This is a genomic window from Streptosporangium sp. NPDC006007 (genome assembly GCF_040614315.1).
GTDB lineage: Bacteria > Actinomycetota > Actinomycetes > Streptosporangiales > Streptosporangiaceae > Streptosporangium.
Genome location: NZ_JBEXUG010000003.1, coordinates 56,094 through 171,436 on the forward strand (window position 1 = coordinate 56,094; position 115,343 = coordinate 171,436).

General features: G+C 70.9%; 98 protein-coding genes (2 of these 98 cut by a window edge). 63 read left to right on the plus strand and 35 right to left on the minus strand.

From position 1 onward, the window contains the following. Both ABZ194_RS03235 and ABZ194_RS03240 read left to right on the plus strand, forming a co-directional pair. Positions 1-631 carry the 3' portion of an adenosine deaminase gene (locus tag ABZ194_RS03235; protein WP_355591664.1) on the plus strand. It extends 449 nt beyond the left edge of the window, so only the last 631 of its 1,080 coding nucleotides appear in the window; its start codon lies off the left edge, out of view; its stop codon occupies positions 629-631. Positions 632-667: 36 nt separating this feature from the next. Then, on the plus strand, positions 668-1,297 hold the full coding sequence (locus tag ABZ194_RS03240) for a PH domain-containing protein (protein WP_355592162.1): 630 nt from the start codon (positions 668-670) through the stop codon (positions 1,295-1,297). A 125-nt stretch (positions 1,298-1,422) separates the two neighbouring features. Here the strand turns inward: ABZ194_RS03240 and ABZ194_RS03245 are convergent, their stop codons facing one another. From ABZ194_RS03245 to ABZ194_RS03255, 3 genes are all read right to left on the minus strand, one after another. Continuing rightward, on the minus strand, positions 1,423-3,054 hold the full coding sequence (locus ABZ194_RS03245; protein ID WP_355591665.1) for a phospho-sugar mutase: 1,632 nt from the start codon (positions 3,052-3,054) through the stop codon (positions 1,423-1,425). Positions 3,055-3,281: 227 nt separating this feature from the next. Continuing rightward, positions 3,282-4,085 (minus strand): purine-nucleoside phosphorylase, encoded by an 804-nt coding sequence (locus ABZ194_RS03250; protein ID WP_355591667.1) that lies wholly within the window; start codon positions 4,083-4,085, stop codon positions 3,282-3,284. A 137-nt stretch (positions 4,086-4,222) separates the two neighbouring features. Continuing rightward, positions 4,223-4,672: a gamma-glutamylcyclotransferase gene (locus ABZ194_RS03255; RefSeq protein ID WP_355591670.1), complete on the minus strand. Its 450-nt coding sequence runs from the start codon at positions 4,670-4,672 to the stop codon at positions 4,223-4,225. 140 nt (positions 4,673-4,812) lie between these two features. On the opposite strand from ABZ194_RS03255, the gene ABZ194_RS03260 reads away from it, so the two are divergent. The 5 genes from ABZ194_RS03260 to ABZ194_RS03280 all read left to right on the plus strand — a co-directional run bounded on the left by ABZ194_RS03260 (position 4,813) and on the right by ABZ194_RS03280 (position 11,110). Beyond that, positions 4,813-6,207, plus strand: a complete 1,395-nt coding sequence (locus tag ABZ194_RS03260) for an NAD(P)H-quinone dehydrogenase (protein ID WP_355591673.1) — start codon at positions 4,813-4,815, stop codon at positions 6,205-6,207. A 33-nt stretch (positions 6,208-6,240) separates the two neighbouring features. Next, complete coding sequence (locus ABZ194_RS03265; protein ID WP_355591676.1) at positions 6,241-7,065, plus strand: alpha/beta fold hydrolase; 825 nt, start codon at positions 6,241-6,243, stop codon at positions 7,063-7,065. Positions 7,066-7,228: 163 nt separating this feature from the next. Beyond that, positions 7,229-7,861 carry a hypothetical protein gene (locus ABZ194_RS03270; RefSeq protein WP_355591679.1) on the plus strand — a complete coding sequence of 211 codons (633 nt, stop codon included), beginning with the start codon at positions 7,229-7,231 and terminating at the stop codon, positions 7,859-7,861. Positions 7,862-8,312: 451 nt separating this feature from the next. After that, positions 8,313-9,653: an AAA family ATPase gene (locus ABZ194_RS03275; RefSeq protein ID WP_355591682.1), complete on the plus strand. Its 1,341-nt coding sequence runs from the start codon at positions 8,313-8,315 to the stop codon at positions 9,651-9,653. Next, the gene (locus ABZ194_RS03280) at positions 9,653-11,110 is read left to right on the plus strand and encodes a hypothetical protein (RefSeq protein ID WP_355591684.1); all 1,458 of its coding nucleotides are present in this window, start codon (positions 9,653-9,655) and stop codon (positions 11,108-11,110) included. The genes ABZ194_RS03275 and ABZ194_RS03280 overlap by 1 nt, the downstream gene beginning before the upstream one ends. A gap of 405 nt (positions 11,111-11,515) precedes the next feature. Here the strand turns inward: ABZ194_RS03280 and ABZ194_RS03285 are convergent, their stop codons facing one another. Further along, positions 11,516-11,938, minus strand: coding sequence for an SRPBCC domain-containing protein (locus ABZ194_RS03285; protein WP_355591687.1), 423 nt, complete (start codon positions 11,936-11,938; stop codon positions 11,516-11,518). A gap of 147 nt (positions 11,939-12,085) precedes the next feature. Between ABZ194_RS03285 and ABZ194_RS03290 the strand changes: the two genes are divergently transcribed. Further along, positions 12,086-12,577 carry a VOC family protein gene (locus ABZ194_RS03290; protein WP_355591690.1) on the plus strand — a complete coding sequence of 164 codons (492 nt, stop codon included), beginning with the start codon at positions 12,086-12,088 and terminating at the stop codon, positions 12,575-12,577. Positions 12,578-12,696: 119 nt separating this feature from the next. Here ABZ194_RS03290 and ABZ194_RS03295 read toward each other — a convergent pair whose 3' ends face one another. The 3 genes from ABZ194_RS03295 to ABZ194_RS03305 form a co-directional block, all read right to left on the minus strand. Then, positions 12,697-13,896: a pentapeptide repeat-containing protein gene (locus ABZ194_RS03295; RefSeq protein ID WP_355591693.1), complete on the minus strand. Its 1,200-nt coding sequence runs from the start codon at positions 13,894-13,896 to the stop codon at positions 12,697-12,699. 261 nt (positions 13,897-14,157) lie between these two features. Then, positions 14,158-15,522, minus strand: coding sequence for a hypothetical protein (locus tag ABZ194_RS03300; protein WP_355591696.1), 1,365 nt, complete (start codon positions 15,520-15,522; stop codon positions 14,158-14,160). A 283-nt stretch (positions 15,523-15,805) separates the two neighbouring features. Then, positions 15,806-17,578 (minus strand): biotin carboxylase N-terminal domain-containing protein, encoded by a 1,773-nt coding sequence (locus ABZ194_RS03305; RefSeq protein ID WP_355592164.1) that lies wholly within the window; start codon positions 17,576-17,578, stop codon positions 15,806-15,808. A gap of 288 nt (positions 17,579-17,866) precedes the next feature. On the opposite strand from ABZ194_RS03305, the gene ABZ194_RS03310 reads away from it, so the two are divergent. Further along, entirely contained in the window at positions 17,867-18,139 is a 273-nt protein-coding gene (locus ABZ194_RS03310; protein ID WP_184755698.1) for a WXG100 family type VII secretion target, read from the plus strand. 194 nt (positions 18,140-18,333) lie between these two features. On the opposite strand, the gene ABZ194_RS03315 is transcribed toward ABZ194_RS03310, so the two are convergent. From ABZ194_RS03315 to ABZ194_RS03325, 3 genes are all read right to left on the minus strand, one after another. Beyond that, positions 18,334-23,046, minus strand: coding sequence for an FtsK/SpoIIIE domain-containing protein (locus ABZ194_RS03315; RefSeq protein WP_355591701.1), 4,713 nt, complete (start codon positions 23,044-23,046; stop codon positions 18,334-18,336). A gap of 238 nt (positions 23,047-23,284) precedes the next feature. Further along, on the minus strand, positions 23,285-25,495 hold the full coding sequence (locus ABZ194_RS03320) for a glycosyl hydrolase family 18 protein (protein WP_355591704.1): 2,211 nt from the start codon (positions 25,493-25,495) through the stop codon (positions 23,285-23,287). 391 nt (positions 25,496-25,886) lie between these two features. Then, positions 25,887-26,240, minus strand: coding sequence for a beta/gamma crystallin domain-containing protein (locus tag ABZ194_RS03325; protein WP_355591707.1), 354 nt, complete (start codon positions 26,238-26,240; stop codon positions 25,887-25,889). 305 nt (positions 26,241-26,545) lie between these two features. On the opposite strand from ABZ194_RS03325, the gene ABZ194_RS03330 reads away from it, so the two are divergent. The 13 genes from ABZ194_RS03330 (at position 26,546) to ABZ194_RS03390 (ending at position 40,595) form a co-directional block, all read left to right on the plus strand. Continuing rightward, on the plus strand, positions 26,546-29,266 hold the full coding sequence (locus ABZ194_RS03330) for an AAA family ATPase (RefSeq protein ID WP_355591710.1): 2,721 nt from the start codon (positions 26,546-26,548) through the stop codon (positions 29,264-29,266). 478 nt (positions 29,267-29,744) lie between these two features. Then, positions 29,745-30,443 (plus strand): hypothetical protein, encoded by a 699-nt coding sequence (locus ABZ194_RS03335; RefSeq protein WP_355591713.1) that lies wholly within the window; start codon positions 29,745-29,747, stop codon positions 30,441-30,443. 1 nt (position 30,444) lies between these two features. Next, a complete protein-coding gene (locus tag ABZ194_RS03340) occupies positions 30,445-31,200 on the plus strand; it encodes a hypothetical protein (protein ID WP_355591716.1) in 756 nt (251 codons plus the stop codon). Next, entirely contained in the window at positions 31,197-32,498 is a 1,302-nt protein-coding gene (locus tag ABZ194_RS03345) for an ATPase, T2SS/T4P/T4SS family (protein ID WP_355591719.1), read from the plus strand. The genes ABZ194_RS03340 and ABZ194_RS03345 overlap by 4 nt, the downstream gene beginning before the upstream one ends. Continuing rightward, complete coding sequence (locus tag ABZ194_RS03350) at positions 32,495-33,382, plus strand: type II secretion system F family protein (RefSeq protein ID WP_355591722.1); 888 nt, start codon at positions 32,495-32,497, stop codon at positions 33,380-33,382. Before ABZ194_RS03345 ends, ABZ194_RS03350 begins: the two co-directional genes overlap by 4 nt. Then, positions 33,375-34,319 (plus strand): type II secretion system protein, encoded by a 945-nt coding sequence (locus tag ABZ194_RS03355; RefSeq protein ID WP_355591725.1) that lies wholly within the window; start codon positions 33,375-33,377, stop codon positions 34,317-34,319. The genes ABZ194_RS03350 and ABZ194_RS03355 overlap by 8 nt, the downstream gene beginning before the upstream one ends. 2 nt (positions 34,320-34,321) lie before the next feature. Then, a complete protein-coding gene (locus ABZ194_RS03360) occupies positions 34,322-34,576 on the plus strand; it encodes a hypothetical protein (RefSeq protein WP_355591728.1) in 255 nt (84 codons plus the stop codon). Then, entirely contained in the window at positions 34,557-34,976 is a 420-nt protein-coding gene (locus tag ABZ194_RS03365) for a TadE/TadG family type IV pilus assembly protein (protein ID WP_355591731.1), read from the plus strand. Before ABZ194_RS03360 ends, ABZ194_RS03365 begins: the two co-directional genes overlap by 20 nt. Further along, positions 34,973-35,440, plus strand: a complete 468-nt coding sequence (locus ABZ194_RS03370; RefSeq protein WP_355591734.1) for a TadE/TadG family type IV pilus assembly protein — start codon at positions 34,973-34,975, stop codon at positions 35,438-35,440. The genes ABZ194_RS03365 and ABZ194_RS03370 overlap by 4 nt, the downstream gene beginning before the upstream one ends. Then, entirely contained in the window at positions 35,437-35,877 is a 441-nt protein-coding gene (locus ABZ194_RS03375; protein ID WP_355591737.1) for a pilus assembly protein TadG-related protein, read from the plus strand. Before ABZ194_RS03370 ends, ABZ194_RS03375 begins: the two co-directional genes overlap by 4 nt. A 133-nt stretch (positions 35,878-36,010) precedes the next feature. After that, positions 36,011-38,926 carry a bacterial transcriptional activator domain-containing protein gene (locus ABZ194_RS03380; protein WP_355591739.1) on the plus strand — a complete coding sequence of 972 codons (2,916 nt, stop codon included), beginning with the start codon at positions 36,011-36,013 and terminating at the stop codon, positions 38,924-38,926. Next, positions 38,896-39,672, plus strand: a complete 777-nt coding sequence (locus tag ABZ194_RS03385) for a hypothetical protein (protein WP_355591741.1) — start codon at positions 38,896-38,898, stop codon at positions 39,670-39,672. Before ABZ194_RS03380 ends, ABZ194_RS03385 begins: the two co-directional genes overlap by 31 nt. 2 nt (positions 39,673-39,674) lie before the next feature. Next, entirely contained in the window at positions 39,675-40,595 is a 921-nt protein-coding gene (locus ABZ194_RS03390) for a hypothetical protein (protein WP_355591744.1), read from the plus strand. A 15-nt stretch (positions 40,596-40,610) separates the two neighbouring features. Here the strand turns inward: ABZ194_RS03390 and ABZ194_RS03395 are convergent, their stop codons facing one another. The 3 genes from ABZ194_RS03395 to ABZ194_RS03405 all read right to left on the minus strand — a co-directional run bounded on the left by ABZ194_RS03395 (position 40,611) and on the right by ABZ194_RS03405 (position 43,447). Next, positions 40,611-41,558: an NYN domain-containing protein gene (locus ABZ194_RS03395; RefSeq protein WP_355591747.1), complete on the minus strand. Its 948-nt coding sequence runs from the start codon at positions 41,556-41,558 to the stop codon at positions 40,611-40,613. Positions 41,559-41,660: 102 nt separating this feature from the next. After that, entirely contained in the window at positions 41,661-41,858 is a 198-nt protein-coding gene (locus tag ABZ194_RS03400) for an acyl-CoA carboxylase subunit epsilon (protein ID WP_355591750.1), read from the minus strand. After that, positions 41,855-43,447: an acyl-CoA carboxylase subunit beta gene (locus tag ABZ194_RS03405; RefSeq protein WP_355591753.1), complete on the minus strand. Its 1,593-nt coding sequence runs from the start codon at positions 43,445-43,447 to the stop codon at positions 41,855-41,857. The genes ABZ194_RS03400 and ABZ194_RS03405 overlap by 4 nt, the downstream gene beginning before the upstream one ends. Positions 43,448-43,672: 225 nt before the next feature. On the opposite strand from ABZ194_RS03405, the gene ABZ194_RS03410 reads away from it, so the two are divergent. From ABZ194_RS03410 to ABZ194_RS03420, 3 genes are all read left to right on the plus strand, one after another. Next, positions 43,673-44,452, plus strand: coding sequence for an ABC transporter ATP-binding protein (locus ABZ194_RS03410; protein ID WP_355591756.1), 780 nt, complete (start codon positions 43,673-43,675; stop codon positions 44,450-44,452). Next, the gene (locus ABZ194_RS03415; RefSeq protein ID WP_355591759.1) at positions 44,428-46,143 is read left to right on the plus strand and encodes a hypothetical protein; all 1,716 of its coding nucleotides are present in this window, start codon (positions 44,428-44,430) and stop codon (positions 46,141-46,143) included. Before ABZ194_RS03410 ends, ABZ194_RS03415 begins: the two co-directional genes overlap by 25 nt. A gap of 65 nt (positions 46,144-46,208) precedes the next feature. Beyond that, a complete protein-coding gene (locus tag ABZ194_RS03420) occupies positions 46,209-48,848 on the plus strand; it encodes a phosphoenolpyruvate carboxylase (protein WP_355591762.1) in 2,640 nt (879 codons plus the stop codon). On the opposite strand, the gene fdhD is transcribed toward ABZ194_RS03420, so the two are convergent. After that, the gene (gene fdhD / locus ABZ194_RS03425; protein WP_355591765.1) at positions 48,849-49,790 is read right to left on the minus strand and encodes a formate dehydrogenase accessory sulfurtransferase FdhD; all 942 of its coding nucleotides are present in this window, start codon (positions 49,788-49,790) and stop codon (positions 48,849-48,851) included. A gap of 111 nt (positions 49,791-49,901) precedes the next feature. On the opposite strand from fdhD, the gene ABZ194_RS03430 reads away from it, so the two are divergent. From ABZ194_RS03430 to ABZ194_RS03465, 8 genes are all read left to right on the plus strand, one after another. After that, positions 49,902-50,726 (plus strand): biotin--[acetyl-CoA-carboxylase] ligase, encoded by an 825-nt coding sequence (locus ABZ194_RS03430; RefSeq protein WP_355591768.1) that lies wholly within the window; start codon positions 49,902-49,904, stop codon positions 50,724-50,726. A gap of 33 nt (positions 50,727-50,759) precedes the next feature. After that, on the plus strand, positions 50,760-51,260 hold the full coding sequence (locus ABZ194_RS03435; protein ID WP_355591771.1) for a PH domain-containing protein: 501 nt from the start codon (positions 50,760-50,762) through the stop codon (positions 51,258-51,260). Between the two features lie 133 nt (positions 51,261-51,393). Then, on the plus strand, positions 51,394-52,479 hold the full coding sequence (locus ABZ194_RS03440) for an S-(hydroxymethyl)mycothiol dehydrogenase (protein ID WP_355591774.1): 1,086 nt from the start codon (positions 51,394-51,396) through the stop codon (positions 52,477-52,479). After that, positions 52,476-53,093 carry an MBL fold metallo-hydrolase gene (locus tag ABZ194_RS03445; RefSeq protein WP_355591777.1) on the plus strand — a complete coding sequence of 206 codons (618 nt, stop codon included), beginning with the start codon at positions 52,476-52,478 and terminating at the stop codon, positions 53,091-53,093. The genes ABZ194_RS03440 and ABZ194_RS03445 overlap by 4 nt, the downstream gene beginning before the upstream one ends. 162 nt (positions 53,094-53,255) lie before the next feature. Then, a complete protein-coding gene (locus tag ABZ194_RS03450) occupies positions 53,256-53,435 on the plus strand; it encodes a (2Fe-2S)-binding protein (protein WP_355591780.1) in 180 nt (59 codons plus the stop codon). A gap of 15 nt (positions 53,436-53,450) precedes the next feature. Then, positions 53,451-53,933 carry a bacterioferritin gene (bfr, locus tag ABZ194_RS03455; protein WP_355591783.1) on the plus strand — a complete coding sequence of 161 codons (483 nt, stop codon included), beginning with the start codon at positions 53,451-53,453 and terminating at the stop codon, positions 53,931-53,933. Between the two features lie 259 nt (positions 53,934-54,192). Continuing rightward, positions 54,193-54,861 carry a response regulator transcription factor gene (locus ABZ194_RS03460; RefSeq protein WP_012888073.1) on the plus strand — a complete coding sequence of 223 codons (669 nt, stop codon included), beginning with the start codon at positions 54,193-54,195 and terminating at the stop codon, positions 54,859-54,861. Positions 54,862-54,864: 3 nt separating this feature from the next. After that, entirely contained in the window at positions 54,865-56,142 is a 1,278-nt protein-coding gene (locus ABZ194_RS03465) for an ATP-binding protein (RefSeq protein WP_355591786.1), read from the plus strand. Here ABZ194_RS03465 and ABZ194_RS03470 read toward each other — a convergent pair. After that, the gene (locus tag ABZ194_RS03470; protein WP_355591789.1) at positions 56,126-56,605 is read right to left on the minus strand and encodes a GtrA family protein; all 480 of its coding nucleotides are present in this window, start codon (positions 56,603-56,605) and stop codon (positions 56,126-56,128) included. The genes ABZ194_RS03465 and ABZ194_RS03470 overlap by 17 nt on opposite strands. Positions 56,606-57,124: 519 nt before the next feature. Here ABZ194_RS03470 and ABZ194_RS03475 point away from each other — a divergent pair. From ABZ194_RS03475 to ABZ194_RS03490, 4 genes are all read left to right on the plus strand, one after another. Beyond that, positions 57,125-58,237 carry a 5-(carboxyamino)imidazole ribonucleotide synthase gene (locus ABZ194_RS03475; RefSeq protein WP_355592166.1) on the plus strand — a complete coding sequence of 371 codons (1,113 nt, stop codon included), beginning with the start codon at positions 57,125-57,127 and terminating at the stop codon, positions 58,235-58,237. A 108-nt stretch (positions 58,238-58,345) separates the two neighbouring features. Next, entirely contained in the window at positions 58,346-58,849 is a 504-nt protein-coding gene (gene purE, locus ABZ194_RS03480) for a 5-(carboxyamino)imidazole ribonucleotide mutase (RefSeq protein WP_355591792.1), read from the plus strand. A 224-nt stretch (positions 58,850-59,073) separates the two neighbouring features. After that, entirely contained in the window at positions 59,074-59,319 is a 246-nt protein-coding gene (locus ABZ194_RS03485; RefSeq protein WP_355591795.1) for a DUF397 domain-containing protein, read from the plus strand. Positions 59,320-59,526: 207 nt separating this feature from the next. Then, positions 59,527-60,054, plus strand: coding sequence for a GNAT family N-acetyltransferase (locus ABZ194_RS03490; RefSeq protein ID WP_355591798.1), 528 nt, complete (start codon positions 59,527-59,529; stop codon positions 60,052-60,054). A gap of 44 nt (positions 60,055-60,098) precedes the next feature. Here the strand turns inward: ABZ194_RS03490 and ABZ194_RS03495 are convergent, their stop codons facing one another. Beyond that, positions 60,099-62,018, minus strand: coding sequence for a Xaa-Pro dipeptidyl-peptidase (locus tag ABZ194_RS03495; RefSeq protein WP_355591801.1), 1,920 nt, complete (start codon positions 62,016-62,018; stop codon positions 60,099-60,101). 475 nt (positions 62,019-62,493) lie between these two features. Between ABZ194_RS03495 and ABZ194_RS03500 the strand changes: the two genes are divergently transcribed. Together ABZ194_RS03500 and ABZ194_RS03505 are read left to right on the plus strand one after the other, a co-directional pair. Then, positions 62,494-63,321: a helix-turn-helix transcriptional regulator gene (locus tag ABZ194_RS03500; RefSeq protein WP_355591804.1), complete on the plus strand. Its 828-nt coding sequence runs from the start codon at positions 62,494-62,496 to the stop codon at positions 63,319-63,321. Beyond that, entirely contained in the window at positions 63,306-63,539 is a 234-nt protein-coding gene (locus ABZ194_RS03505; protein WP_355591807.1) for a DUF397 domain-containing protein, read from the plus strand. The genes ABZ194_RS03500 and ABZ194_RS03505 overlap by 16 nt, the downstream gene beginning before the upstream one ends. Before the next feature lie 161 nt (positions 63,540-63,700). On the opposite strand, the gene ABZ194_RS03510 is transcribed toward ABZ194_RS03505, so the two are convergent. After that, positions 63,701-65,002: a UDP-glucose/GDP-mannose dehydrogenase family protein gene (locus ABZ194_RS03510; protein WP_355592168.1), complete on the minus strand. Its 1,302-nt coding sequence runs from the start codon at positions 65,000-65,002 to the stop codon at positions 63,701-63,703. A gap of 168 nt (positions 65,003-65,170) precedes the next feature. Between ABZ194_RS03510 and ABZ194_RS03515 the strand changes: the two genes are divergently transcribed. Then, positions 65,171-66,334, plus strand: coding sequence for an acyl-CoA dehydrogenase family protein (locus ABZ194_RS03515; RefSeq protein ID WP_355591810.1), 1,164 nt, complete (start codon positions 65,171-65,173; stop codon positions 66,332-66,334). 58 nt (positions 66,335-66,392) lie between these two features. On the opposite strand, the gene ABZ194_RS03520 is transcribed toward ABZ194_RS03515, so the two are convergent. Continuing rightward, entirely contained in the window at positions 66,393-66,926 is a 534-nt protein-coding gene (locus ABZ194_RS03520) for an ATP-binding protein (protein WP_355591813.1), read from the minus strand. Between the two features lie 152 nt (positions 66,927-67,078). Further along, positions 67,079-67,381: a hypothetical protein gene (locus ABZ194_RS03525; protein ID WP_355591816.1), complete on the minus strand. Its 303-nt coding sequence runs from the start codon at positions 67,379-67,381 to the stop codon at positions 67,079-67,081. Positions 67,382-67,593: 212 nt separating this feature from the next. On the opposite strand from ABZ194_RS03525, the gene ABZ194_RS03530 reads away from it, so the two are divergent. Both ABZ194_RS03530 and ABZ194_RS03535 read left to right on the plus strand, forming a co-directional pair. Further along, entirely contained in the window at positions 67,594-68,421 is an 828-nt protein-coding gene (locus ABZ194_RS03530) for a helix-turn-helix transcriptional regulator (protein WP_355592170.1), read from the plus strand. Then, positions 68,403-68,624 (plus strand): DUF397 domain-containing protein, encoded by a 222-nt coding sequence (locus ABZ194_RS03535; RefSeq protein ID WP_355591820.1) that lies wholly within the window; start codon positions 68,403-68,405, stop codon positions 68,622-68,624. Before ABZ194_RS03530 ends, ABZ194_RS03535 begins: the two co-directional genes overlap by 19 nt. 599 nt (positions 68,625-69,223) lie before the next feature. Here the strand turns inward: ABZ194_RS03535 and ABZ194_RS03540 are convergent. From ABZ194_RS03540 to ABZ194_RS03555, 4 genes are all read right to left on the minus strand, one after another. Then, complete coding sequence (locus ABZ194_RS03540; protein ID WP_355591823.1) at positions 69,224-69,877, minus strand: hypothetical protein; 654 nt, start codon at positions 69,875-69,877, stop codon at positions 69,224-69,226. Between the two features lie 113 nt (positions 69,878-69,990). Beyond that, positions 69,991-70,833 carry a response regulator gene (locus ABZ194_RS03545; protein WP_355591826.1) on the minus strand — a complete coding sequence of 281 codons (843 nt, stop codon included), beginning with the start codon at positions 70,831-70,833 and terminating at the stop codon, positions 69,991-69,993. 21 nt (positions 70,834-70,854) lie between these two features. After that, entirely contained in the window at positions 70,855-72,015 is a 1,161-nt protein-coding gene (locus ABZ194_RS03550; RefSeq protein ID WP_355591829.1) for an ATP-binding protein, read from the minus strand. A gap of 184 nt (positions 72,016-72,199) precedes the next feature. Beyond that, a complete protein-coding gene (locus ABZ194_RS03555) occupies positions 72,200-73,723 on the minus strand; it encodes an LCP family protein (protein ID WP_355591832.1) in 1,524 nt (507 codons plus the stop codon). 66 nt (positions 73,724-73,789) lie between these two features. On the opposite strand from ABZ194_RS03555, the gene ABZ194_RS03560 reads away from it, so the two are divergent. Beyond that, the gene (locus ABZ194_RS03560) at positions 73,790-74,830 is read left to right on the plus strand and encodes a glycosyltransferase family 2 protein (protein ID WP_355592172.1); all 1,041 of its coding nucleotides are present in this window, start codon (positions 73,790-73,792) and stop codon (positions 74,828-74,830) included. A gap of 9 nt (positions 74,831-74,839) precedes the next feature. On the opposite strand, the gene ABZ194_RS03565 is transcribed toward ABZ194_RS03560, so the two are convergent. Both ABZ194_RS03565 and ABZ194_RS03570 read right to left on the minus strand, forming a co-directional pair. After that, a complete protein-coding gene (locus ABZ194_RS03565) occupies positions 74,840-76,624 on the minus strand; it encodes a CDP-glycerol glycerophosphotransferase family protein (protein WP_355591835.1) in 1,785 nt (594 codons plus the stop codon). Between the two features lie 205 nt (positions 76,625-76,829). Next, positions 76,830-78,242: a bifunctional cytidylyltransferase/SDR family oxidoreductase gene (locus ABZ194_RS03570; RefSeq protein WP_355591838.1), complete on the minus strand. Its 1,413-nt coding sequence runs from the start codon at positions 78,240-78,242 to the stop codon at positions 76,830-76,832. A gap of 203 nt (positions 78,243-78,445) precedes the next feature. Here ABZ194_RS03570 and ABZ194_RS03575 point away from each other — a divergent pair, with 203 nt between their 5' ends. The 7 genes from ABZ194_RS03575 to ABZ194_RS03605 all read left to right on the plus strand — a co-directional run bounded on the left by ABZ194_RS03575 (position 78,446) and on the right by ABZ194_RS03605 (position 85,134). Beyond that, entirely contained in the window at positions 78,446-80,164 is a 1,719-nt protein-coding gene (locus ABZ194_RS03575) for a CDP-alcohol phosphatidyltransferase family protein (protein ID WP_355591841.1), read from the plus strand. A gap of 133 nt (positions 80,165-80,297) precedes the next feature. Continuing rightward, complete coding sequence (locus tag ABZ194_RS03580; RefSeq protein ID WP_355591844.1) at positions 80,298-80,921, plus strand: DUF5941 domain-containing protein; 624 nt, start codon at positions 80,298-80,300, stop codon at positions 80,919-80,921. A 111-nt stretch (positions 80,922-81,032) separates the two neighbouring features. Continuing rightward, positions 81,033-81,767, plus strand: coding sequence for a phosphocholine cytidylyltransferase family protein (locus tag ABZ194_RS03585; RefSeq protein ID WP_355591847.1), 735 nt, complete (start codon positions 81,033-81,035; stop codon positions 81,765-81,767). Between the two features lie 5 nt (positions 81,768-81,772). Next, positions 81,773-82,813, plus strand: coding sequence for an iron-containing alcohol dehydrogenase family protein (locus ABZ194_RS03590; RefSeq protein WP_355592174.1), 1,041 nt, complete (start codon positions 81,773-81,775; stop codon positions 82,811-82,813). Beyond that, positions 82,791-83,558, plus strand: a complete 768-nt coding sequence (locus tag ABZ194_RS03595; protein ID WP_355591850.1) for a CDP-alcohol phosphatidyltransferase family protein — start codon at positions 82,791-82,793, stop codon at positions 83,556-83,558. The genes ABZ194_RS03590 and ABZ194_RS03595 overlap by 23 nt, the downstream gene beginning before the upstream one ends. Before the next feature lie 196 nt (positions 83,559-83,754). Further along, entirely contained in the window at positions 83,755-84,636 is an 882-nt protein-coding gene (locus ABZ194_RS03600; RefSeq protein WP_355592176.1) for a glycosyltransferase, read from the plus strand. A gap of 141 nt (positions 84,637-84,777) precedes the next feature. Next, a complete protein-coding gene (locus ABZ194_RS03605; RefSeq protein ID WP_355591853.1) occupies positions 84,778-85,134 on the plus strand; it encodes a spore germination protein GerW family protein in 357 nt (118 codons plus the stop codon). Between the two features lie 171 nt (positions 85,135-85,305). On the opposite strand, the gene ABZ194_RS03610 is transcribed toward ABZ194_RS03605, so the two are convergent. From ABZ194_RS03610 to ABZ194_RS03620, 3 genes are all read right to left on the minus strand, one after another. Then, positions 85,306-85,503, minus strand: a complete 198-nt coding sequence (locus ABZ194_RS03610; RefSeq protein WP_355591856.1) for a hypothetical protein — start codon at positions 85,501-85,503, stop codon at positions 85,306-85,308. A gap of 214 nt (positions 85,504-85,717) precedes the next feature. Next, entirely contained in the window at positions 85,718-86,452 is a 735-nt protein-coding gene (locus tag ABZ194_RS03615) for an acetoacetate decarboxylase family protein (RefSeq protein WP_355591859.1), read from the minus strand. A 109-nt stretch (positions 86,453-86,561) separates the two neighbouring features. Next, positions 86,562-88,871, minus strand: coding sequence for an acyltransferase family protein (locus ABZ194_RS03620; RefSeq protein ID WP_355591862.1), 2,310 nt, complete (start codon positions 88,869-88,871; stop codon positions 86,562-86,564). A 1,364-nt stretch (positions 88,872-90,235) separates the two neighbouring features. On the opposite strand from ABZ194_RS03620, the gene ABZ194_RS03625 reads away from it, so the two are divergent. Then, positions 90,236-90,667, plus strand: a complete 432-nt coding sequence (locus ABZ194_RS03625; protein WP_355591865.1) for a VOC family protein — start codon at positions 90,236-90,238, stop codon at positions 90,665-90,667. A 147-nt stretch (positions 90,668-90,814) separates the two neighbouring features. Here ABZ194_RS03625 and ABZ194_RS03630 read toward each other — a convergent pair whose 3' ends face one another. From ABZ194_RS03630 to ABZ194_RS03640, 3 genes are all read right to left on the minus strand, one after another. Next, complete coding sequence (locus ABZ194_RS03630) at positions 90,815-91,384, minus strand: hypothetical protein (protein WP_355591868.1); 570 nt, start codon at positions 91,382-91,384, stop codon at positions 90,815-90,817. Between the two features lie 339 nt (positions 91,385-91,723). Continuing rightward, positions 91,724-93,454, minus strand: coding sequence for an LCP family protein (locus ABZ194_RS03635; protein WP_355591871.1), 1,731 nt, complete (start codon positions 93,452-93,454; stop codon positions 91,724-91,726). A 157-nt stretch (positions 93,455-93,611) separates the two neighbouring features. Continuing rightward, positions 93,612-94,997 (minus strand): hypothetical protein, encoded by a 1,386-nt coding sequence (locus ABZ194_RS03640; RefSeq protein ID WP_355591874.1) that lies wholly within the window; start codon positions 94,995-94,997, stop codon positions 93,612-93,614. A 225-nt stretch (positions 94,998-95,222) separates the two neighbouring features. On the opposite strand from ABZ194_RS03640, the gene ABZ194_RS03645 reads away from it, so the two are divergent. From ABZ194_RS03645 to ABZ194_RS03675, 7 genes are all read left to right on the plus strand, one after another. Next, the gene (locus tag ABZ194_RS03645; protein WP_355591877.1) at positions 95,223-97,280 is read left to right on the plus strand and encodes a hypothetical protein; all 2,058 of its coding nucleotides are present in this window, start codon (positions 95,223-95,225) and stop codon (positions 97,278-97,280) included. 172 nt (positions 97,281-97,452) lie between these two features. Continuing rightward, positions 97,453-98,346, plus strand: a complete 894-nt coding sequence (locus ABZ194_RS03650) for a glycosyltransferase family 2 protein (protein WP_355591880.1) — start codon at positions 97,453-97,455, stop codon at positions 98,344-98,346. After that, complete coding sequence (locus tag ABZ194_RS03655; protein WP_355591883.1) at positions 98,347-99,417, plus strand: glycosyltransferase family 4 protein; 1,071 nt, start codon at positions 98,347-98,349, stop codon at positions 99,415-99,417. Between the two features lie 92 nt (positions 99,418-99,509). Beyond that, positions 99,510-100,352 (plus strand): class I SAM-dependent methyltransferase, encoded by an 843-nt coding sequence (locus ABZ194_RS03660; RefSeq protein WP_355591886.1) that lies wholly within the window; start codon positions 99,510-99,512, stop codon positions 100,350-100,352. A 118-nt stretch (positions 100,353-100,470) separates the two neighbouring features. Then, complete coding sequence (locus ABZ194_RS03665) at positions 100,471-101,397, plus strand: lysylphosphatidylglycerol synthase transmembrane domain-containing protein (protein WP_355591889.1); 927 nt, start codon at positions 100,471-100,473, stop codon at positions 101,395-101,397. Positions 101,398-101,486: 89 nt separating this feature from the next. Further along, positions 101,487-102,611 carry a glycosyltransferase family 1 protein gene (locus ABZ194_RS03670; protein WP_355591892.1) on the plus strand — a complete coding sequence of 375 codons (1,125 nt, stop codon included), beginning with the start codon at positions 101,487-101,489 and terminating at the stop codon, positions 102,609-102,611. A gap of 14 nt (positions 102,612-102,625) precedes the next feature. Next, positions 102,626-103,720, plus strand: a complete 1,095-nt coding sequence (locus ABZ194_RS03675; RefSeq protein ID WP_355591895.1) for an NDP-sugar synthase — start codon at positions 102,626-102,628, stop codon at positions 103,718-103,720. 31 nt (positions 103,721-103,751) lie between these two features. Here ABZ194_RS03675 and ABZ194_RS03680 read toward each other — a convergent pair whose 3' ends face one another. After that, positions 103,752-103,886, minus strand: a complete 135-nt coding sequence (locus tag ABZ194_RS03680; protein ID WP_355591898.1) for a hypothetical protein — start codon at positions 103,884-103,886, stop codon at positions 103,752-103,754. Positions 103,887-104,063: 177 nt separating this feature from the next. On the opposite strand from ABZ194_RS03680, the gene ABZ194_RS03685 reads away from it, so the two are divergent. The 3 genes from ABZ194_RS03685 to ABZ194_RS03695 all read left to right on the plus strand — a co-directional run bounded on the left by ABZ194_RS03685 (position 104,064) and on the right by ABZ194_RS03695 (position 108,153). Beyond that, on the plus strand, positions 104,064-106,673 hold the full coding sequence (locus ABZ194_RS03685; protein ID WP_355591901.1) for a bifunctional FO biosynthesis protein CofGH: 2,610 nt from the start codon (positions 104,064-104,066) through the stop codon (positions 106,671-106,673). A gap of 443 nt (positions 106,674-107,116) precedes the next feature. Further along, positions 107,117-107,953, plus strand: a complete 837-nt coding sequence (locus ABZ194_RS03690; RefSeq protein WP_355591904.1) for a helix-turn-helix transcriptional regulator — start codon at positions 107,117-107,119, stop codon at positions 107,951-107,953. Beyond that, on the plus strand, positions 107,941-108,153 hold the full coding sequence (locus ABZ194_RS03695; protein WP_355591907.1) for a DUF397 domain-containing protein: 213 nt from the start codon (positions 107,941-107,943) through the stop codon (positions 108,151-108,153). Before ABZ194_RS03690 ends, ABZ194_RS03695 begins: the two co-directional genes overlap by 13 nt. A gap of 194 nt (positions 108,154-108,347) precedes the next feature. Here ABZ194_RS03695 and ABZ194_RS03700 read toward each other — a convergent pair whose 3' ends face one another. Further along, positions 108,348-109,556 carry an acyltransferase gene (locus ABZ194_RS03700; protein ID WP_355591910.1) on the minus strand — a complete coding sequence of 403 codons (1,209 nt, stop codon included), beginning with the start codon at positions 109,554-109,556 and terminating at the stop codon, positions 108,348-108,350. A gap of 245 nt (positions 109,557-109,801) precedes the next feature. Here ABZ194_RS03700 and ABZ194_RS03705 point away from each other — a divergent pair, with 245 nt between their 5' ends. After that, positions 109,802-110,056 (plus strand): hypothetical protein, encoded by a 255-nt coding sequence (locus ABZ194_RS03705; protein ID WP_355591913.1) that lies wholly within the window; start codon positions 109,802-109,804, stop codon positions 110,054-110,056. Between the two features lie 134 nt (positions 110,057-110,190). On the opposite strand, the gene ABZ194_RS03710 is transcribed toward ABZ194_RS03705, so the two are convergent. Together ABZ194_RS03710 and cofD are read right to left on the minus strand one after the other, a co-directional pair. After that, positions 110,191-111,510 carry a coenzyme F420-0:L-glutamate ligase gene (locus ABZ194_RS03710; protein WP_355591916.1) on the minus strand — a complete coding sequence of 440 codons (1,320 nt, stop codon included), beginning with the start codon at positions 111,508-111,510 and terminating at the stop codon, positions 110,191-110,193. Further along, positions 111,507-112,493, minus strand: a complete 987-nt coding sequence (cofD, locus tag ABZ194_RS03715; protein WP_355592178.1) for a 2-phospho-L-lactate transferase — start codon at positions 112,491-112,493, stop codon at positions 111,507-111,509. The genes ABZ194_RS03710 and cofD overlap by 4 nt, the downstream gene beginning before the upstream one ends. Before the next feature lie 802 nt (positions 112,494-113,295). On the opposite strand from cofD, the gene ABZ194_RS03720 reads away from it, so the two are divergent. Then, positions 113,296-115,343: the 5' portion of a hypothetical protein gene (locus tag ABZ194_RS03720; protein ID WP_355591919.1), read on the plus strand. It continues 307 nt past the right edge of the window; only the first 2,048 of its 2,355 coding nucleotides appear in the window; the start codon lies at positions 113,296-113,298; its stop codon lies off the right edge, out of view.

Below are 115,343 nucleotides of genomic sequence, written 5' to 3' on the forward strand. Positions count from 1 at the left end.
CCAGGCCAGGTCCATGGAGATCGCCGAGTTGGCGGTCCGCTACCGTGACGTCGGTGTGGCGGGCTTCGACATCGCCGGCGCCGAGGCGGGCTACCCGCCCACCCGCCACCTCGACGCCTTCGAGTACCTCCAGCGGGAGAACGCCCACTTCACCATCCACGCCGGGGAGGCCTTCGGCCTGCCGTCGATCTGGCAGGCGATCCAGTGGTGCGGCGCCGACCGGCTCGGCCACGGCGTCCGGATCATCGACGACATCACGGTGCGGGGCGACGGTGAGGCCAAGCTAGGCCGCCTGGCGGCCTATGTCCGTGACAAGCGCATCCCGCTGGAGATGTGCCCGACCTCCAACCTGCAGACGGGGGCCGCCTCCTCCATCGCCGAGCACCCGATCGGCCTGCTGCGCCGTCTCAACTTCCGGGTCACCGTCAACACCGACAACCGGCTGATGAGCGGCACCACCGTCTCCGAGGAGTTCGCCAAACTGTCGGAGGCGTTCGGCTACGGCTGGGAAGACCTGCAGTGGTTCACCATCAACGCCATGAAGTCGGCGTTCCTGCCGTTCGACGAGCGCCTGGCGCTCATCAACGGCGTCATCAAGCCCGGATTCGCGCGGCTCAAGTGGCAGGCGTGAGCGGGTTCACCCGAGTGGAGTAACGAGTTGAAACAGGTGTTCCGGTCGAAGGCCGCGCTGCTCCTCGGCTGGATCTGGATGGTGTTCGCCGCGCTCAACACGGTGGATCTGGTCCTCCGCTACAGGGGGCCGGCCTCGGCGATCGCCGCCGTCGTGCTGGCTGTGCTGACCGTGCTGGTCTTCGTCACCTGCCTGCGCCCGGCGATCATCATCACCGAGGACGGCGTGCTGGTCCGCAACCCGCTCAGGAACACCTTCGTGCCGTGGTCGCAGGTGGAGGAGGTCACGGTCTCCCATTCGATCAAGATCACGGCGGGAGGCCGGAGCGTCCGCTGCTGGACACCGCAGGCCTCGGGCCGGGAGCGGGCGACGGCGGCACGCCGGGCACGTCCGGTGAGCGCCAGGGGCCGCCACCAGCCCGAGCCGGCCCGTTCGAAGGGCGAGCAGGCCGCCGCCGAGGCGCTGGCCGGCAAGACCCACGCCGACTGGGTGGGCGAGCAGATCATCGAGCGCGCGGAGGCCGTCAGACGGACGGCCGCCGCCCACGAGCCCACCGCGCCGGAGACCGGTGAACCCGAGCGGGTGAAGGTCACCTGGGCCCCCACCGCCCTGGCCGCCCTGCTGGCCGCGCTCATCCTGGTGGTGCTCCTCCTCGTCACCGTCTGAGGGGCGCGGGGCCGACGCGGTGGGAGAGGCTCCGCCCGGCGCGCCGGGATGGGTCACAGGCCCAGAGGCGGGATGGGTCACAGGCCCAGGGGTGGGAGGGGTTCGGGCCAGGGGGGCGGGACGGGTCACAGGCCCAGGGCGGCGGAGAGGTCGGCCTTCAGGGCGTCAAGGGCCCTCACGGCCCGCTCCCTGGCCGCCGGCACCTCGCCGGTGACCGGGACGACGACCTCCAGGTAGCACTTGAGCTTGGGCTCGGTCCCCGAGGGGCGGACGACCACGCGGGCACCGTCCGACAGGCGGTAACGCAGCCCGTCGGTGGGGGGAAGGTCCGCCGAGCCCTCACTCAGGTCGTCGGACGACTCGACCTCGCGACCGCCGAGCTCCACCGGCGGGGCGGCGCGGAGGCGGGCCATCGCGCCCGTGATCAGCGACACGTCGTCCACCCTGACCGAGAGCTGGGAGGTGGCGTGCAGGCCGTACCGGCGGGCCTGGTCGTCGAGCAGGTCGAGCAGGGTACGGCCGTCCAGCCTGGCCTGGGCGGCCAGCCCGGCCACGGTCAGCGCGGCGCCGATGCCGTCCTTGTCGTGGACCGGCAGCCCGGCCTCGGACCCGACGCTGTATCCCAGGGCCTCCTCGTACCCGAAGACCAGTCCCTCCCCGGCCTTCATGATCCACTTGAAGCCGGTGAGGGTCTCCGCGTGGCGCACGCCGTACTCGGAGGCGATCGCGCCGAGGAGCGACGAGGAGACGATGGTGGTGGCCACCAGCCGTCCGTCGCCGGAGGTCCGCCGGATCACGTGCTCGCCGAGGAGGGCGCCCACCTCGTCGCCGGTCAGCATCCGGTAGTCCCCGCCGGGTGTCGGCACCCCCACCGCGCAGCGGTCGGCGTCGGGGTCGTTGGCCAGCACGAGGTCCGCGCCGACGCGCCGGGCGAGCTCAAGGGCGAGGTCCATCGCGCCGGGTTCCTCAGGGTTGGGGAAGGCGACGGTGGGAAAGTCGGGGTCCGGGGCCGCCTGGGCCTCGACGGTCGCCGGGGCGTCGAATCCGGCCGCGAGGAAGGCCCGGGTCAACGTGGCTCCGCCCACGCCGTGCAGCGGGGTGTAGGCCACCCGCAGCTCGCGGGCGTCGCCGAGCGGGAGCGCCGTCATCGCCGCCAGGTAGGCGGCCACGAGGTCGTCCCCCAACTCGGTCCAGCCCGAGCCGAGGGGCAGTTCGGAGACCGGGCCGACGGCGTCGATGGCGGCGGATATCTCCGCGTCGATCGGCGGCACGATCTGGGAGCCGTCGTCCCAGTAGACCTTGTAGCCGTTGTCCCGGGGAGGGTTGTGGCTGGCGGTGACGGTCACCCCCGCGTCGGCGCCCAGACGCCGTACGGCGAAGGCCAGCACCGGGGTGGGCAGTGGCGAGGGCAGAACGGACGCGCGCAGACCGGCACCGGTGAGCACGGCCGCGGTGTCGCGGGCGAAGACGTCGGACTTGTGCCGGGCGTCGTAACCGATGACGACATGCCTGCCCGGCCCCAGCACCTCGGCCAGTCCGGCGGCGGCGCGCATGACGGTGACCCGGTTCATCCGGTTGGGACCGGCGCCCAGCTCGCCCCGGAGACCGGCGGTGCCGAACTCAAGCTTGCCGCCGAACCGCTCGCGCAGCGCGTCGTCGTCGCCGTTCTCCAGGAGCGCCACCAGCTCGGCCCGGGTCTCCGGGTCGGGGTCCTGGGCCAGCCAGGACCGTGCGAGCCGTACAAGATCGCTGCTCATCGTCACCCTCCCGCTCCAGGTGGATCTCGCTTCAGGCGGGAGAACCGCCCACTCACTCCCCGGCCGTCTCCTCCACCACCGGGGCAGGATGACCGGTTTCATCTCGGGTGTCCCCGGTGAAGCCCAGGCCGTCCGCTTCCGGATGGAGGGTCGCCTGACGTTCCGCGTTCCGGCGGACGGACCGACGGCCGCCTCCGTGACCTGCCGGTCTACAGTGACCTGCCGGGTTACAGTTTGCCGACGACCTCGGCGAGCAGCCCGCCCATGCGCGAGGCGGTGGCGCCGCCGACCGCCAGCACCTCCTCGTGGTTGAGCGGCTCGCCCACCAGCCCGGCGCCCGGATTGGTGACCAGGGAGAGGCCGAGCACGTCGGCGCCGCCCTCGCGGGCCGCGATGGCCTCCAGCACCGTTGACATGCCGACCATGTCGCCGCCGAGCGCCCGGCACATGCGGACCTCCGCGGGCGTCTCGTAGGTCGGGCCGCGGAAGGCCACGTAGACCCCCTCGGTCATCGACGGTTCCACCTCGCGGACCAGGTCGCGCAGGCGCGGGGTGTAGACGTCGGTGAGGTCGACGAAGGTGGCGCCGGTGATCGGGCAGGCACCGGTCAGGTTGATGTGGTCACTGATCAGCACCGCCTCGCCGACCCGCTGGGTCTCCGGACGCAGCCCACCGGCGGCGTTGGTCAGCACGATCGTGCCCGCCCCCGCTCTGATCGCGGTTCGCACGCCGTGCACGACCGTCTCCGGGCCCCGGCCCTCGTAGAGGTGGGTGCGGCCGAGGAAGATGAGCGCGGTCTTGCCCGACTCGGCGCGCACGGCGCGGATCCTGCCCGCGTGGCCGGCCACGGCGGGGGGTGCGAAACCAGGCAGGTCGGTTACCGTGATCTCGGCGATCGTCTCGCCGATCGCGTCGGCGGCCGGTACCCAGCCCGAACCCATCACCAGCGCGACATCGAAGGAGGCGACCCCGACGGCGTCCTTCAGCGCGGTCGCGGCGTCCGTGGCGAGTGCATACGGGTCGTTGGTCACCTCACCGAGCGTACTCGCCGTTTCCCGCCGGATCCTGCCGGGGAGCTTCCAGACCGATCACGACATTTCCCCACCGTAGGTGGTTTGGAACGGGACGGTGCGGGCCGACAGGTATGGGTGAGCGGACCGTATGCCGGTCAGCCTCCTGACGTGCAGGGACGGCTGCGCAGGTCCTTGACGTAGTCGTCCGGCGCGCCGGCCTTCTCCGCGGCCTCGGCCAGGATGCCCAGGTAGCGCGCGGAGGGCAGACCGCCCTCGTAGCCGTCGAGCACGTAGAACCAGGCCACGACCTCGCCGTCCAGGGTCTGCACCCGGAGTTTGACCTTGTGGTACAGCCCTCGCGTCGCGCCCTCCCACTGGTCGAGAGTGGTCTCGTCCCATTCGGGCACGTCGTAGAGCACGACGAACACCTGCTCGCCGGAGTCTTCGACGATGGAGGCGAGAGCGCCCTCCCAGCCGAGGTCGTTCCCGCCGAACGTCAGGCGCCAGCCCTGAAGCCAGCCCGACCCCCGCATGGGAGAATGAGGGGCCCGCTGGGCCATCTGCTTTGGGTCCATGTTGCTGCCGTAGGCGGCGTAGACAGGCACGGCATCCAACATAATCCAAGATCGGCCGGACGCTCACTCCGCCTCGGTGTCGTGTTGATTTCCGCTGGAAGCATGCGGCTTTCGTGCTTTTCCGGGAGACCCAGAGGCGGTTGGTCCCCAGATGCGGGAGAATGGTGCATGTGACAAGGATCGTGATCATCGGTGGCGGGCCCGGCGGCTATGAAGCGGCCCTGGTGGCCGCGCAGCTCGGGGCAGAGGTGACCGTGGTCGAACAGGACGGCCCCGGAGGGGCCTGCGTCCTCACCGACTGCGTGCCGTCGAAAACTCTGATCGCCACCTCGGTGCGTAAACAGGCGCTTCTCGACGCCACCATGCTCGGCGTGCACTACACCGGCGGCCCCGACGGTGAGGTCGGCGGCGTCATCGCCGACATGCCGCTGGTCAACACGCGCGTCAAGAAGCTGGCCCAGGCGCAGTCCGCCGACATCGCCGCCCGGCTGGCGGCCGAGGGCGTGGAGGTGATCCGGGCCGCCGGAAGGCTGGTCGACCCGCAGGTCGTCAGGGCCGGAAACCGGACCGTCCACGCCGACGTCGTGATCGTGGCGACCGGCGCGACCCCGCGCATCCTGCCCACCGCCGAGCCGGACGGTGAGCGCATCCTCACCTGGCGTCAGATGTACAACCTGGAGGAGCTGCCCGAGCACCTCGTCGTGGTCGGCTCCGGCGTCACCGGTGCCGAGTTCGCCGGCGCCTACCGCTCGCTGGGCTCCGAGGTCACGCTCGTCTCCTCGCGCGCCCTGATGATGCCCAACGAGGACGCCGACGCCGCCGAGGTCCTGGAGGAGGTCTACCGGCGCCGGGGAATGCACGTCATGGGCCGCTCCCGGGCCGAGTCCGTCAAGCGCACCGCCGACGGCGTGGTCGTCACCCTGGAGGACGGCAGAACCGCCGAGGGCACCCACTGCCTGATGACGGTCGGCATGGTCCCCAACACCTCGGGGATCGGCCTGGAGGAGGCCGGGGTCGTCCTCGACCGGGGTGGTTTCATCCAGGTGGACAAGGTCTCCCGCACCGCCGCGCCCGGCGTGTACGCGGCCGGTGACTGCACCGGCGTGCTGATGCTCGCCTCGGTCGCCGCCATGCAGGGCAGGATCGCGGTCTGGCACGCGCTCGGCGAGGCCGTACAGCCGCTCCGCCTGGCGACCGTGGCCTCCAACATCTTCACCGATCCGGAGATCGCCGCCGTGGGCGTCACGCAGAAGGCGATCGAGGCCGGTGAGGTCGAGGCGAACGTCGTCAAGCTGCCGCTGGCCACCAACGCCCGCGCCAAGATGCAGGGCTTCAACGACGGCTTCGTGAAGCTGTTCTGCCGCCCGAACACCGGCATCATCCTCGGCGGCGTGGTGGTCGCACCGAGCTCGTCCGAGCTGATCCTGGCCGTCTCGGTGGCCGTCCAGCAGCGGCTCACCGTGGACCAGCTCGCCCACACCTTCGCCGTCTACCCCTCGATGTCCGGCTCCATCACCGAGGCGGCCCGCCGTCTGATGCAGCCCATGACCCCCAGCGGTATCTGACCCGGAGTCGTTCGATGTGATCGGAGCGGCGCGATGCGTGTCGACGTCAACGGCGTAGGTCTCCACGTGCAGGTCAGCGGGGAGGGGCCCGCCGTGCTGCTCGTGCACGGCTACCCCGACACCCACGCCTGCTGGCGGCACCAGGTGGCCGCGCTGAACGCCGCCGGATACCGTACGATCGCCCCCGACCTGCGCGGGGTCGGCGCCTCGGACAAGCCGGCCGGGCTGGAGAACTACGAGCTGGACCGGTACGTCGGCGACCTCCTCGCCGTTCTCGGCCATCTCGGGATCGACCGGGCGCACCTGGTGGGCCACGACTGGGGGTCGGCGCTCGCGCAGATCCTCGCCATGACGGCACCGGAGCGGGTGGCCGGCCTCACCTGCCTGTCGGTGGGGCACCCCGCCGCACTGGCCGCCGCGGGCCTGCCGCAGCGGGAGAAGTCCTGGTACATGCTGCTGTTCCAGTTCGTCGGCATCGCCGAGCGGTGGCTCAGCCAGAACGACTTCCGCAACCTCCGCGAGATGCTGGCCGAGCACCCCGACCCCGGCGAGGTCGTCGAGCGCATGCGCGACCCCCGGGCGCTCACCGCCGCCCTGGCGATCTACCGTACCGGCGTCAGGCCCGAGACCCTCATCGCCCCACCCCTCGATTTGCCGCCCATCCAGGCCCCCACCCTGGGGGTGTGGAGCACCCGCGACCGCTTCCTCACCGAGGAGGCGATGACCGGTACGGCCGCGCACGTCACCGGGCCCTGGCACTACGAGCGCCTCGAAGACGTCGGCCACTGGATGCAGTTGGAGGCCCCCGACCGGGTCAACGCCCTCCTCCTCGCCCACCTGGCCGACTCCGGCCGCTGAGCCCTCGCCCCCTGGCGGGACCGCCGGGGAAAGGAGGGCGGAGTCCGGAGTCCGGTCCGCCGACTCGGACGCCGGCGCGTAAGTACGGCGTGCGGGCCTCAAAGGGGAGCTCAAGGTCACGCCCGACTGTGTTCGGCCAACGCCGGCATGGCAGGCTGGCGGCGTGGCATCACCCGAAGACCCTGGTCATGACGAGTGGCCGACCCGTAGCCGCGAGTTGTTTCTCACCGATCTGTGGAGTCTGCTGATCGATGAGGACGCCCGCGTCGACGGTCACCCGTCGTGGATCGAGTCCTGGTTCCGCGGCACTCCGTCCGACGGCGTCCCGGACCACCCGACTGCTGCCGCACTGCACCGGCTGCTGGCCTCCGGCGCCGACGTGGACGATCTGACCGACGTGGTGCGGACCATGCAGTACGAGATCGTCTACAACGTCTGCCAGTTGCTCGACGATCCGGCGCTGCTGGGCATTCGGACCGGCCGGGATCCCGAACAGGCGGAGCCCGGCTGGGAGCTGATCGCCGTGCGCACCGCACCGCCGCCGGACCGCCGCCCCCTGAAGGAGTTGCACTCCTCGCTCGCCGAGCACGACCCCAGCGGCCGGGGCGGCGAACCGCGCGGCCGGCCCGTCCCCGCCCTGTTGCCCGGCCGGCCTCCGCACGTCAGGCTCGCGGTCGCCCAGGCCCGCGCCGGTGACCGCCTCGCCGCCATCAGGACATGGCGCGGGGCGACAGGAGCCACCCCCGCCGAGGCGAAGGCGGCCATCGACTCCCTGATGGCCCAGGCCCAGGATTGACCACGGTACGTAGCCCGCACAGCGGAATGATCAAGCGCGCGGGTTCCTCCGGGGACGCGCCGAGCGTGCGAACGCGCCGATCATCACTATGGCTTCTCGGTGGAGTGTGCTCTGAAAAGTCTTCTGCTGCGGTACCTGAATGCGACCATGGCGTCGCAGAGGGCTGGTGGTAGGCCGTCACCTTACCCGTGGACCCTCGACGCGAGTGGCAAGGCCAAGAAGTACGGGCACCTGCCTGACATCTGGTCTGACGTGGCGATTCTGGCCCGTGGCCGGTCCGGTAGCACGCTGGTCGGCGTGTTGACCGCCAGCACCCCCTTCGCCGCCTGGGATGTCGCCGACCGCTACATGGCGGTCCATCGCTTACCGTGACCATGATGAGTCGGCGCAAGGCGGCGGCCGCACAGATCCTCGCTCTGCACCAGCAGGCGCTCATCACCGGAGTCCTCCAATGAGTCCTTCCTCTGCCGTCGTACGTTTCGACGAGGCTCGGCCCATTGCCCTCATCACGGCTCGTGAGGTGGCGGCCGAAGGTGTTGACAGCGTGCTGGTGCGGGATGTTCTTGGGCGTCTCTGCCTGGCTCTCGATGACCGGCGCAGGGAGTTGCCGGCGGACGGCGTTGCCCGATGGCGTGCCGAGTTGACCGAGCGTCTCGGCCGGTACGCCGCTCCGAACACGGTGTTACTGGCCTCCGAGCTCTTTGCGGCGGAAGCCGTCTTTGACTCTCCTCGCATAGTCGATGAACCGGGGCTGGGAAGCGGTTCAGGGCGAGGGTGCGTACGTGCGCTCGACAACACCGTGGTGGGTGAGGACTGGGCCCACGTCACGATGCCCTTGGCCGAGGTGGCCGGCGTCCGGACCGCGCGCATCGCGCTGTACGGATTCAAGGGCGGTGTCGGCCGGTCCACGGCCACGTTCATGCTCGGAAAGCACCTTGCCGACCAGGGACAGTGTGTTCTTGTCATCGACCTCGACCTGGAGTCGCCGGGCTCCGGTCCTCTCCTCCTCGGCGAGGAGGCCATGCCCCAGTACGGTCTGGTTGACCACCTCGTCGAGTTCGCCCTCGGCAATGCCGAAGGGTTGGACCTGGTGGCGCGGGCGTCCGGTGTGGCGGTTGAGGGCAACGGCGAGCTGTGGGTCGCCCCGGCGCGAGGCCGTGGCCAGGAAGGCGGGGCTTACGCGTATGTCGACAAGCTCAACCGTGTCTACGCGGACGTGCCCGGTAGTGCGTTCTTCACCTTCGCCGACCGGCTGGAGCGAGCCGTGGCGGCCTGTGAGTCGGCTGTCGCCGAGCGGAGCCGCCAACCGGACATCATCCTGCTCGACAGTCGAGCAGGCATTCACGACATCGCCGCTATTGCCATCTCCCGGCTGTGTGACCTCGCGCTGCTCTTCGGCTCCGACAGCGGCCAGACGTGGCGGGGTTACCAGGACCTGTTCACTGCCTGGAGAATGTCCGGCCAAGCAGAGGCAATCCGCGAGAAACTGCGGATGGTCGCCTCGATGGTTCCAGACAAGCGACGCGCCGACTACCTGGAAACATTTCGTGATCATGCCTGGACGTGCTTCTCCGTGCTCTACGACGACCTACCGGCCGATGATCCGACCGGGTTCAACCCGAGCCCCGAGGATACTTCCGCCCCTCACTCTCCCATCCCGATCCTGTTCACCCTGGACCTGGTCGGCTTCGACGGAGCGAGCAGTCCGGGATGGAGCGAGCAGACGTTTGTGCAGGCCGCGTATGGTGAATTCCTGAACACCGCCACTCGCCTCATCATCGAAGGGCTGTAATGACCGCCGTTCTCGGAGTCGAGGAACTCCGCGCGCTGCTCAGCGCCTCGCTACCGAGTGCACAGGACGCGGATACCATCGAGCCGACCGTGAACACCCTGTTCACCCCGGATACTCACCGCCTCGCTTTGGATGTGGACGCCACAATCGTCAAGGGCGGGCGTGGCGTTGGTAAGACGTTCTGGTTTCGGTCGCTGCTCGACGAGCGGTTGCGCGCAGTGGCGGCTCATGAGTACCGCATCGACCGGCTCACCCGAATGACGGTCCACGCGGGCTATGGCGCGGACAATGTCCCCGAGCGCTATCCGGGGTCTGCGGAACTTCGGAGCCTTGTGGACGGTGGCGTCGCTCCCTGGGACCTGTGGAACACAGTATTGCTCGTCGCGCTCGGCATGCCGGATCTCGACGACATCTCTTCCTGGAAGGACCGCGTCCAATGGGTGCGGGAACATCCCGCCATGCGAGACCGGGCCATCGCCGAAGCCGACCGCCGGGCCAAGGTGGACGGGGTCCTGCGGCTGATTCTCTTCGACGCCCTGGAGCACCTCCATCGCGACCGTCGTCAGGCGGACCAACTCGTTGCCGGCATTCTTCAGGTCGCCCTGGAACTACGCCTGAGCACCCGCAACATACGGTTTAAAATCTTCATTCGGCCTGACATGTTCGACGGGGCGCTGCTGTTCTTCCCGGATGCGTCGAAGCTCGTTTCGAACGCTGCCGACCTCAAGTGGTCGCCCCCCAACCTGTATGGACTGCTCTTCCACTATCTTGGCAATCATTTCTCCTCTTCGGCGGAGCGATTCCGTGCGGCCACCCCCGGCTGGGGCGAACCCACTCCTGGACGGCACCTTCCGCCGCCGTCCCTTCTCGGTGACGAACAACAACAGTCGGAGTTGTTCACAACGATCGCCGGCCCCTACATGGGGGCGAACTTCCGTAAAGGCCACACCTACACCTGGCTACCCAATCATCTGATGGACGGGGCCGAACAGGTCAGCCCACGCAGCTTTCTCAGCGCGTTGACCAAAGCCGTGGAGGAGACCACCGCCCAGTACGCCGCCCATGAATACGCCATTCATCACGAAGGTATCCGACGAGGTGTGCAGGCAGCGTCCACAACTCGTGTGGGGGAAATCAAGGAGGACCTGCCGTGGGTGCAGACGGCCATCGACCCCTTGGCGGGCCAGCAGGTGCCGATCGATGAGAGCAGCGTGATCGACCTGTGGACTGAACACGGGCTGACAGAGGTGCTTCAAGGACAGGCGACACGTCTCGTCGAGGGTGAGAAGGTGAGAACCGGTCCACGATATCCCGACCGCTATCCAGGACTCATCGAGGAACTCATTCAACTGGGCGTGATGCGACGCCGCAAAGATGGCCGTATCGACCTTCCGGATGTTTATCGCATCGCCTTCTCCATTGGCAGAAAGGGAGGCGTGCCAAGGGTCAAGGCATAACCTTCGGTGTGTGAGGGGTGAGCCCGGCCCCTTCCCCCTCAAGGTCGAAGAGCTGAGTACAGGCGCTCTCCGTGGCCGGCTGCGTGCCGCCCGACCCAGACGGCGCCCTTCATCCCTGAGGGACGCCATGGCGGTCGTACCAACGATCTGCTGTTCGCCGTACCGAGAGGACCTGCCGCCGGTGCTCGGCCGCCTGGACCATGTCGGGACCGACGTGCCCGAAAAACTGGCCCATGTCCTCCAGTCTGGTCCCGGCGGGTGTGGCGGTGCCGAGGATCTCGGCTCCCCGGAGATTAAGCTTCCTCCCGTAGCCCGGACACCAGCGGTGTGGGGCAGGCACGGACCCCTTTTTCCGAGCCGACACAGAGTCGACTCAGGCGAGGTGTCCGTCGCGCAGGGGGAAGCTCACGTCTGGCAGCGGGTTCTCAGGGCCTCGTTGAGGCGGACGACCTGCTTCTCGTATTTGTCGATCATCGGTGCGGCGAGGGGTACCAGCCGTCCCACGAGGGTCTCCCGCTGGACCACGGTGGTGCCCTTCCCGCCGGGGGTGAGGGCGAACTCGTGGATGGCCTCGAAGATCGAGGGGCCGATCAGCCGTCCGCGCCAGCGGAGCAGGCGGCCTCTGTCGGCTGCGAGGACGAGGGTTTTGAAGGTCATCGAGATGCCCCCGAAGGGCATTCGGAGGGCCAGGGGGCTGCCTGCGGTCAGGGTGCCGGAACCGCCGGTGAACATGGGGTTCCATTCGGCGTATCGGGAGAAGTCGGTGAGGGTGTCCCAGACGTGGTCGGGGGAGGCCGCGATGTCGACGGTGGCGGTGATCTCGCGCATCGGTTCCTCATCTCAGGCGGTATGCATGATCACTTTAAGTAGCGATTTCCGGTTTGACCAGAGGTGCCGGGAAACGCCCTGAAAGGTGATGGAAACGAGGGCCGTCCATCTCGGTCTGCCGTGGGCCGCGATGAGGCTGTCCTGGAGATGCGGTGGGCAACGCCCGCCGTGCTGTTCGACGTGCGGGCCATGCCGGCGCCCGCGCCGGTCTCCAAGCCCGTCTCCGCGTGGGCCTCCGACGTCGGTCTCTGCGAGGATCGGGGCATGCTGAGCATCGGAACGGTCGTGCTGGGCGTCGCGGATCTGCGGCGGGCGCTGGACTTCTGGAGCCGAGCGCTGGGATACGTCCCGCGCGCCGGAGAGGTCGAGGACGACTGGGTGGTGCTGGTGCCGCCGGACGGCGGCCCCGGCGCCCGGCTGGCGCTCGGTCTCAGCGAGACACCCGCGCGGGAACACCCCCGTGTCCATCTCGACCTCTACGCCGGGGACGCCGCCGATCAAGCGGCCGAGGTGGAGCGGCTGGTCTCCCTCGGTGCGCAACACGTCGACTGGGACCTCTATCCGGACGACGCCGACTTCGTCGTCCTCGCCGACCCCGAGGGCAACCGCTTCTGCGTCATCGACACCGGCCACCACTGATCTTCCCGCCGGGTACGGCCGCCGGCGAGCGTCGTATCAGGCATCATCCGCCTGACCCGGCGCCGCGTGCCGCCGGGCGTTCCCCGCGGCGGGTGTGAGGTCGCACCGCCGGGGGTGTCTCACCGATGGGATGATCTTGTGCGGAGACGGGCCAGGGCGTTTCTGCCGTCCTGTACGGCGCGCGCCACGAAGTGCAGCTCCTCACCCCGCCTGGCCACGGCCAGGGCGTTCTTGGCCGCCTCGTAGGCGTCGATCGCGCGCCGCCAGTCGCCGTCGGCGGTCATGCCGCCGCGTCCGCTGACCTGGAACTCGTAGTCGAGCTGGTCGATCTCCTCGCCCAGCCGGGTGATGTCCTCCTCGGCTCCGCGCCGCATGAGCGCGAACCGGGTGTTGCGCCTGGTCCGCCGCTGGGCGCTGACTCCCCAGATCACCACGGTGACCGCCAGCCCCACGGCGCTGAGCACGACCATGACGAGCCCGACGGACAGGCCGCCGGGGGAGGTGGTGGACGGCCGTTCGGCGGGGGAGGTGCGGGTGAGGGTGTCGGTGACGAGGGGCGGGGTGGTCGGCAGTCCGGTGACGCCCGTCGGGGTGCCCCTGGCGCCGGTCAGGTCCGCGTCGTCGGCCTGGACGAAGGAGGCGCCCTCGACCAGCGCGCCGGTGAAGTCCGCGCCGTCCAGCTCGGCCTGGGTGAACACGGCCTCTCTCAGGTCGGCGTCCTTGAACGTCGCGTGGCCCAGGTTCGACTGCCCCATCTTGGCCTCGTGGAGCTTGGCCCGGGTGAAGTCGGCCTTGCGCGCCTTGAGCTGGCCGGGGCTGCTCTCGTTGAGGTCGGCGTCGATCAGTTTGGCGTTGGTGAAGTTGACCTGGGTCAGCTCGGCCCGGGTCAGCTTGGCCCCGGTCAGGTCGGCGTGCGGGAACTCGGCCTGCCCGGCCTCGGCGTCGACCAGGATCGCACCGCGCAGATCGGCGTGGTCGGCGTGCATCTGGCCGAGGTCGGCCTCGCTGAGATCGGCGCCGCGCAGGTCGGCGTATTTCAGCGTGGCCTGGGTCAGGTTGGCCTGCCGGAGGTCGGCGCCGCGCAGGATCGCTCCCGTCAGATCCTTCTGGAGAAGCTCCACGCCCCTCAGCCTCGCCTTGGTCAGGTCGGCGCAGCGCAGGCTGTAGGGGAGCTGCGCGCCCCTGGTGAAGTCCTTGCCGCGCAGGTCGGCGCCCTGGCCGGGCCTGCACGGCCCCGCCGCGGCCTGGGCGGGGGAGATCATGGTCCCCGACAGCGCGAAGATCGCTGCGACGAGTGTCAGGGGGATGGAACGACGCACGGAAGCCTCCTTTGGAGCAGTCCCGATGGTGCCGGAGGACCGTTGCATCCCGCTAGACGAACGCTTGCACTTCCGTACGGCCCGGCCGTTCCCCTCGCGCCCCGGACATGACGGGTTCGGGTCCGGCGGGTCCGAGCACCGTGAGGCGGGACGACGAGCCCGGGTATGAGGGGTTCCGGGGTGATGGGGCCGGGCGTGACGACGGGCGCGTCCCCTCAGGGGAGCGCGCCCGTCCCGGCGTTTCAGCCGTGACCGATGTGACTACCAGTCGCCGCCGCCGAAGTCACCACCGCCGCCGAAGTCGCCTCCACCGCCGAAGTCACCCCAGCCGCCGCCGCCGAAATCGCCTCCACCGCCGAAGTCGGCCCCGCCGCCACCGTCGGCCACGCCCTGCTCGTATCCGGCGCCGTAGCCGCCGTGGCCCCAGCCGCCGCTCAGCACGCTGCCCATCATCGTGCCGACCAGCATCGCGCTCATGACGTCGCCGAAACCGCCGTAGTAGCCGTAGGCGTACGGCTGGTAGGCCGGGCCCGCGTCGTAGTAGGGGCGGGAGTGGCCGTCGACCATGACCTGACGGGTCTGCGGCTCGAAGCCGCGTTCAACGGCCTCGGCGTCGGCCGCGCAGGCGGGCACGTCGCGCACCGCGCCCCCGGGCGGAGCCCAGCGGACGTCGCGGACCGAGGGGCCGTGCTGCGGGTTGAAGAAGCACGGCGAGCGCCGCTGGGGAATCGGCTGGTTGTTCACCCGGGCCTTCACGCAGGCCAGGGCGTAACGCCCCTCCTCCAGCGCCGTGGTCACGCCGCGGAGCTCGTCGGGGCGCTTGACCGCCGTCAGCTCCGTCTTGGCCCGCTCGTAGGAGTCGAGGGCGCGCTGCCAGTCCTGCTGGTGGTCGGCGCCGTCGCCCAGCAGCTTGACGTCGGTGTCCAGGTCGGTGATCTCCTCACCGAACTTGGTGACGTCCTCGTCCACGGTCTGCTTGACCGCGGCCAGGTCGGCGGCCTCGCGCGCCTCGCGCTCCTTCTTCTTCTTGCGGGAGTAGAAGAAGATGCCCAGGCCGCCGGCGAGGGCCAGCACCAGGATGCCGATCAGCACACCTCCGCCGCCACCGGAGGAGGAGCCGGAACCGGAGTTGGAGCCGAGGCCGGCGCCGGTGCCCGCGTCATCCGCCAGCTTGACGAAGTTGATCACGTTGTCGGTCGGGCTCTGGCTCGTCTTGGCGCGGCCGAGAAGCTCGTCGACGTCAACGCCCTTGATGTTGGACGTGCCGAGTGGAATCGTGCCGTTCATGACCAGGATGGTGGACTTGCCGCCCACGTCCTTGCGGATCGAGGTGAGCAGGGTCGTCGCCTGGGACTTGCTGGTGACCGAGCCCTTGGGCAGCAGCGCCAGGTAGACCGACGAGGTCTGCTCGACGGCGGTGCGCATGGCGTCGACGGCGTTGCCGGGCAGGTTGGCCGCGGGATCGGCGTAGAAGCGATCCCCGTCCTTCAGCCCGGCGGAGATCGTGCTGGGATCGGGCGCCGCGGCGTTGGCCGCCGGCGCGATCATGAAGATGGCCAGCAGCCCGGCGAGCAACGCGATGAACGCGGCCCCGAACCGACCCGGCACGGATTTTGTGGTGGTCACGGCAGAAAGCCTCCTTCGTCCTGAGAGACGAGTGAGTGGACGTCAGAGTTCCCTCCTTGACCGTATCCGGTCCTGATCCGGGCCCGGTACCGGCTCCGTGGTCCCGGCGCCCCGGTTCCCTCGCAGGTTCCGGTCACACCGTACGACCGGGACATATCGCCCCGATGGCATGCCGGGAGACGGCCGCGACCGGTCGGCGCCGCTTGGGTGGCCCCGGATTTACGGCGTGACCGAAATATCGCCGCCCGGTGACACCTATCGGCGGCCCGGGGCGGACGGTGGGTCAGTCGTCCTTGATGTCGCAGATGGCCTCGCCGGCGGTGACGATCTGCCCGACCGCGGCGGTCAGCCCGGCCACGGTGCCGGCCTTGTGCGCGGTCAGCGGCTGCTCCATCTTCATCGCCTCCAGCACCACGACGGTGTCCCCGGCCGCGACCACGTCCCCGTCGGCGGCCGTCACCTTCACGATGGTGCCCTGCATCGGACTGACCAGGCCGTCGCCACCGGCCACGGCGCGGCCGGCCGAGCCTCGGCGCCCCGGCCGTTCCCTGCGCCCCGCACCGGACGCGCCGGAACCCGCGCCCCCGGCGGCGCCGGTAGGGGCGAAGCCGGACGGCAGCACCACCTCCAGGCGCTTGCCGCCCACCTCCACCGTCACCCGCCGCCGCTCGGCCGCCTCACCCGGCTGGGCGTGCGGCCCCGCGTACGGGGCGATCGCCCCGGTGAACTCGGTCTCGATCCACCGGGTGTGCACCGCGAACGGCTCGGCGGTGAAGGCCGGGTCGTCGACCACCGCGCGGTGGAAGTCCAGCACGGTGGCCATGCCCTCCACGGTGAACTCCGCCAGCGCCCGCCGGGCTCGCTGGAGCGCCTGGGAACGGGTGGCGCCGGTGACGATCAGTTTGGCCACCAGCGAGTCGAAGGCGTCCGGTACGGTCATCCCGGCCGCGTAGCCGGCGTCCACCCGCACGCCGGGGCCGCCCGGCAGGGTCATCGCCGCGATCGTGCCCGGCGCGGGCAGGAACCCCCGGCCGGCGTCCTCGGCGTTGATCCGGAACTCGATGGAGTGCCCGCGCAGCGGCGGGTCGTCGTAGCCCAGGGGTTCGCCGGCGGCGATGCGGAGCATCTCGCGCACCAGGTCCAGGCCGGAGGTCTCCTCGCTGACCGGGTGCTCGACCTGCAGCCGGGTGTTGACCTCCAGGAAGGAGACGGTGCCGTCCTGTCCGACGAGGAACTCACAGGTCCCGGCCCCCACGTAGCCCGCCTGGCGCAGGATGGCCTTGGAGGAGTCGTACAGCAGCCGTTCCTGCTCCGGGGTGAGGAACGGCGCCGGGGCCTCCTCGACGAGTTTCTGGTGGCGGCGCTGCAGGGAGCAGTCGCGGGTGCCGACCACCACCACCTGGCCGTGCGCGTCGGCCAGGCACTGGGTCTCCACGTGGCGGGGCCGGTCGAGGTAGCGTTCGACGAAGCACTCGCCCCGGCCGAAGGCGCCCACCGCCTCGCGCACCGCGCTGTCGTACAGCTCGGGGATCTCCTCCAGGGTGCGGGCGACCTTGAGGCCGCGTCCGCCGCCGCCGTAGGCGGCCTTGATCGCGATCGGCAGGCCGTGCTCACGGGCGAAGTCGACGACCTCCTGGGCCCCGCCGACCGGTTCGGCGGTGCCGGCCACCAGGGGGGCGCCGACCCGCTGGGCGATGTGGCGGGCCTGGACCTTGTCGCCCAGCGCGGTGATCGCCGCGGGCGGCGGCCCGATCCAGGTCAGGCCGGCGTCGATGACCGCCTGGGCGAAGGCGGCGTTCTCGGCGAGGAATCCGTAGCCGGGGTGGACGGCGTCGGCGCCGCTGTCGGCGGCCACCCGCAGCAGTTTGCCGATGGACAGGTAGGTGTCGGCGGGGGTGTGACCGTTCAGCGCGTGGGCCTCGTCGGCGATCTGAACGTGCAGCGCGTCCAGGTCCTGGTCGGAGTAGACCGCGACGCCGGTCAGCCCGGCGTCCTTGCAGGCTCGGGCGATCCGGACGGCGATCTCACCACGGTTGGCGATCAGGACCTTCTGCACCGGCTTCGTTCCCTTCATCACGCGAACTGGGGGCTGGTGGACCTCCAACGGAGTGTAAGCGTCCCCTCATCCCAGGAAAGCGGGGGGTCCGCCTGTCCACCACAGTGGCTTCTCATGCCCCTATAACCCCATGTGTCATGGAAATTCAGCGAAAGAAGAGTGTTAGTGGGTCGGTAGGTGTGGGAAGATCCATAGCCGCTCGGCATAATCCGGGTGTTCCTGTAATGCACTCGCCTATCGTGATTTCGTTTGGTGAGCCCCCCGACACCGATCCCGAAGGAGACTGGCATGAGCCAGAACTTGCTCGGCGGCAATCCCGCGGAAATGCAGCAGATGGCCACCCAGTTCACCCAGCAGGCGGACCAGGTGAGGGCCACCATGGCCGCCTTGGACCGGGAGGCCGCCAAGGTCGGCACCGCCTGGACCGGTCCCGGCGCCCAGCGCTTCACCGAGGCGTGGCAGAACTACCGCGCGGCCTTCCAGCGCATGTCGGAGGAGCTCGCGGAGGCGTCCCGGGTCATCAACACCTACCGGGGCAACATCGAGTCCGCCACGCGCTGACCCCGGCAGACCTCGTTCGCCACGGCGCCGTTCCGGCATTCCGCCCGGAGCGGCGCCGTGGCGTTTCCCCTTTTCATGAAAAGCGGGGAAAAGGCGGTTATCCCCCTTGAAGGGGGCGCTCCGGCGCCGGCTCTCCGCCCGAGGTCGTCCGGTGCCGTGGCCGGGGACGTTCAGGGGCGTCCCGGCTCCCGGGGTCATCCCGGCAGCGCCGTCTGGACGGCCGTCACCGCGCCCAGCGTGACCAGCAGGCCTCGCCCGGGCGGCCCGCCGACCGCGCCGCGGGGGAGCCGGATGGTGAACAGGTCGCCGTCGGCGGGGCTCTGGACCGACAGCAGCAGGCCGGTGCGCGCCTTGCGGGCCTCGGCCACGAAGCCCCGGTAGGCGGTGGTCAGGTCCCCGGTGGTGCCGCCGACGATGAGGCCGTGCTCACTGTCACGGCCGGTGCGCAGCACCTGCTCCAGGGCCATGCCGAGCGGTGAGTCGGCGGAGACCAGCTCGGCGTCGTCGACGATCACCACGTAGCGCTCCTGCCCGGCGACCGCCCCCTCCAGGTCGCCCCCGGCGTCGAGTACGGCCAGCACCCCCGGAGCGTCCACCAGCGTGCTGAGCGGGCTGCGGCGGGGGGTGACCAGGACCACCGGCGTACCGCGCGACAGCAGGGAACGGGCGGCGGTCAGCAGCGCCGATGAGCGGCCGGATCTGGACGGCCCCGCCACGACGGCGCCGGGGCCGTGCGCGAGCAGGTCGACGCCGAGTGGGGCCAGCGAGTCGCCTCCGACGCCGAGCAGCGCCCACAGGGGCGAGGAGGGCTCGGAGAACGGCGCCAGCTCCAGCGCCTGGGAGGCGGTGATCCGCGTCGGCAGGAGGTCCACCCGCAGCGGCGGCTCAGAGGGCCAGACCCACCCGCCGGACTCCGCCCCGGCACCCCCGGCACCCCCGGTGACTCCGGGAGCCCCGGCGCCTCCGGAGGCCCCGGCGGCTCCGAGAGTCCCGGAGGCCCCGGCACCCGGAGGGCCCCCGGTGAACCCGGGAAAGCGGGCCGGCACCGAACGGGCGAACGCCTGGAGCGCGGCGACCTGGGCGGGCCCTGAGGGGTCGTCGCAGAGCAGCGCGAGCTGGCTCTCGGTGACGCCGTGCTCGCCCGGTGAGAGCGCGCGGCCGGGGCCGAGCGAGGCCGGCAGGTCCTTGACGGGCAGCCCGGCCAGGCCGTAGTCGGCGGAGTCGGCCAGCCGGAGGATCAGCCGGTCGTCGAAGACCGTGGAGATCTGCCCGATCAGCGCCGACCGGTCGCCGGTCACCACGGCGTGGAGCCCGACCGCCGGTCCCTCCCGCAGCAGCTGCATCATCGACTCGATCAGCCGCCCGTAGTCGTAGCCCTCGAACGCCGCGACGAACCCCTCCCACCGGTCGAGCATCAGCACCATCCAGGGCAGCCGAGGCTCCCCGCGGGCGGCGCGCAGCTCGGCCAGCGACGCGTATCCGGCCTCGGCGAGAAGCTGCTGGCGCCGCCCGACCTCGGCGCGCAGGCGGGTCAGCAGCCGTTCCACCCGGTCGAGCTGGTCGCGCGTCACCACCGCCCCGCAGTGGGGCAGCGCCACCAGCGGCAGCAGCGCCCCCGAGCCGCAGTCGATCGCGTGCACGTGCACGTCCTCCGGGGACGACCCCGCCGCGATCGCCCCCGCCAGTGTGCGCAGCGCGGTGGACCGGCCGCTCCGGGAGGCACCCGCCAGGAGCAGGTGCCCGCCGTGCGCGAGGTCCAGCGCCAGCGCCCGGCGGTCCTGCGCCCACGGCAGGTCGGTCACCCCGAAGACCAGCGGCGGCACCTCGTCGATCCCCGCCCGGTACGGCGACGCGTCACCGGAGAGCCCGGGAGGCCCGGCGAACCCGGCCAGCTCGGGGGCGACCACGAGGTCGTCGAGCGGTGGGAGCCAGGGGCTGGGCTGCCTTGGGACCGCGGCGACGCGGGCCGCCTCGACCAGGGCGTCGACGAGCGCGGACAGGTCGGTGACCACGGAGCCCTCGGCGACCTGCTCGGTGGCGGACAGCGGCTGCCCCAGGGACCGCCAGTCCACCTCGGTCACCCGTACCCTGACGTCGCTCGAACCGCCCGGGGCGCGCCCGCCGATCCTCGCGGCCTGCACGGCCGTCGCCCCGCCGGCTCCGGACTTCACGTAGCACCGGCCGGGGGCGGACTTGGAGATGTGCGCGGCGTCCGGCCGGTCGATGACGTCGGCGGACTCGGCGGCCTCGGTGACCCGCAGCGCGATCCGCAGCGAGGTGTTGGCCTGGATGTCGGCGGTCACCACGCCGCCGGGCCGCTGGGTGGCCAGGATGAGGTGGATGCCGAGCGAGCGGCCCCGCCTGGCGATGTCCACCAGCCCGGTCATGAAGTCGGGCAGCTCGCTGACCATGGCGGCGAACTCGTCGATGACCAGCACGAGCCGGGGGAGCGCGGCCAGGGGCTCGGCCCGTCCGCGCAGCTGCCTGACCGACGTGCCGCCCCCGGCGACGAGCAGGTCGCGGGAGGCGCGGGCCCGCTGCGCGTCGCGTAGTTCGTGGTAGTCCTCGATGTCCTTGGCCCCGGCGGCCAGCAGCAGGCGCTCCCGCCGGCGGATCTCGGCGGCCAGGGAGGCCAGGGCCCGCTGGGTCAGGTGGCCGTCCAGGTCGCTGACCATGCCGACCGTGTGCGGGAGCCGTACGCACTCCTTGAAGGCGGCCCCGCCCTTGTAGTCGATCAGCACGAACGTCATCTCGTCGGGCCGGTTGGCCACGGCGAGCGAGCAGATCAGGGTCTGCAGGAGCTCCGACTTGCCGGCCCCCGTGGTGCCCGCGATGAGCGCGTGCGGCCCGTCCACCCGCAGGTCGACGGAGAACGGCCCGTCGGGGCCGACGCCGATCACCGCCTTGGTGGTCCGGCCCCAGCGCTCGGCGAGGGCCTGGCCCGACACCGAGGGGAGCCTCAGCTCGTCCAGGAGCCGCGCGGCGCCGGGCAGGGCCGGTCCGGCGTCGTCGCGGCTGACGTCGCGGACCGGGGCCAGGGAGCGGGCGAGCCGGTCGCACCAGGAGGCCGAGACCTGGTCGGCCAGGATCTCGCCGAGACCGTCCAGGCCGCCGCCGCGGAGCCGTACGGTGCCGTCGGCCGCCACGTCGACGACGGTGGCGCACTCCTCGGGCAGCAGCCGCTGGTCGTCGTCGACGGCCAGGGTGTAGACGCCGGCCCGGGGGCCCTGGCGGAGGACCTGCGGCATGCCGGGCAGCGCGCGCAGGACCTGGGCGCCGTCCAGGACGACCAGCACGTCGTAGGGGCGTTCGTCGTAGACCGGGGCGGACTCCGCCTGGCCCGGGGCGCCGCCCGGGTCGCCCCAGCCGGCCGGGACGCGGCTGAGCCTGGCGGCCGGGCCGTCCTCCTCGCCGAGGCGTTCGTCGATCAGCGTGGTCAGCTCGCTCACCCGGCGGGCCGCGGCCTCCGGGTCGGCGCCGACCAGCGCCACGCAGTCCTCGCCGCCGTGCGGGGCGCAGTGCGGCAGCCAGCGGACCCAGTTCCAGCGTTCGTCCCCGTCGCGGTGGACCGACAGCACCACGATCGCCAGGTCGCGGGGGCTGTGCAGGGCGGCGGCCTGGCCGACCAGCCACCGGGCGGGCCCGGCGGTGGCCTGTCTCGGCCCGGTCAGGCCGGCGACGCCCAGGCGGCGCATGGCCAGGGCCACCGGCACCGCGTGACAGCTGGGCGGGTCGGGCAGCGCGGTGTCGGCGGGGGCGGTCCGCTCGGCGGCGAACTCCAGGTCCGCGGGGAGGTCGGCGAGGCCCACCCGGAGCCGGAGGGCGTCCGAGTCGTGGTCGCGGCGCTCCCAGAGCCGCCGCCGGGGGCCGGTCGCGGTGAGCAGCACCTCGGCGGGGTCGGGCGCGGCGGCGCGGCGTTCGGCCTCGTCGGCGGCGCGGGCGCGCTCCACGTCCGTCTCGAAGACCTTCAGCCGCTCCCGGTACTCCTTCATCCGCAGCCGGTACTGCTTGCGGCCGTGCCGCCGGTCGCTCCACCACTGGCCGATCATGATCAGCGGTGTCATCAGCGCCATCAGCAGGAAGTACCAGATGTGGAACGCCCAGGCCATGATCACCCCGAGCGCGGCCGGCAGGAACGCGGTCAGCAGCTGGAGCCGCATGGTCTCGGCGCGTCTGGGCTCGGCGGGGACCTCGAACCGGCGCGGGCTCGCCGGAGGGCGCAGCCGGGGCGGCCGGTTGTAGGCGAGGCCGCCGTCGGGCTGGGCGTCCAGGTGCGCGTCGGGCGGCTCCACGGCCCTGAGGGTCAGCACGGTCGTGCCGCAGGTCAGCACGGCGTGCTCGGGCCACGGCGCCGGGCCGTCCAGCGGCTCGCGGTCCAGCGTGGGCACGGCTCCCGCGGCTCCCGCCACCGGTTCCACGGTGATGACCTCGGGGGTGAGCCGTACCACGGCGGCCTCGCCGGGCAGTCGCGGGTCGGCGACGGCCACCGCGCAGGCCGGGTCGGATCCGACGGTGTGAACGCCCAGGCTGAGGCGGTGCACGGACCCGGCGGCCGGTCCGCCGATCACCCGGATCTCCACGACGCCACCGGGCTCCTCGGTGACCGTGGCCGTGGCCAGGTCGCGGTCGAGGGTGACGAGGTCGCCGTCGCGGAGCAGGCCGAGCGCGGGCGCCGAGGGGTCCAGAGGGCGGCCGTCCAGCCAGAGGGTGGCCGGCTCGGCGTCCGAGGCGTCGTCTCCCAGCCCGTAGGGGGCCTTGCTGCGGGTCAGCCGCACCACGTTGCTCGGCCGCTCACCGGTCTGTCCGGCGAGTGAGTCGGCGAGCCGTGCCACCGTGGTCGTCTCGTCGCCCTCGACCACGACGTCGCGGTCGGCGTGCCGGCTGAGCACGGTGAGCATGAGCCGCATCGTTGTTCTCCTCGGGTCGGAGCTCCGGTCCACCGTACAGAGTGATAACCGGCTCGTAGGAGCGGTTTGCGGCAATGCCGTGGGGCGTGACGTGCTATGTGGAAAACATGACAACCTGGGGACAACTGTCAGTGAACCTTTTTCATCCCCTGAGGCGGTCCACTGGTCACAGCATGATCGTGAGGCTGACGTTCGCCAAAGGGGCCGGCCCCGCATCGCGGGAGCCGGCCCGCCGGGGTCAGCCCAGGCCGTTCTTCACGGCCGTGATGAGCTCACCGTTGGTGGTGTCGCCGCTGAGTTCCCACAGGAACGCGCCGCCGAGGCCCTGGTTCTTCGAGTAGCTCATCTTGCCGCCGATCGTACCGGGCGTGTCATAGCCCCACCATTGGTCGCCGCAGTGGGCGTACGCCGTGCCCGCGACCGTGCCGGTGGCCGGGCATCGGGCCTTGAGCACCTTGTAGTCCTCGACGCCCGCCTCGTACGTCCCCGGCGCGGGCCCCGTGGCCGTGCCGCCCGGCGAGGCCTGCGTGACGCCGGTCCAGCCGCGGCCGTAGAAGGCGATGCCAAGCAGCATCTTGCTCGCCGGCACCCCCTTGCTCTTGAGGTTCTGGATCCCGCTGTCGCCGTGGAAACCGGCGATCGGGATGCCGGAGTAGCTGTTGAGCGGCGAGTTCGGGGCCGTCGGGCCCTGCGCCGCCCAGGCGCCGAAGTAGTCGTAGTTCATGACGTTGTACCAGTCGACGTACTGCGCCGCGCCGGCGTAGTCGGTCGCGTCGATCTTGCCGCCGCTGGTGCCGTCAGCGGTGATCGCGGCGGTGACCAGGTTGCCGGAACCGAAGCGTGAGCGCATGGCCGACATGACGTTCCCGAACGCGGCCGGGCCGCTGGTGTCGCAGGTCACGCCGCAGGCGTTCGGGTACTCCCAGTCGATGTCGATGCCGTCGAACACATCAGCCCAGCGCGGGTCCTCGACCAGCTTGTAGCAGGAGTCGGCGAACGCGGCCGGGCTCTGGGCGGCCTGGCCGAAGCCGCCGGACCAGGTCCAGCCGCCGAAGGACCAGAGCACCTTCAGGCCGGGGTACTTCTTCTTGAGCTTGCGCAGCTGGCTGAAGTTGCCGCGCAGCGCGCCGATGTCCCCGGTGTCGGCCACGCCGTCCACGCTCTCGGCCGCCGTGGAGGCGCGGTCGTAGGCGGCCCAGCTGTCGCCGATCGTGCACTGTCCGTTCGTCACGTTGCCGAAGGCGTAGTTGATGTGCGTCAGCTTGGCCGCCGAGCCGCTGGTGTCGATGTTCTTGACCCGGTAGTTACGGGCGTAGATGCCCCACTCCGCGAAGTAGCCGAGCACCTTGTCGCCGCCGATGTCACCCGTGGTGGCCGTGACGGCGGCGCTGGCGGCGGAGCGGTTACCGGCGGCGTCGCGGGCACGGACGGTGTAGGTGTAGGCGGTGCTCGCGCTCCGGCCGGTGTCGGTGTAGGTGGTGCCGGTGACGGTGGTGACGAGCGTGGTGCCCCGGTAGACCTCGTAGCCGGTGACTCCGGCGTTGTCGGTGGAGGCGCTCCAGGCCAGCGCGACACTGTCGGCGGTGACGCCGGTCGAGCGCAGGTTTCCGGGCACGGTCGGGGCCGAGGTGTCGGGCGGGTCGCCAGGGGAGTTCTCGTCGCGTGTGTAGTCGAACGGGAACTTGGGGGTCAGGATTTCCGAGCATTGCCCCCTGGGGATGCACACGATGCGGCTGTCTTTGGGGATGGCATTTTTGAGGTTACTCGCGAACTCGGAGTCCTTGATCGCGATCGTGGCGCCGCCGAAGTTGTGATTGAACAGCTTGTCGCGAAGTCCATCTGGGAAACCGTTGTAGGAGACCAGGGTCGAGCGGCGCCACTGCTGGTAATGGTTCTCGGGCGGTTCGTCGTTCGCCGTGGCGAAGCGGAAGGCGTGGGTGAAACCGCCGTCCTTGTGATACACGATCTTGGGGTGGTTGCCGTCCCAGCGGACCTTGTCGGCCGGGCTGACCTCATACCTGCCGTGCGCCGACGCGGCCACATACTTCGCCTGGTCGTTTTGGACCCAGACCGCGATGTGCTCCCAGTCGTGGCGATGGCCGCCGCGGTCGTGCACGTGCTCGACGGAGACGTCCTTCTCGAAGTAGTAGTCGTAGAGATAGACGCACCAGCCGGAGTTGCACCGTTGACGGGAGTAGGCGTTGGTGTTGTCCAGGTCTGCTTTGTCGCGGCAGAGATAGGAGCTTGTGGTGTTGTGGTTGTCCAGGCCCTCGGCGATCTGACCGTCCGGTCCGATGGCAGGGACGTTGTAACAGCCGTTGGTGTCGTAGTCGAGGGCTGGCTGCCATTTGAGGTCCGCCTCGGTGGCGTTCTGCGGGAGCGCGCGCGGTGGGGCGGGGTCGGCGGCCATCGCGGGCGAGGCCGGGATGAGGGCGCCGAGCGTCGCCACGACAACGGTGACCGCGGTTGCGATCAGGGCCGTTGGCCGGCGCGGGAGACGCCGGCCCCGGCTTCGGGGGAGGCCGGGAAGGGTGCGCGACCAGACTTTCCTGGCCTTGGCGGAAAGGTTTGGCAAGTCTGTGCTGCCCCTCTCAGAAGATGATCATGGAACCGGTCGAATTTGATCAACGGAGCGCGCTGCAAAACCGCTCTGCGCCCGGCCGTTCCGCCCGCCGGCCACATGCGGAACCGGCGGACGCCTCGCCCCCGTAGGTAGCCCATCCGCATCCCACGGTGCCCGCCGGTCCCACCCCTGGCCGGCCTGTCGCCCTGCCCGCCGCCGGTCACGCCTGCGGGGCGTGACCGGCCGGCGACTCCGGCGGTGGCCGGATGTCGGCGTGTCACACGATCTGGATGGCGATGACCTTCGGAGGCCGGTTCGGGAAGGTGATGTCGTTCCAGCGATTGATCCTCACCGAGTCGCCGTTGGCGTCGTAGTAGATCAGGTCGTTGTTGCCCGTGGAGATCCGGTCGACCCACCATCCGCCGAAGCCGGTCTTTCCGCCGTTGGCGTAGCAGTCGACGCTGTAGCGGCCGCCCAGGTGTGACCAGATCTTCAGGAAGTTCTCACCGCCAACGCATCGGACGTGATTGATGGCGAAGGCGGGGCCGGCCGGGATGGCGATGGTGAAGGCGGCGGTCGCGGCGAGCGCCACGGCCATGGAACGGATGTTCTTCTTGCTCTTCGAGATCACAGACTCTCCTTCTGCGGAGACCGGCGCGCACGGCCCCGGCCCTGTTGGTGACGTCGTGTCCTGACGAAACGGTGTTTCGCGGGCCGGCGGACGGCCGGCTGCGCACCGGAGCGGTCCTTCAGGGCTGCGCCTTTCCATGACGCAATTGGGTAGACCCCGTAATTAGGCGGTTTACCTATCAAGACCGTATGGATATGAGCATGCCGACTTCTTCCGTCAAATTACTGAACCTGGGTATGTTGGGAGTTCAGGTCTGGGCGTAGAAGCGGATTGCCCCGGGAGCCGACTCAATGGATCATGGGCGCATGATCGGCCGAGACGCCGAGCTCCGCCGGATACGCGCCATGCTTGAGGGCGTGCGCACGAGCGGTTCGGCTTTGCTCATTCACGGCGACGCCGGCATTGGCAAGAGCACACTCATCGATGCCGCCGTCGGCACCGCCTCGGAGCAGGGCTTTCACATCCTGCGTTGCAGGGGCACAAGAACGGAGTCATGCTTCGCCTTCGCGGGGATCCACGAGCTCCTCCATCCGGTCAGGGACCGCGTCGACTCTCTGCCCAGCCTCCAGGCGTCGGCGTTGCGTGCCGCGCTCGGCCTCGATGACCATGTCTCCCACGATGCGTTCCTCGTCCGGCTCGGGGCGCTGAGCCTGCTGGAGGACGTGGCACACGAGTGTCCCCTTCTGCTGGTGGTCGAGGATCTTCATTGGCTCGACCGTTCCAGCGCCGACGTCCTGCGCTTCGTCGCGCGTCGCCTCGCCCCGAGCCCGGCCGTGCTGCTCACCGCCTGCCGGTCAAGGGGAGGAGGCCCGATAACCGAGCTGGCCATCCCACGCCTGTATCTGACCGGGCTTGCGCTCGACGAGGCCAACCGGGTGCTCGACCAGGTCGGGGTGCCCTTGGCGGGAGCGCTGCGCGGTCACGTCCTGGCCGAGGCGCAGGGCAACCCGCTCGCGCTGGTCGAGCTCCCGAAAGCGGTGCGGGACCAGGGGTTGCCCGACGTGACGGGCCTGCCGTCTCGGCTGCCGCTGACCGAACGGCTCCGGGAGGTCTTCGCCGCTCGCGTGTCCGCCACACCCGCACGTACCCGGCAGGTACTCTTGCTCGCCGCGACGAACGACAGTCTGTCGCTGACCGAACTCCTCCTGGCCGCCGCCCAGCACGGGCTCGGTGTGGAAGACCTGGCGCCGGCGGAGCACGAAGGACTCGTGTTCTGTGTCGGCGACACCATCTCGTTCCGGCATCCGCTGGTCCAGTCCGCCGTGTACACCACCGCCGCGTTCTCCGAACGGATGAGCGCGCACCGTACCCTCGCCGACGTCCTGTCCGACGATGTCACCCGGTCGGTCTGGCATCGCGCCGCCGCGACGGCCGGACGCGACGAACGGGTCGCCGCCACCCTTCAGTCCGTCGCCGAAAGCGCCAGCTCACGGGGTGGCACCCGTACGGCGGTCCATGCCTTCGAACGAGCCGCTCGGCTGTCGCCGTCGCCCGAGCGCCGGGCACAGCGGCTCACCATGGCGGTGGAGGCGGCACAACGGGCAGGGCTGACCTCGGTGATGCGCCGCTTCATCCACGAGACGCGCGCGCTCACCGACGACCCCGTGCTCACCGCGCGACTGCTGTTCGCGGAGGCAACCGAGGCGATGAGTCGCGGGGGGTCCGTCGTCGACCTGTCCGAACTGGTGGCCGTCGCCCGCCGGGTCGCCACGAGCGATCCCGACCTGGCTTCGTACGTGGTCGGTTGCGCGGCCGCCGAATGTTTCCAGAACGCCGGCTCCCTCGTCTCACGGCGTGAGATCGTCGCCGCGATCGAGGCGCTCGGCCAGCCCTCCGACCATCCGGTGCGGGTGGTCAACCTGAGCATGGTCCTGCCCCGGGAACACCGGTCCCTGGCGCCGACGGTCGTCGCCATGGTCGAGCGGGCCCCGCCGTTCGCACCGCTCCTGATGGGACTCGGCTGTGCCGCCGAGGCGCTTCAGCTGCTTCCGACGGCGACCGCCGCGTGGCGCGCGGTCGTTGAGATGCTCCGGCGCGCCGGAGCGGCCGGCCAGCTCACGGTCACGCTGTATCGGATGGCCAGGCTCCACATCGCCGGCGGGCACCTCCGTTCCGCGAACATGGCCATCGAAGAGGCGTCGCGGCTGGCCTCCGAGTCCGATGAGAAGTACTACAAGGGGATCTGCGCTGTGCTGAACGCGCACGTCTTGACGCTCCGCGGCGACGATGAGCGTGCCCTGACCTCACTCGACCATGCGAAACAGCTGCTGGACAGCACCCCGCCGGCCTTCATCCGCGCCGACATCCGTCGCGCCGAGGGCATCTCCGCGCTCGTCGGCGGCCGTTACCGGGAGGCGTTCGAGGCGTTCAGCGACCTCGCCAAGCCCGGATCACCCTGTGTGGACGGGCTGACCGAGCTGTGGGCCATCTCCGACCTGGCCGAGGCCGCGGTCCACGCGAACCTGGTCGTCGCAGGCAGAAAGCTCGTCACCGCCCTCATATCCGACCTCGGCGCGTACGATTCCTCCTACCTCCGGGTCAGGTTCCATCGGGCGAATGGGCTCCTCGCCTCCGGCAACGACGCGGCGATCGCCTCGTTCGACATGGCCCTCGCCGAGCCCGGCCTGGCCGAATGGCCCCTTGAGGAGGCCAGGACCCGACTGGTCTACGGTGAATGGCTGCGCCGGCACCGCCGTATCAGCGCCGGGCGCGCCGAACTGCGGAAGGCACTGGAGCTGTTCGAAACGCAAGGGGCGCAGCCGTGGGCCAACCGGGCGCGCGCCGAGCTGCGGGGCGCCGGCGTCAATACGCGTCGCAGGCCGGACGATGGACTGGTGCGGCTGACTCCGCAGGAGTACCAGATCGCGCAACTGGCCGCAGCGGGCCTGCCCAACCGAGAGATCGCCGACCAGATGTTCCTGTCACACCGCACTGTCGCATCGCACCTTTACAACGTCTTTCCCAAGCTCGGTGTGACCACCCGCGGCCAGCTACGTGACGCGCTCCGTAAGGCAATCACCGACTGAACTCGCTCTTCGCCTCCGGCCCAGCCCCCAGACTGGGGATCGCTCCACCGTTCCTGGGCGCACACGTCGGATTCCGCATAACGATCCGGTTGACCTGGCCTTCCACGGGACCGGTCCCCGGCAACGTAAACTTTCTCCACGGTTTTCGAGCAGTGAGACTGAAACGGACAATTCGACACGTTTGTCGACTATGTCGGACTTTGAGGGGTGAAGGGGGTGGGGCCTTCCCTGGTAATGGGGCGGGTAAACACTGGGATAGATGGTACGTGAGTTAATTGGAGTCCTTATCATCCCGATAAGTCACTTGTCATCCAGTGAAGCCGGTGGTTTCCGCTGAGGCCACGTTGACAGACCCGTTCCTGTCAAACGAGCATGGGTCCTGGCTTTTGTCCGGAAGTTCGGAGGTGCGGTGCGGATAATGGCGTAAATTCGAGCGGTAGCCTCCGTGTTTGAGATCACTCTGGGAGTCCCCCTGCCCATGAGGACCAGTGAGAAGCCCTCGGGCCGCGCTCCGGCGGGCGCCGAGCGGCCGGGCTCGCCGGCCCCCCTTTCCGGGCCGGCGTCGCGCAAGCTTCCCGTGCCCCCGCGCGAGCGCAAACCCGCGCTCGCGGCCCTCGCCCTGCTGCTCATCCTGGGCGGCGCGCTCGCCACCACCCTCCTGGTCCTGCGGAGCGGGGACCGGATCTCCGCGATCAAGATCGGCCGGCAGATCGGGGCCGGCCAGCCCATGCTTGAGACGGCCATGCAGGAGGTCCAGATCGCCGACACCGGCGTCGCCTACGTGGCCTGGGCCGACCGCGCCCGCGTCGCGGAGAACTTCGCCAGGGTCACCCTCCTGCCCGGCACCCTGCTCACCAGGGAGATGGTCGTCTCCTCCAGCCGGGAGCTGGGCCCCGGCAAGGCCGTCGTCGGCCTCTCCCTCAAGCCCGGCCAGATGCCCCTGACCCTCGCCGAGGGCGACCGCGTCCAGGTCATCTACGTGCCGGGCCGGGGCGGCGGCACCCCGCAGAGCCGTACGCTCGCGGCGAGCGCGCTCGTCCACCGGATCGGCGCGCCCGGCAGGAACGGCTCGACCGGCCAGGTCGCGATCATCGTGGACGCCACCCTGTCGCCCGTGATCGCCGCCTACTCCTCCACCGGTGAGATCGCGCTGGCCGTGCTGCCGGGGGCGCGCTGACGTGGCGCTCATCGTGCTGGCCGCGGACAAGGGCGCTCCCGGCGTGACCACGGCCGCCACCGCGCTCGGCGCGATCTGGCCGCGCCCGGTGCTGCTGGCCGAGTGCGACCCCGCGGGCGGGGACCTCGCCTACCGCCTGCCCGCCGCCGACGGCGGCGTGCTCAACCCGGGGAGGGGGCTGCTCACCCTGGGGGCGACGGCCCGCCGCGGCCTGCGACCCGAGCAGATCCACGAACACACCCAGAGGATCGTCGGCGGCCTGGACGTGCTGGCCGGGCTGACCCACGGCGAGCAGGCCGCCGGGCTGACCTGGCTCTGGGGGCCGCTCGGCCGCGCGCTGGCCGCGCTGCCCCACGCCGACGTGCTGGCCGACCGCGGCCGTCTCGGCGGCCACCCGGAGACCGCCGAGCTGCTGACGGAGGCCGCGCTGGTGGTGCTGTTCACCAGGGCGAGCCTGGACCACGTCGCCCACCTGCGGGAGCGCCTGCAGGTGCTGCCCCCGTCGGTGCGGGCCGGGGTGGTGGTGATCGCCGACCCCCGTCAGTACCGCACCACGATCGACGAGGTCCGCCGGATCGTCCTCTCCACCGGCAGGCAGGTCGCCTTCGTCAGCGGGCTCGCGCACGACCCCAAGGGCGCCGAGCTGCTGCGCGGCCAGTGGGGAGGCCGCCTGGACCGCTCCCTGCTGATCCGCACCGCCCGGGAGCTGGCCGGTCGCCTCGCCGCCCACGTCCGTGCCCCGGAGCCCGCCGCATGACCATCGACCACACCCTGGTGAAGCGCTTCCGGCAGGAGGTGGGAGACCGCCTGGCCCACCAGCGCCGGCTGGACCAGGCCGGCGGCCTGACACCGATGACCGGCGAGGACGAGCGCCAGTTCGCCCGCGCGCTGATCGCGCAGGTGCTTGAGGAGTTCGCCAGGGGAGAGATCGGCGTCGGCCGGACCCCGCCCACCGCCGAGGAGGAGGAGGCGCTCGCCGCCGGGATCCACGCGGCGCTGTTCGGCGTCGGCCGCCTGCAGCCGCTGCTGGACGACCCCGACGTCGAGAACATCGACATCAACGGCTGCGACCGGGTCTTCGTCGGCTACGCCGACGGCCAGGAGATCATGCGCGAGCCGGTGGCCGAGTCCGACGAGGAGCTGATCGAGCTGATCCAGATCCTCGCCGCCTACAGCGGCCTGTCCAGCCGGCCGTTCGACACCGCCAACCCGCAGCTGGACCTGCGCCTGCCGGACGGCTCCCGGCTCTCGGCGGTCATGGACGTGACGGTCCGCCCGAGCGTGTCCATCCGCCGTTCCCGGCTGGGCAAGGTCTTCCTCAGCGACCTGGTGGGAAACGGCACCCTCACCCCGGAGCTGGGCCGGTTCCTCTCGGCGGCCGTGCTGGCGCGGAAGAACATCATGATCTCCGGCTCCACCAACGCGGGAAAGACGACCCTGCTCCGCGCGCTGGCCAACGAGATCCCGCCGTCCGAGCGGCTGATCACCGTGGAGCGCGCCCTCGAACTCGGCCTGGACCAGTTCGCCGAGCTCCACCCCAACGTGGTGGCCTTCGAGCAGCGGCTGCCCAACTCCGAGGGCCAGGGCGAGATCTCCATGGCCGAGCTGGTGCGCCGCTCGCTGCGGATGAACCCGTCCCGGGTGATCGTCGGCGAGGTCCTCGGCGACGAGATCGTCACCATGCTCAACGCGATGACCCAGGGCAACGACGGCTCGCTCTCCACCATCCACGCCAACTCCTCGATGGAGGTCTTCAACCGCATCGCCACCTACGCGCTCCAGGCCACCGAGCGCCTGCCCATCGAGGCCACCCACATGCTCATCGCCGGCGCGATCGACTTCGTGGTCTTCGTCGAGAAGCGCAACGACTACGCGGCGGGCGGGAGACTGCGCCGCTACGTGTCGAGCGTGCGCGAGGTGGCCGGCGTCGACGGCAGGGTGCTCTCCTCGGAGGTGTTCGCCCTCTCGCCCGACGGCCGGGTCCTGCCGCACGCCCCGCTCTCCTGCCTGGAGGAGCTCGCCCACCACGGCTACGACCCCGGAGGCTGGACGTGATCCCCCTCCCCCCGGGGCTGCTCGACCCGCTCGTCATGCTCGCCGGAGCCGCGATCGGCGCCGGACTGTTCCTCCTCGGCCTCTCCCTGTACGGCGTGCGCGCCCGCCCCGCCCTCCCCGGCAGGAGGGCCGGAAGGCGCGAGCTGATCCGGGCCCTGTCCACCCGGTCGGCGGTCGGCGCGATCGCCGGGGTGGCGGTGCTCGTGGTGACCGGGTGGCCGGTCATGGCGGCGGGGGCCGTACTGCTCGCCCTGGGCTGGCGGGGCCTGTCCGGCGGCGCGGCCGAGGAGCGCACGGCGATGCACCGTCTGGAGGGGCTGGCGGCCTGGACCGAGTCGCTCCGCGACACCATCGCCGGGGCCGCCGGTCTGGAGCAGGCGATCCCCTCCTCGATCCGGGCCGCGGCCCCGACGCTCCGCCCGCACCTGCGCGACCTGGTGGACCGCCTGCACACCCGGATGGCGCTGCCCGACGCGCTCCGGATGTTCGCCGACGAGCTCGACGACCCCTCGGCCGACCTGGTCGTGGCCGCGCTCATCCTCAACTCCAAGCTCCGCGGCCCCGGCCTGCGCGACGTGCTCGGCGCGCTCGCGGTCTCGGCCCGCGAGGAGCTCGACATGCGCCGCCGGGTCGAGGCCGAGCGCCGCTCCACCCGGCGCAGCGTGCAGATCGTGGTCGGCACGGCCGTCGCCTTCGCCGTCGTGCTGGTCGTGTTCAACCCCTCCTACGTCGCCGAGTACGACAACGCCCTCGGCCAGGCCGTGCTCGTGGTGGTCGCCGCGTTCTTCGGCGCCGGGTTCGCCTGGATGCGCCGCCTGGCCCGCTTCGACAAACCCGCCCGGCTGCTGGGCCTGTCCACCGGAGGCGAGGCGCGCGGTGAGTGAGACCACCAGGGCGGTGCTCGCCGGAGGAGTGCTCGGGCTGGGCCTGTTCCTGCTGACGCGGGCGCTGTTCCCGCCCCGCCCCGGGCTGGTGACCCGGCTGCTGGCGCTGGACGCGGCCAGGGACGGCATTGAGGTCCCGCGCGCCCGGCTCGTCCTGCCCGACGAGGAGGTCAGCGCGCTCCGCCGGGGCCTGGGCGTACGGCTGGCCCGCCTGTACGCGGCCAGGGGCTGGGAGGTCCGCTCGGCCAAGGCCGACCTGGCGCTGCTCGGCAGGTCGTTCGAGGGGTTCCTGGCCACCAAGGTGCTGCTGGCGGTCTCCGGGCTGCTGGCGTTCCCGCTGCTGCTCGGCTGGCTGGCGCTGATGGGGTGGGGCGTCTCGCTCACCATGCCGCTCTGGGCCGCCCTCGCCGTGGCCGGGGTCTTCTTCGTCCTGCCCGACCTGCAGACCAGGCGGGACGCCGCGCGGATGCGCCGTGACTTCCGGCACGTCGTCGGGGCCTTCCTGGACCTGGTCGCGATGAACCTGGCCGGTGGGCGCGGCGTGCCCGAGGCGTTGATGATGGCGGTCTCGGTGGGCGCCCCGGGCGCCGACGACGAGGGGGCCAACTGGGCGATGGCCCGCATCCGTGAGGCGCTGGGCAACGCCAGGATCGTCGGCATCACCCCCTGGCAGGCTCTCGGGCAGCTCGGCGACGAGATCAACGTGGATGAGCTGCGGGACCTGTCCGCCGCGCTCGGACTGGTCGCCGACGACGGCGCGAAGGTCCGCGCCTCCCTGGCCGCCCGCGCCGCGACCCTGCGGCGGCGCGAGCTCGCCGAGGTGGAGGGACAGGCGGGCGAACGGTCCCAGTCGATGCTCGTCGCTCAGCTTCTGCTCTGCGCCGGCTTTGTGATCTTCTTGAGTTTTCCGGCAGCTATGAAAATGTTGGGGTCCTGACCATGCTGAGCCATCCGTGGATCGTCTACGCGACCGCCTTCCTGAGCGTGCGGATCGAGAAGGCCCGCACCGCCCCCAGCCGAGGCGCCTCGGCGGTGGAGTGGGTCATCATCACGGCCATCATCGCCGGGGTCGCGCTCGGCCTGGCCACGCTCATCAAGAGCCTGGTCGAGGGCCGGCAGGCGGAGATCTCCGACCAGTTCGGCAACGGCGGCACGGACGGCGGAGGTGTCCCTGATGGCGGTCCGAAATCGTGATCGCGAGCGGGGCGCCGCCGTCGTCGAGCTAGCGATGATCATGCCGGTGGTGCTGGCGGCCGTCCTGCTCATCGTGCAGTTCGCCCTCTGGTTCCACGGCCGTCAGGTGGCCGACGCCGCCGCCAGGGAGGGGGCCAGGCTCGCCCGGATCGACACCGAGTCCTGGCAGGGGGACGCCACGGACCGCGCCGAGCGGGTGCTCAAGGCCATCGGCCCGAAGCTCCTCGACGGCGCCACCGTGACCACCTGGGAGGAGGGCGACCGGAGGGGCGTCGAGATCACGGCCACGGCGGTCCAGGTCGTCCCGCTGCTGCCGTCCACCACCTTCACCGTTACCTCGCGGTTCGGCGGTCCCGTGGAGTGCTTCCGCCCCGACGACGGGAGCGAGGGGTGCCGGTGACCTCGCGGCCCCCCGCCCGGCGGGGACGGCACGGACACGGCTCCGAGGCCGTCTCCTCGCGGGGGGCCGGGCAGGGGCATCCCGGTGACCGCGGGTCGCTGTCGGCCGAGACGGTGCTGCTGGCACCGGTCTTCCTGCTGTTCCTGCTGTTCGTGGTCGGCGCCGGACGGGTGGTCGAGGCCCAGGGCGAGGTCAACGGCGCGGCCAGGGACGCCGCCAGGGCGGCCTCCGTCGAGCGCACCCGGGCCGCCGCCGAGGCGGCCGCCGCCGAGGCGGCCAGGACCGCGCTGTCGGGGGAGTGCGAGCCCGCCGTCAGCCTGGAGGGCACGCGCTGGGAGGCGGGCGGCCAGGTCCGGGCGGTGGTGAGCTGCCCGCTCGACCTGGACTTCCTCGGCTTCGGCGCGGCCAAGGACATGAAGGGCGACTCGGTCGTCCCGCTGGAGCGGTTCCGGAGGGTCGAATGAACCGCCCTCGCGGGGCCGCCGGTGACCGGGGGTCGATGTCGGTCTTCACGGTGATCTTCTCGGTGGTGGTCTTCCTGCTGGCCGGGCTCCTGGTGGACGGCGGGGCCGCGATCAACGCCCGGCTGCGGGCCGCCGACATCGCCGAGCAGGCGGCCAGGTCGGCCGCCGACCAGATCGACGTCGAACACCTCCGCGCCACCGGTCAGGCCCGGCTGCTGGGGCAGGACACGGTCTGCGCCAAGGCGGGGGAGGTCATCGCCGCCCACGCCACCTCGGACGTCCGGCTCGGCGAGTGCGCGGTCGGCGCCGGTCAGGGCGAGGTCACCGTACGGATCTCCGTCGGATGGACGGCGTTCTTCCTCGCCGCCCTGGGTTTTCCCGGGTCCGAGATGGAGGCCACGGCCACCGCCGGTCCGGACATCGGACAGGGCGCCTGATGGCCGGCCCCTCCGTGACCCGGCGCCGCCGGAGCGCGTCCGGGTGGGAGCGCCGAGGACGTTCCAGACCGATTGCCGTGAATCACTGGTCGAGCGGACGACGGATGACGAATCTGGATGAGGAGGGAGGCACATGTCCACGCGACAGCCCACGCGCATAGAGCCGAGGCGCACGGTGGGCGATCTGTTCGCCGGACTCGGCGCGCTGGTCGTGCTCGTCGCGCTCGTCGGCGGGGTTCCCTACGCGCTGCTCCGGCTGGCCGGGCCGCCGCTCCCGGCCGAACTGCTCAAGCTCGACCTGCTGACCAGCCAGGTCGGCACCAGCACGGTCGTGGCGATCCTCGTGCTGCTGGTCTGGCTCGCCTGGCTCCAGCTGACCGTCTGCGTGATCGTCGAGATCTACGCCGGGCTGCGCAGGGTGGGGATGCCCGCCAGGGTCCCGCTCTCCGGCGGCACCCAGATGCTGGCCAACCGGCTGGTCTCGGCCGTGCTGGTGCTGTTCACCGTCTCGGCGGTGGTCGTGCCGATCATACGGCCGAGCGGTCCGCCGGCCACCACTCCCGTCGCCGCCTCGACCGCGCTGTCCGCCCCGGTCGACCAGGAGCGGCCGCCCCTGGCGCCGGTGCGGAAGGCCAAGAAGGTCTACGTGGTGCAGCCGCCACACGGACGGCACCACGAGAGCCTGTGGGAGATCGCGGAGAAGTGCCTCGGCGAGGGACGGCGCTATCCGGAGATCTACCGGCTCAACCAGCACAAGGAGCAGCCGGACGGCAGCCGCCTGCACATGGCCGACCTGATCAGGCCCGGCTGGGTCCTCGACATGCCGGACGACGCGAGGAACGTCCACCTCGTCCCGGCCGCCCAGGGGCGCGACGAGACCCTCAAGGACCACCCGGGCAGGCCCGCCGAGCTCGACGGCCGCACCCAGACCTTCGCCCCCGGCCGGACGGACCTGCCGGTGGAGTCCAGCCCCGAGGCCACCCGGTCCCCGGACACCTCCGTCCTGCCCGGCTCCGGCCGTGACGGGGCGGCCCGTTCCGCCGAGACACCCGACAGGCCCGCCCACCCCTCGCAGAGGTCACCCGGAGAGTCCGGCCGGCCCTCTCAGAGCCCGTCCGGTGAGACGGCCCCCTCCTCCCGGAACTCGTCCGGGGACACGGCCTCCGGCGCCGAGCGCGGGCCGCACGTCGCGGCCGGCCAGGGGGAGTCCGGGCAGGACTCCGGGCTCGGCGTGCTCGACTACCTGGCGGGTGCCTCGCTGGCGGCGGCGGGCCTGCTGGCCGCCCTCGGGCGCAGGCGCAGGCAGCAGCTGTGGCACCGGGCCTTCGGACGGCGGATCACCCGGCCGAGAAAGGACGCGGCCCAGGCCGAGCTCGCGCTCCGGCTCGGCGCCGACGCCCCGGGCAGCCGCATGCTGGACATCGGGCTCCGGCTCCTCGGCAGGTCGCTCGCGGCCCACGACCGCGTCCCGCCCACGATCTACGCCGCGCACCTGTCCCCGCAGAGCCTCGACCTGTGGATCCACCCGCCCGACTCCGAGGCCCCCGCGCCCTGGGGCGCCCACGACGGCGGCCAGGTCTGGCGGCTCCCCGCCCACGAGGGCCGGATGCTCGACGAGCGGTCGCTCTCCGAGGCGCCGGCGCCGTACCCGGGCCTGGTCTCGCTGGGCTCCAACGGCGAGGGCCGGGTGCTGGTGGACCTTGAGGCGGCCCACGGGCTGATCGGTCTCAGGGGTTTCCGGACCACCGAGGCCCTCGCCGCGCTCGCGGTGGAGCTGGCCACCAACCGCTGGTCGGACCGGATGAGCATCACGCTCGTCGGCTTCGGGGAGGAGCTGGCCGTGATCGCCCCCGACCGGATCCGGTACGTGGACGGCCTGGCCGAGATCCTGCCCGAGCTGGAGGCCAGGGCCGACGAGCGCGGGCAGGGCGGCGAGGTGCTCACCGGCCGGATCCACGGGCGGGCCGCCGACCCGATCTGGCCGCCGCACTACGTGCTGTCGGCGGTCGCCCCGACCGCCGAGGAGGGGCACCGGCTGGCGGTTCTCGCCAGGAAGGGCACCCGTACCGCCGCCGGATACGTGGTGGCCGGTGACGTTCCGCACGCCACCTGGAACTGGGAGATCACCGAGGACGGCCGGGCCACGGTCGACGCGCTCGGCTTCGAGGTGGCGGCACAGCTTCTGCCCCGCCGCCACTACAGCGCCCTGATCGACCTCTTCCGCACCGCCGACCGGTTCGAGGGGGAGCCCCTGGCCGACGAGCCGGAACCGGAACCGGTGCCGCAGACGGTCTCGGTCGAGGTGGGGCTCCTGGGCCCCGTCGAGATCACCGGTCCGTCGCCGATGGAGGAGGGCCGGGGTGTGCTCGCCGCCGAGCTCCTCGTCTATCTGGCGACCCACCCCGGCGGTGTCCACCCGGTCGTGCTGGGCGGCATCCTGTGGCCGCGCGGCGTGCAGCCGACGGTCAGGGACGCGACCATCGCCAGGGTCGTGGCGTGGCTCGGCACCGACAGCGCCGGACGGCCCAACCTCTACGCCGACGACTCGGGGCGGATCCGCCTCGGTCCCGAGGTGTGCACGGACTGGATGATCTTCCGTGACCTCGTCCGCCGCTCCCACACGGACGCCGCCGTGCGCGCCGTGCTCCTGGAGCGGGCGCTGAGCCTGGTGCGCGGCCCGCTGCTGAACGGCCGGCCGCGCGGTAGATACGCCTGGCTGGCCGACGACGACCTGGAGTACGACGTGACCGCCGCCGTCGCGGACGCCGCCCACCGGCTCTGCGAGATCCGGATGGCCGAGGGCTCGGCCGAGCAGGCCGTCGCCGCGGTGCGGGCCGGGCTGCTGCTGGCCGCCGACGACGAGGGGCTCTGGCGGGACCTGCTGCGGGCCACCCATCTGGCCGGCGACCCGGCCCGGCTGCGTACCGTGGTGGAGGCGCTCCACCGGCGGGCCACCGCCCAGCCGGGTGGTGGGATGGCCCCGGAGACCGAGGCCCTGATCGACGAGCTGCTGCCCTCGTGGCGGATCCGTTCGGCGCCGTCGGCATGAGCGCCCGCGACGGCCGAGGGGCGGTGACGGCCGCGGTGACCGCGGTGGCGCTGGTGTCGGCCGGGCTGGCGGGCTGCTCCTCGCGGCCCGCCCGCCCGTTCACCCCGGTGGACCTTCCGGCCGACGGGCGGAGCTCCTCGCCGGAAGCCGGGGCCGCCGCCGAGACCGACCCGACGGCCGACCCGACGGCCGGGTCCACGGCCGGACCCGCGACCGGGGCCACCACCGAGCCGATGACCGGGCCCGCGGCCAGGGTGGAGACGGTCCGGGTCGAGCCCGGCGTCCGGGTTGTGATCGAATGGCCCGCCACGGCCGACCCGGACACCACCGGCATGATCAACGCGTTCCGCGGCTACTTCACCGGCTCGTTCAGGGCGGTCGTGACCGGTGGCCGGGACACCGCCTACCTGGAGACGGTCCAGGACACCGCGAGCCGGGACGCCTACTCGTGGGTTCAGGAGTTCCTGGACCAGCGCCGGACCGTGCGCGGCACGGCCCGCCTGTACGCCCTGAACGTCGCCTCGGTCACCGGCCCCGGGGCGCAGCTCGACGTCTGCGTGGACGAGTCCGGAATGCGGCTGGTGGACTCCGGCACCGGTAAGGCGGTCGGCGACCAGCCCGACTGGACCAGGAAGCCGTTCCTCCAGGTGGCCGGGGTACGGCGGGGCGACGACGGAGTGTGGCGGATCAAGCTGCTCCGGCACGCCGAACTTCCCAGTGAAGCCGCGAAGGGATGTCTTCGATGATCATGAATGTGGTCGTTGCGGGGCTGCTGCTGCTCTCTTCCGGAGGGGACGACCCCGGCGGGGGCGGCGGCAAGGTCGTCCAGCGAGGCTCCACGGTCGGGCTCCGCCTGGAGAACTCCCAGATCGTCATCACCGGGACCGGGGTCAGCGGCAAGAGCGACGGCTACCGGATCAAGCGGCCGTGCTGGTACGAACCCGGTAAGACCGCCGCCGACATGCTGCGGAACCAGGAGACGGCGCGGGACTGGTGGTTCCGCTACACGCCGGGGGCCACGGAGGAGAGGTACCAGGAGTTCCTCAAGCAGTTCAAGGAGAAGGTCGGCAGACAGGGGCGCTGGTGGGCGCCCGCCTACAACGGCGCCGACCCCGACGGCCTGTCCTGCTGGAACGGCCTGAACCCCTTCGTGTGGGTGCCGCCCGGCACGACCCCGCCCGCCGGGATCACCGTCGAGGAGCTCATCGAGATCGCCAGGGCCGCGCTGACCGTGCCCGAGCCGAAGATTCGCCTCAACCCGGACGCCAGGAGCTACGTCAATCTCCCGACCTGGGTCTGGCTGGGCGACGTGGGCGCGACCACCCGGTCGGTGACGGCCACGATCCCGGGGTTCATGAGCGCCACCGTGACCGCGACCCTCGGCGACGTGCGGATCGACCCGGGCACGACCTCCGACCGCGCCGAGAAGGAGGAGCGGTGCGGGCCGGGCGGCAGGCCGTACGCCAAGGGGCAGAGTTTCACCTGCGGTGTCCGGTATCTGCGCGCCTCGGCCGACCGGCCGCGTGGTGTCTACGAACTGACGGTCACCTCGGTCTGGACCGTCGCGGTGCAGGGCGACGTGGCCGGCGCCTACCAGCCGATCCAGGCGAGCGCCACCCGTGACGTTCCGGTGGGAGAGGTGCAGAGCACGGTCAGGGGAGGCCGATGAGCCTTGGGCCGGCCCTCACTTGGAGGAGACGCCGACCCCGATCTCGAACTCCCGGTAGACCCGGGCCCAGAAGCCGTCCCGGAGCCAGACGCGGGCCTCGGGGTAGGGGCGCAGGGAGTGACCCAGCTCCTTCTCGGCCTCGATCAGCAGCTCGGTGTCGATGACCGTGGGAAGGATCGGGCCGGGCAGCAGGTCGCGGATGTTGTCGCGGCCCCGGGTGAGGATCCACTTCTGGGCCACGTGCTCGCCGACCTCCTCGACCCGTGGGCGGCTGGGGCCGAGCTTGGTGACCTGGCCCGCGGGGGCCTTGGGCTTGACCGCGGCGGGCGGACGGCCGGCGAAGACCTGCGCGGGGGAGGGGGTGGCCGGAGGGATCGGGACGGGCACGGAGGCCGGGGCGCGGCTGAAGAAGGAGCGGAGGAAGTCGGCGCTGATGATCTCGACGGTGTCGGACTCCCAGACGAGGCGTTCGGCCTGGTTGGTGCCGTACGGCGGCTCGACGCCCCACAGGTGGATGCGCACGCCGTACGCCTGGGCGGCCTCGACGGCGGGGACCATGTCCTCGTCACCGGCGAGCAGGATCGTGTCGCTCACCGCGTGGTGCCTGGCCAGCGCCTCCAGGTCGCTCCTGATCTGCGCGTCCACCCCCTTCTGCTGACCTCGCGCGTTCAGGTTGCCCAGGCGCACCTTGACCCAGGGGAGCTGGGCGATGACGCGCTGGTCCACGGTGGGCACCCGGTCGCGGGCGGCGTCGTACCAGTAGATTCTCAGCAGTTCACCGTGAATACGGCTCTCCGCGTGCTTCTGCAGGGCCTGGATGAGCTCGTCGGCCGCGACCCGGTACTCCTTGCGCTCCTTGGCGCCCAGCAGCACCTCTCCCGCCGCGGCGTAGAGATACCCCACGTCCACCAGGACGGCGTACTTGGCGGCGACGGGGTGGGACGTGAGGTCCAGGATGGTCATGTCGTCCTCCAGGCCTCGGAACCAGCTGATCGGGCTGACTATATGCGCCCATTTCTTAGATAGTCCCAAGTCTCATGTAACTTGACACCCGGTTCCGCGGATCTATCCGGGTAGCCCGCTTGATCTCCATGCGCCTTGTCCGACAGGAAGGGGCTTTCGCATGGCGTGTAGGGGGTTACGCCAATTCTCCTGCTTTGGTGGTGCTTCTGGGGTGGGAGCGGTCTGTGTGGCGAGTGCGATCACCAGTGCGGCGACCTCCTCCGGGGTGGCGTCCCCGCGGACGATTCTCAGATGTGTCATAGCGGGATGTTCCCATGTTTCCTCGGGGGCAGGGTCGTGCGCTTGTTGCGGAGCGCGCGCAGGGCCTTGACGATCTGGACCCGGGTGTCGGAGGGGCGGATCACGGCGTCCACATACCCCCGTTCGGCCGCGAGATACGGGTTGGCTAGCGTGTCCTCGTACTCGGCGACGAACCGGGCCCGCGCGGTGTCGGGGTCCTCGGCCGAGGCGAGTTCGCGCCGGTAGAGGATGTTGACCGCGCCCTGCGCGCCCATCACCGCGATCTGCGCCGTCGGCCAGGCCAGGTTGACGTCCGCGCCCAGGTGCTTGGAGCCCATCACGTCGTAGGCGCCGCCGTACGCCTTGCGGGTGATCACCGTGACCAGCGGCACGGTCGCCTCGGCGTAGGCGTACAGCAGTTTGGCGCCGCGGCGAATGATCCCGTTCCATTCCTGGTCGGTTCCTGGCAAAAATCCCGGCACATCTACAAATGTCAGAACAGGAATGTTAAAGGCATCGCATGTACGGACAAACCTGGCGGCTTTCTCCGAGGCCGCGATGTCCAGTGTCCCGGCGAAACTCATCGGCTGGTTGGCGACGACCCCCACCGAACGTCCCTCGACCCGGCCGAAGCCCACCAGGAGGTTGGGCGCGAACTGCGCGTGCAACTCCAGGAACTCGCCGTCGTCCACCACGTGCTCGATCACCGTGTGCATGTCGTACGGCTGGTTCGCCGAGTCCGGGATCAGCGTGTCCAGCTCCAGGTCCTCGGCGGTGGTCTCCGGCGCGACGTCGGCGTCGAGGACCGGCGCCCCGTCCATGTTGTTGGACGGCAGGTAGGACAGCAGCGCCCTGGCGAACTCCAGGCAGTCGGCCTCGTCGGCGGCCTCGTAGTGGGCCACGCCCGACCTGGAGTTGTGGGTGCGCGCGCCGCCGAGCTCCTCGAACGTCACCTCCTCGCCGGTGACCGTCTTGATCACGTCGGGGCCGGTGATGAACATGTGCGACTTCTCCGCCACCATCAGCACGAAGTCGGTGAGCGCCGGGGAGTAGACCGCGCCGCCCGCGCACGGCCCCATGATCAGTGAGATCTGCGGGATCACCCCGGAGGCGTGCACGTTCCGCTTGAAGATCTCCGCGTACAGGCCCAGCGAGACGACGCCCTCCTGGATGCGCGCCCCGCCGGAGTCGTTGATGCCCACCACCGGGCAGCCGGTCTTCAGCGCGTGGTCCATCACCTTGACGATCTTCTCACCGAAGACCTCGCCCAGCGACCCGCCGAACACGGTGAAGTCCTGGGAGAACACCGCCACCGGGCGGCCGTCCACCGTGCCGTGACCGGTCACCACGCCGTCGCCGTACGGACGCTCGCGCTCCAGGCCGAAACTCGTCGACCGGTGTCTGGCCAGCTCGTCGAACTCCATGAAGCTGCCGTGGTCCAGGAAGGCCAGCACCCGCTCCCTGGCGGTCATCTTGCCCTTGGCGTGCTGCTTGCCCACCGCGCGCGCGGAGCCGGCGTGCGCGGCCTCGTCCAGGCGGCGCTCCAGGTCGGCGAGTTTGCCCGCGGTGGTGCGGATGTCAACCCCGGGGGCTATCGGTTCAGCGCTCATCGGGCCGCTCAGCACTCCTCGCTCGGTCACACTGCGTTCGCAGGCGCGCCCGGGTGGGGCACGCCCTCTTTCGCGCGACCCGCCCCGCCCGTGGCGCAGGGGCCGCCTCCCGCTCGTTCTCAGCAGATTAACCCTCCGCCAACCCGGATATTCACCGGGGGCGACCGTTCGGCCGGTGAGCGGAGCCATGTTCGTTAAACAGGTAATTCTGGCAAAGTAGGCGTCATGACGGACATCGCCGAGGCGGTACGCACAGAGCGGCTGTTGAAGAGTTTCGGGCACCAGGTGGCTGTGGGTGGTGTCGATCTCGTCGTCCCCCGGGGGAGCTTCGCCGGGCTGGTCGGCCCCAACGGCGCGGGAAAGACCACCACGCTCAGCATGGTCACCGGTCTGCTCCGGCCGGACGGCGGTGTCGTCCACATCGACGGCCTCGACGTCTGGCGCGACCCGGCCCAGGTCAAGGCCCGCATCGGCGTGCTCCCCGAGGGACTGCGCCTGTTCGAGCGCCTCTCCGGCCGCGAGCTGCTCTCCTACAACGGCCAGCTCCGGGGCATCCCCAGGGCGGAGGTGCAGCAGCGGGCCGAGGGGCTGCTGCGGGTCATGGACCTGACGGAGTCGGCGGACAAGCTCGTCGTCGACTACTCCACCGGCATGCGCAAGAAGATCGGCCTGGCCGCCGCGCTGCTGCACAACCCCAGGGTGCTCTTCCTGGACGAACCCTTCGAGGGGGTGGACCCGGTCAGCGCCAACACGCTGGTCGAGGTGCTGCGGCGCTACACCGCCTCCGGCTCGACCGTCGTCTTCTCCAGCCACGTCATGGAACTCGTCGAGCGCCTGTGCGACTGGGTCTCGGTGATGAACAGGGGACAGATCGTCGCGCAGGGCCCGCTGGACGGGGTCCGCGCCGGGCGGAGCCTCAACGAGGCGTTCCTCGCCCTGGTCGGCGCCCGGGACGGCGGCGAGGGGAAGGAGGGCCTGTCATGGCTGGGAGCGACCTCGGCATGAGCGCCACGGGAACGGGCCACGGCGCCGGAAACCCCGTCGCCGGAGGGGCCGGAGGGGCCGCAGCCCTCGGTGAGGGTACGGGGGGTCAGGGGGGACACGGCGCCTCGGAGGGCTCCGCCGCCGTCCGGGTGGGGCCCTGGCTCTTCGTACGGCTCAAGCTCCGGCTGATCGCCGGGAACCTGCGGGGCAACGGCATGCGCCTGGCCGGTTTCATCTTCACCGTGATCGCCGCCGTCGCCGTCGCGTTCTTCGGGTTCCTCGTCCTGGCCATGCTGCGGCTGGCCCCGCAGGACGTCGCGACCGACGTCGCGACCGTGCTGCTCACCGCCTTCCTGGTGGGCTGGGCGGTCGTGCCGCTGCTGGCCTTCGGCCTGGACGACACGCTCGACCCGTCGAGGCTCTCGCTGTTCCCGCTGCGGGCCGGGCAGCTGGCGGCCGGCATGTTCGCCGCCTCGGTCACCGGTGTCTGGCCGATCGCCACGCTGATCATCATGTTCGGCGCGCTGGCGGGCCTGACCTCCGGCGTCGGCGGAGCGATCCTGGGCGTCGTCGCGGTGCTGCTGTTCTTCGCGCTCTGCATCGTCACCTCACGGCTGGTCACCACGGCCCTGTCCGGCGTGCTGCGCACCCGCAGGGGCCGCGACGTGCTCGCCATCTCGGTGCTCTTCTTCGTCGTGGTCGCGCAGCTTCCCAACCTGCTGCTCAACGGCGGCCTGGCGAACCACCCGGAGGCGCTGCTGCACGAGGTCGCCTCGGTGCTGCGCTGGACCCCGTCGGGCATGGTCGCGCACGCCATCACCGGCGGCGGGCCGACGGCCCTCGCCGAGCTGGCCCTCGTCGCGGTCCTGGTCGGCGTGGTGGGGTGGCTCTGGATCGTCGCGCTCCGCCGGGCGCTGGTCACCCCGGACGCCTCCACCGAGGCCGCCTCGGTCCGCAACTCCAGGGGCCTGCTGGCCCGTGTCCTGCCGGACGGCCCGCTCGCCGCGGTCGCCGGCAAGGAGCTCAAGTACGCCCGCCGCGACCCCAGGGGCCGGGTCGGCTGGTTCGCCTCCATCGCGGTCACCGGCCTCATGGCCTTCTCGCTGAGCAGGGGCGACGGCGCGGCGGGTCTCGCCCTGGCGGTCGGCCCGGCCTGCCTGGGCGCGATGATGATCGGCCTGCAGTCGGCCAACTCCTTCGGCATCGACGGCCGCTCGCTCTGGATGAACTCCATGGTCTACGGCACCGGCCGCGCCTGGCGGATCGACCTGGCCGGGCGGCACCTGGCCGTCGCGACGATCGCGACACCGCTGCTGGCCCTGCTCGCGGTGGTCGCCGCGTTCCTGGCCGGTGACCTGCTCTGGGCCGTCCCCGCCGCGCTCAGCGCCTGGGGAGTCCTCGGCGTCGGCCTCGGCGTGGGCGCCCTGACGAGCGTGCTCGTGCCGTACACGGTGCCCGAGCGGCTCAACGCCTTCACCGGGGCCGCCCCCGGGCAGGGCGGCGTCGCCTTCGCGGCCTCGATGGGCGCGATGATCGGCGGCGGCCTGCTGTCGCTGCCGATCGCGCTGCCGGTGCTTCTCGGCGTCACCTGGGTCAGCGTGCTGGCCGTGCCGTACGGGCTGCTGGTCTCCTGGGGAGGCCGCCGCCTCGCCGGTGATCGTGGTTTCCGCCGGTATCCCGAGATCCTGGCGGCGATCTCCCAGGGGAGCTGACCGGCCTGGCCCAGCGGATGAGACCGGTCGCCGTCCGGAAAAGCGGACTGGTTACGCTGACGAATATGTCTGCCATCGCGAACAACCAGGCAGAGCGTTCATCCGCTGTCACCGAGATGCCCGACGAGCTCCGCGCGGACGTGCGGCTGCTCGGCGGGCTTCTGGGACAGGTGGTCGCCGAGCACGGCGGTGACGACCTGCTCGCCGATGTCGAACGCCTCCGCAAAGCCGTCATCGCGGCCCGTCGCGGGGAGGTCTCGGGCGACGAGATCACCGCGATGGTCGCCGGGTGGCCCATCGACCGCGCGGTGCAGATCGCCCGCGCGTTCACCTGCTACTTCCACCTGGCCAACCTCGCCGAGGAGCACTTCAGGATCCGCACGCTCCAGGTCCGCGACACCGGCGAGGAGCCGCTGCCGGACTCGCTGGCGCAGGTCGTGCAGGAGCTGGGCGGCGAGCGCGTCGCCGAGCTGGTGGACGGGCTCAGGCTGCACCCCGTGCTGACCGCGCACCCGACCGAGGCCCGCAGACGCGCCGTGGTCACCGCGATCCAGCGGATCAGCGGCCGGCTCGCCGCCTACAACAGCCCCGAGCGGGGCGCCGCGGAGCGGGCCGAGACGCGGCGGCGGCTGCTGGAGGAGATCGACCTGCTCTGGCGCACCTCCCAGCTCAGATCCACCAAGCTCAACCCGCTGGACGAGGTCCGCACCGCCATGGCCGCGTTCGACGAGACGCTCTTTCGCGTGGTGCCGCTGATCTACCGCTCGCTGGACGCCTCGCTCGGCGAGGGCACCGGCACCCGTGAGCCGCTGGCCCGCGCCTTCATCCGCTACGGCAGCTGGATCGGCGGCGACCGCGACGGCAACCCCAACGTCACCGCCAAGGTGACCAGGGACGCCGTGCTCATCCAGTCGGAGCACGTGCTGACCGCGCTGGAGAACGCCACACTCGGGGTCGGCAGGACACTCACCCTGACGTCCACCTACACCCCGGCCTCCACGGGGCTCCGGGCCGCGCTCGCCGCGGCGGAGAACGACCACCCCGAGCTGGTCGCGGAGCTGGCCACCCGCTCCCCCCAGGAGCCGCACCGGCAGTGGCTGCTCTTCGTCGCCGCCCGGATCGGCGCCACCCGGCAGCGCGGACTCGACCTGGCCTACCGCTCGCCCGGCGAGCTCCTGGCCGACCTGCGGATCGCCCAGGCGTCACTGGTCGCGGGCAAGGCGCCCCGGCAGGCCTACGGCGAACTGCAGCACCTCATCTGGCAGGTGGAGACGTTCGGCTTCCACCTGGCCGAGCTGGAGGTGCGTCAGCACTCGCAGGTGCACGCCGAGGCGCTGGCCGAGCTCACCGCCGGGCGGTCCTCCGAGCGCACCGACGAGGTCCTGGCCACCATCCGGACGATCGCCTGGATCCAGGAGCGGTTCGGTGTGGACGCCTGCTCCCGCTACGTCGTCTCCTTCACCCGTTCCGCCGACGACGTCGCCGCGGTCTACTCGCTGGCCGAGCACGCGCTCGGCGACCGGGCCCCCCTGCTCGACGTGGTCCCGCTGTTTGAGTCGGGGGCCGACCTGGCCAACGCGCCCGCCGTGCTGACCGGGATGCTGGAGATCCCCGGAGTCCAGCGCCGGCTGGCCACGGGAGGCCGCCGCCTGGAGGTCATGCTCGGCTACTCCGACTCCGCGAAGGAGCTCGGGCCGGCCGCCGCGACCCTGAAGCTGTACGAGGCGCAGGAGGCGCTGACCGCCTGGGCCGCCGAGCACGACGTACGGCTGACCCTGTTCCACGGCCGGGGCGGCGCCCTGGGCCGGGGCGGCGGCCCGGCGAACCGGGCCGTGCTCGCCCAGGCGCCGGGCTCGGTGGGCGGCAGGTTCAAGGTCACCGAGCAGGGCGAGGTCATCTTCGCCCGCTACGGCCACGCCGCCATCGCCCGCCGCCACATGGAGCAGATCACCTCGGCGGTGCTGCTGGCCTCCACCCCGACCGTCGAGGCCCGGACGGCCGAGGCCGCGGGACGCTTCCGCGCCATGGCCCGGCAGGTCGCCTCCGCCTCGGAGAGGTCCTACAGGTCGCTGACCGAGGCGCCGGGCTTCCCCGAGTGGTTCTCCCTGGTCAGCCCGCTGGAGGAGATCGGCTCACTCCGCCTGGGTTCCCGGCCGGCCAGGCGCGGCCTCGGCGCGCCCCGCTCCCTGGACGACCTGCGGGCCATCCCGTGGGTGTTCGCCTGGGCCCAGACCCGGGTCAACCTGCCCGGCTGGTACGGCCTGGGCAGCGGCCTGGAGGCGGTCGCCTCGGAGTCCGGCCTGGACGAGCTGCGCGCCGCCTACCGCGAGTGGCCGCTCTTCGCCTCGCTGCTGGACAACGTGGAGATGTCGCTGGCCAAGACCGACAGGGACATCGCCGCCCGCTACCTCGCGCTGGGCGGCCGGGACGACTTCGCCGGGCGGCTCCTGCGGGAGTACGACCTCACCCGCCGCCTGGTCCTGGAGGTCACCGGCCACACCCGGCTGCTGGAGAGCCGCAGGGTGCTCTCCCGCGCGGTCCAGCTCCGCGACCCCTACGTGGACGCGCTCTCCCACCTTCAGCTCCGCGCCCTGTCCACCCTGCGCTCGGAGGAGGAGCTGCCGGAGCGCGAGCGCGAGCGCCTGTCCACCCTGCTGCTGCTCTCGGTCAACGGCGTCGCCGCCGGACTGCAGAACACCGGCTGATCAGGTGGTGACCCGCTCCGCGCCTGAGTAGAGGTTGAAGCGCTCCTCGCGGAGGAAGCCGACCAGCGTCATCCCGAACTCCCTGGCCAGCTGGACGGCCAGGGAGGAGGGCGCGGAGACCGCGCAGACGATCGGCAGGCCCGCGGCGAGGGCCTTCTGCATGATCTCGTAGCTGGTCCTGCCACTGACCATCAGCAGGTGCGCCTCCAGGGGCAGCCGGCCGTTCAGCGAGGCCCAGCCGACGAGTTTGTCCACCGCGTTGTGCCGCCCCACGTCCTCGCGGAGCACTATCAGATCGCCGTCCGGGGTGAACAGCCCGGCCGCGTGCAGGCCCCCGGTCCTGCCGAAGACGCCCTGGGCCTCCCGCAGCCGGTGCGGCAGGCCGTACAGGGTCCCGGGGGAGACCCGCAGGTCCTCCGGCAGGGGGGAGAGCGGGGCGCAGCGGTCGCGCAGCGCGTCGAGGCCGGCGGTGCCGCAGACGCCGCAGGCGCTCGACGTCACGAAGTGCCGCTCCAGGGACGGCAGGTCGGGCAGGGGGCCGCGCAGCCGTACCGTCACCGTGTTGTAGCGGGCCTCGGGGGCCACGTCGTCGTCGGTGCAGTAGGCGATGGACGTGATCTCGCCGGGGGAGGCCACCCCCTCGCCGTGCAGGAACCCGGCTGCGAGCTCGAAGTCCGCGCCGGGGGTCCGCATGGTGATCGCGAGCGTACGGCGGGTCTCACCGGAGACGATCCGGATCTCCATCGGCTCCTCGGTGGCCAGGTCGTCACGGCGGTCCCGCGCGATCCCGCCCCGCACCTCCCGGATCCGGGTCATGGTGCTCGGGCCGGGACGCTCCACCGTCCGCTCCGCCGTACGCCCCACCGGCCCGGCGGGCCGCCCTCCGGCCGGGTCACGCGGGTCGAGGCCCCTGACCACGTCTCCGTCCCCCTTCTCCGGCATATCGGGCCTATAGCCCGATTTTGCCCCTTGTGTCACTTACCCTTAACAGTATTCCCTGCTCAATGCCGTAATTCGGTAACAGGGGGTCGCCGGGGGCGGGAAGATGGCCAGATGCTCGACTCGCCCTTCACCGATCTCGACCGCCCACCGCTCTCCGAGGCGGCCCTCACCCGTGCCCTGGTCCGCCCCGGCGGCCTGTGGTCGGGCATCACCGTCGTCGGCAGAACAGGCTCGACCAACGCCGACCTCGCGCAGGCCGCGCGCGACGGCGCCCGGCAGGGAGCCGTGGTCGTCGCCGAGGCGCAGTCCGCCGGCCGCGGCAGGCTCGGCCGCACCTGGAGCGCCCCGCCCCGCTCCGGCCTGATGTTCTCGGTGCTCCTGCGGCCGGAGCCGCCGCCGGGCAGGCAGGGCTGGCTGCCGCTGCTCGTCGGTCTGGCCGCGGTCTCGGCCGTGCGCGAGGTCGCCGAGGTGGACGCCCGGCTAAAATGGCCCAACGACCTGCTGGCCGGGGAGCGCAAGCTCGCCGGGGTGCTCGCCGAGCGGATCGACAGCGCGGTCATCGTGGGCGTCGGGCTCAACGTGAGCGTCCGCGCCGACGAGCTGCCGGTGGGGACGGCCACCTCGCTGGCCGTGGAGAACGCCTCCTGCGTCGACCGCGACCCGCTGCTGCGGGCGGTGCTGCGGGAGATCGAGACCCACTACCGCGAGTGGTCCCAGGCGGACGGCGACGCCGACGCGTGCGGGCTCAGGGCCGCCTACCTGGGGGTCAGCGCGACGATCGGCCGCGAGGTCCGGGTGGAGCTGCCGGGCGAGCGGGTGCTCACCGGGCGGGCCACCGGCATCGACGACTCCGGCCACCTGCTGGTGGAGTCCAAGGGGCGGTCGCACACGCTGAGCGCGGGCGACGTCGTGCACGTTCGCCCGCACGCCTCATGACGTAGAGCGTCTGGGCATGCCACGATTTGCCCCATGGGTCTCCCCGATCACCACCTGACAGAGGGGGAACAGCGCATTCGCGCGTTCCACCCCCACTGGAAGCGCCTCGTCGTCCCGTCCCTCGCCCTGGTCGTCATCATCGCCGGGTCGAGTGCCGCGATCCTCTTCATGCCCGCCTTCGCCTACGACTCCTACGCCCGGATCGCGGTCGCGGTCATCGCCGTCGGACTGCTGACCGTGTGGTCGTTCGTGCCGTACCTGCGGTGGAGGAACACCTCCTACGTGCTCACCTCGCACCGGCTCACGATCAGCACGGGCGTGCTGAACAAGTCCAACGACGACATCCCGATGAGCAAGGTCAACACGGTCAGCGCGGACCAGACCCTGCTGGAGCGGATGTTCGGCAGCGGCACGCTCAACGTCGAGTCGGCGGGGGAGCAGGGCCACATCACGCTGCGCGACATCCCCCGCATCCAGGACGTGCGGGCCGAGCTGTTCCGAGCCCTCGACGACGCGACCGACGGGGAGCCGTAGGAGCCCCCGGGAGGGGTTCGGGTGGTCCGGGCCACGGGGCGCCACACCGGGCCTGACAGGATTGGCGCGGGGGCGCGTCGGACGAGCAGCCGTCCAACCCGGTAACCAAGTTCGAAGATGAGGTGCAGGAAATATGCCGTACACCGTGCAAGGCGTGGTCGCGCGTGGCAAGGGAGGCCCCGTCTCCCTGGAGACGATCCACGTTCCGGACCCGGGACCCGGGGAGGCGGTGGTGAACATCCAGGCGTGTGGCGTCTGCCACACCGATCTGCACTACCTGGAGGGCGGGATCAACGACGACTTCCCGTTCCTGCTCGGTCACGAGGCCGCAGGGGTGGTCGAGGCCGTCGGCGAGGGCGTCACCGAGGTGGCCCCCGGCGACTACGTGATCCTGAACTGGCGGGCGGTCTGCGGCGAGTGCCGCGCCTGCCGCCGGGGCCGTCCGTGGTACTGCTTCAACACCCACAACGCCACCCAGCGGATGACGCTGGAGGACGGCACCCCGCTCAGCCCGGCGCTGGGCATCGGCGCCTTCGTGGAGAAGACCCTGGTCGCGGCGGGCCAGTGCACCAAGGTGGACCCGGCGGCCCCGGCGACCGTGGCCGGCCTGCTGGGCTGCGGGGTGATGGCCGGGGTCGGCGCGGCCATCAACACCGGCGGTGTGACCCGGGGCGACAGCGTGGCGGTCATCGGCTGCGGCGGTGTGGGCGGCGCGGCCGTCCACGGCGCCTGGCTGGCCGGCGCCACGAAGGTCATCGCGGTGGACGTGGACGACCGCAAGCTCGCCTGGGCCAAGGAGTTCGGCGCCACCCACACGGTCAACTCCCGCGACACCGACCCGGTGGAGGCGATCCGGGAGATCACCGACGGCAACGGCGCGGACGTGGTGATCGAGGCCGTCGGCCGCCCGGAGACCTACAAGCAGGCGTTCTACGCCCGCGACCTGGCCGGAACCGTGGTCCTGGTGGGCGTGCCCACCCCGGAGATGACGCTGGAGCTGCCGCTGCTGGACGTCTTCGGCCGGGGCGGGGCGCTGAAGTCCTCCTGGTACGGCGACTGCCTGCCCAGCCGCGACTTCCCCATGCTCATCGACCTCTACCTCCAGGGGCGGCTGAACCTGGACGGCTTCGTCTCCGAGACGATCGGCCTCGGCGACGTCGAGGAGGCGTTCGCCAAGATGAAGCGCGGCGAGGTCCTCCGTTCGGTGGTGGTCCTGTGATCGACCGCGTCGTCACCTCGGGAACGTTCTCGCTGGACGGCGGGACGTGGGACGTCGACAACAACGTCTGGCTGGTCGGCTCCGGCAGTGAGGTCGTCGTCGTCGACGCGGCGCACGACGCCGAGGCCATCGCCGCGCGGGTCGGCGACCGGGAGGTCAAGGCGATCGTCTGCACCCACGCGCACAACGACCACATCAACGCGGCGGCCGACCTGGCCGCCCTGGTGGGCGCGCCGATCCTGCTCCACCCGGCCGACCAGGTCCTGTGGGAGATGGTCTACCCCGACCTGCCGTACACCCCGTTGCGGGACGGTGAGGTGCTCTCGGCCGGCGGGGTGGAGCTGACCGTGCTGCACACGCCGGGCCACGCGCCCGGCGCCGTCTGCCTGCACGCCCCCGGCCTCGGCGCGGTCTTCACCGGGGACACCCTGTTCAAGGGCGGTCCGGGCGCCACCGGCAGGTCCTTCTCCTCCTTCGACACCATCGTCGAGTCGATCCGGACGCGGCTGCTGACCCTGCCGGAGCAGACGGTGGCGCACACCGGGCACGGCGACTCGACCACCATCGGCGCCGAGGCCCCGCACCTTCAGGAGTGGCTGGCCAGAGGGCACTGATCGCGGTCCCGCCACGGCGGGACGGCAGGTGAGACGGTGGGCGGGATGGCGGGGGAGCGGACGCTCGTGTGACTCATGTCACATAGGCAGACCTTACTCCATGGGTTACGTTAGGTGTGCCTTACCTATGCGTGCTCTGTTGAGAAAGGTGCCTCCCCCGCCATGTACGTATGCGTCTGCCGTGCGGTCACCGAGAACGAGGTGCACGACTGCATCACGGCGGGGGCGAGAAGTGCCCGGCAGGTCCGCGACGCCACCGGCGCCGGCGGCGACTGCGCATCTTGCGTGCGTAAGATCTGTGCGATCCTGAAGCGGTCTGAGGAATTGATGCCGACCGCATAGCACAGGGAGCCGGCCATGCAGGGTGACAAAAAGATCATCGAGCTGCTCAACGAGCAGCTCACGGCCGAGCTGACCGCGATCAACCAGTACTTCCTGCACGCGAAGATGCAGGAGAACTGGGGATACACCAGGCTCGCGAAGTACACCCGCGAAGAGTCCATGGACGAGATGCGCCACGCGGAGAAGCTGACCGACCGGATTCTTTTCCTTGAGGGCCTGCCCAACTATCAGAAACTCGGCACGCTGCACATCGGCCAGACCGTCCAGGAGCAGCTCCGCGCCGACCTGGACATCGAGCTGGAGGTCGTCACCCGGCTCAGGCCCGCCATCATCCTGATGCGTGAGAAGGGCGATGCCACCTCGGCGCGTCTCTTCGAGGAGATCCTTGAGGACGAGGAGCACCACATCGACTATCTGGAGACGGAGCTGGGGCTCATCACCAGCCTCGGTGAGCAGCTCTACCTGGCCCGCTACGCTGAGCCGCCGTCGGCCTCTTGAGCTGATTTGTCCGAACACGCCCGCCGGGTCCCTTACGGCGGGCGTGTTTGGTTTTGTGATGGAGCGGCGCGGGGCTCCTTGGCGCGCCTGTCGTTTCCATGGACTTCCGAGGCGGGAGCCGTACCGCGTACGCCTCAGCCGTTGCGGGACGACTATCCGGGATTTATCAGTGTTTGCCCAGGTCAATGGATAGGTCAATGACGAGTCAAACCGCGCGCTGTACCCGGGAAACGATCCCTTAAGGTCCTACGATCGCAACATGACCTGTGTACTTCTCGCCGAGGATGACACCTCGATCTCCGAACCACTGGCGCGTGCGCTGCGCCGCGAGGGTTATCAAGTTGAGGTGAGCCCCGACGGCCCGCAGGCCCTGGAACGGGCGCTGTCGGGTGGCATCGACTTGATCGTTCTTGACCTGGGCCTGCCAGAGATGGATGGCCTGGAGGTTGCCAGGCGCATACGTGCCGAAGGGCACGGCACGCCTGTGCTCATACTCACCGCCCGCGTCGACGAGGTGGACACCGTCGTCGGCCTCGACGCCGGGGCCGACGACTACGTCACCAAGCCGTTCAGGCTGGCCGAGCTTCTGGCCCGGGTGCGCGCGCTGCTACGGCGCGGCACGTCCGAGACGCCCGTGGTGCAGGGCGTGCGCATCGACGCCGACTCCCGTCGCGCCTGGATGGGCGACAAGGAACTGCACCTGACGACCAAGGAGTTCGACCTGCTGCGGGTCCTGGTCCGTGACGCCGGAAAGGTGGTCACCCGAGAGCAGATCATGCGCGAGGTGTGGGACACCAACTGGTGGGGCTCCACCAAGACGCTGGACATGCACATCTCCTGGCTCCGCCGCAAACTGGGCGACGACGCCGCCAAGCCGCGATACATCACCACGGTACGAGGGGTCGGCTTCCGGTTCGAACGAGAGTAGGGGATGCGCCGCCGCCTGCTCTCCTCGACCCTGCTCGTCGCGGTCATCGGGGTGCTGCTGCTGGGCATCCCCCTGGGCGTGGCGGTCAACCGGCTGATCGAGGAAGAGGCGACCCAGGAGCTCTCCTCCCAGGCCAAGGGCCTGCTGGGGGAGGTGGAGTATGCCCGGATTCAGGATCAGCCCGTTGATCCGGAGCAGCTGAAACGTAAGTACCCCGACCGATACATCCAGATCTATGCGAAGGGAACTCCTCCCCAGGTGACGATGGTGGGCACCGAGCCCCCCGAGAGTCGCAAGATGACCGAGGACGCCCAGTCGGAGAACGGCGTGTACGTCGCGGTCAGCCGGGACAAGACCCAGGTGGAGCGGGAGGTCAGGGCGTGGCTCCTGCTCATCCTGGCGCTCGCCGCGGCGGCGCTCGCGGTGGCGGTGGGGCTCGCCATCGTGCAGTCACGCCGCCTGACGCTCCCGCTCAGCGACCTGGCGATGATCGCTGAGCGGCTCGGCTCCGGTGACGCCAGACCGAGCAAGCACCGCTACGGCATCCAGGAGCTCGACCGGGTGGCCGAGGTGCTGGACCGCAGCGCGACCCGCATCTCCGACCTGCTGGCCAGGGAGCGGGAGTTCGCCACCGACGCCTCGCACCAGCTGCGGACCCCGCTCACCGGCCTGACCATGCGTCTTGAGGAGATCGTGGCGGCCGCGCACGAGCCCGGGATCGTCAAGGAGGAGGGCGAGGCCGCCATCGTGCAGGCCGAGCGGCTCACCGCGGTGATCGACGAGCTGCTGGCCGCGGCCAGGCGCCAGCGGCACTCCCAGACCGACGTGGTCGACCTCGACGACCTGCTGGACCAGCAGTTCATCGAGTGGGGGCCGGCGTTCCGCCGGGTGGGACGGCGGCTGCAGCTCTCCGGCACGCGCGGGCTTCAGGCGCTGGGCACCAGCGGCGGGGTCAGCCAGGTGATCTCCACCCTGCTGGAGAACTCGCTGGAGCACGGCGGCGGCGCCGTCACGGTGACCACCAGCGACAAGGACAGATCCATTGTGATCGAGGTCACGGACGAGGGCCAGGGCGTCTCCGACGAGCTGGCCAACCGGATCTTCGAGCGGAATGTGAGCGGGGCGGGCGGCACCGGCCTGGGGCTGACCCTGGCGCGGGCCCTGGCCGCCGCCGACGGCGGCCGGCTGGAGCTGGTACGGCCCCGCCCGGCGGCCTTCGCGTTCTTCCTGCGGCAGGTCGGCGACACCGGCAGGAACCGGGTGGTCAGCGGGCCCGCGTGACCTCGCCGGAAAGCTCCCTCGGCACGTCCTCGGTGGCCGCCAGGAAGACCCACTTCTTGTAGGACCAGAAGCGGAAGAGCGTGCCAAGGCCGATGCCGACCAGGTTGGCGATGTTGGTGCTCAGCGGGTCGGTCAGCCCCAGGGTGTAGCTGGTGAAGCCGATGCAGAGCAGCCCGAACAGCAGGGCGATCCCGTTGAGCAGGAAGAACAGGAAGTACTCCCGGGCGAACCCGCTCTGCTCGCGGTGCCCGAAGGTCCAGTAGCGGTTGCCCAGGTAGGAGAACGTGGCCGCGACCACCGTGGCGACGACCTTGGAGATCAGCGGGCCCCAGTGCAGGCCGTAGTGGAGGAGGTTGAAGCCGCCGGTGTCGATGACGAAGGCGATTCCCCCGACGACCCCGAACTTCGACAGCTCGTGGATCAGGTCGGCGAGCTGCTGGTAGGCGCGTCGCAGAAACTGCACGTCTCCTGCACGGTCCTTTCCGGGGGCGGCTGTCGGCGTCGGCCGTCGACGCCGGTTGTCGATGTCGGTTGTCGATCCGCCACTCGGGGGACCTCGGGCACTGTTCTGCCAGGCTACCGGTCCACCGGCCCGTTCCGGGCGGGGGTTGACCAGATGTTGTGCATACCCGTCAGCTGGTGATATTTACGGAAATGTCTGATGCTGACGGTGTATCCGGGTGGTTGAGGCTACTCCTCTCCAGGGGATTTTCGGGAGCCCCCCGGCACACCGGATTCCCAGGAATCTCACCTTCCGGTCCCCTGTCTCCCAGGAATCTCGCATTCCAGCGTCTCCACCCCGTTCCCCGCCTCCCAGGAATCTCACCTTCCACCCCGCCGCCGGCTTCACCCGCCTTCCAGCCCTCTCACCCCCCAGACCTCCTCCGGCTTCGCCCGCCGGTCGGCGTCGTACGGGAGGCCGGTAAACTCAACCGTCGTGAACAGCACCTCCTCCTCCAGCCCCGTCGGACCCGTCGTCGGCATGATCGGAGCCGGTCAGCTGGCCCGGATGACCCAGCAGGCGGCGATCGCCCTCGGGGTGGAGCTGCGGGTGCTGGCCAACTCCCCGGATGAGAGCGCGGCCCGGGTGGTCGCCGACGTCCGGCTGGGCGACTACCGGGACCTGTCGGACCTGCGTGACTTCGCCAAGGGGTGCCACGCGCTCACCTTCGACCACGAACACGTGCTCACCGAGCACATCCACGCGCTGGCCGGGGACGGCTACGCCGTACACCCCGGGGCCGACGCGCTGGTGCACGCCCAGGACAAGGCCGTGATGCGCGAGCGGCTGACCGCGATCGGGGCCCCCTGCCCGCCGTGGCGGCGGATCGCCGAGGTCGCCGACGTCGAGGAGTTCGCCGGGGAGAACGGCTGGCCGGTCGTGCTCAAGGCCGTGCGCGGCGGCTACGACGGGCGTGGCGTCTGGGTCTGCCGGTCCGCCGGGGAGGCCGCCGAGGTGCTGGCCACCGGGGTGCCGCTGATGGCCGAGGCGTTCGTGCCGTTCGAGCGTGAGCTGGCCGTCCTGGTCGCCAGGTCGCCCCACGGGCAGGGCGTCAGCTATCCGGTCGTGGAGACCGTCCAGCGCGACGGGATCTGCGTCGAGGTGCTCGCCCCCGCGCCCGGCCTCGACCCCGAGCGGGCCGCGGTGGCGCAGCGGATCGCCCTGCGGATCGCCCACGAGCTGGGCGTCACCGGGCTGCTGGCCGTGGAGATGTTCGCCACCGCCTCCGGGCTCATGGTGAACGAGCTGGCCATGCGCCCGCACAACAGCGGCCACTGGACCATCGACGGCGCCCGCACCTCCCAGTTCGAGCAGCATCTGCGCGCCGTGCTCGACCTCCCCCTCGGCTCGCCCGCCCCGTCGGCCCCCGTCGTGGTGATGGCCAACCTCCTGGGCGGCGACGAGGAGGACATCTTCTCCCGTTACGAGCACGTGATGGCCCACGACCCCGGGATCAAGGTCCACTTCTACGGCAAGGAGGTGCGGCCCGGCCGTAAGATCGGCCACGTCACCGCCCTCGGCACCGACCTGGACGAGGTCCGGGCCCGGGCCAGGCACGCCGCCGCCTACCTCTCCGACGGCGTCTACACGTGAGCGTCCCCGAGGGCGGCTCCGGGGGCGTCCACCCGTGAGAGCCCGGCGGCCGAGAGCCCGGCAGCACTGTGAACGCGGCTCGTGGGCCGCAGACCGCGAGGAGAGCGAATGACCACCGTCGGCATCGTCATGGGCAGCGACTCCGACTGGCCGGTGATGCGGCTCGCGGCCGAGGCGCTGGCCGAGTTCGGGGTGGCCTTCGAGGCCGATGTGGTCTCCGCGCACCGCATGCCCGAGGAGATGATCGCCTACGGCGCGCAGGCGGCCGGGCGCGGGCTGAAAGTGATCATCGCGGGGGCCGGGGGAGCCGCCCACCTGCCCGGCATGCTCGCCTCGGTGACCCCCCTGCCGGTGATCGGCGTCCCGGTGCCGCTGAAGTATCTCGACGGCATGGACTCCCTGCTCTCGATCGTCCAGATGCCCGCGGGTGTCCCGGTCGCGACCGTCGCGGTCGGCGGCGCCCGCAACGCCGGTCTGCTGGCCGTCCGGATCCTCGCCGCGTCCGACGAGGACCTGAGGGCCAAGATGGAACGTTTCCAGGTGTCGCTGAAGGAGCAGGCCCACGCCAAGGGGGCCAAGCTCCGCGCGGAGGCCGCCGGCCTCACCGGCTGAACCCGTCACTTCCCGGGAGACGCCGGCCGCCTCGCACGGTGCCCCCGTCGTTGCGGCCGCCGTAGGTGGTCCCGATACTGTGTTCCTGGAGTCCGTCATCGGGGAGGGCGCGCCACGGACCGTCCCTGTGGCGTGACGGCGGCGTGCAAGCGTTACGGAGCGATCCGCCCGGAGGTCCTGTCGGTGCGGACGACCGTCGATCTCATGGCGAAGGTGATGACGACGTGGAAGCAGATCTGAGCAAGGCCGTCTGGCGCAAGGCGTCCCTGGGCGACGACAGCGGCGGCAACTGTGTCGAGGTGGCCGTGGTGGAGGCCCCGGACGCTCCGGGCGCGGGGCACAAGGCCGGGCTCGGCTCCCTCTATGTGCTGCGCGACTCCAGAAACCCCGAGGGGCCGAAGCTGTTCTTCACCCGCTCGGAGTGGGACGCCTTCGTCGGCGGGGTGAAACTCGGCGAGTTCGACAACTGACCGGGACGGCCCTGCCCGGGACGCCGACCGCCCCGGCCGGGCCTCTCCCTCCTCCCTCACGTCCCTCCTCCCTCACGCCGGGCGAAGTCCGCGTTCGCCGGCCGCTCGATGGGCCCGCCCTCGATCGGGGGAAGCCGATTGTCGGTGGCGCGTGGCAGACTCGGCGCGTTCCCGAAGGTGATTGGCCAAGGGCGGGGAGTGAGACGGATGACAGAGCGCGCGAACACCCCTGGGGTGCGGCTTGAGCCCTGGGGGGACTCCCACTTCGACCTGCTGCGCCGCCTGAACGTCCCGGAGATGATGACGCATCTCGGAGGGCCGGAGGGCGAGGAGCGGCTCCTCGCCCGGCACCGGAGATATGTCGAGAGCGGCGAGGGGAAGGCGGCCCGGATGTTCGCCGTCCTCCTGCTTCCCGGGCTTGAAACGGTCGGCAGCATTGGATATTGGGAACGCGTCTGGCACGACGAGACCGTGTATGAGACGGGCTGGGGCATCCTGCCGGGGTTTCAGGGCAGGGGCATAGCGACGGCGGCCGGTGAGGTCGCCGTCGCGAATGCCGCGGCGGAGCGGAGACACCGATACGTTCACGCGTTTCCCTCCGTCGGAAACCCCGCCTCGAACGCCATCTGCCGGAGGCTCGGCTTCGTTCTCGTCGCCGAATGCGACTTCGAATATCCGCCGGGCACCACGATGCGGTGCAACGACTGGCGTCTTGATCTCACCGGGGCGACGTAGGACGGCTCACCCGCCGCCCCGGAAGAGGAGGTGGGGCGGAAAGGTCAGAAGAACCGGTTCTCCGGGACCGGCAGGTTCAGCCGCCGCGGGCCGTGCCATCCGCTCTTGTCCCTCGGCAGGTCACCGCTGCCGAGGGCGCCGCCCGCCAGCGGGAGCAGTACCGTGCTTCCGGCCAGGTCGAGGGTGACGTTCGCGCCGGTGGCGGCCTCGTCGCTGTAGGTCGAGTCGGTGCCGGCGATCACCAGGGCCAGCCGGTGCCCCTTCTTGAAGACGTAGTCCTGCGGCAGGGTCTCCCACCTGACCCTGTCGTACGTTCCCGGAGGCAGCGGCGCGGGCTCGCTGAGCGACTCGCGGTTCCGCACGTCGATCCAGCCGCGGGAGACGATCTCCAGCGGGCGGGTGGCCAGGTTGGTGACGACTTTGCGGTAGCAGGCGTCGTCGGAGGCCGTACTCTCGCCGTGGCAGCTCTCCTCGGCGGTCGTGCTGATGCCCTGGCCTCGCCGCCAGTCGACCCGGGTGTCGGCGCCGAAGTCGACGAGGAGCGCGGTCAGGTTCGAGGTGGGCCGGTCGAGCGCCACGCGCAGGTCCACCACGGGCGTGCCGGACAGGCGCAGGTCCAGCGGCAGGGCGCCGGTGGTGAAGGCCACCCTTCCCGGCCCGGCCGTACCGACGTCGGCCACCATCGCCTCCTCGGACTGGCGGACGTCGGTGAAGGCGGCCGTCCCCCCTCTCCCGGCCGGGGCGAGGCCGAGTGAGCCGTCGGCCGAGGGGTGCAGGGGGATCTTCGGGGTGAACGGCGCCGGCCAGTCGCGCTGGGTGATCCAGTGATCGGGGGCGGTCTGCACGTCGGCGCGGGGCTCCCGCATGACGTCGTTCTCCACGCCGAGCAGCCAGCGGTCGAACCAGCGGTGCAGCGTGTCGACCCAGAGATCGCGGCGCCCCTCGAAGTCGAAGGGGTCCACGTGCTGGTACTGCCCGACCCAGATCTTGCGGGGCACGTTCCCGTCGGCCAGAGCCCGCCACCAGGTGGAGAAGTTGTCCGGCTTGACGTTGAGGTCGTTGACCGTGTGCACGGCGAAGACGGCGGCACGCACCCTGGAGGCGTTGGCCAGGGGGCCGGTGAGATAGTCGCGACCGGCCCAGAAGGCGTTGTAGTCGCCGGTGTCGTCACCGTCCTCGGCGTCCATACCCGCCCGTACGGCGGCGCACTTGGCCGCCGGGTCGGTGTCCACGTACTTCGCCAGCCACGACATGTAGTCGTAGTTGTAGATCACGCCGTTGGAGCGCTGGTACCTGTACCAGGAGCTGATCGCCGAGATGGGGACGATCGTCTCCAGCCCCTCGACGCCGGTGGCCGCGACGGCGTTGGCCAGCGTGCCGTCGTAGGACTTGCCGATCATCGCGGTCTTGCCGGTGGTCCAGTCGGCCACCGCCGGGGTGCCGTCGGCGCGGTAGGCGGCGGCGCGGCCGTTCAGCCAGTCGACGACGGCCTTGCCGCCCAGCACGTCGGCCCGCCCGCCGCCGTCGGGGCAGCCGTCGGACTTGGTGGTGCCGATCATGTCGACGTTGAGGACGGCGTAACCGCGCGGCACGAAGTAGTTGTCGTAGAACAGCGGGAACTTCACCGCGTTTCCGGCGGAGTCGTAGACCTTGCGTTCGGCCTCGTTGCCTCGGCCGGAGTTGTCATAGTACGGGCTCTCGTCGACGATCACCGGGACTCTGAGCCCGGGGCCCGACTCCCTGGGCCGGATGATGTCGACGCGGACCCGGTCGGGTCTCCCGTCGGAGTCGCTGTCGACGCCCGACTCGACGTAGACGTGCTCGCGGACGGCGTCGGTGTAGGAGAAGACCGGTTGGGTCCGTCCCCGCTCGACGGTGATGGAGGGGGCGGCGGTCGCGTGGGCAGGGGTGGTGCCCAGCGCGACGACGGCCATGGTGATGAGGACTGCTCGGAGCGGTGGCACGCGAAGCCTCCAGACAGAGGGAAACATCCGCAATCTCCGTTGATGTCCGTATGTCGACAAGATCCCGTTATGGGTTCGACATCACCCTGGTTCTGCTACGTGACATGACGGGAACAAGGGGCGGATCCGGAAGGAAGGGGTGGGAATCGCCTGAAGGGGTGGTGTCGAGCCGGTATCGCCCAGACGAGATGTCACGCTCCGTGATAGGTGAAAAACATGTCGTTTTCCTCGCCGGCCTGTTCTCTGGCGCGGTGTCGTCGTCCCGCTGAGGGCAAAGTCGGCGGTGACGTGGGCTGATTCGTGGTCGAGCGGTGGGGATAGTCGGATTTAGCGGGGCCGATCTTGACGTCTTTTGGAGGATGCGCTTCCCAAGGGCGTGGCGTGACATTACCGTGCGTGATTAAGTCGTTGCGAAAACCGCGGCTGTGATCGTGAACGGCCACGGCGTGATTCCGACGTGAGACAGGAGTTCGTGATGCCCCCCTCGCGTGAGCTCGACAGCAGGTCAAGTCCCCTCGCGTTCTTCGCCGCGGAGCTGCGCCGCCTGCGCGACCAGGCAGGCTGGACGCAGGAGCAGCTCGCCGAGGCGGTCTCCTACTCCACGGCCCTGGTCGGCATGGTGGAGACCGCCAGACGCAACCCGTCACGTGACTTCACCGAACGGTGCGACCGGATGCTGAACACCGGCGGGACGCTCATGCGGGTCTGGCCGCTGCTCAGCCACGCGGCCTACCCTCCGTGGTTCCGGCCGTGGGTGGAGGTCGAGCGCGAGGCGCACACCCTCAGGAACTGGGAGCCCCTGGTCTTCCCCGGCCTGCTGCAGACCCCCGACTACGCCCGCGCACTCCTGAGGGGACGGCGAGCCGCGGCCGAGGAACGGGTCGAGGAGCTGGTGACCGGGCGGATCGAGCGGCAGAGCCTGCTGCACGGCGCTCACCCGCCCCTGCTCTGGGTGGTGATCGACGAGAGCGTGCTCTACCGGCGGATCGGCGGTCCGGAGATCATGCGCGGCCAGATCGCGGCCGTGGTGGCGGCGATGGAGAACCGCTACGTCTCGGTCCAGATCGTGCCCGGGGACGTCACCGTCACGGCCGGTCTGAGTGGGGCGTTCGTCATAGCGAGTGTCGATGGCAGCGCGGATACTGTTTATGCGGACTGTGCCGCCGAAGGGCATGTCACGGACCATCCACGTGACGTGGCGGAGGTCTGCATGCGCTACGAAGAGCTCCGCACGGAGGCCCTCCCCCCGAGGGCGAGCATCGACCTCATGACGAAGGTGATGGAGACATGGACACAGACCTGAGCGGGGCCGTCTGGCGCAAGGCCGCCCTGAGCAGCGACAACGGCGGCAACTGTGTCGAGGTGGCCGTGGTGGAGGCCATCGGCGCCGGGCACAAGGCCGGACTCGGCTCCCTGTACGTGCTGCGCGACTCCAAGAACCCCGAGGGGCCGAAGCTGTTCTTCACCCGCTCGGAGTGGGACGCCTTCGTCGGCGGCGTGAAGCTCGGCGAGTTCGACTGACATCTTCTCCGGCACGCCGCCGGAGCCCGCCACCACGCCGGAACACCTCCCCCGTGACCGTCGGGGGGCTTGTCACACGGCGGCGTGCCGGAGGCTCCGTCGGTCGTCAAACTCCGTCAGTTGTCAGGGGAGGCTCCGCGGATCTGGGGAGATTTCGCCGGTCAGGGGCGGCCGAGGGCACGGTAGTGCCAGCCGGCGGCACGCCATATCTCGGCGTCGAGAGCGTTACGGCCGTCAACGATCTTGCGGGTGGTGACGACGGCGCCGAGCGTTTCGGGGTCGAGGTCGATGAACTCCTGCCACTCGGTCAGCAGCAGCACAACGTGGGCGTCGCGGGCGGCGTCCAGGGCGGAGTCGCCGTAGGAGAGCTCGGGATGGGCGCGGCGGGCGTTCTCCTGGGCGATGGGATCGTAGACGGTGACCCGGCCCCCCTGCTCGCCGATCTTGACGGCGACGTCGAGGGCGGGGGAGTCGCGGATGTCGTCGGAGTTGGGCTTGAAGGCGGCGCCGAGGACGGCGACCGTACACCCGTGGAAGGAGCCGCCGGCCAGCTCGCGGGCCAGGTCCACCATGCGGGCCCGGCGGCGCATGTTGATCGCGTCCACCTCGCGCAGGAACGTCAGCGCCTGGTCGGCGCCCAGCTCACCGGCCCGGGCCATGAACGCCCGGATGTCCTTGGGCAGGCAGCCGCCGCCGAAGCCCAGGCCGGGGTTGAGGAACTTCCCGCCGATCCGGTCGTCGAAGGAGAGCGCCAGCGACAGCTGTCTGACATCGGCGTGGGAGGCCTCGCAGACCTCGGCCATCGCGTTGATGAAGGAGATCTTGGTGGCCAGGAAGGCGTTGGCGGCGACCTTGACCAGCTCGGCCGTCGGATAGTCGGTGACCACCAGCGGGGTGCCCCGCTCCAGCATGGAGGCGTACACCTCGCGCATCACCTTCTCGGCCCGGTCGGAGGCCACCCCCAGCACGATCCGGTCGGGATGCAGGGTGTCCTTCACGGCGAAGCCCTCGCGCAGGAACTCGGGGTTCCAGGCCAGCTCCGCCCCGGCGCCGATGGGTGCCAGCCGTACCAGCTTGTCGGCCAGCCGCCGCGCGGTGCCCACCGGCACCGTGGACTTGCCGAGGATCAGGCACTCCCGTTTCAGATGGGGGGCCAGTGATTCGATCGCGCTGTCCAGATAGGAGATGTCGGCCCCGTACTCGCCGGGTTTCTGCGGGGTGCCCAGGCACAGGAAGTGCACGTCGCCGAATGCGGCCGCCTCCTCGTAGGAGGTGGTGAAGCGCAGTCGCCCGTTGGCGAGGTTGCGCTGGAGGATCTCCTCCAGGCCCGGCTCGTAGATGGGCAGGTCCCCGGCTTGTAGGCGGGCGACCTTCTCCGTGTCCACATCGACGCCAAGGACCTCGAAGCCCAACTCCGCCATGCATGCCGACGTTGTCGCACCCAGGTATCCGGTTCCCACCATTGTCAGGCGGTAGGCCACTGGTGTTCCTTTCGGTTCTGCCCGATTGTGTGTCGTCAGGGTATCGGCATCCCCGACTGCGTACTCTGTCGCCACCTGCACAAACAGGTAGCGTTGGAGATCACAGCGGTGGAGCGATCCATATTTGGTTGGACGTCCTACTATTTTCCTATGAGCTTTCCTCTCTACGCGCTGCCCGAGGAGCACCAGATGCTCCGGGAGACCGTCCGCGCCCTTGCCGACGAGAAGATCGCCCCTCGTGCCGCCGAGGCCGACGAGACGGGTGAGTTTCCCTGGGACGTCTACAAGGCGCTCGTCGCGGCCGACCTGCACGCCGTACACGTCCCCGAGGAGTATGGCGGGGCCGGAGCCGACGCGCTCGCGGCCGCCATCGTCATCGAGGAGGTGGCGCGGGCCTGCGCGTCGTCCTCGCTGATCCCGGCGGTCAACAAGCTCGGCACCGTCCCTTTGCTGCTGGCGGGCTCCTCAGAGCTCAAGCAGCGCTATCTCCCGCCGGTCGCGCGGGGCGAGGGGATGTTCTCCTACGCCCTGTCCGAGGCGGAGGCGGGCAGCGACGCCGCCGCGATGAAGACCCGCGCCGTGGCAGACGGCGACCACTACGTGCTCAACGGCGCCAAGATGTGGATCACCAACGCCGGGGTCTCGGAGTACTACACGGTGATGGCCGTGACCGAGCCCGGCGTGGGGGCCAAGGGCATCTCCGCGTTCGTCGTCGAGAAGGGCGACGAGGGCGTCAGCTTCGGGGCCAAGGAGCGCAAGCTCGGCATCAAGGGCTCGCCGACCCGCCAGGTCATCTTCGAGAACGTGCGCGTCCCGGCCTGGAGGATGATCGGCGAGCCGGGCACCGGCTTCAAGATCGCCCTGGCCACCCTGGACCACACCCGCGTCACCATCGCCGCCCAGGCGCTCGGCATCGCCCAGGGCGCGCTCGACTACGCGGTGGGCTACGTCAAGGAGCGCAAGCAGTTCGGCAAGGCCGTCGCCGAGTTCCAGGGCGTCCAGTTCATGATCGCCGACATGGCGATGAAACTGGAGGCCGCCCGCCAGCTCACCTACGCCGCCGCGGCCAAGTCGGAGCTGGCGATGCACGGCCGGCCGCAGAAGGACCTCACGTTCTTCTCCAGCGCCGCCAAGTGCGCCGCCTCCGACGCCGCCATGGAGATCACCACCGACGCCGTCCAACTCCTCGGCGGCTACGGCTACACCCGCGACTACCCGGTCGAACGCATGATGCGCGACGCCAAGATCACCCAGATCTACGAGGGCACCAACCAGATCCAGCGCCTGGTCATGGCCCGCCAGCTCCTGAAGTAGGTCCCTAAGATTGCCGTCCAGGGAGACGATCTCCACCAGGTCACCGGGCGGAGCATCCTCACTCCACCCGGTCGCGCCGGCCCGCGTCCGTCACGGCCGTCATGGGCGTCCGCCTGGCCGACGAATCCTGCTTGGCCGGGGTGTCCCGTCCGGCGGAGGTGATCTGGAACCAGACGGCGTTGCCGGCCTCGTCGTCCCGATCGGTGCCCCAGACGTCGGCCAGGAGGTCCACCCAGCTCAGGCCCCGGCCGCCGTCGCTGTCGTCGTCGGTGGTGCGCATGGTGGGCACGCTGGTCGCCGAGCCGTCGTCAATGACCTCCACGTGCAGGACGCCGTCTCCGATGCCCAGGCAGACGGTCAGCGTGCCGCCCGGCAGGGAGGAGTCACTGTGGACGACGGCGTTGGCGACCAGTTCGCTCACCAGCAGTGTGACCGTCTCCAGCGTCTCGGCCGCCACCTGGCCGGCCAGTAGTTCCGCCGTCCAGCCCCGCACCGTCCCGGCCGACCGCGGGAGGCCGGGGAAGTCTCGCTGGTGGAGGGTGTGCAGCCGAATCCGTCGTTCGCCCCCTTGGGCCGGTCGCCCGCTCCTCACCCGGTATGAGCCTGGACACAGGGCCGCCCTCGGTTCCCGTATCGCCACATGGTCGCCTCGCTCCTGTGCTGCCACATGGTCATCCCGCTTCTGTATCGCCACATGGACACCTCGTTCCTGTGTCGCCACGCGCTCACCTCGCTCCCGGGTCGTCATGCGGTCACCGCCGCCATGATCATGTCTGCGGCGTGCTCGTCGAACGCCCATACCCATTTGTCCCGTCTCCACAGCCGGGACCACCACGGCCGCCAGGTGAAGACCCAGCCCCACGCCCGCCGGACGACCTGAACGCGGACCCGTACCCCGGAGGCGGACATGATCTCCATGACCGGCGGCCCGACGGCGGGAACGATCAGCGAGGTGGCCACCCCGAGGGAACGCAGATCCCAGCCCAGCCGCACCAGATGAATGAGCTGTTCCTCGTGCGGCGTGTGCATTCGCATTTTGCCTGTCATGCTGACCCCACCATCTCGGGCAAATTATCGCTTTTTTGTCATAAGTCGCCCGAAGAAAACTTTTAGGCCTACAGGGTGCCCAGGTCGATGGGGAGATTGCAGGAGGAATCTGCGGACATTCCGCTGACAGAAACCTCCGCATGATGTATCTGTTAGTCGCCGATTCGTCGACAGAAACCGTCGCGCCCTATGCGCACACTTAAGGGGTGGATATGGCCAACGATCTAGATCCGCGTTTGACGCCGATTCAGCGCTTCGGTCGCGAGCTGGGGCGGGCCCGCAGGGAGGTGGGCCTTTCACAGGCGCGGCTCGGCGCGCACCTGGGTGTCTCGTCGTCGCTCGTGGGACACATCGAGATAGGCAACCGGACACCCAGGCCCGAGCTGGCCGCGCGGTGCGACGAGATCTTCAAGACGGACGACCTCTTCGCCCGTCTCTGCCGGAACATCACCTCCCCCTGCGGACCACGCTGGTTCCTCAGGTGGTCGGACGAGATCGAGCCCCGGGCGCGCATACTGCGCAGCTGGGATCCACTGCTGGTCCCCGGCCTGCTGCAGACCACGAGCTATGCGCGGTTCGTCTTCCGGGGTGGCCTGGCAGCCTCGGAGCAGCAGGTCGAGGAGCAGATCAGCGCTCGCATGCGGCGCCAGCTGATTTTCAAGAGGGACAGCCCGCCGGTCCTGTGGGCGCTGCTGGACGAGTGGGTGATCCGCCGTCTCATCGGGGACCGGGAGGTCATGGTCGAGCAGCTCGACCACCTCGTGGCCGTCGCCGAGCGCCAGAACGTGACGATTCAGCTCGTTCCCCACGACTCGCCGTGTACGGCGGGCCTGATGTCCGGCTTCGTTCTCGCGGAACTGCCGGACGCGCCGACCACCGTCTCCGTAGAGTCGGCGGGGGCGGGCGAGGTGTCGGCGGAGCATGAACTGGTGACTGTCATTTGGGGTAGATATGACAAAATCCGAACGGAAGCGTACCGTCCCGGGCAGTCGCTAGAGATGATTAAGGAAGCGAGAGACCAGTGGCAGAGAAAGAGCTGATCGGAGTGGACCTCTCCCAGGCCGTGTGGAGGAAGAGCTCCCGCAGCGGCGACAGCGGCGGAAACTGCGTCGAGGTCGCCGGCAACCTCCCCGGAGTCGTCGCCGTCCGTGACAGCAAAAACCCCACCGGCCCCGCTCTCCTCCTCTCTCCGGACGCGTGGGAGTCTTTCATCAGCAGCCTGAAGTCCGGAAAGTTAGACTAACCCAAAACTCCAGACCCGAAATTATGGCCCTCCCAAGGTCCAGTCCGGGAAACACCCCCATCACCTCTTTTCGCCGTTCGTTATGGGCCTGAAGGGCGAGGATCGTCTTAACAAGGCGACTTCCGTGAAGAGGACAACGGCGTAGCCTCCGTAAGATGCGTCAGATCTTCGGTCGCGCACTGGCCCGTTCACCGAGGCCGAGAAGATTTGGGCGAGCGGAATAGGCGCTCTTCTACGCGTTACCTGAGGATTTCGCCTGGACGTAGTTGGTTGACCTCTGCTGCGGAATCTGGAGTGCTCACGCGACACGCGGGTCCTTTCCGGGAAGATATCGTGACGTGTGTCCCCTGAAAAAGTAGATTGGGATGTCTCGATAGTCGGTGTCGTGAAGGCGTAATGCCTGCTCAAACGCCGTGGCGGTCGCCCTCCTGGGCGACCGAGGATCGCAACGACGTGCGCGACGGTAACCTCAACGGCGACCCAGAGTGGCGGTCACCCTCCGGGGCGGCCGAGGATCACAACGATTCGACCGATTACACAGCGGGCACTCCCTGCAAGTGGCGGTCAACCTCCAACAGGGGCGGCCGTCATGGGATGCCTCAGCCTCGGCGGCCGGAGAGGGTGGCGGTGTAGGTGGAGTTGCCGCACGGGTAGCCGCCGAACCCGCGCATCGAGATCCGTCCCGAGACGGTGCCGTTGTCGCGGAAGGTGTAGGTGGCGCCGCCCTCGGTGGGATGGTAGATACAGCTGGTGATGCTGCCGGTGGCGGTGAAGTTGTTGGCGAAGGTGGCGGCGATCCGCCTGTCGGGCACGACCGACACGGTGTTGCCGTTGACCGTGACGTAGGCCATGTCCAGGGAGGCGGCGCTCCTGACGCAGGCCGAGTTGCTGCCGTACCAGATGGCGCCGACGTCCGGTGTGCCGGCGGGGAAACCCGACTTCAGGCAGACCTCCACCGGGTTGACCCCGTTGTTGGTGACCCGCGTGACGGTGTCGCGCAGGACGACGGTGCCCGAGCGCTGGAAGTTCCTGCCGCTGACGGTGCCTGAGAGGGTGACGCTGTAGGTGATGGCGCCGCGGGCCGTGCTCGCCTGACCCGTCCGGGCCTGAACCGTACTCGCCTGAGTCTGAGCCTGAGCCGTACCCGCCTGAGCCGTACCCGCCTGGGCGGGCGCCGGAAGAGCCGTGACGGCCAGCGTCGCGGCGGCGAGGCTGGACAAGGCGAGGGTGGACAACACGATGCGTGCGCGCATGCTTCTGCTCCTGACGGGAAAGACCGGGCCCCGCGCCGAGTGTGCGCCGGCCCGCCGGTCGCCCGCCATCCCCAATCATGGGGATGGCGGGTGGGCCGGCCGGCACGGCAGGATCAGCAGAGGCGCAGCTCTATCACCCAGCGCAGCGCCGCGGCGCGGGGGGAGAGATTCTTCTCCCCGGGGTGGGAGGCCAGGTACTTTCGTTTGCTCGCCTCAAGGTGGTCGGCGACGGTACCTGGCCTGATCCCCAGCTCCCTGGCGGTCTCCTTCAACCCCAGGCCGCGGCAGCCGACCGCGGCGACCACGTCGAGTTCGCGCGGCGACAGGCGGTTCACCCTGCGGCGACGGCCGGCCAGGATGAACGCGCCGGCCAGCGCGCTCTCCAGCCGGACCGGATCCATCCGCAGGCCGGCGAGGATCTCCTCCTCGCTGTCGCCCTCGGCCAGCGCCCGCAGCACCGTGCGCTGGCCGACCGACAGATCGGCACGTTCCAGCGGCCGGGCCTCGGCGTCGTCGAGCAGGAAGGCGGCCAGCAGCGCGGAGACGTAGTGGCGGCCCGAGCTCACCACGCCGACCGCGTGGACGTACTCGCGGTGGGTGGTGAAGCGTTTCTCCACATACCCCCAGGCCCCGGCGGCGACCACATCGAGCACCTGTTCGCGGCCCGCGACCCCCGAGGTGGACAGCACCCGCCAGCCCTCGGCGGTGAGGTGGGCCACCGCCTCGGCGCCCATGCGGCCCTCGGGCAGTGAGTGGTCGCAGACCGCCACGTCTCCGGGGTGCCCGGCGGCGAGCGCCTCGACGGCGGTCACCGGCTCCAGCACCCGGTACCCGGCCTGGCGCAGCGCGTCGGCCAGTGGGTAGGAGACGATGAGGTGGTCGTCGACGATCCCGACCAGCCCGCTCCCCGTCTCGTTTCCCACCCTGTTCCCCGCTCCGCCTCCGGTCTCGTTCACGGTCCCTCTCCCCGATCCGGCTCACAGTTCTTCTCCCCGCGTGGGCCGCCGCCAGCGGATGGTGACCTTGGTGCCGCCGCCCGGCGGCGAGTCGATCTCGTAGCCGCCGCCGTGCCGTTCGACGGCGGCGAAGCTCCGCGACATCCCGCCGCCGTGATGTGCCGGCCCCGGGGAGAAGCCGCGGCCCCGGTCCCGTACGACGATGACCACCCCGTCGTCGTCCGCCACCGCGTAGAGGTGCACGCCCCGCGGGTTGCCGGCGTGCCGGGCGACGTTGTTCAGCGCCTCGCGGGCCGCCGAGGCGAGCACCCGGCCGACCTCCGGCGGCGGGTCGGCGCGCATCCGCAGGACGTGGGTGAGCTCAAGGTCCAGGTCGGCGGCGCTCTCCACGACCTCCGCCATCAGGTCGGCGAACGCGGTGGTCTGCTCGTCTGTGATGAACCGCCTGGCCCGCTGGGCGGCGCGGCGGGCGGCGCGCGCGGTGGACGGGTCCAGCAGCGGGCTGCCCGCGACCCGTTCCACGATCGGCAGCAGATCGTCGTGGATCGCCCGGTGAGCCGATTCGCGCTGGCGTAGCGACTCCTGGCGGCGTTCGTACTCGGCCAGCAGCCGCTGCCCCTCCTCGGCCAGCCGCTGCGCCCGCACCGTCTGCGCGGCCAGGCCGCGCAGCTCCCGGCCGATCAGCACCGCGATCAGGAACCAGAGCGCGAAGCCCAGCAGGTCCGAGAGCAGCTTCTGGGTGATGTTCGGATGGATGGCGGCGGTCCAGACGGCGGCGAGCACCGTCACCGCCGCCGCGGCGTGGCGGCTCCAGCCCAGCCCCAGGCCGAGAACCGCCGAGGTGGCCAGCGAGAACGGCAGCAGGGCCGTCATGACCACGTTGCGTTCGTACGGCAGGGCGGCACGTGAGCCGACCGCCATCACGACGAGGCTCACCAGCACGTCGGCCCAGACCAGGAGGGGGTCGTGCAGCGTGCCGGTACGCCAGGCCCGGTGGGCGAACCATCCGGCCTCCGCGACGGCCGCGGCCGTCGCGGTGAGAGCCGCGGCCGGTGTCACCAGCCGGTGCCAGGAGGTCAGCGGGACCAGGAGAAAGGCCGTGGTCCCCACCCGGGCATAGATGATCATTCTGGCCATGCGCCGTTCGGTGGCGGCCTCGACGTCGTGTCCCGCGAATTTCACACGTAGCGGACGTGTCCGACCCCGGCCCCGGGTTACCGCGTGCCCCGATCGTTACCGCGCCGCCTCCGGAGGGCGGAGGCCGGCGTCGCGATCGGGGCTTACCCGCCCCGGCGGGCGGTCGCCGGATGCCCGGCTCGTCCAGACCCCCTGAATGAGACCTTCGCCCTCAGGCGTGGGGAGGAGGTCATTTCTTGCAGATGTTCTGGGTCGCGGTCCTGGCCGCGGGGTCGGCGGCCGGGGTGGTGGCCGTGGCGCTCGGCGTCGCGGTGGGGGTCGCCTTGACGGTGACCTTCCTGGCCCCCGAGTACTTCCGGCCGACGACCACCTCGATCCGGTCGCCCAGGTTGTCGACCAGCCGCGTCTCGGCCCCCGGCAGCGCGGAGGCCAGGGTCCGCGCGGAGTCCTCGCGGGCCGGGCCGTACCGGATGAGGGTCTTGTCGTGATCTCTCTCCCTGGTGTCGCCGGCGCCCTCGGGGACCAGGAAGCCGGCCTTCCGCAGATCGGCTCTCGTCCGCGCCCCGAGGCCGGTGATCAGGGTGCCGTTGAGCACCTTGACGGAGATGCGCGCGGGCGGCACGGTCAGCGGGGTGGTCGTGGGGGAGGGGGTGGCCTTCGGCGTCGCCGACGGTGTGGCGGCCGGGCTCGTCGTGGGCTTGGCGGGTTTGATGAGCGGCTCGTCGGCGCCGATCCGGCGGAACAGGTCGGCGGCGGCCTTCTTGTCCCACAGTACGGCGGACTCGCCGGTCGGCGTCTTGTAGTCGACGTCGGCGAGCGGGACCGTCGCGAAGGTCACGTCGTCGGTGGAGACGTCCTTGAGCTGGTCGGCCAGGCCGAGCAGGTCCTTGCGGAGCGCGTCGTCCACCCGGAGCGTGCCGAGGGTGCTGTTGACGAACGCGGCGAGCTTGACGGGGTTGGCCAGTGTGCCGCCGCTCAGGGCCTGGTGCAGCAGGGCCGAGATGACCTGCTGCTGGCGGTCGATGCGGTCCAGGTCGGAGCGGGCGGTGGCCCGGGTGCGGGCGTAGGCGAGGGCCCTGGTGCCGTCGAGGGAGTAGGTGCCCGGCTGGAGTTTGAGCGCGGTCTTCGGGTCGTCGATGGCGACGGGGGTGCAGACCGAGACGCCGCCCAGTGAGTCGACCACCTGGATGAAGCCGAGGACGTTGACCTCGATGTAGTGGTTGACGGTCAGCCCGGTGGCGTTCCGGACGGTCTGTACGGCGAGTTTCGGGCCGCCGAACTGATAGGCGGCGTTGATCTTGTGCATGCCCTGGCCGGGGATGGTCGTCCAGGTGTCGCGGGGGAGGCTGACCACGGTGACCCTGGTGTGGTCCTCCGACAGGTGGAGCAGCATCATGGTGTCGGTGCGCTCGCCGCTCTCGCGGCCCAGCTTGAGCTGGTTCTGCTGGCGGCGGGAGAGGTTGTCGCGCCGGTCCACGCCGACGAGCAGGATGTTCATGGCGCCCTTGGCGTCGGACCCCGCCACGTCCGCGTCGACCGACTCGATGTTGGTGCCCACGTAGCTGGTCAGCGCCCACGTCGTCCCCGAGCCGCCCAGCACCAGGCAGGAGAGGGCGCCGGCGGCGATCAGGCCGCGCCGCCGGGAACGGGCGCCCCGGGCGGACCTGCGCTCTCGCCGGGGATTCACCCGGACGTTCCCGTAGGCGTCGCCGCCCACGCGCACACCCAAGTCGTCCTCTTGCGGGTCGCGCATGCGTGGCCCCCTAGGCTCCAGCTGGGTCGATCAGGTACCCGTCCGTACAGTAGCGTGAGCGACGCCATGAAGCAGTTCCCCGACTCGCCCGCGCCGGCGTCGTCTCCCGAGACACGTGTCTGGCCGCCCATCTCCATCGTCATCCCGGTGCTGAACGAGGAGCGCCATCTTCGGGAGGCGGTGCGCCAGGTCCTGTCGCAGCACTACGCGGGACCGATCGAGGTCGTGCTCGCGATCGGCCCCTCGCGCGACCGCACCCAGGAGGTCGCCGACGCGATAGCGGCCGAGGACCCACGGGTGACCGTGGTCCCGAATCCGACGGGGCGCACTCCTCACGCGCTCAACGCGGCCATCGCCGCGTCCCGCAACGGGATCATCGCCCGGGTGGACGGCCACGCCATGCTCCCCGAGGACTACCTCCGGGTCGCGGTGGAGACGCTGGAGGAGACCGGGGCCGACAACGTCGGCGGCGTCATGGCGGCCGAGGGCGTCACGACGTTCGAGCAGGCCGTGGCCCGCGCGATGACCTCCAGGATCGGTGTCGGCGGGGCCAGGTTCCACACCGGCGGCACCGCGGGGCCGGCCGACACGGTCTATCTCGGAGTGTTCCGCCGTGAGGCGCTGGAGCGCGTCGGCGGCTACGACGAGCATTTCCAGCGGGCGCAGGACTGGGAGATGAACCACCGCATCCGCGAGACGGGCGGCCTGGTCTGGTTCCAGCCCCGCATGCGCGTCTCCTACCGGCCCAGGCCCACCATCAAGGCCCTGGCCAAGCAGTACTTCCACTACGGCCGCTGGCGGCGGGTGGTCGCCCGCACCCACGAGGGCACGATCAACCTGCGCTACCTGGCCCCTCCGGCGGCCGTGCTGGCCATCGTCGCCGGTCTGCTCGTCTCGCCGTTCTGCTGGCCCGGCCTGCTGATCCCGGGCGGATACGCGGCGGCGATCCTGGCCGGGGCCGTGGTCACCGGCAGTGGTCTGCCCGCCGGGGCGCTCGTCCGGCTGCCGCTGGTCTACGCCACCATGCACATGTCGTGGGGGTGGGGCTTTCTGACCAGCCCGAGGAGTCTCGGCAAGCCGGAGCGGCCGGAGCGGGAGCCCGGCTGATCCGGGACCTCAGCCGTCCGAGGGGGCGGCGCGCTCCCAGGCGCCGTTCACCGCGTCGTTGAAACGGGTCATGGCGTCCGGGTGGTCGGGGCCCAGCAGATAGCTCTTGAGTTTGCGGCGGGTGGCCGCCAGCGGGTCCTCCCCGCCCTGCTCCAGTGCCAGGAGTACGGCGCGCAGCTCGCTCAGCCCCTTGGTGAGCGGGTAACCGGCCTCCGTGCTCGGATAGCGCTCGCGGAACGACTCCTCGGACATCCCCGCCACGTTGGTCACCATGTACGGCTTGCCGCTGGCGATGAAGTCCGCCACCACGCTGGAGATGTCGGTGATCAGAAGGTCGGCCTGGTTGAAGCAGTCGTAGAGGGCCGGTTCCGCGTCGATGACGGTCAGGTGCCGCAGGAGTCCGGTGCTGCTGGACCCGGCCGGGTGGCGGGCGATCGACCGGGACAGTTCCGCGGCCCTCAGCAGCGCCTGGATCCGCTGGTGCGCGCGGCGCGCGGCGACGTTGCGGTAGCCGGTCAGCGGGTGTGGCTTGTAGATGACCCGCACCGGGGGTGAGTGGGCGAGCAGGGCGCGGACGATCGCCGGGCCCATGGTGATGATCGAGGTGTGGAACAGGTCGTCGGTCCACCCCTCCCAGGTGGGCGCGTAGAGCACCGTGCGGTACGGCAAGCCGGGCCCGGCGGTGTGGATCCCGGTGAGCTGGGGACGGCCCACCTCGTGGATGTCCTCGTCGCGGACGCCCACCCGGGCGCGGAGATAGCGGTCGCGGCCCGCCTGCCCGGCCACCCAGACCTCGTCGTAGACCTTGGTGAACGGGTTGAACGACGCCTCCTTGTCGCTGTCCCCGTGGCCCAGGAAGACGCTGCGCATCCCCTGGATGCGGAGCATGTGGATGTTCTTCCCGACGTTGGACGGGTACAGGCACAGCCGCGCCGCGTCGAGCGCCCCGAAGCTCATCAGGTCGGCCGCGGCCGGGATGCAGACCACCGGCAGCGAGGTGTCGGTCAGCAGGTGGAGCATGTCCCGTTCCCGCAGCACCACCACGGTCCGCCGGTCGATCCGCTCCAGCGGACGGAGCCACATGGCGGCCTGGTAGGCCGAGTCGTTCGGCCCCGAGAAGTACAGGATCACCTCGGGTGAGTACTCCGTGAGGCGTTCGTTCACCGCCTTCAGCACGGCGGCGCTGTCGTGAAGCGGCCGGATCCGGCGCAGGTGGGGCAGGAGTCCGGTCACGGCCGCCAGGCCCAGGAGCAGCCCGAGCGCCGCCCCCGCCGCGCCCAGGTGGTCGGCGCCGAGCGCCGCGCCCAGGGCCGCGCCGCCGACCGGCAGTACGTCGAGGTAGAGGAGGCGCATCCCCTGGTAGTTGACCAGGACGTTCCACGGCGGCGCGGGGAGCCGCACGGCGTCGAGGTTGCGGGTCAGCACCGGCAGCTGGGTGAGGGTGCGGTTGTAGTGGAACGCCATCCCGGTCTGCGCCGCCCGCAGGCCGTGCAAGGCCAGCAGTCCCAGGACCAGGGCCGCGAACCAGGGCGAGTCGGTGCCCGCCGTACGGGCGGCCAGGAGGATCGCGGCCGTCTCGCGGATCGCGAACCGCAACGTGACACCCAGGTGCACCCTGTTCAGCAGATCGACCGGCGAGCGGGCGTATCGCCTGGCGGCGATCTCCGCCGCGTAGGAGAGGGCGCAGAACACCGTGAACGGCCACGGCCGGGGCCCCAGGGCGGTGACGATCAGTAGCGGATACCAGCCAAGCACAGCAGCGCACACCATAAGTGGACGAAGGTCATGCTTCATCCTCTGACGCTAACCTGTGTACCGGTGTTTACCCTGGTAGGCGCGCTGTGTCACATGTCCGTTGAAGTGATGGATGGGTGATAGATGGGTGTCTCCGGCGTGGTCTGGGGGGCGACGTGCGGTGACAGAGGGTTATGCACCTTTTTTCGCCCGCCCCGTCACCCCCGCCCCGCCACCCGTCGTGCCGCCGCGCCCCGCCGAACGGTCACGGGCCGCCGAGCCGGACGTCGATCACCTGTCCGGTGAGGTCGGAGATGAGCACGTCCAGCGAGGTCTGGGCGACGGCGCGCGGGGACAGCAGGGTGTGCGCGGGCTCCTCCCCGAAGGCGCGGATCCGCATCGGCGTGCTGGTCCGCTCCGGGTTGACGCAGTTGACCCGGACGCCGTACTCGGCCCACTCGTCGCCGAGCGCCTGGGTCAGGTTGACCACGGCGGCCTTCGACGAGGAGTAGAGGCTGTAGTCGGCCCGGCCCCGCGTGTAGGAGGAGGAGGTGTACAGCAGCAGGTGGCCCCGGGTCTCGCGGAGGTGGGGGATGGCGGCCCTGGCGATGTTGATCGGGCCGAGGTAGTTCACGCCGACGGTCTCGGCGATCGTGCCGTCGTTCACCTCGCCCAGCTTGCCCATGTGCAGCACTCCGGCCGTGTTGACCACGTAGTCCACCCGGCCGGTCTCCTTGGCCGCGTGCGCGAGGGCGTCGCTCACCGCCTGGGGGTCCTCGACCCGTACCCCGTTCAGCGACCGGGAGAAGGAGAACACCTCGGCGCCGTGCCGTTCGGTCAGGCTCACCACGTCGGCGCCGATGCCGTAGCTGCCGCCGAAGACGACCACGGTCCTGCCCTCCATCGCCTCCCGGTAGGCGAGGGAGGAGTGCGAGGGGGCGTCGCCCGCGGCGAGCTGGAAGAGCTTGTCGGCGATGAACACGTCCACCGGGTGGGTGACCTTCATGTTGTGCTCGCTGCCCGGCACGATGTAGATCGGCACGTCGGGCAGGTAGCGCAGCACCACGCCGCAGTCGTCGGTGGGCGGCTGCCGGTCGAAGCCGGGGTCGGCGAACGCCCGCTCGTAGGCCTCGCGGATCACCGAGAGCCGGAAGCACTGCGGGGTCTGGCCGCGCCGCAGCCTGGACCTCTCCGGGATGTCGCGGATGATCTCCCCGCGCGGTCCGGGGGCGGCCACCACGATCGTGTCCGAGCTCGGGATCGCCACGTCCACGGCCGAGTAGACCTTCAGGGCCTCCACGCACTCGGTGATGATCCGGGGTTCCAGCAGCGGCCGTACGGCGTCGTGCAGAAGCACGTCGCACTCCTGGGTTCCCAGTGCCTTCAGCGCCCGCCAGGTCGTGTCGGTACGGCTCGCGCCCCCCTCCAGGATCTTGCCGACCTTTCTGAAGCCGTTGCGGGCGACGAGCCGCTCGACGTCCTCGGTGAAACCCGGGGTCATCAGCACGATGATCTCGTCGATCTCCGGGGCGGCGTTGAACACGGCGAGGGTGTGCTCCAGAATCGTCTTTCCGGCGATCTTGAGGAGCTGTTTGGGAGTGTTGAGGCCGACCCGCTGGCCGACTCCGCCGGCCAGAACGACCCCGACGGTGCGTAGACGTGGTTCAACAGCGGCCAAGGTCAGCTTCCTTCAACGGTCCGGATACGGCGAGCGTAACGGTTGACTACCCGATCGCAGGTCGCGGTCCCGTGCTATGCAGTCAAGATCTCGCTACGCTAAGTGCGCACTCCCCGATTCGTACGGTTACCCCGTCGGATACGAAGGAGCCCGATTTGCAGGAATCTGATGCTTTCGCGCAGTCTGAACCTTCCATGCCCTCTATGTCTTCCACGCCCTCCATGCCACCCGTCCCCTCCCAGACCGCCGCCGTCGTGCTCGCCACCACCGCGGCGGCCGGGCTGCGCCGTGCCGACGGCACGCTGCTCGATCGGCTGACCGACCAGCTCGTCACGCTCTCCACCGGGGACGTGCACGTGATCGCCCGATCCAGCGACGTCATCCACGCCCCCGGCGGCACCTACATGATCGGGTCGGAGGGCTCGCACGGCCTCGCCGACGATCTGCGCAGGGTCGCGCGGGTCGCCCGTACGGCCACGGGGCCGGTGGCCGTGGTCGCCGGAGACCTGGTGGCCCACACCGAGGCGCTGGCCCTGCTCTTTGAGCATCCCGACCGGGGCACCGGCGCCCTCGTGGCCAAGGGGGGCGGGGAGTCCGGGCCGCTGTGCCCGCCGGTCCGCGTCGAGAGGGGCCTGGTGGCCGCTGCCGGCACCCCCTTCCAGGACGTCACCGGGGTCAACGGCACCTTCAGGGGCGTGCTCCAGGTGGGCGTGCCCGACCTGCTGACCCTGGCCGCGACCGCGGAGACGCTCGCTGACCTGGCCGAGGTCGGCAGGTTCGACGCCGCCGCAGCCGACGCCGCCGCAGCCGACGGCGCCCACGCCACCCACGGGGCTGACGGCGCCGACGGCGCGCACGCGGTCGAGGCCACCGAGCTGATCCTGGCCGGCCTGATCCGTTCCGGGGTCACGGTGCGCGCGGCCCGGCTCGGCCGGCTGCGCTGCGACCGGGTGACCGGGCAGGCGGAGGCGGACGCCGCCGCGCTGCGGCTGGGCGAGGTGGACGAGGGCCGCGCCCGGCTGCACGCCACGGTCAAGAGCGACGACGGCTTCTTCACCACCCACTTCGTGAGCCCCTGGTCCACGCACCTGGTCAGGGCCGCGGCCTGGCTGGGCCTGACGCCGAACGCGGTCACCGGCATCTCCGTCGGCCTGGCCCTGCTCGCCGCGATCTGGTTCTCGGCCGGCACCCGCCCGGCGCAGATCGCCGGGGCGGTCCTGCTGTACCTGTCGTTCGTGCTCGACTGCGTGGACGGCCAGCTCGCCCGCTACACCCGGGCGTTCTCCCCGCTCGGCGCCTGGCTGGACGCCACCTTCGACCGGGTCAAGGAGTACGTCGTCTACGTGGGCCTGGCCTTCGGCTACGCGGCCGGGCTGGACGACTCGGGCGGCGGGCCGGACGGCATCTGGGCGCTGGCGGTGGCGGCGATGATCCTCCAGGTGCTCCGCCACATGATCGACTTCTCCTATGCCGGGGCCCGCGCCGACACCGACCGGGCGGGCCGGGGCCCGGCCGGTACGGCGGGCCCGCCGACCGCCTGGGGCGACGTCACGGTGCCCCAGGCCTCCGCGACCTCCTCCGCGCGACCGGCCTCCCCGGCGTCCCCGGCGTCCCCCGGACACCCGGCGTCTCCCGCGCCCTCGGCCTCTCCGGCCCGGCCCGCGCCGGACCCGGCGGTCTCCAGCGGCGGGGCCGATCCGGGCAACTGGGTCGTGCGGCTGTCGCGGCGCATGGAGCAGGACTCGGCCACCCGCTGGTTCAAGAAGATCATCGTGCTCCCCATCGGGGAGCGGATGGCCCTGATCGCGGTGACCGCGGCGGTGTTCAACGCGCGGGTGACCTTCATCGCGCTGCTGACCTGGGGCACGGTCGCCGCCCTCTACACCCTCGCCGGGCGGGTCGGCAGGTCGATCGGCCGATGAGCGTGGCGGGCGGGTTCGGTGACGGCCGGGTCCGGGGTGAGGATCGGGTCCGGGTCCGGGGCGGGGCCCGGGGCCGGTGGACGGCGAGGCACGGCGGGCGGTCCGCGAGACGAGCGAGGAGAGGGGGCCGAGCATGGCTTCCGTGCACATGACACCGGTGCCGCGCGGCAACGTCGTGGCCTACCGGGACGACGGGGTGCTGTCTCGGGCGATGGGCGCGCTGGTGGCAGGGCAGCTGCCGCCGCTGCCGCCCGCGGTGGTCGGGATGTTCGTGACCGGGGTGCTGCTGATGGTCGGCGTGGCGGGGTCGGACGGCCTGGCGGTGTTCGCGCCGGCGGTGGCGCTGCTGCTGGCCGGGCCGGGCAGCTCCCATCCGCACGACGGCCGGGTCGACTGGCTCGTCCCGCCGATCCTGCGGCTGACCGAGTACGGGTTCGTGGCCTCGGTGGGGTTCGCCCACGACGTGCCCCCCTGGTTGATCTTCGTACTGCTCGGCGCGATGGCCTTCCACCACTACGACCTCGTCTACCGGCTGCGTCAGCGCGTCTACCCGCCGCCGTGGCTGTCCACTTTCGGACTCGGCTGGGACGGGCGGATGCTGCTGATCGCGCTGGGCGCCCTCGCCGGGCAGGTGACGTTCCTCTTCGTGCTGCTCTCGCTGTATCTGTGGGGCCTGTTCGGGTGGGAGAGTGTCACCTGCTGGCTGGCCGCGCCGAGGACGGGGGTGGAGGCCGTGGATCTGGGAGCACACGATTGAGGACACCCGGCAGACCTCTGATTACACGATCAGGGTCCGAAGGCAACTAACCTTTGGGGCCTAGGAGTGCCCGTCGAGGGGCTCACTTGAATTTTGAATGAGGAGTGCACGTTGCTGGGAATGGTGCTGGCCGCCGGGGCCGGACGACGCCTGCGGCCGTACACCGACACGCTGCCCAAAGCGCTCGTGCCGGTCGACGGAGACATCACGATCATGGACATCTCGCTGCGGAACCTCGCGGCGGCGGACCTGCGTGACGTCGTGATCGTCGTCGGCTACCAGGCGCGGGCCGTACACGAGCGCAGGGCCGAGCTGGAGCGGCGGCACGGTGTGAAGCTCACCCTCGTGCACAACGACAAGGCCGAGGAGTGGAACAACGCCTACTCCCTGTGGTGCGCGCGCGACTACTTCGACCAGGGGGTTCTGCTGGTCAACGGTGACACCGTGCACCCGGTCTCGGTCGAGGAGACGCTGCTCGCCGCGCCGGCGACCGGCGACATCCTGCTCGCGGTGGACGATGTGAAGAAACTCGCCGACGAGGAGATGAAGGTCACGCTCGACGCGGACGGCCACCTCAAGCTGATCACCAAGCTGATGGACCCCGCCGAGGCCGCCGGCGAGTACATCGGCGCCACCCTGATCCGCCCCGGCATCGGGGACCGCCTCGCCGACGCCCTCCAGGCCACCTTCGAGCGCGACCCGCAGCTCTACTACGAGGACGGCTACCAGGAACTGGTCGCCCGCGGCGAGAAGATCTCGGTCGCCCCGATCGGTGAGGTCTCGTGGGTCGAGGTCGACAACCACGACGACCTGGCGAAGGCGCGGGAGATCGCGTGCCGATACTAGCCAGGATGCTGCCCGCCCCGCTGACCATGGAGGTGCGGCGGGGCGCGATCGCCCAGCTCGGCACGTTGCTCGCCGACAGCCGGGTGGCGACCTCCGGGCGGGTGGCGGTGGCTGTGGGCGCGAGCCAGGGGGACAGGATCGCCTCGGTGATCGCCCCCTCGCTCGGCGAGGCACAGGTCTTCCGGGTGGCCGACGGGTCGGTGGACGCGGCGGTCTCGCTCGGCGCCGACCTGCGCAAGGGCGCCTACGAGGCGGTCGTCGGCATCGGCGGCGGCAAGACCATCGACGCGACCAAGTACGCCGCGTCGCTCGCCGGGATCCCCATGGTGGCGGTGGCCACCAACCTGTCGCACGACGGGATCTGCTCGCCGGTGGCGTCGCTGACGCACGACGGCGGCAAGGGCTCCTTCGGAGTGCCCATGCCGCTGGCCATCGTGGTGGACCTGGACTTCGTCCACGACGCGCCCCCGTCGCTGGTCCGCTCCGGGGTCGGCGACGTGGTGAGCAACCTGTCGGCGATCGAGGACTGGCAGCTGGGCAACTCCGAGCGGGGCGAGCCGATCGACGGCCTGGCCTGCGCGATGGCCCGCACCGCGGCGGAGGCGGTCGTCGGCAGGGCCGACTCGATCGAGTCCGACGCCTTCCTGACCGTGCTGGCCGAGGCGCTCATCCTTTCCGGCATGGCGATGGTGGTCGCCGGATCCTCCCGTCCGTCCAGCGGCGGAGACCATGAGATCCTGCATGCCGTGGATCAGCTTTTTCCCGGCACCTCCAATCACGGCGAGCTCGCCGGGATCGGTGCCGCCTTCTGTTTCTTCCTCCGCGAGGACTCGCGGAGGCTGACCCAGGTCGTCGGCTGCCTGCGCGGGCACGAACTGCCGGTCACCCCCGCCGACGCGGGGCTGACCGAGGGGCAGTTCACCGAGGCGGTCATGCTGGCCCCCTCCACCCGCCCAGGGCGTTACACGATCCTGGAGCACCTGCGCCTGTCGGAGCCGGAGATTCGCGATCGGGTGGGGGATTATGTCCAGGCCGTCGGTCGCTGAGTTCCGTGCGGTCGCCCAGCCGCACTCGACAATGGGCCGCAACAGCGGCGAGCACTGGGCCGGCTCGCTCTACATGCGGAAGCTGTCGATCTACGTCACCTGGTTCCTCGCCAAGACGCCGATCACCCCCAACCAGACCACCTGGCTGATGATCCTGTCCGGGGTGCTGGCGGGCGTGGTCCTCGCGCTTCCCGGCCTCGGGGCCGCCGTCGGCGCGGCCCTGCTGATCCAGCTCTACCTGCTGCTGGACTGCTCCGACGGCGAGCTGGCGCGGTGGACCGGCAGGACCTCCATCACCGGCGTCTACCTCGACCGGGTCGGCCACTACTTCGCCGAGGCCGCGCTGCTCATCGGGCTGGGCTTCCGGGCGTCGGAGATCCTGCCCGACTGGTACACCGTGATGGGCTTCGCCGCCGCGCTCGGCGCCATCCTGATCAAGGCGGAGACCGACCTGGTCGACGTGGCCCGCGCCCGCTCCGGCCTGGTCGCGGCGACCGAGAGCTCCGCCGAGCAGTTCCGGTCACGCGGCCTGGGGCTGGCCCGCAGGGCCGCGGCGGCGCTGCGGTTTCACCGGGTCGTCCAGGCGGTCGAGCTCTCCATCCTCGTGGTGATCGCCGCGCTCTGGGATCTGCTCAACGGCGGACTGGCCGCGACCAGGGTGCTCACGGTCGCCTGTGTCGTGGTCGCCGTGGTGCAGATGGCCCTGCACCTGGTGAGCATTCTGGCCTCCCGGCGGCTTTCATGAGGAACCGAATGGCGTGCCGGCGCGTCGTAGGTGCGAACACCTTGCCATTTGGTGGGTGTTCGCCTGCGGTTCCGATACGCTTATTTCTCGGTAAAACAGAAAGAGTTACCAAAGCCAGCATTGCCCCGCCCAGCAGACTCGGTGATCATGAAAGTATGCTCCGTACGTGCTCTCGACGCGTCAAGGCGATGACCCGTTGAAGATCTCGTGCGTCATCCTCACCATGGGCAACCGCGTCCCCGAGCTGGACCGGGCTGTCGAGTCCGCGCTGCACCAGACGGACGGCGACGTGGAGGTCGTCATCGTCGGCAACGGCGCGGACGTCCCCGAGCTGTCAGCCGGCGTGTCCGCGGGCTCCTCGGCCTCGATCAAGACGGTGCGGCTGAGCCACAACACCGGCATCCCGGCGGGCCGCAACCGCGGCGTCGAGGAGTGCTCGGGCGACGTGGTCCTCTTCCTGGACGACGACGGCTGGTACGCCTCGCCCGATGTCGTCTCCCACCTGCGCGAGCGCTTCTCCACCGAGCACGACCTCGCGGTCATCTCCTTCCGCGTCATGGACCCCGAGGGCGGCGTCGGCCAGCGCCGCCACGTCCCCCGCCTGCGCGCGGGCGACCCGGAGAGGTCCTCCCCGGTCACCACCTTCCTGGGGGGTGCCTGCGCCATCCGCCGCTCGGCCTTCCTCCAGGTCGGCGGCCTCCCCGAGCGTTTCTTCTACGCGCACGAGGAGACCGACCTGGCCTGGCGGCTGCTCGGCGAGGGCTACCGCATCGAGTACGACGCCCAGACCGTCATGTATCACCCGCAGGTCCCGCCGACCCGGCACGCGGACTTCTACCGTCTCAACGCCCGCAACCGCGTCTGGCTGGCCCGCCGCAACCTCCCCTGGCCGCTGGCCGCGCTCTACCTCCTCAACTGGATGGTGCTCACCCTGATCCGCGAGCGCTCCCGCACCGCGCTGCGCGCCTGGTTCACCGGCTTCGCCGAGGGGCTCCGCGAACCCGCCGGAGAACGTCGTCCGATGGGCTGGAAGACCGCCTGGCGCATGCTCCGCCTGGGCCGTCCCCCGATTGTCTGACCCCCGTACGCCCCGTCCGGCCGCGAGGCTCGGGGACCACAGGGCCTTCGGCCGGAGAAACCGGACCTTCGTCCCTTTGCTCCTTCCCCGCTCCGCGTGATCCTGGAGGAGGTGGCAACGGTCGGAAGGGAAACAGACACGGTGGACGTCATAGACATGATCGACCAGGTGCAGGACACCGCATCGGTCAAGCGGGTCTTCGGTGAACCCGTCACCCAGGACGGTGTGACGGTCATCCCCGTGGCCCGGGTCGCCGGAGGGGGCGGCGGCGGGGGCGGAAAGCAGGAGGGCGAGCACCCCTCGGAGGGGACCGGAGGCGGGTTCGGCCTCGGCGTCACACCCGCCGGTGTGTTCGTCATCAAGGACTCCCACGTCCGCTGGCAGCCCGTGATCGATGTCAACCGCATCATCCTCGGCGGCCAGCTCGTCGCCGTCGTCGCCCTGCTGACGGTCCGCGCCATCGTGCGAATGCGCGCCAAGACGACGAAGAGCCGATAGCGCTCCGGGGTCGCCCTTCAGGACCCGCTCGCCGGCCGGGCCGTACCGCTCACTCCCGGCGAGGGGTGCTCCGCGCCCGCGCCACTCCCCGCGCGCCCCGGACCGGCGTGTTCTCGACGTGGAGGCGGGGACTCGGCGGTGGGGCCGCCGAGCCGCACCGGCCTCCCGCTGTTACCACTCGCCCGGGTCGGACCCGAAGCAGTCGGGAGAGTCGGCCACTCTGAGGACCGTCAGGGCGGTGGTGGTGCCGCAGGTGGCGACGGGCGCCAGGGGCGGAGCCGGGTCGGCGGAGGCGGGGGCGGCCAGCGCCACAGACGAGGTGCAGACGACGGTCAGGGCCAGGACGGTCAGGCGCACGATGCCGCGCATGCGGGGTCCTTTCTGAGGGGGAGGCGGGTCTCCAGGCCGGTGCGGCGAGTAAACCCATGGTGACGGAAGGTAATGTAGCAACCGCGGAACGTTTCCGTAGCCCTTTGGGCGGACGGGATCGCGCTGGAGGCGTCGTCCGTACGATGTGCGGGAAACGCCCCGGCGGTGGCGGGACTCCCGGTGACGGGAGCGCCGGTTTCCCCGCCCGGCGGGCCTAGAGATCCTTGGCCTCGCCGAAGGACATGGTGAGCTGGGAGGTCGTGGCGGTCATCACCGCGTGTTTGGGCAGGCCGAGCTCGCTCAGCTCCTTGGCGACCGGGTGGTTGCCCAGGCGGATCAGGGCGCCCCCGGGGCGGGTGCGGACCCTTCGTGGGGACATCGACCAGGAGGTGCGGCGGGTGACGCCGTCCAGATGGGTGTAGGCGTCGACGGGGGCCAGCGCGCCGCCGGCGGGCACCGGGAGGCCGGGCTTGACGAGCAGGTCCAGCACCAGGCGGCCGTCCTTGCGGACGATGCACCGCTTGTAGGGGGAGGACAGGCGCAGGTCGATGTCGGCCAGTTCCGTGGGGAGGCCCCAGATCGCGCGGCCCGCCTCCAGGGCGAAACGCCGGTCGACGGGGAGCCAGTGGACGAACGCCCCGGCTCCGGTCCTGCGCAGCTCCGACAGGCCACCGCCCAGACCCCGGCGGGGTGGCGGCCCCGTGTCGGGCCGGATGAGAAAGGCGACGCCGAACTCCCGGTAGGCGTCCAGGTCGCCGTCGACGTAGTCGGCGAACCCCAGCACGCACAGGGCCTTGCCGGGCAGCACCTCGGCCACGTCCAGCCCCGAGTAGGCGATCACCGCCCGGGCGGCGTCCGCCCTGACCAGGTAGGAGGCGCTGCACGCCGTGGCATTCCGGATGCGCACCGGTGTGGAGATCTCACGTCCCTGGATCAGATGGCGTGCCATGCCTCCAGTAGATCAATCTCCACGCCGGACGTCACCGGTTTCCCCGCTCGTTTCTGCATCCGCCCGACGAACTCGCCCGTGTGGCCGGGCCGGTAGACGCGTTGGTCGGCTACCGGGGAACCTGGGCTGAACGCTTCCTGTGGGCGGGGGAGTCGGACGGCCGGCGGTAGAGCCAGACCAGGCGGGGCTCCAGCAGCCATCGGAACAGTGTGCGCGCCTGCGGCAGGCACAGGACGAAGGCCAGCAGGAGCGCGTTCGACGCGAGCGCCAGCACGCCCAGCGGGCCGTGCAGCCAGGAAACGCTCAGCCAGCCCTGGTCCTTGGCGATGAGCACCAGGACGCCGTGGAGCAGGTAGGCGTAGAGCGTGCGGGTGCCCAGCTCGGAGAACCACGTCTCGCGCCGGGGTACCAGCGCGAGCACCGCGACGGTCAGGACCAGCGCCGCGACCAGTACGGCCCCGCGCACGGTGAGCCCCATCCACCAGTTCAGGTGCATGTGCTTGAAGCTGTAGCGGAAGTAGACCGGGTCGAGACCGACGCGGGGGGCGATGAGGACGGCGATCCCCATGCCGGCGACGACCGTGACCCCGGCCGCGATCCGTACCCAGAGCGGTTTGAGCAGGTCGAAGTGTTCCGGTTTGAGCAGCAGTCCGAGCACGTAGAACGGGAGCAGGCCGAAGAATCGGTCGAGGCTGAAGTCACCGGAGATCTCCGAGAAGCCCGCCACCATGTAGATGGTCACCGCGACCAGCAGCGGTTGCCGCATCCGCGTCCAGATGGGCGTGGAGATCCGCCAGAGCACCAGGGCGACCAGATACCAGTTCAGCCAGGCCGGGTCGATGATGGTCAGGGTCCACTTCTGGCCCAGCGAGTAGCGGAGCAGCGCGTAGCCGATCTCCACGAACGCGTAGGGGACCAGCAGCGTGTCGACCAGCTTGTTGATCTTGGCGTTGGAATTCCAGAAGTTGCGCCCGAGATAACCGCTGATCAGCACGAACGCGGGCATGTGGAACGTGTAGATGAACAGGTACGCCGACTTGGCCGAGTGCGCGGCCAGGGTGGGCACCAGCGAGTGCCCGGTGACGACCAGGGCGATCAGGACAAACTTCACGTTGTCCAGGTACGGCTCGCGCTTCTTCCTGGCAGGGGGAGCGGAGGGCTTCTCCGGCGAGTCCCTCTGCGGCTCGGGGAACGGCTGCTGCTCCAGGAGCGCCCGCCGTTCCGCCTCCGGCTCCGGCAACCGGCTGGAGTTCTCCCAGTAGGAGAAGGGCCGTTCGGGGGCGGGCGGGGCCTCCTGCGGCTGGACCTGGGGCACCCCGGCCACCCACGCCGGGGTGTGGGGCGCGGGATGGGCCGCGCTCTGGCCGGGGGTCTGGGACGGGGGCTGTCCAGGAGCCTGAGGAACACCGTGCTCCGGCGACCACCCCTGCTCCGGAGGCCGGGGGATGCCCTGCTCCGGTGACCACCCCTGCTCCAGGGGCCGGCCGGTGCCGTGCTCCGGCAACCGCTGAGGGAAGCCGGGCTCCGCCGCCCAGTCCCGCTCCGGCATCTGGGCCGGCGGGGCCGGGGAAACCTGTGACCAGTCCTGCCCCGGCCCCTGGGCCGGGGGAATCTGTGACCAGTCCTGCCCTGGCCCCTGAACCGGTGGGGCCGGGGGAACCGGGGGAATCTGTGACCAATCCCGCTCCGGCCTCTGGACGGGTGGGGTGGGTGACCAGGCGGGGTCCAGCGGGTCCAAGGGGCGGTTGGCGGGGGTGGTGCGGGGCGCCGTGTCAGGCCGCCTGGCGGAGGTGGCCTCCTGCGTGTCCTGATAACGCGTTCGCGCGTCCGGGTGGGGGGGCCGCGTGTCCGGGGGGGAAGTGCCGGGGTAGGCCGTTTGCGTGTCTGGGTAGGGCGCTCGCGGGTCCGGATGGGGCGTGCCCGGGTGGGGCGCTCGCTCGTAGGGATGGGACGCCTGGGTGTCCGGGTAGGGCGTTCGTGTCTCCCGTGCGGCCGACGACGGGGGGGCCGGATAGGGGGCGCTCGTGCCGAACGCCGGAGACGTCCCGTAGGCGGTGGGGGGATAAGGCCCATGTGCCCCGGGGGTGGGATAGGGCGCCTGCGCTCCGGGGGCGGCGGGCGGGGGGAGCGGCTGCGGGTCGCGGTAGGCCGGGAAACCCCACGCGGTGACCTCACCCGCCTCGTCGTCGGTGTCCCGGTCGTCCTGACGGTCCTCCCAGGCGGGGGCGGGAGCGGGGACGCCGTGGCCGGACTGCTCCGGCCACGGCGTCCGGGGCGCCGGAGACGGCTGCGCGTGCTCGGGCATCGGCCACGGGGCGGGTGTCCGGCCCTGTCCGCCGGCGGACCCGCCGGTGTCGGCGCCGGAGGCGTCGTCATCCCCGGGGGGCGGTACCTGGAAGGGGGGGCGGGTGTCGCTCACGGGGAAGACGCTCAGCTATCTGTCGGAGACTGGGAAAAGTCGGACATGCCAGCGAAGTCGCCCAGGAGCACCGGGGGGCGCGGCCACGTGGCGGGGGTTACCTCGCCGACCCGACCACCTTAAGTGTTCATGGGGTCGGTGTCGCACGCGTGTCACGTGTTTCCCGTGGTTCCCGGCGAATCGTGATCTTCACCGGACGACGGGTCCCCACCGCCCCCGCCTCTGCTCCCCAGGCCAGGGGCGGGACTCTTGTCGGCCCCGCACACGCGGGGATGGCCCACTCCGGCAGTACATCGAGGGGATCCGCGACTGCCCCCCCGATCGCCTGGAGGGAGGCCGCCCCGGACTCCCCCAGACCCGTCCGGTGACCGCTCCCCGAGATGACCGAGGGCGTCCCCTGGTGGTGGCGAACTCGGGGCCGTACCGGATGTGATCATGTCCGCTGACGGCGGGTAACCTGTCGTCAGATCTTGCGGTTGTGCTGGATGGCGGCCTGTAGCTGGATATGAGCTGACATTTGGACCACGACGGCCGGACGCAGCCTGAGTATCGTCCAGGCATCACTGTGTGCCCCGGGGTTATCGAAGAGGGGCTTGTGGGGACGCCCCCTCTTTGATGACCGTGAATTTAGATGCACCAGTAGTGGCTGTTGCCACTCACGGCGTCATTGGACACCGTCTGCCCTCTGATCACCACCGTCAATGTGGTAATGGTGAAGTAGGAAAACTCACGTGACGGATGATACGTGCATCGGTAGGAAGCCTCCGACCGCGACGCTCGCCCAGGGGTGCAGGAATGCCTCGTCGGCCCTGAGCCAACCCGGGTTTCGGAAGCGTCGGCGTTGATCCGGTACAGCCAGCTCGTGGTGGCGCAGGCCGACGGCTTCTCGCTGGTACAGCGCGTGATCTCCCCGGATCCGATGATGTCTCTGCTGTTGGGGGTCAACGTCACCGGATGCTCCGCGACGATCCAGCACCCGATGACGGGTCCGGCAGAGACTGTGCCGTTCTCCGCGTCCGCTGAGCCAATCCCGGCGAACGCGGTGCTTGCCGGTCCAGGCGGTGTTGTCGACTGGATCGACTGTGGGGAAGGCTCCGGGGCAGACGGGTCGGTTGCGGCCATAGCCGGGCCACTCAGGGAGATGGTTGCCGTAAGCGTGATGATGGCAACCACGAGCCGCCGTAAGATCGTCATGTATCACCGTCCTCTTTGTGGACTGTCTCCAAACCCACGCGATCATCGCAATCCACGACAAAATCGGTCAATAATTCTTGACTCATCTTTATGTAATCTCTACGGCGTAGCCCTCCTAGCCACCCTTCCCGCTCTCGACTCTGAGAGGTTGGCTTGAAACGATCGGGCATATGGCACTCCGAATCCACCACCTCATGCTGCGATGCATAAACCCTTTGTCGGTCGCCTGTTTCTGGAGCAAGGCCCTGGAGCGCCCCATCGACTCTGGCCCGAACGGTTGCTGGATCAGTCTCGGCCCCGAGAACAGTCCGGCAACGATGCTGTTCGTGCGTCATGAACTCGATGACGCCAAAGGGGGGGCCCGGCTATCCGTGCGTCTCAACGCCGTCGACGGGACCCTGACCGAGGAGATCGCCAGGTTGGAGCGCCTGGGGGCCACACTCATGAGTTCGCATGACCGAGGTAGAGGCCTCGGATGGGCCGTCCTGACCGATCCAGAAGGCAACGAGTTCATCGTCGACTCCAGCGATGCGGAGGTTGCCGCAGTACGAGCTGATCTGACCATCCCCGTTGACGGACCAGACCCCGGCCAAGGGACATGACAGAGAATGGGCTTTTCCTGGCGGTCGGGCGGAGCCTTTGCGACCGATGCGGAGTGCTGGTGCCCGCGGAGGGGTACCGGCCCCGTATACGCCGGGACGGTTCGTGCGGGTCGGAACCTTTGTGACCAGCGCTCGATGGATCAGTGCTCACGACCATGTCGTGGCGGTGTAGGCGTCGCTCTTGGCGGGATCGTATCGGTAGTGATGTTCGGCCCGGTCGGGCGTTGGCAGTGGCCCGACCAAGTGCGCGACTCGGTCGAGCGCGTCGCGCGTCTCCCGGCCGGCGCCGAGCCGTGCCCACGCACGGCCCTCCTGGGCGGTCGCTTGGATGTAGGCCGAACTTCCCTTCGGCGCGACCCGTTGCGCTCCCTGGGACAGGCTCAGCGCGCGCCGGTAGTCCCCGGTCGTGAGAACCTGCCACGCCTCCGTTTCCAGGGACCACGCCATGATCTCGGGGTGTCCGGCGTGCTTCGCCAGTTGAGCGGCCGTCCGGAGCCGTGCGGCGCCCGCCGGGAACTGGCGAAGGTCGATATGACAGGTGGCGGCGAGCAGGGACAGCCAACCCCCGACCACGAGCAGGCGCCGATACTCGGTGAGCGTCTTCCTCGCGTCGATCAGCTGAGAGACGTAGGCGAGGTGACGGCGCACCCGGCCGAGCAGCTCCGCCGGTGGCGTTCCGGGGTAGGCCACCGCTAAACCGTCAACGACCGTCTCCAACCGTTCGAGTGTCTCGGCACCAACGTCGCTGATGGCTACACGGCGGGCCAACTCCAAGGCGTCGAGCTCGTCATCGAGGACTGCACCACTTCGGATGTCAGCCTCGGTGCTCTCGCCGAACAGCTCCGCTTCGCCGGTGCCGAAGGCTCGTGCGTACAGGACGCGGTACGGGTCTTTGGGCCGGCACTTCCCCGCCTCCCAATTTCTGATGTTGCGGACGATGCTTTCCCGCGAGGGGGGGTGTATTCCAGGGGCCTTCTCCGTGCTCCGAGGGCAGATCGGAGAGAAGAGCCGGCGACCACTGCCCCGGGCGCCTGACGATCTTTGGTGGGACGCGCTTCAGAGGCAGGGGTTGGTGTTGGCGTCGACGACGTTCTCCTTGATGCTGTCCGGGATCTTGATGGGGGAGGCGACGCCCTTCCAGTCGGCGCCGATGACGAGCTGGATCACCGGTCCGCCGGTGGCGGTGCCCGCCGTACCGGTGGCGGGGGGAGTGGCGCCCGTGCCCGGGGTGGATGTGGCGGCGGGCTTGTAGGGCTCCACGGTGTTGGGCTTGATCTTGCCCGCGGCGGGGACGATCTTCTCCTGGTGCAGCAGCTTGGCGGCCACGGGCTGGGCGTAGTCCGCCCCGTCCTCGGCGTTCTTGGCGTACAGCACCTTCGTCTTCGGCTGGTCGGCGCCGGTGGGCAGCTGGGCGTTGCCCACCTCGACCACCGTGAAGCCCTGCGCCGTCAGCGCCTCGGCGACCTCCACGGCCCTGCCCGAGGTGTTCGTGCCGTTGAGCACCTGGACCCTGACCTGGGCGGGTTTGATCGCGGGTTTGGCCGGGGCCTCGGTCTCCTTGCCGGTATCGGTATCGGTACCGGAGGGCTTGGGCGTCGCGGTCGGCTGCACCTCGATGTCGCTGCGGATCGCGGCGAACAGCTGGTCGGCCTGCGGCTGGGCCCACTCGACCCGGCCGGGGTCGGGCGCGTAGGGCCTCCACGGCACGGTGACCGACTTCAGCCCCCTGGCGGTCAGAGACTTCGCGCTCTGCGCGATCTCCAGGAGTCGCGCGGTGGTGAGGTTGCGGTCCATCGTCACGGAGGAGGTGGCGGCCTCAAGGAAGGCGGTCAGTTTGCTGAGGTCGGTGAGGAGGTCGGAGCTGGTCGCCTTCTTCATCACCTGGGTGAGGAAGACCTGCTGGCGTTTGATCCGGCTGATGTCGCTGCCGTCGCCGAGCTGGTAGCGGGCGCGGACGTAGGCCAGGGCGGTCTCGCCCTGCACCGTGTGCTTGCCCTTGGTCAGGTCGAGCTTGGCCTTCTTGTCCACCACGTCCTTGGGCAGGCAGATCTCGATGCCGCCGAGGGCGTCGACGATGCCCTTGAACCCGGAGAAGTCGACCTTGACGAAATGGTTGATGTGGATCTGGGTCAGCGCCTCGATCGTGTCCCACGTGCAGACGATGCCGCCGTCGTTGAAGGTCGCGTTGATCTGCCGGAGACCGGGGGGAATGACCGCCTTGGTCCTGGGGTTCTGGCACTGGGGCGCCTGGACCATCGAGTCGCGCGGGAAGCTGACCAGGGTCGCCTTGTCGCGGTTCGGGGAGATGTGCAGGAGGATGATCGTGTCGGTCCGCTCGCCCTGCCCCTGCAGGTGCTGGCCGTACTTCTTGTTGCCCGCGCCGTCGCGGCTGTCGGAGCCGACGACGAGCACGTTGAGCGCGCCGGTCTCCGGCGGGCGGTTCGCGCTGAGCCTGCCCTCGACGTCCTCGCGCTTGATGTTGCCCTCGATGTCCCGGTAGAACTTGTAGCCGGTGAGGGTGCCGACGACCATGACGCCGGTCAGCGCGATGCTGACCCAGGCCCCCGCGCTCAGCCGCCTGGCCTTGCCACCGGCGCCGCCCGGCCTGCCGTGACCCCCGGAGCCGCCCGGCCCACCGGAACCGCCGTGCCGGGGGGGAGCGCCCTGCGGGGTGGGGTTCTCGGGTGGTGATCCACCGTCGTGGCCCGCGCGCCTGGAGCCCCGGCGGCCGGGGATGGCCGGTGCGGTGTTCCGAGCGCTTACGGCGACATGCCGGTGGTCGCTCATGCGATCTCCTCGCTCGGCCGCGGCATCCGGGGCTGTTTCAGCTCGCTCATCGCGCCCAAAGAGTAGGTCACGGGGCGAGTGCCGGGAGTCGTGATGGTGCGAATTTGGTCATGACCGCCCCCCGCAGCCTCCGTGATGATCAGGCCGCCCAGCATACTCAAATACGGACATTTATTGGTATGTTAGTGAAGGAGGGTTTACTCAACGCAAGCGCCGCCGCGAGGCACGCGACCGGTACGGCGGGCAGCACGTACCGGTAGTCGAACTCCGCCACCGCCGCCGGCATGACGAGCAGCACCGTCGCCGTCGTCCAGGGAAGCAGCCACGCCGTCGAGGCCGGGCGGAACCGCCGGACACCGGCCGCCACCGGGGGAAGAAGCAGGATCACCAGCACCGCCGCGCCGGGCAGGTGGGCCACCCGCTGGTAGGCCCGCATCCAGCCCGCGTAGGGCTCGACGATCCGGGTGTCGATCGGGCCCCGCTGGTAGCGCTGGGCGAACCCGGCGCCCACCATGGCGGGATAGCGGCCGGGTGGTGCCGGCGGCTCCGCGGGGAACTCGTAGTAGTCGTAGATCTCCTGATCCGGGTAGACCGGACGGCCCAGGGTGAACGAGCGGGCCAGCTCCGAGGTCACCGAGCCCAGGTAGTCGAGGGGCTGACTGCGGATGGCCAGCGACGCGAACCGCCCGGCCAGCGTGTCGTTCTCCCGGGTGAACGTGATGCCGGGCAGCCTGACCAGCGGCGAGTCCTGGCTCCAGACGTACTCCTGGGCGGGGGGCCGCTCCCCGGGCGGGCGGGGATCGCAGAGCACGGCCAGGTCCGCGGGCGGCCTCATCGCCGCGCAGTCGGCGAAGGTCATCGTCTTGGCGTAGAGGAAGACGCCGTTCGCACCCACGAGGCCGATCCGGTGGTAGGTCGCGTGGAACCAGGCCCCGTACCCCAGGATCGGCAGCGCCGCCGCGGCCAGCATGACGGCGGCCGTGGCCACCCGCCCCCGCGCCCGGTAGACCAGCCAGCCCGCGAAGACCACGACCAGCGGCAGCCCGACGGTCCTGGTCAGCGTCGCCGCCGCGAGCAGCAGGCCGATCCCGGCCGCCTCCCGTCTCCCCGAGGCCGGTGAGACGGCGAGGCAGGCCGCGGCCGTCACCAGCGCGGCGAACAGGGTGTCGGAGACCAGCAGGTGCTCCAGCTCGACCTGGTAGGCGTCCAGCAGCGCGGGGACGGAGGCGAGGACCGCGGCCCAGCCGGGGGCGCGCAGCCGCCGGGCGGTGACATAGACCAGCACGCCGACCCCGAGCCCCAGCAGGTGCTGGACCGCCGCGACGAGCGCGAAGCTGTGAAACGGTTCGAGCAGGCGCAGGAACATCGAGTATCCGGCCGGGCGGACCAGGTCGGGCCGGGGTCTCAGCGCGGTGACCACGTAGGTGTAGGAGTCGGGGAACCAGAGCGCCGGCCGGTAGCCGAGCATGGTGATCGTCCTCAGGACGGCCCCGGCGCCCAGCACGCCCAGGAACCACCGGTGCCGCCGCGCCCACCCGATCACTCTTCGCCCCCTCCGTGTGCCGCGCGTACGCGACCGGGTCCGACGCCCCGGCCGTTCCGCCGAGGCCGATCCCCCGTGTGCCGCGCGTACGCGACCGGGTCGCGCCAGATCGGCGCACGCCCCTGCCGTCCCTCCGCATGCTGCGCGTACGCTACCGGGTCGCGCCGGGCCGACGCGCGCCCTCGTCGCCTCCACCGGGTGCTGCCACTACGCTCGGGGCCAGCTATGAGGATCGGCCGGTGGGATCGGAGGCGCGGGCCCTCGGCGGGCAGGGTGCTCGCCGTGCTGTCGACCGTGCCCGCGCTCGCGCTGGCCGGTTGGCTGCTCGTCGCGCTACCGCTGCTGCTGCTCGGCTGGTTCCGTCCCGCCGTCGCCCTGCCGCTCGGCCTGACGGCCGCCGTGCTCCTGTGCCGGTACGGCTCGCGCCGCCTGCCGGCGACGGCCGGGGCGTCCGCCCGGCAGACGGGCGGGGTGGTCGCCGTGGCCCTGGCCTCGGGGATCTTCAACGGCCTGCTCGGCAGCGAGCAGCTGATCGTCCGCCGTGATCCCGCGACCTACGCGCAGTACGCCGTCTGGCTGGCCCGCCACGGCTCGCTGCCGATCCCGTACCAGGAGGCGGCCTTCGGCGGCGCGGATCCGGCGCTGCGTTTCGGCAGCATGGGCTTCTACGACTTCGGCGGCGCCGTCGTGCCGCAGTTCATGCCGGGGCCGCCGATGATCCAGGCGGTGGGTTACTGGCTGGGCGGTGTTCCCGGGCTGCTGCTGGTCCCGGCGCTGCTGGGGGCCGCGGCGGTGCTGGTCCTGGCGGGGCTCGTCGCCCGGCTGGTCGGCGCACGCTGGGCTCCGCTCGCCGCCCTGGCGTTCGCGGTCAGTCTCCCGATCCTCTACACCTCGCGTGCCACCTTCAGCGAGATCCCGTCCCTGATCCTGCTCTTCGGCGGTCTCGCCCTGCTGCACGACGCCCGGTTCGGGCCTCGCTCCGACGGCGCCGTGGCGGCCCTGGCAGGCCTGGTCTTCGGACTGGCCGTCCTGGTCAGGATCGACGGCCTGCGGGACGTGCTTCCGATCCTCGCCTACGCCGGGCTGCTGATCGCCCTGCGCCGGATCGGTGACCGCACAAAGGGCGGGCTGGGCGTTCCGCTGCTCTGCGGCCTGGCCGTGGGCGCCGGGCTGGGGCTGGTGGCCGCCTATCTCCTGGCCAGGCCGTACCTGAACTATCTGTCGGGCTCGCTCAGGCCGCTGCTGGCCGTCTGCGGCGCGGTTCTGCTCCTCACCCTGGCCGCCGCGGCCCTCGCCCCGAGGCTGGCGTCCCCGCTGCGGCGTCTCGCCGGGATCCGGCGGCTGCCCGATCTCGCCGCGGGCCTGGTGGTGGTGGTCATGGCGGCCTTCGCGGTCCGGCCGTGGCTGCAGACCGTGATCCGGTGGCCGCTCACCCCGGACGACCGGCTGACCTACGGATTCATCGAGCGGACCCAGCGGGCGAACGGGCTGCCGATGGACGGCTCCCGGCTCTACTACGAGGAGTCGCTCCACTGGGTGATCTGGTACGTCGGGGCCCCCGCGGTGGTGCTGGCCACGCTGGCCGCGGCCCTGCTCACCCGCGGGCTGGTCAGGGGGCGGGAGCCCGGCTGGCTGCCGCCGCTGGCCGTCGTCGGCTGGACCACGGTCGCCACGCTCTATCTTCCCTCCATCACCCCCGACCAGCCGTGGGCCTCCCGGCGGCTGGTCCCCGTCGTCATCCCCGGCCTGATCCTGCTCGCGGTCTGGGGGGTGCGATGGCTGCGCGACCGGGCCCGCGGCATGGGGTACGGCCGGTCCGTCCAGAACGGCGTCGCCGTCGCCGGCGCGCTGCTGCTCCTCGTCCCACCGGTGGTCACCTCGGGCGGGACGGCCTTCACCCCGGTTGAGCGCGGTGAGCGCGCCGCGGTCGAGGCGATGTGCGCGGCCCTCCCGGCCCGCGCCTCGGTGCTGATCGTGGAGCGGGTCACCGGTGACCGGCTCACCCCGGTCGTCCGGAACACCTGCGACGTGCCCACCGCCCGGGTCGTCCTCCGGCAGGGCACCGACATCCCGGGTTCGGCCGACGTCACCCGGCTGATCCGCCGCGTCCGCGCCGCCGGCCGCGTCCCGGTCCTGCTCGCCGTCAGGGCGGACCAGCTGGCCCTGTACGGCGAGCCGGTCCAGGTGATGAGACTCCGCACCCGCCAGGACGAGCGCTCCCTGGTCGACGCGCCCAACGGCACCTGGTCGATGGCCGTCGACACCTGGATGGCCGTTCCCTGACGTTCCGTTCCCCGGAGGAGAACGCCCTCCTGGAGGGGAAAAGCAGGGAAAGATCCATGGGAAACCGGGCGAGAAGCGCTTTTCGGCGCCTGAATGTGGGTCCGGCCCCCATCCGGGCAGAGTATCCTCGCCCGACGTGAGCACGCCCGAGACTTCCGAGAGTGAATCAGCTGTGGACGCAACGCCGTACGTCACCATCGTCCTGCCCTGTTACAACGAACAGGACCATGTGATCGACGAGGTCGAGCGCATCTGCGAGGCCATGGACCGCAGCGGCTACACCTACGAGCTCGTGGCCGTGGACGACTTCTCCACCGACCAGACCCTGGCCAGGCTCACCGAGGCCGCGCCGCGCTTTCCGAACATGCGGATCCGGGCGTTCCACCGCAACGGCGGCTCCGGCACGGTGCGCAGGATCGGCACCCAGGAGGCGCGCGGCGAGATCGTCGTGTGGACCGACGCGGACATGACGTACCCCAACGAGCGCATCCCCGAGCTGGTCGCGATCCTGGAGAAGGATCAGACGATCGACCAGGTGGTGGGCGCGCGGACCACCGAGGAGGGCTCCCACAAGTTTCTGCGGGTGCCGGCCAAGTGGTTCATCCGGAAGGTGGCCGAGCGGCTGGCCGGTCAGCGCATCCCCGACCTCAACAGCGGGCTGCGGGCCTTCCGCAAGTCGGTCGCGCGGCCGTACCTGCGGCTGCTGCCCCCGGGGTTCTCCTGCGTGACCACGATCACGCTGTCGTTCCTGTCCAACCAGCACGACGTCTTCTACCTGCCGATCGAGTACAGCAAGCGGGCCGGAAAGTCCAAGTTCAGCTTCATCTCCGACGCCTACCGCTACATCCTGCAGGTGCTGCGGATGGTCATGTACTTCAACCCGCTCAAGGTGCTCATGCCGCCCGCGCTCTGGCTGGTCGGCATCGGCCTGGTCAAGGGCGTCGTGGACATGGTCCGCTACGGGTTCTACCTCACCAGCAACACCATCGTGATCTTCCTGTCCGGCCTGCTCATCGGCTCGCTGGCCCTGCTGGCCGACCTCATCGTGCGCTCCAGGAGCGAGTAGATGCGGATCGCGATCGTCGGACCGGCCCACCCCTACAAGGGCGGCGGGGTCGCGCACACCACCGAGCTGGCCCACCGCCTGCTGGGCGCCGGGCACGACGTGGTGATCGAGTCGTGGCGGGCGCAGTACCCCTCCTTCCTCTATCCCGGCACGCAGACCGTGGACACCCCGGACGGGGCGCCGTTTCCGAACGTCCGCCGCGACCTCGACTGGCGCCGCCCGGACGGCTGGGTCCGCTGCGGCCGGCGGCTGGCCGCCGCCGACCTGGTGATCCTCGTGCTGCTCAGCCCGGTGCAGGTGCCGCCCTACCTGGGCCTGCTGTACGGCCTGCGCCGCCGGACCCGGGTGGTCGCGCTCTGCCACAACGTGCTACCCCACGAGCGCAAGCCGTACGACACGCCGCTGATGAGGGCGCTGCTGCGCAGGGTGGACGGGGTGCTCGTCCACTCGGAGCGGCAGGCCGCGCTCGCCCGTGGGCTGGGACCCGCCCTGGTGACGGTGGCCGAGATGGCGCCGCACCTGCCGGCCGGGCTCAGGCCGGCGGACGGGGGCGCCCGGCCGGTGGCCGACCGGCTGCTCTTCTTCGGCCTGGTCCGGCCGTACAAGGGGCTGGACCTGCTGATCCGCGCGCTGCCCGAGGGGGTCTCGCTCCGGGTGGCGGGGGAGTTCTGGGGCGGTCTTGAGGAGACGGAGGCGCTGGTCGCCGAGCTCGGCCTGACCGGCAGGGTGGAGCTGCGGCCCGGCTACGTGGCCGACGAGGACGTGCCGGGGCTGTTCGCGGATGTGGACGCGCTGGTCCTGCCGTACCGGAGCGGGACGGCCAGCCAGCAGGTGTGGCTCGGCCACGAGCACGGGGTGCCGGTGATCGCCAGCCGGGTGGGGACGCTCGGCGACCACGTCACCGACGGGGTGGACGGGCTGCTGGTCGAGCCCGGTTCGGTGGAGGGGCTGCGCGCGGCGCTGACCGCGTTCTACCGGCCGGGTGAGCCCGGCCGGCTCCGCGCCGGGGTCAAGGCCGTGGACCCCGAGCCCTACTGGGCCTCCTACCTCGCGGCTCTGATCCCGGACTGAGGTCCGGGCGCCGGGGACGGGCTCGCCGGTACTCTTGGGCGTCGCGGAGTCAACGAGGAGTCGCGAAGTCAGCGAGGAGTGGTGGGCGGGCGATGGGCGACGGCAGACGGGTGGCGCAGCTGGAGTACTCCGAGTTCCAGGCGGCCATGCTGGACGAGGAGAAGCGCCGCCGTAAGGCCGCCAAGATCGTGGCGGTGCTCGGTCACTTCCTCGGGCGGGACGAGAACGTCCTGGAGGGCCTGACGGTCGCCGACATCGGCTGCTCGGCCGGGTTCATCGCCGACGAGCTGGCCGCCGCCGGCGCCCGCCGGACGTTCGGCGTGGACATCGACGTGCCCGGCCTGCGCAAGGCGGCCGGACGGTTCGGCGGCCGGGTCGAGTTCGTCTGCGCCGACGGCACCGCGCTGCCCTTCCCCGACCGCTCCATCGACGTGCTGGTCTTCAACCACATCTACGAGCACGTGGTGGACCCCGACGCGATCATGGCCGAGATGCGCCGGGTGCTCACCGACGACGGCGTGCTCTACCTGGGGCTCGGCAACCGGCTCGGGGTGATGGAGCCGCACTACGGGCTCCCGTTCCTGTCCTACCTGCCGCCGGCTCTGGCCGACCGCTACGTCCGGCTCTCCGGCCGGGCCGACAGCTACTACGAGCGCTACCGGACCCGGCGCGGCCTGCGCAGGATGGCGCGTGGCCTGCGGGTGTGGGACTACACCTTCCCGGTGCTCGCCACCCCGGCCGCCTTCGCCGGGTCCGAGCTGTTCCCCGGCGCGGTCGGACGGGCCGCCGAGAGCGTGCTCTCCCGGCTGCCCCGCGCCGTCCTGCGCGGGCTGCTGCCGGTGGTGCCGACCTACCTGTGGGTGGCCACCAAGAGCACCCGCCGCCCGGCGGGGGCGGCCCTGCCGCAGCCCCCCGACCCGGTCCCTCCGCTGTGAGACGGCCGGTGGTGAAACGCGCGGCTGTGAGACGGCCGACGGCGGAGCGGCCGACGGCGGAGCGGCCGACGGCGGAGCGGTCAGTGGTGAAACGGTCAGTGGTGAAACGGCAGGTCCGGTGAAGCGGCTGATCCGCATCGGCTTCCTGCTCGTCGCGCTCGGGTTCGGCGCGTGGGCCGTGGTGAGCAAGTGGGACGGGATCCGCGCCGGGTTCGCCCAGCTGTCCTGGCAGGCGCTCGCGCTGTCGCTGGTCGCCGTGGTCGCGGCGCTGTGCGGCGGGATGATGACGTGGCGGTCGCTCCTGGCCGACCTCGGCTCGCCGCTGCCGTTCCGCCCGGCGGCGAAGGTCTTCTTCGTCGGCCAGCTCGGCAAGTACATCCCCGGCTCGCTCTGGCCGGTGCTCGCCCAGATGGAGATGGGCCGGGAGCTGGGGGTGCCCAGGTCGCGGAGCGCGGCGGCGTTCTTCCTGACCCTGCCGGTGCAGCTCGGCAGCGGGCTGGTGATCTCCGGGGTGACGCTGCTGGCCTCCCTGCCGTCCTCCGCCGCGCCGTACGCCTGGGTGTTCCTGCTGATCCCGGTGCTCGCGGTGGTGTTCGAGCCGCGTGTGATCAACGCGCTTCTCACGTTCGGGCTGCGGAGGCTGGGGCGGGAGCCGCTGGAGCGGCCCCTCACCCGCGCGGGCATGCTCACCGCGCTGGGCTGGGCGCTGCTCGGCTGGACCGCGTACGGCCTGCACCTGGCGGCGATCGTCCACGACTTCGGCCTCTCCGGCGCGTCCCTGATCCCGTTCTCGGTCGGGGCGTTCGCGCTGTCGTGGTGCCTGGGCATCATGACGTTCGTGGTCCCGGCCGGGGCGGGGGTCCGGGAGGTCGCCATGGTGGTCGTGCTGGCACCCGTGCTGGGGGAGGGACCGGCGATCACCGTGGCGCTCTGCTCCAGGATCGTGATCATCCTCGGTGATCTCGTCTGCGCGGGCGCGGCCGGGATCGCCGCCCGCCGCGACGTCGGTCCCACGCACGATCAAACAACCGGAAAACCCGTGTGATTTACCCCACCCCGGCGCACGCTCGCCCAATAGAGTGAGGAGGAGATAAGACAACCGTCCCGCGTGGACTTTGAGGGGAGTGATCGTTCTTGACGCCCCGAGTGCTCGTCGACGCGGCCGCGGTTCCGGCTGATCGCGGTGCCCTGATCAGGTATGTCGACGGACTCGTCGCCGCACTGGACCGGGCGGGCGCCGATGTGGTGGTCGTCTGTCAGCGCGCCGACGTCGAGCGGTACGGGGCGCTGGCCCCCTCGGCCCGGATTCTGCCGGGGCCGACCGGCATCGTCAACCGGGCCGCCAGGCTCGTCTGGGAGCAGACCGGGGTCCCGCTCCTCGCCCGGCAGGTCGGCGCCCAGGTCATCCACGCCCCCTACTACTCGATGCCACTCCGCTCCGGCCTGCCGACCGTGGTGACCGTGCACGACGTCACCTGGTTCACCGAGTCGTCGCAGAACAGCACGGTCAAGGCGTCGTTCTTCCGCTCGGCGACCCGTACGGCCGCCCGGCACGCCTCCAGGGTGATCGTGCCCTCCAAGGCGACCAGGGACGAGCTGATCCGGGTGCTGGCGGCCGACCCGGCCCGGATCGACGTCGCCTACCACGGCGTGGACCCGCAGCTGTTCCACCGGCCGTCGCCGCGGGAGGTCAAGCACGCGGCCGACCGGCTCGGCCTGCACGGCACCCCGTACGTGGCCTTCCTCGGCCCGATGGAGCCCCGTAAGAACCTGCCGAGTCTGATCCGGGGCTTCACCCGCGCCGTCAGGGACCTTCCGTCCCCTCCGGCCCTGGTGCTGGCCGGAGGCGTCCCCGACGCCGGGGTGGAGGCCGCGGTGGCCGAGGCGCCCTCGGCCGTCCGGGTGATCTGCCCGGGTTACCTCGCCTTCTCGGACCTGTCCGGCTTCCTCGGCGGCGCCCTCGTGGCGGCCTTCCCCTCACGGGGCGAGGGCTTCGGGCTGCCGGTGCTGGAGGCCATGGCCTGCGGCGCGCCGGTGCTCACCACGCACCGCACCTCGCTGCCCGAGGTGGGCGGCGACGCGGTCGCCTACACCGAGCCCGACGACGCCGACATCGCCGAGGCGCTGCTCGCACTGCTGTCGTCGCCCGAGCGCCGGGAGGTCCTGTCGGAGGCCGGTCTCGTCCGTGCCAAGGAGTTCACCTGGGAGGCCTCGGCCGAGGCGCATCTGGTGTCCTATCAGCGCGCCCTCGAACAGTGAGTTAACCTCTCGGGATGACGGAGACACCTTTACCGCAGCTTGAGGCGATTCTCCTGGTCGGGGGGCGGGGGACGCGGCTGCGTCCGCTGACCCTCGGCACGCCGAAGCCGCTGCTGCCCACGGCCGGGGTTCCCTTCCTGGCCCACCAGCTCGCCAGGGCCCGCTCGTTCGGGGTGCGGCGCGTCGTGTTCGCCACGTCCTACCGGGCGGAGATGTTCTCCGAGGCGTTCGGGGACGGCTCGGCGTTCGGGCTCCGTCTCGAATACATGACCGAGGAGACCCCGCTCGGCACCGGCGGCGCCATCAGGAACGCCGCCGAGGCGCTGACCTGCGGTCCTGACGCGCCGGTGCTGGTGCTCAACGGCGACATCCTGTCCGGCCACGACATCGGCGACCAGGTCGCCAGGCACGTCGCCAGGCGAGCCTCGGTCACGCTGCACCTGACCGAGGTCGAGGACCCGTCGCGGTTCGGCTGCGTGCCGACCGACGCCGACGGCAGGGTGACCGCGTTCCTGGAGAAGACCCCCAACCCGGTCACCAACCGGATCAACGCCGGCTGCTACGTCTTCACCCGTTCGGTGATCGACGCGATTCCGGCCGGCGAGGTCGTCTCGGTCGAGCGTGAGACCTTTCCCGGCCTGATCGAGGACGGCGCCCTGGTGCTGGGATACGCCGACGCCTCGTACTGGCTCGACGTGGGCACGCCCGCCGCCTTCGTGCGGGGCTCCCGCGACCTGGTGCTGGGCCGTCTCGCCTCGCCCGCCCTGCCCGGTCCCCCCGGCGACCTCCTGGTGCTGCCGGGCGCGACGGTCTCGGCCGAGGCCAAGGTCGACGGCGGCTCGGTGGTCGGAGCCAGGGCGGTCGTGGAGTCCGGCGCCCAGGTCTCCGGCAGCGTGCTCGGGGACGACTGCGTGATCCGCGCGGGGGCCTCGGTGGCGGACTCGGTGGTCGGCCCCGGCGCCGAGATCGCCTCCGGCGCGGTCCTGCGCGACGTGGTGATCGGTGATCACGCGGTGATCGGCCCCGGCAACGAGCTCCTGGGGGGCGGCCGGGTGTGGCCCGGCGTGGTGCTTCCCGAGTGCGCCGTCCGCTTCTCCAGCGACATCTGATCTCCGCCGCGTGCCCGGCGCGGGCACGCGGCTATCGCGCGTTCTGAACCGGAGGCCCGGCGGGGAGGGGGTCTTCGGATCTCCAGTCGCGGCCGTCGCGGGTGTCCGCCCCGATCAGCGGCGCCAGGGCGGAGACGGCGGCGAGGGCGAGAAGAAACCAGATCATTTTCGGCTCCTGGGGATGTCCGGGGGTTTCCCGGAGGCACCTCCAGTGTATGCAGGCACAAGCATTTACGTCTATTGAAACTTACTTGACGATGTGATTAAGCATCGCTGAATCATTGATGTTCCCGATACGGTACCCAGCGCCGCATCAGTGACAGACGGGTCGTAATGTGCCGTCATGAGCGTCAACCCCACCGATACCGCGCTGCGCCGGTCTCTGGCCCGAGCTCGCGACGGCAAAGCTCTTGATCTGACCGAGGCCACCGTCCTGCTGCACGCGAGAGACGAGCATCTCGCCACCCTGCTCGAACACGCCGGACGGGTCCGTGACGCGGGCCTGGAGGCCGTGGGGCGGCAGGGGATCGTCACCTACAGCCGCAAGGTCTTCATCCCGCTGACCCGGCTCTGTCGCGACCGATGTGGGTACTGCACGTTCGCCACCGCCCCGCACAAACTGGAGAGCATGTTCCTGAGCCCCGACGAGGTGCTGGAGATCGCCGGGCGGGGGGCGGCGCTGGGATGCAAGGAGGCGCTGTTCACCCTGGGCGACCGGCCGGAGGACCGCTGGCCCCAGGCCCGCGAGTGGCTGGACGCGCACGGCTACGACGACACGCTCTCCTACGTCCGCGCGATGGCGGTCAGGGTGCTGGAGGAGACCGGGCTGCTGCCCCACCTCAACCCGGGGGTCATGACCTGGCGCGACCTCCAGCGGCTCAAACCGGTCGCGCCGTCGATGGGCATGATGCTGGAGACGACCTCGCGGCGGCTCTTCGAGATCAAGGGCATGCCGCACTACGGCTCACCGGACAAGGACCCCGCGGTACGGCTGCGCGTGCTGGAGGACGCGGGGCGGACGAACGTCCCCTTCACCAGCGGAATCCTCATCGGCATCGGGGAGACGGCCCAGGAGCGGGCCGAGTCGCTGTTCGCGCTGCGCAGGGTGGCGCGCGAGTACGGCGGGCTCCAGGAGGTCATCGTCCAGAACTTCCGCGCCAAGCCGGACACCGCGATGCGCGGCATGCCCGACGCCGACCTGCAGGAGCTGGCCGCCATGATCGCGGTGACCCGGCTGGTCATGGGGCCCCGCATGCGGGTGCAGGCTCCGCCGAACCTGGTCGACTCCGAGTACGAGCTGATGATCAGGGCGGGCATCGACGACTGGGGCGGCGTGTCCCCGCTGACGCCCGACCACGTCAACCCCGAGCGTCCCTGGCCGCAGATCGAGGACCTCGCCGCCCGCACGGCCGCCGCCGGGTTCACCCTGCGCGAGAGGCTGACCATCTACCCCGAGTTCGTGCTGGCCGGTGAGCCCTGGCTCGACCCCCGCCTCCGTGCCCACGTGGCCGCCCTCGCCGACCCCCGGACCGGTCTCGCCCGCGAGGACGCCGTCCTCGCCGGCCGTCCCTGGCAGGAGCCGGACGGCGGCTTCGCCGCCTCGGGCCGCACCGACCTGCACACGGCCGTGGACACCGAGGGCCGCGCCGCCGACCGGCGTGACGACTTCGACAACGTCTACGGCGACTGGGACGCCCTCAGGGAGCGGCTGCCGGCCCCGGCTCCGCCCGGCGCCGCCGCGCCCGCCGCGCTCCTGGGCGAGGTCCGGCGAGCGCTGCGGCAGGCCGCCGACGACCCGGCGGCGCTGACCGACGCCCAGGCGCTCGCCCTCCTCGACACGGCCGGCGACCAGCACGGCGCGGGGGCCGACGACGCGGCGCTGGAGGAGCTCTGCCGGATCGCCGACGACCTCCGCGCCGAGGCGGCCGGTGACGAGGTGACCTACGTGGTGAACCGGAACATCAACTTCACCAACGTCTGCTACACCGGCTGCCGCTTCTGCGCCTTCGCGCAGCGCCGTACCGACGCCGACGCCTACACGCTGAGCCTGGAGCAGGTCGCCGACCGGGCCTGGGAGGGCTGGCAGGCGGGGGCGACCGAGGTGTGCATGCAGGGCGGCATCCACCCGGACCTGCCGGGCGACGCCTACTTCGACATCGCCAGGGCGGTCAAGGCCAGAGTGCCTCGGATGCACGTCCACGCCTTCTCCCCGATGGAGGTGATCAACGGCGCCAGCCGTACCAACCTGTCCATTGAGGATTGGCTGGTCGCGGCCAGGGAGGCGGGCGTCGACTCGCTGCCCGGCACCGCGGCCGAGATCCTCGACGACGACGTGCGCTGGGTGCTGACCAAGGGCAAGCTGCCCACCAGGGAGTGGGTCGAGGTGATCTCCACCGCCCACCGGGCCGGCATCCCGACGACCTCCACGATGATGTACGGCCACGTGGACACCCACGCCCACTGGGTCCAGCACCTCCGGCTGATCCGCCGCATCCAGGAGGACACCGGCGGGTTCTCCGAGTTCGTGCTGCTGCCGTTCGTCCACCACAGCGCGCCCATCTACCTGGCCGGGATCGCCAGGCCAGGCCCGACGGCCCGGGAGAACCGGGCCGTGCACGCGCTGGCCCGCGTCCTCCTGCACGGCGCGATCGCGAACATCCAGTGCTCCTGGGTCAAGCTTCAGGACGATCTGTGCCGGCAGGTGCTCCAGGGCGGGGTCAACGACCTCGGCGGCACGCTGATGGAGGAGACGATCAGCCGGATGGCCGGGTCGGAGAACGGCTCGTTCAAGACGATCACCGACATGGCGGCCATGGTCGCCCCGACCGGTCGGCGGATCCGGCAGCGGACCACCTCCTACGGCGTGCCGGACGCCGAGCGGCTGACCGCGTCGGCGGCCAGCGACGGCGTCTGCGGCAGTGTGCGGGGCCTGCTGCCGCTCGAACAGGTTTGACGGGCTCCGGCGTCACCGGACGTTGAACGCGGCCCGTGTGCGGACCGCGCCGAGTCTCCGCACTCCGCGCGATCCGCACACGGGCCGCGTTCGATGTGGAAAGGCGTCTCGGACCGCTTTTCGCGAGACGTTTCCCTCCCATGTTCCGGACATTTTTCGGCCCCTTAAGGATGAATATTGAATTTCCTGATGTATTTGGAGGAATTTACCTCTCCCGCATAATATGTTATGTCGGATGAGTTCGGACTTGGCCGCCGACGGTCCGGGGTGAACGGGTGGCTGAAGTTCGGATAGGGCGGCTTTCAGATCCGGAGGGGGACTCTCCGTTGAATGGTGCCGGCCGGGTTCTCAATGTGTTCACAGTGTGTGAACCCTCTCCATTTCCAACGCGCCCGGAGGTAATGTCCAGGAAAACGGCCCCAAACGGCGAGAGGAGCCCGGAGATGAGCGTTTTCCCGGAGCCGGACCCATCCGCGTCCCCGCGCATTCGATTCGGTGCGGAACTGCGTAAGGTGCGGCTTCTGTCGGGGCTGAGCCGGCGCAGGCTGGGCGATCTCATCCACACGTCGGTCAGCCACCTCAACATGATCGAGAACGGCCGCCGGGCCCCCACCCTGGATCTGGCCCGCAGGGTGGACGTGGTCCTCGGCCGGGACAGGGAGCTGACCGACCTGCTCGACCGGCTGAACCGCGCGGCGGACCAGCTGCCCCGCTGGTTCCGCCCCTGGCTGGACTTCGAGCGCGAGGCGGAGTCGCTGCACGTCTGGCAGCTGTCGATGGTCCCCGGCCTGTTCCAGACCGAGGACTACGCGCGGGCGTTGATCGGCAACGAGCCCGGGGTCACCGAGGAGCAGGCGGAGGAGCGCCTGACGGCTCGGCTGGAACGGCAGAACATTCTCAACCGGACCAAGCCGCCGATGATGTGGGTGGTGCTGGACGAGAGCATCCTGCACAGGCCCGTGGGCGGTCCGGAGGTGATGAAAAACCAGTTTCAGCATCTCCTGAGGCTGGGGGAAAGGCCCCACATCCTGCTTCAGATGCTTCCCTATGGGGCTTACAGCACGGTGGGGCTGCTCGGCAGCTTCGTCATCGCGGAGATGCCGCGAGGGGGCCCGCCCGTGGCCTACATCGACTCCCAGAGCACGGAGGACCGAGTAAGCGATCGGTCAGAGGAGGCGAAAGCCTTAGTATGCAGGCACGGCGTGATCAGGGCCGACGCCCTGTCCCGGCGCGAGTCACTCGGCCTGATTAAGGAGACGATGCGCAAATGGACGACCTGAACAGGGAACTCCCCGCCGCTCAGTGGCGCAAGTCCAGCCTGTCCGGCGGCGATGGAAGCGACTGCGTCGAAGTCGCCGCCCTTTCCGACGGTCGTCGTGCTGTCCGTGACACCAAGGACCGCACCGGCCCGGCGCTTGTTCTCACCGCCGACGCCTGGTCGGCTCTCACCGCCGCCATCAAGGCCGGTCACCTTAACTGACGGCGACGCCATAGGTGGGCACGCCCTCTAACCGCCCGTTCCTCCCCGACCGGCCATAGGCCGCGCTCGCGCCGCCCGAAGGCACGCGAGCGCGGTCGTGGCGTGTCCTTACCAGGAGGCGTCGGGCCCGCAGGGCGCGTAGGCCGAACTCGCCAGGCTCGACGGCGGCGGGCGGCCCCCGCGCCCCACCCCGGTCAACGAGTCCGGCGTCCCCCTTGTGAGATGAGGCGCCTGCCCAGCCGTTGTGCCGGAGCCTCCACGAGACGCCATGTCAGCGCGCTGAGCCCGAACAGCGTCCCCATCACGCCCGCCAGAGCCACCAGTCGCAGATTCAGCGGCACGGCCAGCGGTACGGGCCAGAACCACTCGACGCTTTCCAGCAGCAGCGGGTGAAGCAAGTAGACCGAGTAGCTGGTCAGCCCCAGCCAGGCCAGAGCCCGCGGCACTTCGCGGTGCCGCAGTGCCATCCCGGCGGCGAAGGTGATCCAGGCGGCGGCCATCGCCGTCTGGAGGCCGAACTCGTCGCGCGCCAGCCAGATCCCGGCCAGTGGCACCAGCGTCACCCATCCGGCTTCTCTCCAGGAGATCTCGCCCTGCTCGGCCCGGTACAGCACGGTGCCGGCGAACATGGTGGCCAGGATCAGCAGCCCCTGCCCGGGGCCGGGATAACTCTGGTTGACCGCCAGCAGTCCCAGCACGGTGACCCCGATGACGATCGCGCCCGCCTGCCGTACCACACCTGAGCCCGCGAGCGCCGAGGCCAGACCCGCCGCCACCAGCGTGGCCGCCACCAGCACGACCGTCAGCATCCGGCCCGATCCACCGGTCGAAAGCAGCGCGACCGGTAGCGTGCCCGCGCCCAGCACAGCCGTCGTGGCGAAGCCGAGCGCGCCCGCGGTGCTCCTCCGGTGCACGCCGAGGACGAACATCGCGGTCAGCAGCAGGTAGAAGGCCATCTCGTACGAGAGCGTCCACAGCACATTGACCAGGTTCGGCACATACAGCAGGTTCTGCAGCATCGTCAGATGGGCCAGCGCCAGGGAGATCGGCCGTGAGCCCCACCAGACGTGCAGGCCATCCCAGCCGGCCGCCACCAGCAGCGCCACACCCGCCACGCACACCCCGAACAGGGGATACAACCGGAGGAAACGAGAGATCCAAAAGGCCCGCACGCTGCCCCGCCGCTCCAGCGATGCCGGCACGATGTAGCCGCTGACCAGGAAGAACACCAGCACGCCGTACCAGCCGGGTTCGAAAACCGCCTTGACCGGCAGCCGTGCCTCGGGCAGCAGGAACTTGAAGGCATGCTCGAAGACCACCATCACAGCGGCGATGCCGCGGAGGGCGTCGAGCCAGGCCATGCGTCTCCTGGCTTGCTGGGCCACCACCGGAATAGTCGGCATCCGGTGATGCTAGCGATCAACCTATGAAAACTACTGATATGTCAATAAATGACAGTGGTCTGGCCGTGATGGTCCATGCAAGGACCGTCACCGTGCTGTGGTGTTCCGCGGCACCGGTACGGCCAGCGGCCGCCGTGCCGTAGCAGGGGTGGGCATCGTTTTCCGGATCGTTTTCCTTTCTTTGCGTAGTCGTTGAACTACCCTGAGTGGCGAAATTCTGTTGCCCTCTAGGTAGGAGTGTGTCCATGGACAGCTCGAACGGCCGGGTTCTCGTCGTCGTCGTGATCGCGACGGTCCTGTTCCTCGTCGGACGGCGCTTCCAGCGGACCGTGGACATCTGGGCGGGGTGGGGCAAGGCGATCAAGGCGGCGGCGGACGCGGCGGCGAAGATCCCGGGTGCGAAGGCGACGGCCTGGGCCGCGCTCCGGGGCATGATCGTGGTCGGCCTGGGGGCGCTGGTCCTGTTCGCGGTTCTCACCAACGCGATCCGCCACGGCTGACGGCCCCGGCCGTCGCAGGGGGGTCCGTGACAGGCGGGGTGGGTGAGCGTCGGCGTCTCGCCGAGGTGCCCGATCCGCGGGCGGGCCGGAAGCGGCCCGGCTCGCGCAGCCGACCGGCCCCGTGGAACCCTCGGCTAACGGGTGACGATGAAGTCGGCGGCCTTTCTCGGGGCGCGGTCGCGGGGCGGGGCGGCCGGGTGGCCGATGGCGACGGCGCCCATCGGGTCCCAGTCGGGGGGCAGGTCGAGCACCTCGCGGACCACGTCGCGGCAGAACATGGTGGACGACACCCAGGCCGAGCCCAGGCCCTCCACCGCCAGCTGGACCAGGAGGTTCTGCACCCCGGCGCCCGCGGCGACCACGAACATCTCCCGCTCCGCCGCGTTGCGCCGGTCGTCGCGGTAGGTGTGCGAGCCCTCGGCGACCAGGCAGGGCACCGCGAGGTACGGCGCGGCGCGCAGCACGTCTCCGCGCCTGACCCGCCGGGCGATCGACTCCGCGGCGAAGCCGTCTCCGCGCAGGTCGGCGATCCACGCCTCGCGCATGGCGTCGAGCAGCCTCCGGCGGGCCTCGGGTGACTCCAGCAGCACGAACCGCCACGGGGTCGTGTGGTGCGGGGCCGGCGCGGCGATCGCGGCCTCCACGGCCCGGCGGACCGTGTCGCCGTCCACCGGCTCGGCGGAGAACTCACGGACGGTCCTGCGGGCGAAGAGCACGTCGCGCGAGCCGTACCGGAACATGTCGTCCTCGGACCGCCGGACCAGCTCGCCGACGCCGGGGCCGTCGGCCTCGGTGGTGTACTCGGCCGCGCCCCGGATCACCGCCACCGGGGTCCGCGCGAGCTTGCCCTTGACCAGGTCCCCGGCGGCGGCGAACTCGTCGGCCACCGCGGTCACGGTGACCTCCAGCGCGTTGCCGTGGTCGTCGGCCATGCCCCGGTAGTCGAGCACGGGCGTCACCCCGGCCACGCCGACGGCCATGTCGGTCTGGCCGTTGCGCCAGGGACGGCCGAAGGTGTCGGAGAGGATCACGCCGACCGAGACGCCGAGCCGTTCCCGGACACGCGCCCGGACGGCCGAGGCGGAGGCGTCCGGATCGACCGGGAGCAGCACGACGGTGCCGGGCTCGGTGTTGGAGGCGTCCACCCCGGCGGCGGCCATGACGAACCCGTGCGCGGTCTGCGCGATCACCGTCTCGCCCCGGCGGGCGACGATCCTGGTGGTCTCGGCCGCGATCGCCTCGCCGCGGCCGACGTCCCGGCGGACCCGGCCCTCCGCCTTGCTCGCGATCTTGGAGGTGACGACGAGGATGTCGCCGTCACGCAGGTACGGCGCGGCCTCGGCGATCAGCTCCCCGACGTCGTCGCCCTCCCGGACCTCTCCGATCCCGGCGACGGGGAAGACCTCCAGCGGAGTGCCGCTCCGGCACCCCGGCCCGCGGCGGACGCCGCTCATCCGGCATCCCCCATCCGGAAGGCGCTCTGGGGTCCGGTGTTCCGGGACGCGGCGAGATCCCTGGCCAGGGTGAGGGCCGCCCGGGCGATGGCCGCGGCGGACTCGGCGTCATACATGATCAGGGGACGCGCCTCGACGCGCACGCCGTCGAGGCGGACTCCGGCGTCCTCCTCGGCGACCAGCCAGCCGTCGATCAGCGGCGAGCCGTACAGTTCGAGCACCGCCTGGGCGGAGCTCTCCACGCCGACCGCGCGCAGGCAGGCGTCGGCCATGCCGCGGACCGGGGCGCCGCCGACGATGGGGGAGACGCCGACGACCGTCTTGGGCTCAAGGGCCTCCCGGACGCCCTTGATCTGCAGGATCGTGCCGATGCTGACCACCGGGTTGGACGGCGGCAGGATCACCACGTCCGCGTCGGCGATGGCCTGGAGCACGCCGGGGGCGGGGCGGGCGGCGTCCGCGCCGACCAGGATGATCTGCTCGGCCGGGACGGAGGCGCGCAGCCGTACCCACCACTCCTGGAAGTGGATGGCCCGGCGGCCCCGCTCGTCGGAGACGACCACGTGGGTCTCGGTCCGGTCGTCGCTCATCGGGATCAGCCGCACGCCCGGCTGCCAGCGGGCGCACAGCGCCTCGGTGACCGCTGACAGCGGGTATCCGGCCGCGAGCATCTGGGTGCGCACGATGTGGGTGGCGATGTCACGGTCGCCCAGGCCGAACCACTGCGGCTCCATGCCGTAGGCGGCCAGCTCCTCCTTGACGACGTGCGACTCCTTCTGCCTGCCCCAGCCCTGCTCCTCGTCGATGCCGCCGCCCAGGGTGTACATCACGGTGTCCAGGTCGGGGCAGATCTGCAGGCCGTAGAGGGTGATGTCGTCACCGGTGTTGCCGATGACGGTGATTTCGGAGTCGGGGGCGGCGCTGAGCAGGCCGCGCAGGAAGCGGGCGCCGCCGATTCCACCGGCGAGGGACACGATGCGCATGCCGCCCAGTCTTTCACTGCCCCGCCCGCGATGCTTCGAAGGCCCCGCCCCAGGCCCCGCCCCAGGCCCTGTGCCCGCCGGACGTTCTCCGGCGGACCGGCCGGCCGCCCACCTCCCGCCGTCGGCGGAGCCGCTCAGAGGCGCACGGGCAGCGTCGCCAGGCGCCAGGTGCCAGACGCCCGGCATCGGCACGCGCTCAAGGTCTTGGGAGTCCACGGCCAGGGTGAGACCGGGGAAGCGGCGGATCAGCGCCTCGAACGCCACCTCGCCCTCCTGCCGGGCCGGCGCCGCGCCCAGGCAGTGGCGCGGCCCGTAGGCGAACGCGACGTGGGTCTCGCCGCGCCGGTCCGGCTCGCGGGTGGCGGACGGTGGATCGGCGGTGGATCGGCGGGGAGACGAGGCCGTCACATAGGGTCCGTGGCCGGACACGCCGTCGCCGCGGGGTGGCGGTCCCCGAGCGGCCCGGGTGTTTCCGGAGGCGGGGCCGTTCCGGGGAGGCGGGGCTGTTTCCAGCGGGACGGGGTGGTGGGGAAACACGTCGGTCAACTCTCTGCTCCGATCTTCCTCGTGCCTTCCCCCTCTTGTTCGTGATCTATCGACGGTGTGCCGGGAGCGCCTTGTCTTGATCGTTATGAGGGGCGTCTCCGCTGGCAGGAGTGCCTGTCGGGCTGCCCGAAATATGTGTCAATAGCATGCAATGAAGCACTTATGAGATTCGTAGGGTTCCTGGGGTGACCGACGCCTAAGTCAGGCATGTGCAAAACTTGGCCCGGGTTTACCTAAGAACCCTTTGGGGGTAGTTGTGATCAATGTCGAGGCTGACCGGCTCCGAGAACCGGCGGCGTGGCTCATGGTCGCCGTGGCGTCCACGCGCGTTCTCATCGGCATCGAGCGTCTGCTGTTCGGCACGCCGTCCCTCAAAGACGCCTCCTTCGCGCTCCGCGCGGCCGGACACCTGGAGGACCTCACCTCGCCGGTGATCCCCGCGCTGCTCGTCGGCGCCGTGCTGCTGGCCGGGCACGCCGGGCCGGCCATCGAACGGCTGAGACTCACGATCCAGGTGGCCGTGGGCACGCTCGGGCTGGCGGTGCTGTTCGGCACGGTCGGCCTGTTCGGCGGCCTGTTCGCCGGAGAGACGGTCCTCCGGGAGAAGGCGGAGTTCCTGGTCGGCAGCCTCCCGGCTCTCGCGCTGACCGCGATCGCCCTGTTCTACCTGCTGCCGAAGGCGGCCCCGGCCGGCTCCCAGGGCGACGCCCTCTCGTCGGGCGGCCTCCGGGCCGACACCGGCTCCCGGCGATCCCGCCAGCAGCGCCCCCAGGAGCCCCGCTTCCAGGAGCCCCGTTCGCAGGGGCCCCGGCAGGAGCCCCGTTCGCAGGAGCAGCGGTCCCTGGAGCAGTACGGCGCCGCGCACGGGCACCTCCCGCATGGCGCGCCCGTCCACCCCCAGGGTGCGCCCCTCCACCCCCAAAGTGCGCCCGTCCACCCCCAGGGCGGCCAGCCGCCGCAGGGCTTCCACCCGCAGGACCCCGCGCAGGGCGGCCCCGCCTACTCGCAGGAGCAGACGCCGCGGCAGGGGCTCCGCTCCCCGGAGCAGACGCCGCAGCAGGGTTTCTCCTCTCCGGAGCAGGGCGTCCCGCAGGGCTTCCAGCAGCATGAGCAGGCCGCCCCACAGGGCTTCCCGTCACATGACCAGGCGCCGCAGCAGGGCTTCCACGCCCAGGAGCAGACGCCGCGGCAGGGGCTCCGCTCCCCGGAGCAGACGCCGCAGCAGGGTTTCTCCTCTCCGGAGCAGGGCGCCCCGCAGGGCTTCCAGCAGCATGAGCGGGCCACGCAGGGTGGGCACGCCTACCCTCAGCAGCAGTTCCAGCCCGCTCCTCAGCCGCCCTACAGCCCGCCGGCGCTCCCTCCAGCCCCCGCCGCCTCCTCCTCTGCCGAAGGGCACGGCGGTCCGCAGCAGGCCCACGGCCACCCCGCGCCATCGGACGACGTGTACGGCGCGCCCTATGGGCAGCCGGCCGAGAGCCGGCCCTACGGCGGCTGGTCCGGCTCCCACGCCCAATCCCCGGCGCAGCCCGCCCACCAGGCTCCCGCGGCCACGACCGAGGCGTACAACTCGGGCTCCTACCCCCCGGGCTCCTACGTCCCGGCCGACGCCCAGCCCCAGCCCCATGTACAGCCCGAGCCCCAGCCCCAGGCCCATGGGCAGGCTCAGGCCACGCTGTACGACCCGCCGCCTCCCGTCTACGACCCGCCGATCTACTCCGAACGCTCCCAGTCGTCGGTCTACGCCGACCCGGCGGTCTACGCCGAGCCGCCGCCTCCCGCCTACGCCCAGCCGGCCGACTCCCGGCTGACCGGCTACTCGCACCAGTCGGAGCAGCCGACCTCCTTCTACGGGACGCAGCCGGCGGCCTCGCCGTACGCGTCGGCCGACAGCCGGCCGCAGCCGTCCTTCGACAGCCAGGCGCAGCACTCCTTCCCGCAGTCGCCGCAGCCGGAGCAGCAGGTGTCGTTCTACGGATCGCAGCCGGAGGCCCCGGTGGTGCCGCCGTACGCGTCGGCCGACAGCCATCCGCCTCTGTCCTTCGACAGCCAGGCGCAGCATTCCTTCCCCTCTCCGCCCGACGACTACGGCCAGCCGTCCACCGGCTACCCCGGCGCGGAGTACGGCCGCCAGACCGAGCCGAACCTGCGCTACTCCGCGCCCGCGCCCGCGCCCGACCCGGTGGACCCCCGTTCCCAGCAGATGGCGCAGGCATACCAGCAGGCGGAGAGCTACCAGCAGCAGTCACAGGGCACCGATCCGCAGCTGAGGCCGGAGTACACCGGTTCACAGCCGGGCGGCTCCTA

Bases quoted from the DNA above. Each gene is read 5' to 3' on its own strand.
- ABZ194_RS03245 (WP_355591665.1), bottom strand. From the start codon at position 3,054: ATGAGCAGCGATCTTGTACGGCTCGCACGGTCCTGGCTGGCCCAGGAC.
- ABZ194_RS03265 (WP_355591676.1), top strand. From the start codon at position 6,241: ATGCGTGTCGACGTCAACGGCGTAGGTCTCCACGTGCAGGTCAGCGGG.
- ABZ194_RS03275 (WP_355591682.1), top strand. From the start codon at position 8,313: ATGAGTCCTTCCTCTGCCGTCGTACGTTTCGACGAGGCTCGGCCCATT.
- ABZ194_RS03280 (WP_355591684.1), top strand. From the start codon at position 9,653: ATGACCGCCGTTCTCGGAGTCGAGGAACTCCGCGCGCTGCTCAGCGCC.
- ABZ194_RS03285 (WP_355591687.1), bottom strand. From the start codon at position 11,938: ATGCGCGAGATCACCGCCACCGTCGACATCGCGGCCTCCCCCGACCAC.
- ABZ194_RS03290 (WP_355591690.1), top strand. From the start codon at position 12,086: ATGCGGTGGGCAACGCCCGCCGTGCTGTTCGACGTGCGGGCCATGCCG.
- ABZ194_RS03310 (WP_184755698.1), top strand. From the start codon at position 17,867: ATGAGCCAGAACTTGCTCGGCGGCAATCCCGCGGAAATGCAGCAGATG.
- ABZ194_RS03315 (WP_355591701.1), bottom strand. From the start codon at position 23,046: ATGCGGCTCATGCTCACCGTGCTCAGCCGGCACGCCGACCGCGACGTC.
- ABZ194_RS03330 (WP_355591710.1), top strand. From the start codon at position 26,546: ATGATCGGCCGAGACGCCGAGCTCCGCCGGATACGCGCCATGCTTGAG.
- ABZ194_RS03335 (WP_355591713.1), top strand. From the start codon at position 29,745: ATGAGGACCAGTGAGAAGCCCTCGGGCCGCGCTCCGGCGGGCGCCGAG.
- ABZ194_RS03345 (WP_355591719.1), top strand. From the start codon at position 31,197: ATGACCATCGACCACACCCTGGTGAAGCGCTTCCGGCAGGAGGTGGGA.
- ABZ194_RS03360 (WP_355591728.1), top strand. From the start codon at position 34,322: ATGCTGAGCCATCCGTGGATCGTCTACGCGACCGCCTTCCTGAGCGTG.
- ABZ194_RS03365 (WP_355591731.1), top strand. From the start codon at position 34,557: ATGGCGGTCCGAAATCGTGATCGCGAGCGGGGCGCCGCCGTCGTCGAG.
- ABZ194_RS03375 (WP_355591737.1), top strand. From the start codon at position 35,437: ATGAACCGCCCTCGCGGGGCCGCCGGTGACCGGGGGTCGATGTCGGTC.
- ABZ194_RS03380 (WP_355591739.1), top strand. From the start codon at position 36,011: ATGTCCACGCGACAGCCCACGCGCATAGAGCCGAGGCGCACGGTGGGC.
- ABZ194_RS03390 (WP_355591744.1), top strand. From the start codon at position 39,675: ATGAATGTGGTCGTTGCGGGGCTGCTGCTGCTCTCTTCCGGAGGGGAC.
- ABZ194_RS03395 (WP_355591747.1), bottom strand. From the start codon at position 41,558: ATGACCATCCTGGACCTCACGTCCCACCCCGTCGCCGCCAAGTACGCC.
- ABZ194_RS03400 (WP_355591750.1), bottom strand. From the start codon at position 41,858: ATGACACATCTGAGAATCGTCCGCGGGGACGCCACCCCGGAGGAGGTC.
- ABZ194_RS03405 (WP_355591753.1), bottom strand. From the start codon at position 43,447: ATGAGCGCTGAACCGATAGCCCCCGGGGTTGACATCCGCACCACCGCG.
- ABZ194_RS03410 (WP_355591756.1), top strand. From the start codon at position 43,673: ATGACGGACATCGCCGAGGCGGTACGCACAGAGCGGCTGTTGAAGAGT.
- ABZ194_RS03415 (WP_355591759.1), top strand. From the start codon at position 44,428: ATGGCTGGGAGCGACCTCGGCATGAGCGCCACGGGAACGGGCCACGGC.
- ABZ194_RS03420 (WP_355591762.1), top strand. From the start codon at position 46,209: ATGTCTGCCATCGCGAACAACCAGGCAGAGCGTTCATCCGCTGTCACC.
- fdhD (WP_355591765.1), bottom strand. From the start codon at position 49,790: ATGCCGGAGAAGGGGGACGGAGACGTGGTCAGGGGCCTCGACCCGCGT.
- ABZ194_RS03430 (WP_355591768.1), top strand. From the start codon at position 49,902: ATGCTCGACTCGCCCTTCACCGATCTCGACCGCCCACCGCTCTCCGAG.
- ABZ194_RS03435 (WP_355591771.1), top strand. From the start codon at position 50,760: ATGGGTCTCCCCGATCACCACCTGACAGAGGGGGAACAGCGCATTCGC.
- ABZ194_RS03440 (WP_355591774.1), top strand. From the start codon at position 51,394: ATGCCGTACACCGTGCAAGGCGTGGTCGCGCGTGGCAAGGGAGGCCCC.
- ABZ194_RS03450 (WP_355591780.1), top strand. From the start codon at position 53,256: ATGTACGTATGCGTCTGCCGTGCGGTCACCGAGAACGAGGTGCACGAC.
- bfr (WP_355591783.1), top strand. From the start codon at position 53,451: ATGCAGGGTGACAAAAAGATCATCGAGCTGCTCAACGAGCAGCTCACG.
- ABZ194_RS03460 (WP_012888073.1), top strand. From the start codon at position 54,193: ATGACCTGTGTACTTCTCGCCGAGGATGACACCTCGATCTCCGAACCA.
- ABZ194_RS03465 (WP_355591786.1), top strand. From the start codon at position 54,865: ATGCGCCGCCGCCTGCTCTCCTCGACCCTGCTCGTCGCGGTCATCGGG.
- ABZ194_RS03475 (WP_355592166.1), top strand. From the start codon at position 57,125: ATGATCGGAGCCGGTCAGCTGGCCCGGATGACCCAGCAGGCGGCGATC.
- purE (WP_355591792.1), top strand. From the start codon at position 58,346: ATGACCACCGTCGGCATCGTCATGGGCAGCGACTCCGACTGGCCGGTG.
- ABZ194_RS03490 (WP_355591798.1), top strand. From the start codon at position 59,527: ATGACAGAGCGCGCGAACACCCCTGGGGTGCGGCTTGAGCCCTGGGGG.
- ABZ194_RS03500 (WP_355591804.1), top strand. From the start codon at position 62,494: ATGCCCCCCTCGCGTGAGCTCGACAGCAGGTCAAGTCCCCTCGCGTTC.
- ABZ194_RS03505 (WP_355591807.1), top strand. From the start codon at position 63,306: ATGGACACAGACCTGAGCGGGGCCGTCTGGCGCAAGGCCGCCCTGAGC.
- ABZ194_RS03510 (WP_355592168.1), bottom strand. From the start codon at position 65,002: ATGGTGGGAACCGGATACCTGGGTGCGACAACGTCGGCATGCATGGCG.
- ABZ194_RS03515 (WP_355591810.1), top strand. From the start codon at position 65,171: ATGAGCTTTCCTCTCTACGCGCTGCCCGAGGAGCACCAGATGCTCCGG.
- ABZ194_RS03525 (WP_355591816.1), bottom strand. From the start codon at position 67,381: ATGACAGGCAAAATGCGAATGCACACGCCGCACGAGGAACAGCTCATT.
- ABZ194_RS03530 (WP_355592170.1), top strand. From the start codon at position 67,594: ATGGCCAACGATCTAGATCCGCGTTTGACGCCGATTCAGCGCTTCGGT.
- ABZ194_RS03540 (WP_355591823.1), bottom strand. From the start codon at position 69,877: ATGCGCGCACGCATCGTGTTGTCCACCCTCGCCTTGTCCAGCCTCGCC.
- ABZ194_RS03555 (WP_355591832.1), bottom strand. From the start codon at position 73,723: ATGCGCGACCCGCAAGAGGACGACTTGGGTGTGCGCGTGGGCGGCGAC.
- ABZ194_RS03560 (WP_355592172.1), top strand. From the start codon at position 73,790: ATGAAGCAGTTCCCCGACTCGCCCGCGCCGGCGTCGTCTCCCGAGACA.
- ABZ194_RS03565 (WP_355591835.1), bottom strand. From the start codon at position 76,624: ATGAAGCATGACCTTCGTCCACTTATGGTGTGCGCTGCTGTGCTTGGC.
- ABZ194_RS03575 (WP_355591841.1), top strand. From the start codon at position 78,446: ATGTCTTCCACGCCCTCCATGCCACCCGTCCCCTCCCAGACCGCCGCC.
- ABZ194_RS03580 (WP_355591844.1), top strand. From the start codon at position 80,298: ATGGCTTCCGTGCACATGACACCGGTGCCGCGCGGCAACGTCGTGGCC.
- ABZ194_RS03590 (WP_355592174.1), top strand. From the start codon at position 81,773: ATGCTGCCCGCCCCGCTGACCATGGAGGTGCGGCGGGGCGCGATCGCC.
- ABZ194_RS03595 (WP_355591850.1), top strand. From the start codon at position 82,791: ATGTCCAGGCCGTCGGTCGCTGAGTTCCGTGCGGTCGCCCAGCCGCAC.
- ABZ194_RS03610 (WP_355591856.1), bottom strand. From the start codon at position 85,503: ATGCGCGGCATCGTGCGCCTGACCGTCCTGGCCCTGACCGTCGTCTGC.
- ABZ194_RS03615 (WP_355591859.1), bottom strand. From the start codon at position 86,452: ATGGCACGCCATCTGATCCAGGGACGTGAGATCTCCACACCGGTGCGC.
- ABZ194_RS03625 (WP_355591865.1), top strand. From the start codon at position 90,236: ATGGCACTCCGAATCCACCACCTCATGCTGCGATGCATAAACCCTTTG.
- ABZ194_RS03635 (WP_355591871.1), bottom strand. From the start codon at position 93,454: ATGAGCGACCACCGGCATGTCGCCGTAAGCGCTCGGAACACCGCACCG.
- ABZ194_RS03645 (WP_355591877.1), top strand. From the start codon at position 95,223: ATGAGGATCGGCCGGTGGGATCGGAGGCGCGGGCCCTCGGCGGGCAGG.
- ABZ194_RS03655 (WP_355591883.1), top strand. From the start codon at position 98,347: ATGCGGATCGCGATCGTCGGACCGGCCCACCCCTACAAGGGCGGCGGG.
- ABZ194_RS03660 (WP_355591886.1), top strand. From the start codon at position 99,510: ATGGGCGACGGCAGACGGGTGGCGCAGCTGGAGTACTCCGAGTTCCAG.
- ABZ194_RS03675 (WP_355591895.1), top strand. From the start codon at position 102,626: ATGACGGAGACACCTTTACCGCAGCTTGAGGCGATTCTCCTGGTCGGG.
- ABZ194_RS03680 (WP_355591898.1), bottom strand. From the start codon at position 103,886: ATGATCTGGTTTCTTCTCGCCCTCGCCGCCGTCTCCGCCCTGGCGCCG.
- ABZ194_RS03685 (WP_355591901.1), top strand. From the start codon at position 104,064: ATGAGCGTCAACCCCACCGATACCGCGCTGCGCCGGTCTCTGGCCCGA.
- ABZ194_RS03690 (WP_355591904.1), top strand. From the start codon at position 107,117: ATGAGCGTTTTCCCGGAGCCGGACCCATCCGCGTCCCCGCGCATTCGA.
- ABZ194_RS03695 (WP_355591907.1), top strand. From the start codon at position 107,941: ATGGACGACCTGAACAGGGAACTCCCCGCCGCTCAGTGGCGCAAGTCC.
- ABZ194_RS03700 (WP_355591910.1), bottom strand. From the start codon at position 109,556: ATGCCGACTATTCCGGTGGTGGCCCAGCAAGCCAGGAGACGCATGGCC.
- ABZ194_RS03705 (WP_355591913.1), top strand. From the start codon at position 109,802: ATGGACAGCTCGAACGGCCGGGTTCTCGTCGTCGTCGTGATCGCGACG.
- ABZ194_RS03710 (WP_355591916.1), bottom strand. From the start codon at position 111,510: ATGAGCGGCGTCCGCCGCGGGCCGGGGTGCCGGAGCGGCACTCCGCTG.
- cofD (WP_355592178.1), bottom strand. From the start codon at position 112,493: ATGCGCATCGTGTCCCTCGCCGGTGGAATCGGCGGCGCCCGCTTCCTG.